The organism is uncultured Ruegeria sp., from assembly GCF_947500045.1.
In the GTDB taxonomy this organism is placed as follows: Bacteria; Pseudomonadota; Alphaproteobacteria; order Rhodobacterales; family Rhodobacteraceae; genus Ruegeria.
On sequence record NZ_CANMQQ010000006.1, the window covers coordinates 1 to 112,988 of the forward strand.

Below are 112,988 nucleotides of genomic sequence, written 5' to 3' on the forward strand. Positions count from 1 at the left end.
GATGCCCACCGTCTCTCCGATGCGTCTCAACCGTCTCTCCGGCCCGTCTCCAGCACCTCACCAGCGCCGGTGAAGGGCGTTCTAGGCCTAACACAACAAACGCGCAAGCAGAAAATTCAAGAAATACGAGAAAAATCTCATTTCCCTCATATATTGTTATTTTTCAACATCTTACTATATGTCACAGGAGACAAATAACCTTCGCGGAGCACATAGACCACCAAAGCAAGGGGTTTGGAGACACTTGTTCACACGGTTACCCACAGACTCGGGCCTGGGTCAGGTGGAATCTGCCTGCCGCGCGCGCGCCAGAAGACTCGGAAGCCGCAGGCGCGTGGCGAGTAAACCCAAGATGATCGACAAATAGATCAGCGGTTCAATCTGAAAGCCTTTGGCCAGCATCACATAATGTAACGCGCCCAAAAGCGCTGCAGGATAGACCAGCTTATGAAGTTTGCGCCAGCGTGGGCCCCAGCGACGAACCGACCAGTTATTGGATGTTACCGCAAGCGGTAGCAGCAACAGGAATGCGGCCATACCAACTGTAATATAGGGTCGCTTGACGATATCTGCCCATATCTCGCTGGGTATCTGGACATCCAGCACCAACCATATCAACAGATGCAGCGCTACATATGAAAATGTCAGCACCCCAATTGCCCGGCGGAACTTCATCAGGTTGATACCGACAAAGCGCCGCAAAGGAGATACCGCCAGGCCCAGAATCAAAAGCTGCAGGGCCAGCTCACCAAATTCATGTTCTAGCGCCTCAATCGGTTCCACTCCGAGGCCGCCAGTTATGCCCAAATAAAATAGCCACGGCGCAGGCAAGGCACCCAGCGAATAAATAGCCCACACAGGAATGCGGCGTAGAATTTGGTTCAGCTGCTGCATGTCTTCAGTAGTTTTTGGTCAAATCCATGCCTTCGTAAATGCTGGTGACCTCCTTCTCGTAGCCGTTGAACATCAGCGTGGGTTCGCGTTTGGCAAACAGGCCGCCTCCGATCCGTCGTTCAGAAGCCTGTGACCAGCGAGGGTGATCAACGTTGGGGTTCACGTTGCTGTAGAAACCGTACTCTCGCGGACCCGCCATGTTCCAGCTGGTTGGCGGCTGCGTGTCAGTCAATGTGATGCGTACGATCGACTTGATGGACTTGAAACCATATTTCCACGGCACGACCAGACGCAAAGGCGCACCATTCTGGTTCGGGATCGCCTTGCCATAAATACCTGTGGCCATGATGGTAAGCGGATGCATTGCTTCATCTAATCGCAACCCCTCGCGGTAGGGCCAATCAAGCACCGGATATGCAACACCCGGCATCTCATCGGGGCGATAGGCCGTCTCAAAGGCCACATATTTCGCTTCGCCCTGAACCCCCGCCATATTGAGGAGATCAGCCAGCTCGAATCCGTTCCACGGAATCACCATCGACCATGCTTCAACACAGCGGAAACGATAGATACGTTCCTCGATCGTCATCTCAGAGAGGATATCGCTGAAATCATAGTCACCCGGCCGATCCACCAGCCCGTCTATCTTGACGCTCCAAGGCTCGGTTACCAACGTGCCCGCGTATTTTGCCGGGTCATCCTTGCGCGTGCCGAATTCGTAGTAGTTGTTGTAGGACGTGATTTCTTCCCAGGTATTCTGTTCAAGACCTTCCTGCGCACTTGCCGGCCGGGCCATTCCCGCAAGTCCGACACCCGCCAGACCGGCCATAACCTGCCGCCGATTCAGAAACGCCGCCTTAGGTGTAACGTCCGCCTGCGTCAGTTTGTTGGTCCAGCGATGCGCCATGTGGTTCTCCGTTAATCGTCAATCTCGGAACTGAGTTAATGTGCTGATAGCACAGAGCCAAGGAAACAGGCGTCACGATTGAGCGAACGGATTGTAACGTAAACCGAGCTTGCGTTGGCAAAGGACAAGCGTTCAACCGATTGTCAGGCCGACTACACGGTTTATTTCGCAACCCAGATTGACCGCTTGATAGGTCGGAAAAGGTAGCCGGGCCGAAATTTCGATATCGCGCCGAACCCAGTCCTGCGCCTCTAATTTCTTAAGTGAGGACGACAACGCGCGATCAGTGATCACCCGGAGGTCCGACCTAAGCCCTGAAAAGCGCCGAGGCTGGCGGGTCAACGCCAGAATAGGAACCGTCCAGCTACGGCGCAGTAGCTTCAATTCGGTATCATCCGGCACCATAGCCACGATTTCTGCCGCTACAGCTGCCGCCTGAACTCCGACTTTGGTCAAACGGAATTCAGGTCGCAGAGGGTGGCCGTGGCCCGGGTTCCGTTCAAGCAAGCCAAGGCTGACCAGATGCTCAAGACTTGCCGCAAATGCCGTCCGGCTTGCCCCCGTCGCGGCGAGCAATGGTGCCTGCCTGCCCGGAACCCCCTGGTGCAGCAGCGCAAGAATGTTCAGCGACCAGGCCCGAGAGGTAAGCTTGACAAGTAATTCAATGTCCATAAAGTATAGTTACTTTATTTTAGGACAAAAGGAAAGTTCCATGGCCCTCGTTTCCTTAGAAAACACCATCACTCTTGCCATTTCGGTCAAAGATCGCCACGCCAGCGCGCGCTGGTATACCGACAAGCTCGGGTTTGAATTGATCCATCACATCGACGAAGCTGGGTGGAGCGAGATGCTCACCAAAACCGAGGGCGTGACCCTTGGCTTAGGCGAACAGGCAAAGCCTGCACCGGGAAATACCGTCCCAGTCTTTGGTGTCTCTGACATTGCGAACGCACGCGGCGCGCTTGAGGGCGCTGGTGTTCGGTTCGATGGCCCGACTGAGACAGTCGAAGGGATGGTCAGCACCGCCACGTTTTACGACCTGGACGGCAATGCGCTGATGCTGGCACAAGATCTGACCGGACAGGCCTGACAGTTCAAAAGCCTATTTCACACGATCACAGAAGAGCCCCACCACTTTGGCGGGGCTCTTCTTTATTATGGCCTTAGTGCACGACCGCATCATCCGGACGTGGACGCTCGGATGTGCCCAGCCGATCCCCGATGATCAAACCTTCAGCACCGGCGGTTACCGGAATGGTCTCACCATCCTTGATCTCACCCGCCAGCAGCGCCTCGGCCAGCGGGTTCTGAAGCGCGCGTTGGATCACGCGTTTCAGCGGGCGGGCACCGAAGACCGGGTCGTATCCTTCGTTGGCCAGCCATTCCTTGGCGCCATCGTCCAGAACCAGCTCGATCTTGCGGGCGGCCAGACGTTTCTGCAAACGCGCCATCTGGATATCGACGATGCCATCCATGTCCTCGCGCTTGAGGCGGTCGAAGATGATCGTCTCGTCCAGACGGTTCAGGAACTCGGGCCGGAAATGCGCCCGGACCGCATCCATCACGTCGCGCCGCGCCTGCGCGCTGTCCGCGCCTTCGGGCAACTGGCTGAGCGCCTGAGACCCAAGGTTCGACGTCAGGATGATCAGCGTCTGCTTGAAGTCCACGGTGCGGCCCTGACCATCAGTCAGAACGCCATCGTCCAGAACCTGTAACAGCACGTTGAACACATCCGGGTGCGCCTTTTCGACCTCGTCGAACAGCACCACCTGATAGGGCCTGCGCCGCACGGCTTCGGTCAGCACACCACCTTCGTCATAGCCGACATAGCCCGGAGGGGCACCGATCAGACGGGCGACCGCGTGTTTCTCCATGAACTCGGACATGTCGATTCGCACCATCGCGTTGTCGTCGTCGAACAGGAAATTCGCCACGGCCTTGGTCAGTTCGGTCTTACCCACGCCGGTGGGCCCAAGGAACAGGAACGAACCCAGCGGGCGGCCTTCGTCATTCAGGCCCGCACGTGCACGGCGCACGGCGTTGGACACGGCGGTCACCGCTGCATCCTGACCAATGACGCGGGAATGCAGATCGTCTTCCATCCGCAGCAGTTTCTCACGCTCACCTTCCAGCATTTTTGAGGTCGGGATACCCGTCCAGCGCTCGACGACGCTGGCGATCTGTTCCGGGCGCACCGTTTCCTCGGCCATCATCTGGCTGCTTTCGGCATTTTCGGCCTCGGTCAGCTTTTTCTCAAGCTCAGGAATGACGCCATAGGACAGCTCACCCGCCTTGGCGAGGTTGCCTTCGCGTTTGGCGATCTCAAGATCAGCGCGCGCTTTGTCGAGTTGTTCTTTCAGATCGCGGGCACCCGCAAGCTTGTCGCGTTCGGCCTGCCACTGGGCTGTCATTTCGGCGGATTGCTCCTGCAGGTCGGCCAGATCCTTTTGCAAGGTTTCCAAACGATCTTTGGAGGCGGCGTCGTCCTCAAGCTTCAGCGCCTCTTCCTCGATCTGCATTTGCAGGATCTGACGATCCAACTGATCGAGCTCTTCGGGCTTGGAGTCCACTTCCATCCGCAGACGCGACGCTGCCTCATCGACCAGATCGATGGCTTTGTCGGGCAGGAACCGGTCGGTGATATAGCGATGCGACAGGGTCGCCGCCGACACCAGCGCCGAGTCTGAGATGCGCACACCGTGATGCAACTCGTACTTTTCTTTGATGCCGCGCAGGATGCTGATCGTGTCCTCTACGGTCGGCTCAGCCACGAGAACAGGCTGGAAACGGCGCGCAAGGGCCGCGTCTTTTTCGACGTATTTGCGATACTCATCCAGCGTGGTCGCACCGATACAATGCAACTCACCCCGGGCAAGCGCGGGCTTGATCAGGTTGGCGGCATCCATCGCACCGTCGGATTTACCGGCACCGACCAGCGTGTGCATCTCATCAATGAACAGGATGATTTCACCGGCGGCTTCGGTCACCTCGGTTAGAACGGCCTTGAGGCGTTCTTCGAATTCACCTCGGTATTTCGCACCAGCGATCAGCGCCCCCATGTCGAGCGCAAGCAGCTTCTTGTCCTTCAGGGATTCCGGCACGTCGCCGTTGATGATGCGCAGGGCCATGCCCTCGGCAATCGCGGTTTTACCCACGCCGGGTTCCCCGATCAGAACCGGGTTGTTCTTGGTGCGGCGAGACAGAACCTGCATCGAGCGGCGGATTTCTTCATCCCGCCCGATGATCGGATCGATCTTGCCCTCAGCCGCAGCCTCGGTCAGATCGCGCGCGTATTTCTTGAGCGCGTCATAGCCTTCTTCCGCTGACGCGGTGTCGGCGGTGCGACCCTTGCGAATGTCATTGATCGCTTCGTTCAGCTTCTGGGCGGATACAGCTCCGGCATCCAATGCGTCCTTGGCTTTGGATTTCACCATGCACAGCGCCATCAGCACGCGTTCGACCGGCACAAAGCTGTCGCCTGCTTTGGTCGCAATCTTGGTGGCCTCGTCCAGAACCTTGGCGGTCTGGCCGTCCATGTAAATCTGGCTCGCGTCACCACTAACTTTAGGGATTTTCCCCATCGCGGCGTCCAGTGCTTCAACCACGCGGTTTGGCGCGCCACCGGCACGTGTGATCAGATTGCTCGCCAGCCCCTGATCGTCATCCATCAATGCTTTGAGTATATGTGTGGGCTCCAACCTCTGGTGCCCCTCGCGCAGAGCAATTGTCTGTGCCGCCTGCACGAAACCCCGTGCCCGCTCGGTGAACTTGTTCAAGTCCATTGCATTCTCCTTTTCTTAAGCGCCCTATTGTGACGCGCCCGCTTGGCGGCACACGTCGGTTTGGGCCTCACATTCAATTTGGGTAATATTCGTTCATATTCAAGTCTGCGGTGTACAAAATCACGGACATATTCATCCCTTGAATTATCGTGAGAAATTGCCACAAACCAATGATACCGAAACTGTTTTCAGGTCCTACCCAGCGATGATCGCACTACAAGACTTACACACCTGCGTCACCGACCAGTGGTCACCCACGATCGGCGACCCAAGCCCGATGGGATGGGCCACCGTTGCCGCCTACGGGGCCACGGCCATATTGTGTTTCAGGTCAGCGCACGTACCTGAAAGCCGTGTAGTAAAGCTGTTCTGGTTGGCGTTGGCGCTGCTGTTGTTGGCGTTGATGATCAATAAGCAATTGGACCTACAATCGGCGCTGACCGCGACCGCCCGCTGTTTGTCGCAAATGCAAGGCTGGTACGAAGATCGTCGATCCGTGCAAATCGGCTTCATCCTTGTCGTGGCGTTCAGTGGCATTTGGATCGCACTTGTCAGCTTTTGGCTGCTGCGCAAACATCTGAGGCACATCGGAATGGCCTTGTTCGGTTTCGTCCTCCTGATCTGTTTCGTACTTATTCGTGCCGCCGGCTTTCACAGATTCGACGCGATGCTCAATGCGGAATTCCTGTTCATCCGCGTCAATTGGCTGCTGGAATTGACGGGCATCGCCCTGATCGCACTCAATGCGATTTTCGCATCACGACATCATCAGCCACGCGGAATGGAATAAACCGAATAGCCCCCGGTTTCCGCCACCTTTCGGGCATCATACATCTCGATCAGAGATTGCTCAGCGCCGCCACCTGTTGGACAAGACACGAGATCTGCGGTGTGATCCAAGAAATCGATGGTAAAAGCGGTTTCTCCGGTCAGTTGGCAATCATCATCCGTTGATCGGTACCCCCCCACCAGCCGAAGATCATCATTGGTGGGTTCCGGTGCCGCTCCGGATGCGGGTGGGTTGCTTTGTGAGGCATCCTCGCACCCGACCAGCACCAGCGCTGCTCCAATCGCCATAATCTTTTTCATCGTCCTGTCCCTTGTTTTGAATTGCTGCAGCTTAACACAACAGTGAAATGGATGCGTGAACTGCATCACTTGGGCATCTCACATGGACAGCCCCCCCTGAACCGGTTAGGACGCAGACGTTTGCCAAAACAAAGGAGCGCCCTATGTCCGATGACCGCCTGATCGTTGCCCTTGATGTTCCCAACGCCCTGCAGGGGCTGGCCATGGCCGAAGAGTTGGGGGAAGCAGTGTCGTTCTACAAGATCGGGCTGGGCATGTTGACTGGCGGCGGCTTGGCATTGGCGAATGAGCTGAAGCAGGAACACGGCAAGCGCATTTTTCTGGACATGAAGCTGTTCGATATCGGCAATACGGTTGAGAACGCCGTGCGCGGGCTGGCGCAGTTCGATCTGGATTTCCTGACCGTGCATGGCGATCCGCACGTTGTACGGGCTGCCAAAGAAGGCACTGCTGGTAAGGGCCTTAAAATTCTGGCGGTGACCATCCTGACATCATTGAACCGAGATGATCTGGATGCCAGCTTGCTGAAGGAAGGTGACATTCAGGAGCTCGTGGTTGAACGCGCAGCCATCGCACTAGAAGCCGGGGCCGACGGCGTCATCGCCAGCCCGCAAGAGGCTGCACTGATCCGCTCCTTGCCTCAGGCCGAAGGTAAATTGATTGTCACCCCGGGCGTGCGCCCAACCGGATCTGCACTGGGCGACCAGAAGCGAGTCGCCACGCCTGCCAGCGCGATCGCAGACGGTGCTGATCATATTGTTGTCGGCCGTCCGATCTATCAAGCGGACAATCCAAGAGCGGCCGCAGAGGCGGTATTGAACGAGTTAATTTCTTTGACACGACGTTAGCCGCTTGCCCGGAATCATCCTGATACGGCAACAGGAACGGCCCGCAACCGGTTGACCTTAGGTCAATTTTTGGCGCACCCGTGCCAAATCGCCCCTGTGCCCGAAAACACACATGAAAAACATCAGTTTCCGCACACTCGGCTTGTGGCTATCGAAATGGGCTGATTTGCGCGATTCTGTATCCAAGACACTCCCCAACGGGCCATCTCTTCCTGAGGCCCGTTTCCTCCCCCCGCATGTGCGGGGGGCTTTCTTTTTTGAGCAACTATTGCATCATGCAATTTCTGTCTCGGAAAGATAGTCCTTCAGGCGAGCCACAAAATTGGGAATGGCAAGCGGGTTGGCCAGGTAATCTCGGGGATGCATCAAACACCACCCCTGCCCCTCATCACCAAAGCGGATCAGTTGAACATCCTGTGCCGGACGCTGTGCAACAAAGAACCAGCTTTGGTCATACTGACGTGACCATACAAGATCGGTTTTAGACAGGTTCAACCCCACTTCCTCGACCGTTTCGCGCAACGCACAGTCAATCGGGGTCTCGCCCTTCTCTCGGCCTCCTCCGGGGAAGTCGAAATGCCCTGGAAACGGGATATCGACCTTTTCGTCGCGTAGTATTACAAGCAGCTCGTCCCCCAGAAACAAGGCAGTCTTGGCTCCGGTGAAATCCATTGGTCCCCTTTTTATTCCGGCCCATCCGGGATAGATTCTAACGGATACGGAGGCTTCGCCAAGTCGCATCTTGCCCGAAAGAACCTGTAATGCCTGCCATCTGTCGCGACTGCCTGAAACAAGTAAAGCGTAACAAGCGCTGCACATATTGCGGCAGTCCGCGTGTGAAATCACACGCGGAGCTGTTTGAATTGACCATCGCCCACATGGATTGCGATGCTTTCTACGCCTCGGTGGAAAAGCGCGACAATCCTCAACTGGCGGACAAACCGGTGATTATCGGAGGCGGAAAACGCGGTGTCGTATCAACCGCCTGTTACGTCGCCCGCATTCGCGGTGTGCGTTCGGCGATGCCGATGTTCAAGGCGCTTCAGCTATGCCCGGAGGCAGTTGTGATCAAGCCGCGCATGTCGGTCTATGCCAGCGTGTCGCGTGAAATTCGGGCTATGATGGACGAACTGACGCCAGATGTAGAACCCTTGTCGCTAGACGAGGCCTTCATGGACCTGTCAGGCACGGAACGGCTGCATGGTGCCCCGCCTGCAATAATGCTCGCGCGGCTGATCAAGCGAATGAAGGATGAATTGGGCCTGACAGGCTCGATCGGGCTGAGCCATAATAAGTTTCTGGCCAAAGTGGCTTCTGATCTCGACAAACCGCGTGGATTTTCGGTGATTGGCAAAGCCGAGACCGCAGAGTTTCTGCATGATCAACCCGTGAGGCTGATCTGGGGGATCGGCCCGGCGGCTCAAGACTCGCTGGATCGCGCGGGGATTCGCACCTTTTCCGACCTCTTGCGCTGGGATCAGGAGGCGCTGACAGCGCGGTTCGGATCAATGGGCTACCGTTTGTGGCATCTGGCCCGAGGACAGGATAAACGGCGCGTGTCGGCCAACGCACCGATGAAGTCGATCAGCAACGAAACCACATTCTTCGAAGATACCGCCAGCATCGACATTCTGGACGGGCACATCTGGCGCATGTCCGAAAAGGTGGCCGATCGCGCCAAGGCCAGGGGGTTGGCAGGTCGGGTTGTGACACTGAAACTGAAACAGGCCAATCACAAGATCATCACCCGGCGCGTGTCTTTGCACGACGCGACGCAAATCGCAGACAGAATCTATCGCACCGCACGCGGTCTGTTTGATCAGGTCGGGGACCAGGGTCCGTATCGCCTGCTCGGGTGCGGGCTGTCCGATCTGTGCGCAGAAGATCAGGCCGATATATCAGGCGACCTGCTGGACCCCGGTGCCACGCGCCGTTCACAGGCCGAGCGGGCCACAGATGATATCCGCCGCCGCTTTGGCGCTGATGCAATCGTGAAAGGACGGGCGTTGCGCTAGGGCTATTCGGCGGCCAGCGACACCGGCTCGGACCCGACGGCAGTAATCTTGGCGGTAACCTGCCGCAAGACGTCCCGAAATGCCTCAAAATTCCCGTTCGGCTGGATCGTATCCTCATCCATATAGAGGGACCGATCGATCTCAATCTGGATCGCGTGTTGATGTCGGGTGGGCCGGCCATAGGTCTGGGCGACATAGGCCCCGGCGAAAGGCGCATTGCGGGCCACGTTCAAACCCGCATCTGTAAAGGCCGCTTCGACCTGATCGACGATCACGCCTGAAGCAGCGGCACCGAAACGGTCACCCAGAACAATTTCAGGGCGCGTAGTGCCGGACCCTCCGGCCATCGCGACCGCCTCGTGCGGCATCGAGTGGCAGTCGATCAGGATCGCCTGCCCAAACATCTCGTGCGATTCGGTCAGCAGGGATTTCAGCCGCTGGTGATAAGGCCGCCAATAGGTGTCGATCCGCAAACGCGCCTCGTCCATCGTCAGCTTTCCATTGTAGATCGCGCGCCCATTGGCGACGACACGGGGAATCACGCCCAGCCCCGAAACGACACGCGGATTGTGACCGTGACGGCGCGCGCCCTGAATCAAAGCCGGGTCCAGTTCATCCGAACTGCGATTGAGATCCAGATAGGCGCGCGGCATGGCCGCAGCAAGCAATGGCGCCCCAAATTCCGGGGCCGCATCGAAAAGCTGATCGACATAGGCATCTTCGGACGACCGAATCATCTTGCGGTTCAGCACGGACCGCTTCAACAGGGACGCCGGATAGGTTCGGCCACTGTGCGGCGAGGCAAATACCACGCAGGACGTGCGGTCTGCGGGCATATCCAGAACATAGGCTGTATTGGGTCCGGCGTTGGGCATGGTTTCTCCGTTGTTCGCATTGAACATAGACTGGAAAATAGTTCTGCCAAACCCCTTGATCCCCCCAACGACTCCTTTTATAGACCCCGCTACCGGCGCGGGGTTCCGCGCCCCATTTCGTTATGGGGTATAGGCCACGCGACGGTTTCATGGGCGGTTAGCTCAGCGGTAGAGCACTTCGTTGACATCGAAGGGGTCACAAGTTCGATCCTTGTACCGCCCACCATGATTTCACTGTTCCGGTCTTCCGGGGCACCCGATTAACCCAGGCGCTGGCCACGTCCTTGATGAAGGCGCCGCAAACAGGAGACAGACCCATGAAGGTCAAGAACTCGCTCCGCTCGCTCAAGAACCGGCACCGCGATTGCCGGGTTGTGCGTCGCAAAGGCCGCGTCTACGTGATCAACAAGACGCAGCGTCGGTTCAAAGCTCGCCAGGGCTAAGAACTGAACATAGCTGATAAAAAAAGCCGCGCCCTTTGGGTGCGGTTTTTTTGTTGTCCGATTGTACAGTTTTTGCCTGTGCTTACCTTTGCGCAGGGCTGAGAAAGTCTGATTTTGATAATTCGCGTTGTGATAGAACGTTCTCGTGTTAACGTTCTCCGGATTTTCGATGACGGGAGGTCAACTTGGCCAACGGCGATCAGAACACGTTACTCGGTACAACTCTGACAGATATGGTTGCGGATATCGGCAAAAGCGTTGCCCAGGCCGCCGAGCAGCTTAGCATGGATCAGCTGAAAGCACTGAAGAACTACCCCCAGGAACTGCGCGATCTGGGCATCCCTCCGGTCTTTTACCACATGCAGGATGTCGACGTGGAACTGAAGGTCGTCATGGAGATGAGCAGTTCCACCGAAGAAGGTCAACGCAGCAGGATTGCCACCTTTATTTTTGGCCCAAAACTGACGCAGACAGACACGCTCGATTCCAAAAGTGCGTCCACGATGAGGATGCGTTTTGCGCCGGGGCCGGTAGATGAAAGCAGATCTTTGGATGGCAATGATGGCAACTAAGAAAGTCAAAGCCGCCAAAAGAGCGCCGATAGATGTGCGCGTCACCGAGATGCCCGAGGCATTCACCACCCTGATTCAGTCGCTTGAAAACCGCATGACGGCAATGGAGGCACGCGAAGTCGCGCTGCTGGAAACGATCAACGACCTGCGAGAGCGGATCGACGATCTGGAAGAAGGCGGCGGCGGCATGTTGATGGGCGCGGGTAACCCTGTGATGAACCCGATGGCCGAGGGCCGCGCGACAATGGAACCGGACGATCCTGACACACAGGTCGTCAACGCGCAGGAATTCTCGCAAGCCTTGGGTGAACAGATCCTCGCCGGGTCCGATGGCAACAGTGATTTCACCATCGACAATGTCAAGGTCGAAGCGGTTGTCGGGTTGGGCCAGGACGGCACCAAAGCCCAGATCGCGACAAATGCCCGAAAACAGGCGATCAGCCAGAACGCATCCAAGGTCACTTTCTCCGTCAGGAGGCGGACCGCCACGCAAATTATTGAGAAAGACTGAATTAACAGAGGAGTTTGGAAATGAGTATTGGGCAGGAACTGCTAAACGTCCCGTTTGCGGAAATGGTGCAAAAGCTTGCGCTTTCCGTTGCCGAGTCGCAGACCGAGTTGGATCGGCATTCCACAGATGTTGCCAAATACATGGCGGATCAAAAGATCCAGCTTCCGGACCTGTCCAATCCCGAGGGCCCACCAAAGGAATTCAGTCTGGTCTCCATGGGCTTTCTGCCTGCATTCTATGCGGTGCAGGAGGCCGAGATTGAGGTCAAAATGGCGATCTCAATGACCAAACAAAAAGAAACAGCGGGCAGCGCTTCGGTCAAAGGAGGTTGGGGCCCGGTCGCGGCGCAGGTCAATGCCAGCTATTCTTCGCGCTATGCGTACAGCCAGGAAGGTGCAAGCAGGCTGACCATCAAACTGGCCCCGGCTGATCCTCCGGTCTTGCTGCAGAAATACATGGAAGCTGTCACACAGGTCATGCTGACCAAAGAACCGGTGTTGACCGACGACCCAGACCCTGAGCCGGCCCCCACACCTGTCCCGGACCCGTCTCCAACTGACACTGGAAAAAAACTGCGAAAGCGCTGAGCAGCATCTCTCAACCCTTCAGTTCTTAAGTCAACACGACCAGGTCAGTTAGTGACGGCGTGGTCGGGGTCGGCGACATGTTGGCGACAATTTGACCTACTAATTTTGTCGGAATTCCTTGCATCCCTCCGAGAATCGTTTAATTGACCATTTCAGTCGGGTTATTGCCCGCACCGATTTTCAATGTTGGGACACATGATGCTGAAATCTTCTACCTGCGTTGCCGCCGCCCTGACGGCTTTGATCGCGACCTCTGCCGCTGCCGAGGGTGAACTGAACCTCTATTCTTCGCGCCACTATGACACAGATGAGCGCCTGTATTCTGATTTCGAAGACGCCACCGGCATCTCCATCAACCGCATCGAAGGCAAAGCCGACGAGTTGATTGCCCGGATGGAAGCCGAAGGCGCGAACTCGCCCGCGGATATCTTGCTGACCGTTGATACCTCACGTCTGGCTCGCGCCAAAAACGCGGGTATCCTGCAAACGGTCGAAAGCGCGGTTCTGGAAGAACGTATCCCAGCCAACCTGCAGGACGAAGACAACCAGTGGTATGGCTTTTCACAGCGCGCACGGATCATCTTCTTTGACAAGGCCGATGTGACCAATCCGCCCGCATCTTATCTGGATCTGGCCAAGCCAGAGTATAAAGGTCTGGTCTGCATCCGTTCGTCCAGCAACACCTATAACCAGACCCTGCTGGCCTCGATCATCACCAACCACGGCGCGGAAACCGCCAAGACCTGGGCTGAAGGCATGGTCGCCAACATGGCGCGTGAACCGCAAGGCGGCGACACCGACCAACTGCGCGGCATCGTGTCGGGTGAGTGCGAGATCGCTGTTTCGAACTCTTACTACTTTGCCCGCGCCATGCGCAAAGACGTCAAAGGCCTGAGTGCAGAAATCGACATGATCGGTGTGCAGTTCCCAGCTCAGGACGCTGAAGGCGCGCACATGAACCTTTCAGGCGCTGGTGTCGCGGCCAACGCGCCAAACAAAGAGAACGCCATCAAGTTCCTTGAGTATCTCGCGAGCGATCAGGCGCAGGTCTATTTCTCGAACGGGAACGATGAATTCCCTGCTGTCGAGGGTGTAGCGCTGGCCGAAAACGTGGCAGCCTTAGGTGAGTTCAAAGCAGACGCGGTGAACCTGTCAGAGGTCGCCAAGAACATCCCCGAAGCGCAGAAGGTCTTTAACGAGGTTGGCTGGAAATAAGTCAGTCAAAAATCTGAGCAGCGAAGGGACGTAGATTTATCTGCGTCCTTTTTTTTTGCACATTTATTATTTTAGATAAATAATCTCATATACGAAACTGATTCTCATATGTGGCCTATGTTCGATACCCTTTCAAACCGCCTCGCCAAACGTCTGAACGAACTGCGTCAGGGACGCAGCTGGTCGCTGGAACAGCTGGCTGACCAAAGTGGCATTAGCCGCGCCACGCTGTCGCGCATGGAAAACGGTGATGTCAGCCCAACCGCTGAAACTCTGGGCCGCCTATGCGCAGCCTACAGTTTGCCCATGTCGCGCCTGTTGATGATGGTCGAAGAGAGCTTCGATCCCAAGGTTCCGTTCGAAAAGCAGCCCGAATGGCACGATCCCGAAAACGGATTTACGCGCCGGTCGGTCTCTCCTCCGGCCACGGGGCTCAGCGGAGAAGTGATGGAAGGTCATTTGCCGCCCGGAACAACCATCACCTATGATACCCCGCCCAAACCCGGGCAAGAACATCATTTGATCGTCTTGGACGGTGGGCTGACACTGACGGTGGACGGGACAGATCACGCACTAAGCGGCGGCGACTGCCTGCGCTATCACTTATCAGGGCCCACTCGGTTCGAGACGGGGCCAAAACGCGGCGCGCGCTACCTGCTGGTGCTTATATGATCACACGTCTGTCCGAGAATTACTTCGATGACGCGCTGGAGGATCTTACCGATATTATGCACGGCTGCGTCCACACTGGTGCCAGTATCGGTTTCATCCTTCCCTTTTCACGTGACGACGCCCGCGCATATTGGCGAGATCAGGTGCGACCCGGGCTGCACGAGGGAACTCTGGATTTGTTCGTTGTATATGGCGAGGGGCGCATTCAGGGTACGGTTCAGCTAATTCCGGCTGCGATGCCAAACCAACAGCATCGCGCTGATGTCGCCAAGTTGTTGATCCACCCCAAGGCACGCCGTCGCGGGCTGGGCCGCGCCCTGATGTCCGCACTCGAAGCGCGGGCATTAGATTTGGGGAAAACCCTACTGGTTCTTGATACCCGGAGCACTGACCCGTCGCGCATTCTGTACCAGTCGATAGGATTCAAAATAGCAGGCGAAGTCCCAAACTTTTGCCGCAATCCGTTCGAGGACCGGTTGGAGCCCACAACCTATATGTTCAGAGATTTGAGTTAACCACCGGTCGCGCAGACATTGGTTCTTAGTTCCCAAAGTATACCAGATTCGGCATTCCAAATTCACACTGCTTGCAAACAGTGCGGAATCCCTGCCAGCACGCGCGGTGCTGCAATGGCGCGGCCCTCTGTTCGGTGCGATGCAATCCTGCGCGCAGTGCCATCACGACATTGAAGTTGGTATCCGCGACAGGCTTATTTGATGTGGAACCGGGGTCAGCGCGACCCCGGCAGACACCGGCGCTATCGTTGTCACATTTCTCGGTGGCAGTTGCGGCGTACAGGTTTAGGCGTCGATATCCATCGCCAGCGCATGGATTCGCGGCACGATGTCACCCAATGCAGCATGAACAGCGCGATGCCGCGCTATTCGGGACTGCCCTTCGAAAGCTGTTGCCCGTATACGGACATTGAAATGGCTCTCTCCACCTTCGCGGTATCCGGCATGCCCCCGATGGCTTTCACTGTCATCGACCACTTCCAGCTCGCGGGGATCAAATGCCGATTGCAGGCAGTTACGGATTTCGTCGGTTATGTTCACTTTTATGCTGATCGGCAAATAAATTGCCGCCCCCCTCTTCTACTTTTCGCTACTTAGATTAAACTGCTGCCTCCGAGTCGAAAAGATGCGTTCGTGAGGTTCAGCAGATGGTAAAGTCAGACCCCTTCGGATTCGATATGTCCGTGTCCAGCGCCAAGCGGAAGAAGCCGCGTGGGCGCCGGGGCATGTCGGGTGCATCCGAGACCTCGGTGCGCATCTGCGACCATGAGGGTTGCGAAGAGGCAGGTAAGTTCCGCGCACCCAAAGCGCCGGATGTGCTGGATGATTTCTTCTGGTTCTGTCAACAGCATGTACGCGAATATAACCAGAAATGGAACTTCTTCGACGGCACCACCGAGGCCGAGTTGAACGCGCAACGCTCCAAGGACAAGGTCTGGGAGCGTGAGACAAAACCCATGGGCGATCCCGAGGCCCGCGCCTGGGCCCGTCTGGGCATTGAAGACCCCCATCAGGTTCTGGGTGAGAACGCCACCAAAAACCCCGGCCGCGCCAATTCTGGTGGACGCCGCCTGCCCCCCACCGAACGTCGCGCGATCGAAATTCTTGAGGCGCAGGACAGCTGGTCCAAGGCCGAGATTCGCAAGGCCTATAAGAAGCTGATCAAGGTGCTGCACCCGGATATGAATGGCGGTGATCGGTCCCAGGAAGAGCAACTGCAAGAGGTCGTCTGGGCCTGGGATCAGATCAAGGACAGCCGAAGCTTCAAGTAAGTTCCAATTTGCTTACTATTCATACAAGTCGCTGGGCTTCCCAGACCTGAAAGTAGTGATCATGACCTGCCGTTCTGAAGCAACTGGTCTGACCTGAAACAGCAATGCCAGTAGATTGTGCCCGATACGAAGAACTCGGGCCGTGCTCGCTCTGATTTTGCTGGGCATATAAAGGGCGTAGGAACCAGTCTCACAGGGCCGAATGTGGTTCAACGCAATCAGAAATCAAACCCGGTTTGAACAGGGGGTGTATAGGGCTCGATCAAAGACTCTCCGTCCGCCCCGCGCTTGATCGGCTTTACCGTATGGTAATCGAAGCGCCCCTCATAACCCGTCCCCATTGTCTGCTGGGCATCCTGAACGGTCGTAACCCCTGACAGCCAGTTTTCGATTTCGTCCGGAGTCAGAATAACAGGCATGCGGTTATGGATATGAGCGATCTGTGGGCTTGGTTTGCGCGTCAGGATCGTACAGGAGTGATTGCCGTCATGGGTGCGATAAAACCCGGCAAAAAACATCGCCGGAGCATTGTGCTTGACCGAGATATAGACCGGGCAATCATGACCCTGATCTTTGGGCCATTCATAATATCCAACCGCAGGAACAAGGCAACGACCGCGGTCCCAATACTCCTGCCAGAACCCGACATTTTCAATCTTGGAATTGATCACGGGTTTCGTGCTGCGCGGATCTTGGAGTTGCCAACGCGCAGTGGTGAGCTCGGCGGCCTCACCATCCCAGCGGACCATGCCCACGCGGTTGGTGGGTGAGATGTTGTAGCCGCTCGACGGCAACGACTCCGGCAGATGGGGCGAGACTTTTCCGTAGAGAAAATGTTCGAGGATCGCCAACATCTCGCGCTGTGTCAGGTGACCGGCTGCAAACTTACCACACATGGGGGGATGGTATGGGGCACTGAGGATCAGGGCAAGTGTGCGGCCTGCATCCCCTGCAACTTATAGGTCCCGGATCCAGAACTGCAGTTGTTTCAGGCTTTCAGCTTCCTGTCCCACATCCTTCCAGGAGAACTGCGCGACGGCCCCGGGCAGAGGCGCATAACCTCGTGCGTGCCAAAACGCATCCAGCGGGCGGTAATCGTCGGGGCGCATCGGATGATCGGTTGGACGCTGAACGCTACAGAAGGCGCATTTGGTAAAGCCCAGTTTACGGGCATGTGCCTCACGGTGGTCGAAGAACCTGTGGCCCGCCCCCTGCCCGCGGTACTGCGGCAGCAGGACGGATTCAGCGCAGTAGAATATGTCGGAAAGCTCCAAGCCCGCTCCTTCGAAGGCCGCGGCAAAATCGTCGGCATGATCGATCAAGGGGGCGCCGGTTGAGGCGCCGACCAGCCTGTCGCCATCAAAGGCGCCGACGACGATGGCCTTGCCGCTGTCGCGATAGGTTTGCAGGTATGCCCGTTCGTAATCCAGATCGCCATCGTAGAGATAGGGCCAGACGCGAAACACTTCGATCCGCAGGCGCGCCACATCGTCCAAAGCAGCCCCAAGCGCCGCTCCGGTCAGGGGGCGGACATCTGTGATCTCAGCCATTCGAGACCTGTTTGGTCCAATCGGCAAGGTTGTAGAATGTGGTCACGCGGGTGATCTTGCCGTCCTTGAGATCGAAGAATGAACCAGCAGGCAGGCGATAAGTCTGGCCGTGGGCTTGCGGAAGGCCCTCGTCGGTTTCCAGATAGGTACCGTTGACGATAAACTCAGCCGCGGCGCGGGTACCGCCTTCGGCCTCGAAGATCACGATATCGGTTAGAATCTCACGGTAACACCGGTTCATGTGGGTGCAGAAGGCGGCGAATTTCTCTTTGCCTACGCGGATCTGGCCTTCGTTTACGTGATGGGCCACGTCGTCGGACAGGCAGGCCAGCATGCCATCCACATCGCCAGCGTTGAAGGCATCGAAATAAGTTTTCACGGTCGGGTTCATGGTCACTCCCTCGGTTCACCCCAGCGGTCTTTCAGATGCGAGATGATCTGATCGCGGGTTTGTCGGTAGTGACGTAGCTTTTCCTCGCGGGTCTCGCCTAATCCGGTAGGGTCCATAATTGGCCAATAATCGACATCAAGGTGAAAAAACCGCGTCAGTTCCAGCGCCTTTCTTTGACTGGCAGGTGACAGGGCTACGATCAGGTCGAAAGAACTTAGGTCATCGCCCCATTCTTGCATCTCGTCAAACGAACGCGAGCGGTGGCGGGACAGTTCGACGTTGATTTCCTGACAGGCGGCGATGCAGAAACCATCAATCTCAAGATCATTATGCACACCGGCAGACTGCACGTAGGTACCAGTGCCATAGAATTTCTTCATGATGCCTTCGGCCATTGGGGACCGAACCGAGTTGTGGTCGCAACAGAACAGGATGGACTGCGGCAGAGGCTTCACCCGTCAGCCTCCGAAATGCAGCACGCAAATCAGCGTGAACAGGCGGCGCGCGGTGTCAGTATCAATCTCGGCCTTACCCTCCAGCCGTTCCTGCAACACGCGGCTGCCTTCGTTGTGAATGCCGCGCCGCGCCATGTCGATGGTTTCGATTTGGCTGGGCGGCAGGTTTTTCACCGCGTTGAAATAGCTCTCGCAAATCTGGAAGTAGTCTTTGACAACCTGCCTGAAGGGACCAAGCGACAAGTGAAATTCCGCCGCTTTCTCGCTGGCTTCAGTTTCGATATCAAAAACTAGCCGCTTCTCACGGATCGACAACTGCACATGGTACGGACCATCCAAGGTGGCCCGATCGTCACGCACAGGCAGCGTGAACGAATTTTCCTCGAGCAGATCATAGATGGCGACCTTGCGCTCCTGCTCGATCTCTGGGGTCGGCGGGGGCAGGTTTCGGTCGTCCAGTTCGATATGCGAGATACGGGTCATCTTAATGGTCACATTCCTTCACGTCTGCACAGACCTATAACAACAGATTTCAATGGGCAACGCACAGAAATGCCATATGCAGCTGGCCTTTGTGTCGCATCAGCCGTTCAACCGCTTCAAACGCGCCGTGACGGACAATCCATGCGCTTCAAGGCTTTCGGATTGCGCAAGCATTTCCGCGGCAGGGCCAATGGCGCGCAGAGCTTCGGGTGACATCTGGCTAAGCGTTGTGCGTTTGAGAAAGTCCATCACGCTGAGGCCTGATGAGAACCTGGCCGAACGCGCGGTGGGCAGCACGTGGTTGGGGCCACCGACATAATCGCCGATGGCTTCGGGCGTGTATTGACCAAGGAAGATGGCACCCGCGTGGATGGTTTTCTGGCTGAGCCCCATCGGATCAGCAACGCAAAGTTCGAGATGTTCAGGGGCGATGCGGTTCGACAGGGCGGCGGCTTCGTCCAGATTGCGCACGACAATCACCGCGCCGAAGTCGCGCCAGCTGGTTCCGGCAATCGCGCGGCGTTCGAGTGTCTCAAGGCGCTTATCTACGGCTTGCGTAACCAACTGGCCAAATTCAGCATCATCAGTGATCAAAATCGACTGCGCGCTTTCGTCATGCTCGGCCTGGCTGAGTAGGTCTAATGCGATCCAGTCCGGTTCATTGTCCTTGTCAGCAATCACCAGAATCTCTGAAGGACCTGCAATCATGTCAATACCGACCTTGCCAAAGACGCGACGTTTAGCGGCGGCGACGAATGCATTGCCCGGCCCGGTGATCTTGTCGACCGGTGCGATTGTCTTAGTTCCATAGGCCAGCGCGGCGATGGCCTGTGCGCCGCCAACGCGGTAGACCTCATCCACTCCAGAGAGCCACGCTGCCAACAGGACCAGCGGGTTCACCTCACCCTCCGGTGTCGGTACGGCGATGGCCAACCGTTCCACTCCGGCCACCTTGGCCGGGATCGCGTTCATCAGTACCGAAGACGGGTAAGAGGCCAAGCCGCCCGGTACATAAAGCCCTGCAGCCGAGACCGCCGACCAGCGCCAGCCCAATGTGGCCCCGGCCTCATCGGTCCACTGATGATCATTGGGCATCTGCTTTTCGTGATAGGCGCGGATGCGCGCGGCCGCCAGTTCCAGCGCAGCGCGATCGTCGGGCGTAACCCGCGCGACGGCCTCGGCGATTTCTTCGGCAGTGAAAGCCATGGTCTCGGGCGTCAACTCCAGCCGGTCGAACTTGGCGGTCAGCTCAATCACCGCCGCATCGCCACGGGTGCGCACATCGTCGATGATCTGCACCACGACCGCATCCACATCTGGGCTGTCTTCGCGCTTGGCGGACAGCAGCGTCTGAAACGCAGGTTCGAAATCAGCGGAGGTCGTGTCGAGGAAAACGGGCATATAAGGGACTCCGGAAGCGTTGCAACGGGTCTTATCGCCGGGGCCCGTCAGTCTCAACCCTTAGCCCAAGAGGTGCAGCGATTTGCGCATCGGGAATTGCGGGATGCCATGCCATTCGGTTGGATCACCATCATCCAGCCAGCCCTGAGCGGAATAGAAACCATGTGCGGTTCTGGTCGCTAGCAAATAGGCTTCGGGACATTCTAGCCTGCGCAATTCATCCTCTAACCGGCACAACAGGGCAGAACCAACGCACTGCGCGGCATGATCGGGGTCGACATAGAGCAATGAGATTTCACCCTCTGAACGCAGGCCCCCAACGGCTGCAACCTCATCGCCTTGTGTGGCGACCCAAAGGGCCGCACCGGAGTCGATCCAGCCACGGATTGCAGCCGGGTCCTTGTTAGCGGTCCACAGGGCAAGCCTTTCAGAGTCGTCCAGATGATCCGCCCGACATAAATCGCGGATGGAACGGGTCAGAGTGCGGCTCATGCCAAACACGTCAAACACCGTCGCAGGGCGAATATCCAAGCCTTCGGACGGTTTTGAGAACGCCTGTGCGATGCCGCGTTTGTTGTTCACTCGGGGTGGTGCGGTGCGTGGCCAGATGGCGCCTTGTAGGGGCGCGTCACGTCTTTGAGCGTGGCATCGATGGCCTCGACCGTCAGGCGGATCGCACCGTCCCCTGCCAACGTCAGCAAGATCTGACCCGCACCATCCTCAGCCGGTTCGAATTCGACAGCCAACAAGGACAAGATCATATCCTTGTCACTACGGTCGATGCCCTGACTGGCCACAGACAGAACCGAGCCGAACATCAAAACAGCCTGCACCCGCTCAAATGCGCGGCCACGCCGGGCGGCAGCATCTTTGTCTTCCCAGCGAAAGCGATTCAGCAGCAGCGCAAAGCGGCGTTGACCGGGCTGCCATGTCATCTCGGTGACCGGGAAAATCGCATCCTGCGTCAAGGTCGCGATGACCTGCAGGTCATCCACATCCTCAGCCCCCAGGTTCAGCGGTGCCTCGCGGCCATCTTTGAAACTTGCGTCCGTCATTCGCTCTTAATCCGTTCGATCTTTGCACCCACGCCTTCCAGCTTACGCACCACATGCTCATATCCGCGGTCAAGATGATAGACCCGGCTGACCGTCGTTTCACCTTCCGCCGCCAATCCCGCAAGGATCAGCGAGACTGAGGCCCGCAAATCCGTCGCCATCACACGTGCGCCTTTCAGCCGCTCGACCCCGGTAACCGTGGCCGTGCCGCCATGCACCTCGATATTCGCCCCCATGCGCACCAGTTCGGGTGCGTGCATAAAGCGATTCTCGAAAATACGCTCTTCAAGAACGGACACACCTTCAACGGTGCACATCAGCGCCATCATCTGCGCCTGCAGATCTGTCGGGAAACCGGGAAAAGGTTCAGTGACCACATCCACCGAGGTCACGCGCCCGTTCTTGCGGGCCACCTTCAGCCCCTTGTCAGTCTCCGTGACACTGATACCCGCAGCATCCAACTTGGCTGCGAAGCTTTCGACCAGCCGCATCCGGCCTCCCAGCAACTCGACCTCACCCCCGCAAATGGCCGGGGCCAGCATATAGGTGCCAAGTTCGATCCGATCGGTGACAACCTGATGGGTCGCGCCGTGCAGTCGGTCGACACCCTGAATTTCAATGGTTGAACTGCCTTCGCCCGAGATCTGTGCTCCCATCTTGCGCAGGCACTCGACCAGATCGACAATCTCGGGTTCGCGCGCGGCGTTCTTCAGCACAGTCGTGCCCTTGGCCAGCGTGGCGGCCATGACGATGTTTTCGGTCGCACCAACCGATGCAAAGCGCATCTCATGCACCGCACCTTTCAGGCCGCCCGAAGTCTTGGCGTGCAGGTACCCATCCTTCAGCTCGATCTCGGCGCCCAGCGCTTCCAACCCCTCAACGTGCAGATCCATCGGGCGCGCGCCAATGGCGCAGCCGCCGGGCAGCGAGACGACCGCCTGCCCAAACCGTGCCAACAAGGGCCCTAGCACAAGGTTTGAGGCGCGCATCTTGCGCACAATATCATAATCCGCGACATGGCTGGTCAGGTTATGACTGGACATCGCGATCACTTGTCCATCCTGCAACGCCGACACTTCGGCCCCAAGCGATTGCAGCAGAGCTGTCATTGTCTTGATGTCGCTCAGCCGTGGCGCATTGGTCAGTGTCAGCGGTTCTTCGCTGAGCAAGGTCGCAGGCATCAGCGTCAGGCATGCATTTTTAGCCCCCGCAATCGGAATCTGCCCACTTAGCGGGCCATTGCCCGTCACCAGAATCGAATCCATCTGCTCTTATCCCTCGTCCTTGCCGGCCTTGCCCCCGGATGTCGCTCGTGCTTTGGCCTGCGCCTTACGCCGCGCCATGTTCGCTTTTAAGGCCGCTTTCAAGCGATCTTCTCGCGTTTCCCCGGATTTGCCGTGTTTTTTTGGTGAATTTTTATCTGCCATTGTCTTTCTCTACAGCAGTGGAAAAAAACCGTCCAGACACCCTTGCGCCGCGTTTCGTTTGGGTCTAATCACCCGCCCACAGCGCTGCTGTAGCTCAGAGGTAGAGCACTCCCTTGGTAAGGGAGAGGTCGAGAGTTCAATTCTCTCCAGCAGCACCATCCAAACATATGTAATTCCTACTTAAAGCTAATCGGTGCTGTATGCCGGATGCTTTAGGATCACACAAGCTGATCGGACTCTGCCCGCGCAGCCTCGGTCAAATTGGCAAGGGCACGCTGTTCCGACATGGGTAATGCGGTATGGCGCGGTGGGAATGCCCGAGGGACACCCGCGCCAAATTCGAGCCAATTTGAGTTCTTCGGCAACGCAAGAAAGCGCGACAGGCGGGACAGTTCAGTCTTTGGGTCGGCCACGACCGCTTCATAGCGCATGACCAACCTGCGTTCGTTCGGGATATCCCTGAACTGTTCAAGGCCACTTTTGGTCAGGGCTGACCAGCAGGCGGCGGCGTCTGCGATAGAGGGCTTGGTGTTGAGGATGCGTGCCATCGGCAATGCCCTCCCCGAGAGTTTTTCCGCCATGGCGATCCACCCGGCGCTGCCGATTTGTGTGCCGGGTTTGAATACATCGATGCCAAAGCGGGATGCGAGTTTCCAGAACCAGATCACAAACCGGGCCGGTTTGTAGTTCTGCATCGACAGGCTGACATCGCGCCCGTCACGCAAGAGGACGACAAATCTTGCCTCAGGAAACGCATGGGCGAGCGCAGAAGTTGCAAGCAATGTGCCTCCGGACCGTTCAACCCAGAATTTTCGACCCGTTTTTTCGCCAAGATTGTTGATTACGGCCCTCATGTGATCAGCCCGATTCTGCCTTGGCAAATCAGGAACTATGTCGGCCAGATCATCAAAAACCGCATCCGGATCCTCAAAGAGATGTGGCAGTGTGACTGCAAGGATAGGTGGGCAGTTGAACGGGTCAAATCGGCGCTCATCTACCGTATGATAAAGAAACTCACCCGGGGCCGTCTTCGGGTTGGCCAATTGACGCATAAGTGCCGTGGGTTCGGAAAGCTGCTTCCAAAAGGCCTGCCCGCTGATCCCGCCCGGCAGCAACGCGCGCGCGCCTTGAGTCGCAATAAGTTCGGACAGGCTGAGCACATCCGGATGCTGGCGCAATATGGTGGACATCATGGTCGAACCGCTGCGCGAGGCATTGATTAGGAACGCTCCGTTCATCAAGATTCTGGCCGCCATTTGTTTTCTACCCGCCGAAGCTTGCGATGTGGGTCGGGGCTTAGCTGGGCGACTCTCGCCGATACCACAATGCCTTCGCATCGCGCGTGGAGCACTCGCTCCAATGCCGCTTTAGGTTTTTGCACTATCTCGGGCTCAAAGTGGTCGGGCAGGATAAGTTCGATCCGGTTTTCTGCGACACGCAGAATTCGGAAATCATCGATACTCCGATCAGCATCCAAAACTGCGTTCCGCAGGACATCGGGGGTGAAATAGATCGGCTCTCCGCCCGTATTGAAAATAAAAACATCATCCATCCGACCTACGATTTCAGTGACCGCCTGCAAGGGAGAACCGCATGGGCAAGGCCCAGGCCTAAGGCGCAACAGATCATTCATCCGATAACGTGCCATGATCTGATATCGACGCTGAAAGCAGGACACGATTGGGTTCACCAACCCATCTCCGGCAGGTTCGAATTCAAATTTTACAGCGTCTTCAGCTAGATGAATGTTCCCATGTGAGCAGCTGACACCAAACAGCCCCTCGGTGGCCATGTAAATCTGCCCAAGTTGAACCGCAAATTTTGCCTCAATCACGTGACGGTCCCCCGGATCAAGCGTTTCTGCACCCGCGTATACGATCCGGGGTCTAATCCCGATATCCGCCTCGGCCAAGGCGCGCAGAACGCGCGGTGGGCCAACCAGACAGGTCGGATCAAACGCGGCAAGCCGCTTGGACCAGTGTTCCATTCCCTCAGTCAGATCAAAAAAGGTCAATTTCAATCGATTGGCGCGCGCCGCCGTATCATAGAGCGCGGATGACTGCGGAAGGATCACCGCCACGCGCTCGGCCTGAAACGGAAACCGGGGCAGCGCCTTGGCCAGTATGGTTCCCAGCCAGCGCAGCCTTTCCTGCGGGGTGATCATATATAGCGCGCGGTTGCCGCTGGTGCCTGTGCTGGCGCCAACACTGATCTCGCCGTGGGCTTGGGTCGTTTCAAAACACCGCCAGCCGGTTGAAGCGGAAACATCGCCCAGATTGAACGCGCCAAAATCAGCCATCTGAATTGTCTTGTCGATGATTGGCAGGGCTTCAAGCCTTGCTTCGGCAGAGGCATAGTAACGTACCTTTGGCACGTCATGTTCCAGCCAGCGTTGAACAGCTTTATCCTGCCAGCGCATGAAAGCCGCACGCGAAAGGCCTTTGCGTGTGTGGTACCGCGTGGCAGCAAATGACCGCGCAATATGCCACAGGTCAGTCATTGGACAGTTGCTCAAGATCAAAGGGTGTCAGCGCGGGATCGTGGCAAAGCAAAGCCATACCGCCAGCGCGCTGGAATTCTGCCACTTTGCGGCTGGAGCGCAAAGCATCGCGCTTATTCTTTGAGACGATCCGCCCTAATAGTGGGAGCTGTCGAGGCATTGCCAAAGCCGCCTGTACCCACTGGACATCGCAGGCGTAAAGCAGAACAGGATCAAGCTGCGGGAAACAAAGCCCAAAATGCCCTTCGGCATGGCCAGGCAGATCGACTGCGATAACCGATCCGTCCTCAAACAGATCGCGCCCGATGCCCAACGTCAAAGGTGCCCGCGCAATGGGCGACCCAGCGATATCAACTACTCGATGCAACAGATCATGTGGCAGAAGTTCGGGAAAGATGCCGTGACGCAGGTTTGTAAATCCGCCCCTGTTAAGGATGGTCGTCAGAGTAGAAAGGTCCGTGATAATCTCTGCCTGCGGAAAGCGGCGCAAAGCCGAAACATGATCAGCATGGAAGTGGGTGATAATAATCTTGCTTACATCCGAGGTCGCAAAACCGAGCTGGTTCAAGGCAACCTCAGTCTGACCATCCTGCGCAAGCACGGGACCGAAGGCGGCAGCATAAGCGCGCAAACCAAAGCTGCGCGTCCCTTCGAAGATATCCTTGCTATAGCCCGTATCAATCAGAACCGGGCCATGCTGGGGGTGCACCAATATGCCATATCGCACCCGCAGCCCAAGCGTAGTGCGCCAGCGCCCGTCAGGCTGCACGGCACGCTCGGGCGCAGAGATAAACGCGCTGTTGGCAAAGTGCAGTTTCACATCATACCCTCAGCGCTAGTTCTAAACACATCCTCAAGCCCTTCATCAAAAAGAATTTTCGGCTGCCATTGCAAAACTCTGGCGGCTTTTTCGATATTGAGGCTTTGTTCAAATGCCAAAAGCGCAAGCGCATAGGCCGTTATCTTTGGCTCACCTGTATCAGGAAGCAGGGTGTTTAGTCGTTCAAGTAGTCGCGCAGATGCAAGCGCGGGTTTGATTGGCAGTGGCCGCCATCTTGGCTGAATGCCCGCACGCGTGCACGCTAATTCTATGATCTGTCTGATGGGCAAAACTTCACCACCGGAAATATTAAACACCTCACCTTCCGCCTCAGGACCCGCAATCAAGGCCGCAAACACAGCCTCACAGACATCAGAAACATGCGTCAGGTCGATTTTGGCCCGCCCACCCCGAAACAAAGGCAGAGGATGCGCCTGCGCCGCTTTCAAAAGTCTGGGCAACAAAGCCGTATCGCCGGGGCCGTAAATCCCGCGAGGGCGCAGGCTGATGGGACCAATCGATGGCTCATTCAGCACGATACGCTCGGCCTCTGCCTTGGTGCGCGCATAGTTATTGAACGGCACAGGCAATTGGCAACTTTCCCTGACATCCAACTGATCTTGTGGTGCGAAATAGACCGAGGGCGAGGAGATATTCACGAAACGACGCACCCGCACCCGTCGGGCAAGTGCCACGATGTTGCGAGTGGCGTCCACATTCGCTGAGCGGAACGCTAGCAGCGGACCCGAAGGTGCAGAGAGAGCCGCGGCATGAACAACAGCGTCTAGCGCGCCAAACAGCGAGGGTTCCAAAGGTGTAGACAGATCGGCAGGCCGAACCTCGAACCCCTGCTCAGCCAATTCCGCACAACGATGCACCGAGCGACCGGTGGCAACTACAGCAAACCCCCGGTCCCGCAGAACGCAGCACACCTTGCCACCCAGAAATCCAGTTGCCCCAGTTACCAGCACCCGCACGGCGTTCACATCCGCAAGGCCAGACCCGAGAATGAAACACCCGCTGAGGTCCCCAGCATCAGCAAGCGGGTTCCCGGTTCTGCCCGCCCCTCTCGACGCGCGTGGTCCAGCGCTGTCGGAATCGAAGCTGCAATCTGATTACCAATATTTGCCACCAGATTAACGATCTTTCCGGCACCAAACCCGGTTTGACGCACCATATGTGTCAGAGCATGCGGGCTGGCCTGATGGGGGACGACAAGATCAACATCATCCTTTCTCCAACCCGCCTTCTCCAACAACTCATCCACGAAATCAGGGAAATGCTTTATTGTCAGCTTGAACAGATCAGCACCATTCATCTGAAACAAGGTGTTGCGGGCGAACTCATCAGGATTTTCATGATAGTCAAACCGCGTCCCTCCAGCTGCGATCTGGCATGCTTCGTATTTGGATGGATAACTGCGCATCAGGCACGCTTGGATACCTTCCTCGTGTCCGCTTGCGCCTCCGATAATTGCAGCGGCGGCTCCGTCTCCAAACAACGCGGCGACTTCGGGCTGCTTTTCCCAGGGCAGGCCACGTGACGCGATCTCGGACGATACGATCAAAGCATGGCGGCAAACGCCCGCGGCGACCTGCCTGCTGGCAACCTCGAATGCGCTGATGAAACTGGTGCAGGTGCTGTTAACATCAAAGGCCGCAGCCTTGCCATCAGCTATCCCAAGCTCTCGCATCACAAGCGGTGCAGTAGAGGGCAGTGTTTGGAAAGGAACCCCGCTGGCGGAAATAACAAGGTCGATATCATCCCCTGTCAATCCGGCCTGATCCAGTGCACGCCTCGCAGCACCGACCGCCATTTCGATCTGATCCATGCCCTGAGCAAAGTGGCGAAATTCAACGCCGGTCTCATGTGCAAGATACCCGCGCTCCAGACCCTCTCTGTCATCAAGGGATTCTGAGGCCACCGGCGCACCCGGAAGATAATGACCCGTACCGCGTATTGAGACCTGGATGGTATTGCTCAAGTGCTTACTCCGATCCAAAATATGCACTCGGAGATAAGTGTGTTATCAGCTGACGGCAAGGTGGGGATTCCTTACCCCATTGGCAGAGTGCCATGTACAAGATTGATTATGCTTGATATTCGTGCTCGACCGATACCTTCACCGTGCTTCACTAGACCGGTATCGCGGCTTGAAAGGATGCCGGGCGGCCGCATTGCAACCGCCCGGAAAATGCTTGTTTACTCGGCCGGTGCAGCGTGCTTTTGCCGCAAACCGTCGCGATACAGTGCTTTGGCAAGCGCCACGCACATCAGGCCCATGACCACCGTAAAGGGCAACGCACCGATGATCATCGCATTTCGCAACGCATCCATCGGGTTGTTCTCACCTGCCGCGAGGATCAAGGCCCCGATTACAGCTGTAAGGATCATACCCCAGATGATCTTGTGCTTGTTGCCGATGTTCTGATCACCGCCCGACATGATGGTATTCATCACCAGAATGCCCGAGTCTGCCGATGTGACCAGAAATGTCATGATCAGCACCACACACATCACGGTGATACCAGACAGCAGGCCGCCCGAGATCATCTCTTGCAGAGTAACGAATAACTTGGCGGTATTCGATGCGCCAACGATGGCACCTTCGGCAGTTCCGTTCAGTTCAAGGTCAATCGCGGTGCCACCCAGAATGGTCATCCAGGCAAAGCAGACCAACGCCGGTGCGAATACGCAACCGATGATGAACTCACGGACCGAGCGCCCCTTTGAGATGCGCGCCAGAAACAGGCCCACGAAGGGAGAGAACGCGATCCACCAGGCCCAGTAGAACGTGGTCCACCCTGCTTGCCAGCCAAACTGGCGACCCGGATCACCTGCAGCGTATGCCGAGGCAAGAACGCTTTCCGGCAATGCTGCTGCGTCGCCTTCCAGCCCTGATCTGAACCCGTCGAACGAACCCCATGGGTTGGTCGCACCGGCGTAAAGAGCGTCGGCGAACGGCGCGGCTTCACTTGGCAGGGCCGCGTCAAACGCTGCTGCTGATTGCGGGTTGAATGCACCAAAGCTGAGCGAGACGAAGTGCAAGATGTAGTCAACAAACGCCGTTGCATAGGTGGTCATCGCAAACAGGAATGACCCAAAGACGACGAAGACCAGCAACAGGACCAGCGATAGCACCAGGTTCAAGTTCGACAGATACTTAACACCACGACCAACACCCGAGACAGCCGAAACGATCGACAATCCCATGATGACAATCAGACCTGCCAGCAATCCAACGGTGCTGGGGGTTGGGACATCACCACTTAGGTCCATGATCCACTGCATGCCAGTGATGGCATAAAGACCGTCGATGAACTGCGATATACCAAAGCCGATTGTCACCGATACGCCCAGAATTGTCGCAACAACACCCAGAACGTCGACGACATGACCAAGAAAGCCATTCATCAGCTTGCCAAACAACGGTGTCAGCGCAGTACGGATCGTCAGCGGCATGTTACGCGTGTAGGCGTAGTAAGCCAGCGACAAACCGGTCACCACATAGATCGCCCAGGCATGGAAACCATAGTGCAGGAACGTATAGCGATACCCTGATTGCAACGCGTCTTCGGTATTGCCAATGACCTCACCCGCAATCACGACCGGATTTGACCCCCACAAACCCAGAGGCTCGGCGGTGGCAAATACCATCAACCCAACGCCCAAACCGGCGCCGAACATCATCGAAAACCAAGAAAAGTCTGAGAACTCGGGCTTTTCCCCTTCTGTGCCCATAAGACGTTTACCAGTTTGCGGCAGCGCGGCCACAACAAACAGGAAGAAGGCAAAGAAGCCGACGATGATGATGTAGAAGGCGTTGAAGTCTTCCAGCAGACGCGAGTTCAGGCTTCCCAAAACACCGTTAGCGTTTGCTGGCCAGACCAGTGCCCATATCACAAGTGCAACCATGATTGACTTGCTGAGCAAGGCAATCTCGACGCTGTGACCTTCATAGAACCCACCCGTAGATCGCTTGATCTCCAGATCGGTAAAAGGATCCTTCATAGACATGTGTTTCCTCCCTGTTCGCACGTGTCCCGATTTCCAGGCATTATTTTCTTGCGCCCCGGAATTGCGCCACAAGGCCCTAAGTTATCAGGGCCTCGATCTTGGTCAGCGTCGCCACGTTCACGGCGACGCCTTCAGAATTTGCAGCCAATCGCTTTGCCCGGCGACCGTCACCGGGTAAGTGTGTGCCCTCCTGAACCCGGATCGCTTCGACGAGATCGACGATTCCCGTCGAAAACGCGTCATCAGACGTTGCCGAAGCATCGATCGCGATAAAAAATTGGCCTGTTTTCGGAGGGCCGCCCGCCGTGCCGGAAAAAGGTGACGCGTGAATCCCCAGCGTCGCGCCGGTCAGCGCGGCGGCCAGAACTTCGGTCAGCAATGCCACACCTACGCCCTTGTAGCCACCTGATGGTGCCATCGAGCCCTTCAGCCCGACATTCGGATCGGTTGTTGGATTTCCTTCCGCGTCCAGCGCCCAGCCAACCGGGATCGGCTTACCCTCGCGCGCGTGTTTCATAACCTCGCTTTTCGCGATGGTGCTGGCGCTTTGATCAATTAGAAGGGCGGGCTGCCCATCTGTACCCGGAGCAGCGATTGAGAACGGATTGGTTCCCACAACCGGCTTGGAACCACCAGAAGGTGCAATCGAGGCCGGAGCATTGGTAAAGCCCAGACCAACCAGCCCGGCCTGTGCCAGTCGATAAGTATGGTAACCAAGAACACCACAGTTATAGCTGTTCCGGATCGCCAGTGCGGCGATCCCCTGCGCGCGGGCGGCAGGTATCAAAGCCTCGAACCCGGCATCTATCGCCGCATGCGCAAAACCTGTGGCCGCGTCGACAGTCACGACGCCGGGGCGCGGTTGCGCCAGAACCGGCTTTGCTTGCCCGTCCACTTTGCCGCATTGGACATGCTCGCAATAGATCGGGATATAGGCCAGGCCATGGCTGGCAACTCCATCGGCCTCGGTCGCCGCTGTCGCGATCGCCAAGGGACGCGCGTTTTCTTCGCGTGTGCCTGCGGCCACCAGCGCCCGAAAGGACAGGTCTTCGATTTCAGCAAGCGAGAGGGTACGGGTTTCGATCATATTGGTCTTCTTTCAGTCATTGTCGGAAAGCCCGGCCCCTGCGCCAAGCAAGCGGGATGCTTCTGTCGCGGGGGCGTAGGTACGATGGGCAAATTGGTTGAGTATCTTCCACGCAGCCGGATCAGGCGTTGCACGGGTTTGCAGCGAACACGGATCAGTCAGGCCATCGCCCAACGCGACCTCGACATGGTCCGCAAAAGCCGGACATTCATTTCTCAGTGCCAGCCGCACCCCATCAGTCGCAGCGGAAAAATCTCCGGATGTGACGGTGATGACCGCTTGCAGACTGCGCGCGGCGTTGGCGGCGAATGGCAGCAGCAGCATTGGCACGGCAACCTCTCTGATGCGAATTGGACCGGATCGCAGAAAGTCGGAACAATCCGAAAGCATCGCCCCGGCCATCAACGGGCACAGGTCTTTGTTGCCGGTCCAATCGCTTTGCAATCCCGCTGGTAGGTGATCTTCCATTGAAGCCGCAAACCCATGCTCCAGCACACGTGACAGGACCACCGCGCCATCAAGACCCTGGGTACAAAGCCAGCGCGTCGCCTTCGCGGTGTCTTCTGCAACTCCCCAAGTATAGCCTGCGCCACGCGCTGCGCGTTTGGCGGTGGCTTCAACCTCATTAAGAGAGAAACTCATTGCGCCATCTCCGGGTACACCCACAGATCAGCGTTTTCTGAACTCAGCTCTTCCGGATAGGGGGCACCTGCATACATACAAATACGCACCCAGCGGTCCGAGCGGGGATCAAAATGCGTCGCCCCAAAGAACGAAAGCTTGGCACGCAGCATATCGATGGGCAGGACGTCGGCACCAATCGTATTGTCACGGATTTCGCCATAAGGTGCGTGACGGCTCATCTGTGCGCGGCGCACTGTATGGCGATGTTCCGGATAACGCTGCAGGAATTCGGCGACGGACGTATCATCCGGCCAATCCGAAAGCGCCTTGAAAGCCAGCGCTGCATCACGCGCTGGGGCAAGCGGCTGCTCATAGTCCGCGACCGGCTCGTCAAATCGTTCGCCCAGCCGGGGCTCAAGCTTTTCTTCCGATACATACCAAACGCGCGCGCAATGCTCGGGCGAGGCCCACTCAAGATCGAACGCCCAGTCAAAGCCTGTGCGGATCAAGTCACGCACATTTTCGACCGACATTGCACCATCGATCGTGAAGGCTTGGCTATTGCCATCAGCCATACAACTGACCAGCCCATCCACCAGTGCGCCATAGGGTTCCAGGATCAGCGATGCCAATAGTTCCTGTCCCTCTTCGCTAAGCGCGGTCTGAGACCAAAGGACCAATTGGTTCCAAGGCTGATTTCCCCCCAAATCGGCATGATCAAGATGTTCTGAGATCGCATTCAGGTCGGCGTTCAGCGCTGCAAGCTTTTCAATCTGGATCGGATGCGCAGATTGCCACCAAGAGATCGACAATCTGCTGCGTTCAAACACCGAATGGAAATGCGCGATTTCCGCCTCAGTAGCAGTTTCAATCGATCGGACCCGCGCGATCGCTTCTTCACGCACCATGATCCAGTTGTTGAACAGAACGGGATGATTGACGATGAACGGCGCCATTCCCAACCCGGTCGAATTACCAATCCCTAGCCAGCGCGCAATCTGCGGATCCAACCGCGCGGTCTGTTCTCTGCCTTTGGATGTTGCCATGTGTTGAACGAGATCGCGTACAAAATTCCGGGTCAGGTAAACCGACAACATCTCGGCCTGAAACGGGCCACTCACCTCGGGTCGGTCGGCGATCTTCTCGCGGTCCGCCGCACCGAACTTGCCCGATCCGTAGACTGCGGTCGTCCGCATCAAATACCCAACCTGATAAATCTGTTCGAGATCAGGCTGCTGACCAGCGGCCAGCCGGTCGACGACATGATTCCACAACCGGACCGAGCGGTTGGCACGCGACAGTGACAGTTCGCTTTCGCTAATCCGCCCAGCCTCTTGCAGCGGTACGTTCTGTGACAAGCGTTGGATGTCTTCTGCGGTCGGAACACCATCGAACAATGTGAATGTGGCATCCCAGGCCTCGGCGATCACCCGGTCCGAGCGCTGCTCGGGTGGCAGATCATGGGCAAATGCAATCAGAGAATAAGTGCGGTCGGGTCCTTTCGCAGAATAGACCGCGTGACCCACGCCCTTATCATCAATGTCAAAAACCGGACGGGAAAAGACCCATTGCTCCGAGGCCATTCGGCGCGTGAGCTGGCGCATAAAGCTTAGGCGACATTGGTGCAGCGATCCCAATCGCGACAGGCGCATCACTGTCGCGGGATCGCGGCGTTCGATGACTGGATGCGCGCTGTTCATGGCTGTTGAGGTCCAAAACTATCGGCAAAGAAACGATACCAGTTGCGCCCCATGATTCCTGCGACTTCCTCAGCATTCATGCCAACAGCGCGCAATCCTTGCTCGATATTGCCAAAATCCCGATTGTCGCGGAACCAGTGCGGCATTAGCGGAAATCCTGCAGCCGAGGCTGAACCTTCGCCATAGTCGATCTCTTTCGTCCAGCGCCCGACGCGCATCCATTCAACCACGCTGTCGGGTTGATCCTGGCACAGATCAGTGCCAATCCCCAGGTTCTGCACCCCATATTTGTCGGCAGTGCGCGCGATCATCTCGCAGAAGCTGTCCAGGGTGCATTCGGACTTGTCCTTCAAGTGATGAGGATAGACTGAAAAGCCCAGCATTCCACCTTTCTCGGTCACCGCTTTGATCACCTCATCCCGCTTGTTGCGCAACGCAGGCGACCATTCATGCGGGTTGGCATGAGTGATGGCGATGGGACGCTCGGACAATTCAGCGGCCTCGATGGTCGAGCGGTCGGCCGAATGGCTCATGTCGACGACAAGCCCTACACGGTTCATTTCCTTGATGACTTGCTTGCCCATGCGGGTGATGCCAGTGTCTTCAGCCTCGTAACACCCCGTCGCAAGCAGCGACTGGTTGTTATAGGTCAGCTGCATAAACCGCGCGCCCAGATCGTGTAGGATTTCAACCAACCCGATATCATCTTCGATGGGGGATGGGTTCTGAAACCCAAAGAACACAGCCGTCCGCCCGGTATCACGAGCAATGTCGATATCGCTGGCCCATCGGCCTTTCATGATGAGGTCCGGGTACTGCTCGAACCAGCGGTTCCATTTCTCGAAGTTCAGAACAGTTTCGCGGAAAGTCTCATGATAGGCGATGGTGACGTGGATCGCGTCCACGCCGCCCTCGCGCAGTTGTCGGAAAATCTTTTCTGACCAGTTGGCATATTGCAGGCCATCAATCAGCATCAGACCGGGCCTGCGCTGATATAGGCCGTCTTGACGGTGGTATAGAATTCGGCTGCCGCCTTACCCTGTTCTCGTGGCCCGTAGGAACTATCACCCCGCCCGCCGAAGGGCACATGGTAATCCGTGCCAGCGGTGGGCAGGTTGACTGTCACAACACCCGTACGCGCATTGCGGCGGAAATGCGTGGCACGAGCCAGCGATTTGGTGACAATCCCCGAGGTCAGGCCAAAATTGGTGTCATTGACGACGCTCAGCGCCTCGTCATAGCTGCCGACCTTTATGACACTGGTCAGCGGGGCAAACATTTCCTCGCGGTTGATCGCCATGTCATTTTTAGTGTTCAGGAACACACCCGGCGACATGTAGAAGCCATCATGCGGCATATCGAGACGCTGGCCACCACAGGCCAGTTCTGCGCCTTCGGATTTACCCAGATCGACATAGGCGAGGTTCTCGCTCAGCTGCTGTTGGCTGACCACAGGGCCCATTTGAACGCCTGCTTCCAGCGCATGGCCGACCTTCATTGCCTGTGCGCCTGCCACCAGTTTCTCGACAAATGCATCGTGGATGCCCGCATGAACCACGAGCCGAGACGAAGCGGTACACTTCTGGCCAGTTCCGCCAAACGCGCCGCCCAAAGCAAGCGAAACCGCAAGATCGAGATCAGCATCGTCCATCACGGCCAACGCGTTTTTTGACCCCATCTCCATCTGCACTTTGGTCAGGTTTTGGATGGCCGCAGACGCGATACCCTTGCCAACGGGAACCGAGCCGGTGAAAGAGATCGCGTTGACTTTGGGGCTTTCGACCAGGCGTTGACCGATGGACCGGCCAGAACCCATGACAAGGCTGAACAGACCCTTGGGAATGTCCTGACGTTCGATAATTTCTGTCAGAGCCACGGCAGAGGCCGGGGTGATGTTGGCGGGTTTCCAAACTACGGCATTGCCATAGCACAGCGCTGGCGCGATCTTCCACGACGCTGTCGCAGTCGGGAAATTCCACGGACTGATGATGGCAACCACACCTACGGCCTCACGGCGGACGTCCACCTCGACATCGGGGCGCACGGAATCGGCATTCTCGCCGATCTGGCGCAGGCATTCAGCCGCGTAGTAGGTAAAGAACTGACCGGCGCGGTAAACTTCGCCCTTGCCTTCGGCCAATGGCTTGCCCTCTTCCCGGCTGAGAAGTGTGCCCAACTCTTCTGCGCGGGCCATCAACTCATTGCCGATGGCGTTCAGCACGTTCTGCTTGCGCTCTAACCCGTAGGCGGCCCACTCCGATTGCGCCACACGCGCCTGATCCAGCGTCGCCTCAAGCTGATCAGTGCTGGCTTGCGCGAACATGCCAACCAGATCGCTCAGATCCGAAGGATTGCGGTTTTCAGTTTCGCTTTCGCCTGCCAGCCATTCGCCAGCGATCAGGTTCAGTTTGGTCACAATGCGCCCCAGAGTCAGAATTCGTTTGTCACAGGATGGATTTTTTGGATCGCATCAGTCAAACTCAAATAACTTAAATAAATTTCAAGGATATTGAAGTTTGGCTATCAAGATCGAAATGCTGCGCTGCTTTTGCACGGTGGCGCAGACCGGTAATCTGATCGAAGCTGCCGACCGACTGGGTCGTACGCAATCCGCCGTCTCGATGACGCTGAAACAGCTCGAAGACCATTTGGGCAAGAAGCTGTTCGAAGGCGAGCGCAAGAACCGGCTTTCGCCATTGGGCGAGCAGGTGTTCGACATCGGCCTTAGGCAAGTGCGGCAATACGATCAGACAGTTCTGAATATTGAAGCTGCGGCACAGGCCGAACAGGGGCTGATCCGAATCGTCTCGGTCCCTTCGGTGGGTGCGTTGCTCTTTCCCCCGCTGCTGGCTCACATGACGCGTGAGTTCCCAGGCTTGAAGATCGAGCTGCGCGACACCGATACACAACAGGTGCTCGATGCCCTCGCCCAGGACCAGGCTGATATCGGCATCGCATCAGGGTATCATCCGTTAAATGGTGTCCGCGCCATTCCTCTGCTTGAGGATTCGTTTGGTCTGGTCGCTGCATCGGATCATCCCCTGATCACCCGGACAGAACCTCTGACCATCGCTGACGTGCCGACGGCGCCCTTTGTTCGAAATACGCTTTGCGACCTGATCCGGACAGCGGCTTTCCTGACTGCGGTCAAAAGTGCTGAGATCACAATTCACAACACGCACTCTCTGATCAATCTGGTGCGCACTGGTGATTGGATCACCGTACTGCCGCAAACAGTGGCTGAGTTCTTGCCGGAGGCTGTCTCATTCCGCCCAATCGCGGACCTGCACGACAAAAGGCAGGTCTATTTGTATGTCCGTGACCGTTCACAGTTTCAAGATCTGACCGAACAATGCAGCGACTTTATTCTGTCGTGCGATTTCAGCTAGCATTACGGCTTTCTAAACTCAGCCACCCCTGAGGCGTTGCATCAGATAGACCTCGGCGCCTTCAGGGATCGGCTCGGATAACCCGGTCGCAATGATGCGCCCGTCTACGGCGACCGACACGCCAGCGTCAATTGGGGCCTGCAACCGGGGATGAAGGCGCACCAGCTCTTTCAACAGCTCCCCGGTTGTCGCGGCGTCGACTTCGATCACCTGTAGGCCTCCGGTCAACGACCGGAGGCTGGACCAAAGGTGAACCTCGATCATTTGTCCTTCAGCGCTGCCAGAATACGGGGTGGTGACATCGGCAGTTGCCGCAAGCGTACGCCCGCGGCGTTGGACACCGCGTTTGCAATGGCTGCAAGGGGCGGCACGATGCCTGTTTCACCGACACCGCGTACACCAAACGGGTGGCCGGGGTTGGGCACTTCGACGATCACCGTGTCGATCATTGGTAGGTCGCTGGCGACCGGAATGCGGTAATCGAGGAAGATCGAATTCTGCAAACGGCCATCTTCGCCATATATGTATTCCTCGTTCAGTGCCCAGCCGATGCCTTGTGCAGCACCACCTTGAAACTGGCCTTCCACATAGGCCGGATGGATGGCCTTTCCCGCGTCCTGAATAACGGTATAGCGCATGATGCTGGTTTTGCCGGTTTCCGGATCAACCTCGGCATCGACGATATGGGTACCAAAGGATACGCCCGCACCCTCGGGTGTCGCTTCGAAATGGCCCGAGATCGGACCACCGGTTGCACCCATATCGGCAGTGATATCGGCCAGAGCCAGCGGATCGAAATCGCCCGCATTGGGGCCCGAAGGCACAGCACAGCCGTTTTCCCATTTCACCGCATCGACCGGAATACCCCACTTGGCCGCCGCACGTTCGCACAGGCGCTCAACCGCATGATTTGCCGCCTTGATCGTCGCAAGACCCGAGGCATACGTGACACGGCTACCATGGCTTACGTCGTTGTACCCCAGCGTTGCCGTGTCGGCGACGGTGACGCGGATGTTCTCGTAGGGAATCCCCAGCACTTCGGCTGCCATCAGAGCCATTGACGCGCGTGAGCCACCGATATCCGGCGTGCCAACCATAACCTGTGCCGAGCCGTCCTCGGACAAGGCCAGCGATACAGACGTCTCGCCCCCATGGTTGAACCAGAAACCGCAGGAAATCCCGCGCCCCTGCCCCGGCTTCAGCGGGGTCGAATAATGCGGATGCGCCTTGGCAGCCTCAAGGGTTTCGACAAGGCCGATACGCTCATAGGTCGGGCCATAGCTCGCTTTGGAGCCCTCAGCCGCCGCGTTCTTCAGGCGCACATCAACAGGGTCAAGACCCAGTTGGTTGCACAGCTCGTCCAAAACAGATTCAACTGCAAATGCCCCCATCGGAGCGCCGGGCGCGCGATAGGCGGCTTGCTTGGGACGATTGGCCATCACGTCGTACCCCACCTGCCGCACATTGGTCAGATCATAGGGCGCAAAGGCGCACATGGCCGTCAGATCGCCGGGCGCGCCGGGGAACGCACCACCTTGCAGGCGAAAGATCCCTTCGGCGGCGGTAATGGTGCCGTCTTTCTTCATCCCGATCTTGATGTCCATCGACGCGGAAGAGGTTGGCCCGGTTGACCGGAATACCTCGGACCGGGCCATCACCAGCTTGACCGGGCGATTGGCCTTGCGGCTAAGCGCCAGCGCCACCGGCTCAATGAACACAGTGGTCTTGCCGCCAAAACCCCCACCTATTTCAGAAGCGGTCACGCGCAATTGCGCAGTTTCGATACCCAGCAAAGTGGCACAGTATTTCTGAGCGTACCAATGACCCTGAGTTGTGCACCAAAGCTCTCCCTTGCCATCCATACCAAGCGAAGCAAGACAGGCATGAGGTTCGATATAGCCCTGATGGGTCGCCTCAGTCACAAAGCTGTCTTCGATGACCAGATCGGCCTCAGCAAATCCGGCCTCAACATCTCCATGGCCGCTTTCGTGATAGCGCACCACGTTGGGGTGCATCCCTTCGGGCACAGAATAATCCGCAGCACCTTCACGGATGACGGGTGCGTCAGAAGCCATCGCTTTGTCCACATCGGTGACGTGGGGCAAAACCTCGTATTCGATCTCGATCAGCTTGAGCGCATCGCGTGCTGCCAAGGCTGATGTGGCCGCCACAGCAGCAATCGCATGCCCGTCATAGAGAGCCTTTTCGCCCGCCATGACGTTTTCCAGCACGTTCCAGAATTCGCCTTCAAGCCCCGGTTTGAACGGGACATCGGCGAAATCAGCACGCGTGACAATGGCTTTGACGTCCTTCAACGCCTCAGCCTTCGAGGCATCGATCCTGACGATCCGCGCATGCGCGTGAGGCGAACGCAGAATCGCGCCGTACAACATACCGGGGGCCGAAACATCCGCGCCAAACTTGGCGCGACCTGTGACCTTGTCCAGACCGTCGGGGCGATCTGGGCGCGTGCCGACGAATGTGAAGTCAGATTTGCGATCGTCCAGAGCCATTACGAAGCCTCCCGCATTTCAGCCGCAGTATCCAATACGGCGCGAATGATCTTGTCATAACCGGTGCAGCGGCAAAGGTTGCCTGCCAGCCAATACCGGGTCTCTTCTTCCGTGGGATCGGGATTCTTTTCCAGCAGCGACTTGGCCGCAACCAGAATGCCCGGAGTGCAGATACCGCATTGCAGGGCGGCATATTCGATCATCTTCTTCTGCAGCGGGTGCAGAACGTCGCCATTCGCAATGCCTTCGACGGTTTCGATCTGCTTTCCCTCGGCCTCGACACCCAGCATGAGGCACGAACACACCAGGCGACCGTCGACGCTGACCGAGCACGCACCGCAATCGCCGGTGCCGCAGCCCTCTTTCGAACCGGTCAGATTCAACTTGTCGCGCAGACAATCCAACAGGGTTTCGCGTGGGTCACAAAGGTATTCAACCGCGTCTCCGTTCACGGTGGTAGATACGTGGAGCTTACTCATAGATCTTCTCCCTTCGCGCGGGCATAGGCGATTTTCGCGGCGCGCTTGGCTAATACGCCAGCGACCTCGGTGCGGAACGCGATGGTGCCGCGTTTGTCATCGATCGGGTTGCAGGCAGCAGAGGCAGCAGCGGCAAGTGCGTCAAGCGCGGCGTCATCCAGCGTGGTGCCGATAATCGCGTGGGCACAGTCTTCAACCAGCAGGACGGTCGGGGCTACGGCACCCAGCGAGACGCGAGCCTCGGCGATGGTATCGCCATCCAGCCGCAGGTTCACGCCGACACCGACTACTGCGATATCCATCTCGGTCCGTGGAATAAAACGCAGGTAAGCGTCACCGCCGTTGTCTCCGCGCGCAGGGATATTGACGGCCGAGATAAGATCACCTTTGGCCAGCGAAGTTCTACCGGGGCCAGTCGGGATGTCTTCAACCGCCACCTCACGGTCCCCATCCGGCCCGGTCACGGTGACCGTGACCCCCGCCGCAACCATCGCAGGCACCGAATCCGCCGCCGGAGAGCCGTTGCACAGATTGCCGGTCAGTGTCGCGCGTCCCTGCACCTGAGTCGATCCGATCAGGTCCATCGCTTCGACCACGCCGGGCCAGTCGCGGCCAAGCTCCGGGTGTTCGCTCATCTCGGCACCGGTGGTAGCGACGCCCAGCGTCCAGCTGCCATCGGCATTACGGGCGATGTCGCTGACACCGCCGATCTTTTTAACGTCGATCAGCGTATCGGGCGTCACCAGATCCGAGCGCAGTTGCACCAGCACATCGGTGCCGCCTGCCAGAAACCGGGTGATGCCCGTCGCATTTGCGGCCAGAGCCGACGCCTCGGCAAAACTGGCGGGGCTGTGATAGTCCATGAAAATACCTCGCACCTGTTGATCAGGGTAGACTGGGGTTCGCCGGGGACGTTAGTGCAGCAAATCGGTGGCGTCCATGGCTGGAACGACCAATTTTTGTGATTCAAAATGTCGTTTTTTCGTGATGGATCACAGATCGATCTCGATCACCCCGTCTGGCTCTGCCGCGCGGCTTTGGCAGAGGATGATCGCACCTTCGCGTTGTTTGTTGGACAGCACGAAATCGCGATGTTCGATCTCACCGGAAATCACCCCGCACTTGCAAACCCCGCAAATCCCGTCCGAGCATTTCACATCCACATGAAAGCCCGCCTCGTTCAACACCTGCGCGGCATCCTTGTCTGCGGGAACAATCAGGTCACGGCCTGATTTCGTCAGCTTCAGAGTGAACGGGTGGTTTTCGTATTCTGGTTGTTCGGGGACCGAGAAATATTCCAGATGCCGCGCCTCTTCCGGGAAACCCTGCTGCTCAGCCGCCTGTATGACGCCATCCATAAAACGGTCGGGGCCGCAGGTGTAGACGTGCCAACCATCCTGATATCCGCCCAGAACCACTGCTAGATCGGCCCGCGTGCCTTCATCGGAGAAATGATAATGCACGTGATCGGCCCAAGGCATGGCGGCGAGATCGTCCAAGTATCCGGCCCCGGCACGCGTGCTGGCAGAATAATGCAGTTCGAACGGCTTGCCCAAGCCATGCAGCCGGTGGGCAAAGGCGATCATCGGCGTGATGCCGATACCGCCGCCCATCAGGAAGGTTTTAGTCGCGGTCTCATCCAGTTCGAAATGGTTGATCGGCTTCGAGATAAAAACCTTGCGCCCTTCGTTGAAGATGCGATGCAACAAGGCTGAACCACCGCGCCCCTCATCCTCGCGCAAAACACCGATCTGATAAGTGCCCCGGTCAGACGGATCACCTGACATCGAGTACTGCCGCAGGAATTCGGGCGAAACCAAAACGTCCAGATGCGCCCCGGCCGTCCATTCGGGCAGCGGTGCGCCGTCGAGGGTCGAGAATTCATACTTGGTGACATCCGTGGTCATCTGGTCGACCTTGGTCAGTTCCACCCGCATCACCGGGGCGTCCCCGGCAACCTGATAGCGGTGAATGACCGACATGTCGCCCGCCGCCTTACGCGTCTTGTAATCTTCGGCTGTGACCATCGCCTCATAGGCGGCAATTCCAGCTTCGCGGTCCATAATGAACGGATAAGGCCACGGATGCGGGGCAAGCGGGGCGGGATAAACGGCGAGCGTCTGATCCTCGTATTTTAGATCGAGGTCTTTTTGCAGATCCCGCCGGTTCAATGGATGCTGCGACGGGCGATAGGCCCCGTCGGGCTCCAGCTCGATATCCCACCACCATTTCTTGGTGTCATTCAGACCGCCATTACCCACGACATCATCCAGCTTCGCCAAGGCCGGCGCGGCTTGGGGAATATTCATCGCAGCCCAGCGGAAGGGGCGTTCCTTGAAAAGACCTTCCAGATTCCAGGGGCAGGTCTTCATGCATCGTCCACACATCGCGCCACCGGGCGTGGTGATACGGTAGGTGGCGCATTTCTGGCTGTCGGATTTCCATATCTCATAACCGTTGAACATCAGCTTCGGTCCGGCGGTGATCGCGCCTGAGGGACATTCGCGGGCACATTTGTTGCACGACCCGCAGAAGGTCTGCAGGCCGAAATCAATGGGCTTGTCATGCGCCATAGGCATATCGGTGGTCACCGCGCCCGATTTCAGGCGCGGGCCGAGATAGGGGTTCAGGATGACCTCTCCGATCCGGCTGACCTCTCCTAATCCCGAAAGCAGCAGAAGCGGCGGTTGCAGCACCTCGCCGTCCATCACCGTATGCGCTTTGGCCTTGTAGCCGAGATTGCGGATTTGCTGTGCGATCACGCCACCCAGTAGCGAGAACCTCAGGTAGGCGCGCATGGATTGGCTAACCGCGATCCAGTCATCGCCACTGGACCCTTCCATCGTTTCATAGCCCTGATCGATGATCATACTGATGGCCTGATCATGAGGCGGCACAATCTCTTCCCCGGTGGCGTCGTGAGAATACCAACTCCATTCCGGGCATCGACTAAGGCCAACGGCGTCGGCCCCAAGGAAGTAAGTGGCGGCCTTAATATTCGCGGCATTCCGATCGGCATCCGAGGGCCGCTCGACCTCGGCGCTATCGCCGTCCTGTAGCAAAACGAAGGCACCCAGCGCGCGGCGTTGGGCAAAGCTTGGGGCGGATTTGCGCACGTAGTGCCCGCCTTTGGTCGCATCCTGCAGCGATTTTCCCATGTCGCCAAACTGGGCCCGCGCAAACATGTCCGCACGTTTGGGCACGCGGGCGACATTATCCTCGTCGATATAGGTGGTCGGGCTGTCGACCCGTTTAAGCTTCTCGAACGGATGCGCCCCGTCGACATAGCGTCGCTTGGCATAGGCATCCCGGTTCAACGCGTTCTTGGCAAAGCCAGCCCCCAGCCACCATGCGGGGCCTTGGGTGCGTAACCACGGCTGTTCGGCGATGGGCCGCAAGGGTCTGTCATGCGCGATTTCCATCTCGGTGGTTACCGCAGCCAGGCCAAACCGCTTACCCAGCCAAGGCACCACAACTGCACCGTCCTCGACTGAGGCCAGACCCGCCGCGACCGCGAGCTTGCCCAGATCAACCTCGGACGACATCGCCGTGTGTGCACGCGCGTCGAAGCCCAAAAGGCGGATATAGTTTGCGATCACCACCGCATTCTCGGTGGCCAGCAGGCAGGCCCGGTGATCCTGCGCATCCATGATCCAATCCGCTCCCGGCTCTGACGGGTTCGGATCGCGGTTGAACTCGTAAAGGAACACAATCGCGTGGCGATGGCTGCCAATAGGCCTGGGCGCGGCTTCCATGCTTTCTTTCAGGTCCGCCATGATAACATCGATGCCCGAGGCCAGCGTCTTGGTTTGCCGCGTCCTGAGCGCATTTGCGAGCCGGTCGATATCCGGGTTCCGCCGAGGCTCCGCCAGCATCGCATCCGATGGCAGCGGCCCGCAGCCCATCATTGATGCGTCGTTGAAATAGCCGAACGCTTTCAGATGGTTGGCGCGATCCACGGGGTCGGCAGGAATCTCCGAGAGGACCGGGTTCACAAACCCATCCCGGATCGCATCCAACATCGCTTGAAACTCACCCATCGCATTCACGATGCTTTCAGGATGCTCCGACCGGTGGAAGCTGAGTGCACGCATCGGCGTGACCTGCGCCAGATCGGGGGTCCGATCCTGCCGCGCCAGCCGCTCCAGCGGGTACGACCCCATGTGAACCGGTCGGCTCTTGTCCGAGAAAAAGCGGATCCCCATCGCGCACCTCTTGCTTGCTGTATTCCCCCTACTCTGGCATGGACACCAAAACCATTCATGAATAATCATAGATAGTATGAGTAAAATCGATTTCACCGAACTGGATGGCAAGGTTCTACGGGTATTCTTGACGATACTCGAGGAAAGCTCGGTCTCGAAAGCCGCCGACCGTCTGGGGGTTACGCAATCGGCCATCAGCCATACGCTGGGCAAGTTGCGGCAGGTGCTGGGTGATCCGCTGTTTGTCCGATCCGGTCAGGGACTGACCCCGACTGAGCGCGCGCTGTCACTGAAAGAGCCTGTACAACAGGTGTTGGATAACATGCGCGCCCTGACCGAGGGCCGCCCGTTTAACCCACTGTCCGAACAAATGGACATCCAGATCGCCACCAACGACATGCCGCGTGAGCTAATATTTCCCTTTCTTCTGCGGACGACGCGCAACGAGGGCGTCCGATTGCAGCTTGAATTCATTCCTTCCGGCGTTCCCGACCCGGACTTGCTGCGCAGCGGTCGATGTCAGTTGATGCTAACTCCGTTGCCTCCGGATGGACCGGATATCTTTCAGAAACGCCTGATCACCAGCCCTCTGATGGTGTTCTACGATGCCACGCATCGCGATCCACCCAAGGACTGGCAGACCTATTGCAACTGCGACCATGTCGAGGTGCGCTTTGCCGATGGGCGCAACGCGCGTGCCGTGATGCGGGGCGTGGACCAAAGCCAGATCAGACCGCCCGTCGTTACCCTGCCCCATTTCAACGCCATCCCGCCCTTTGTGAAAGGCAGCGACTTGATCTCGACCGATACGGAATTGATGAAACGCGGACCGCTGGCCGCGCTGGACTGCGCGCCGCTGCCGTTCAAATGCGAGCCGGTGTCGATCTACATGGTCTGGCATCAACGATCAGCCAACGATCCAGCACATCGTTGGTTGCGAGATCGGATCGAGGCCATTGCCGCAACGCTTCAGAACTGAGACAGCAGCCAATCGCGCATCTGTTGCACCAGCTCGGGTTGGCGTGGCTTCTGTGGGGTGACGATGAAAAAACTGAGATCATCAACCAGCACCTCAGATAGCGGCTGCATCAACCGGCCCGAGGCCAGTTCAGCCGACACAAGCGGCGCATTGGCCAGCGCAAAACCCTGCCCCGAAATAGCGGCGTCAATCGCCAGACTGGTCTGACTGAAACTCATCATCCGTGGCCGTCCCTGGACCCCGACGCGTTCCAGAAACAGAGGCCACAGCCCGTGTGAATCGCTAAGTAGAACGTGCTGCATCAAATCGTCAGGACCAGAGATTTGCGATGCCAGTTCCGGGCTGCCAACAACAACGAACTCGGTCGAGAAAAGTGGTGTGGCTTTTAATCCCCGTGCAACTGGTGACCGGGTTTGACGCACTGCGATGTCGATCCCGTCCGACTGGAAATCAGCCAGTCGTTCACGCGCGTCGACCTGAACCGAGATATCGGGAAAGCGGGACACAAAATCGTTCAGGCGGGGCACTAGCCATTTTGAGGCAAAGCTGGGCGTGACCGAGATCGTGATCTGCCGCTGATCGGACAGTTCATCGACGGCTTCCTCGATCAAATGAAACGCCCGGCGCAGAGGCGCGTGGAACCGGCGTCCGGCTTCGGTCAAGCGCAACCCACGCGGAAGCCGTTCGAACAGTGCAATCCCCAGTCGCGCCTCAAGCCCGCGCACCTGTTGTGCAACCGCCCCCTGAGTGACGCCAATTTCTTCGGCGGCCAGACGAAAGTTCAAGTGACGCGCCGAGGCTTCGAAGGCGCGCATCGCGTTGAGAGGTGGAAGAGCAGACATCCCCTGACTGTAGATTTTCTACTGCCATTGTGCAACAGAACTGATTAGTCAAACTGGCATTGTTCCTCCATCTTCAAGCAGTACAACGCAAAGGAGCGTGAAGATGGAAAAAGTAGCTTTGATCACCGCAGGCGGCAGCGGTATGGGCGCGGATTCGGCCCGCAGGCTGGCAGCAGATGGGTTCAAGGTTGGCATCCTGTCCTCGTCCGGCAAGGGTGAGGCACTAGCTAAAGAATTCGGTGGTGTGGGCGTGACCGGATCAAACCAGTCCACCGACGATCTGCAAAAGCTGATCGATGCGGCCATGAATCATTGGGGTCGCGTTGACGTGCTGGTCAATTCCGCAGGCCATGGCCCCCGCGCTGACGTGCTGGATCTGAGCGATGAGGATTGGCACACCGGCATGGATGTTTATTTCATGAATGCCGTACGCCCCACCCGACTGGTGACGCCGATCATGCAGGAACAAGGCGGCGGGTCGATCATTAATATCTCGACCTTTGCGGCGTTCGAGCCTGATCCGGTTTTTCCGACTTCGGGCGTATTCCGCGCCGGGCTTGCGGCGTTCACCAAGCTTTACTCGGACAAATACGCCGCCGAGAACATTCGCATGAACAACGTCTTGCCCGGCTTCATCGACAGCCTGCCTGAAAAGGAAGAGTTTCGCGCGCGCATCCCGCTAGGCCGTTATGGGCGCAGCTATGATGAAATCGCCTCGGTCGTGGCAATGCTCGCCTCAGAGGGTGGCGGATATATCACCGGGCAGAACATCCGTGTCGATGGTGGCATCACACGTTCTGTCTAAGGTCAGAAGCGTGCCTTAACAAAATGCGTCAGCGCCGCGCCGGTTTCAAAGAATGCGCGGCGCAGGCCGGTCCAGTTTTCACTATACTCCGACACTGGCGGTACCGGCAGCAGGGACGGATCGTCATTCAGCAGGCTTTCGGCCATCAAGCGTCCGAATACGGTACCCGGCCCGATCCCACGCCCCGAGAACCCATGCGCGGCCAGCGCATTCGGGCCAATCTGAGTGATCTTTGGAATGTGGTCCGAGGTCATGGCTATCCGCCCGTGCCAACCCTGGGTCAAAGGCTGATCTGCCAGTTGCGGATAAAGCGCTGCCAGTTTCCGTCTGACCCAAGCTTTGTGGGCGAAGCTTCCAGCACTACTCAGATCGCCCATTCCGCCGATAATGAACCGCCCGGCCTCATCCAACCTGAAGGACGTCATGATCAGGCCCGTATCCCAGCACCCCTCGCCTTTGGGTAATATGCTGGCCCGCAGGTTATGCGACAACGGCGCAGTAGCGTATTGAAAATAGTAGACTGGAACGTAGTCGGGCACAGTGTCTGCCATGCCCTGATGATAGGCGTTGGTTGCCTGAATGACCGATTTCGCGCGCACGGTTGCACCATTTCCACGCAAAACCCACATTTCCGCTTCTTGCTGCAGGGATTCAATCGGGCTCTGAGTGTATATCTGCGCACCTGCATCTTGGGCCGCGCGAGCCAGGCCCACCGCATAGGCCTGTGGCTGGATCGTGCCCGCGCGGGGATCAAACAAAGCGCCATGGATGGCGAGACTGCCGGTGCGCTGGCGCGACGTATCAGCGTCAAGCAGTTTGACCGGCACGCCGGAGGTGCTGAGCTGTGTATGACGTGTACGCAGGTCACCAAAGCCCTTGGCCGAATGGGCACAATGCAAGGTGCCATGCCTCACGGGCTCGCAGTCAATCTTATGCGTATCGATCAGGTCAAAGACCTCTGAAGGGGCGATGGCCAGCAGATCGATCAACCGATCACCTGCCACTTGCCCAAGATGCGCCCGGATTTGATCGGGTGGCAACCAAAGCCCTGCATTGACCAGTCCGACATTCCGCCCCGATCCGCCGTGACCGATCTGATGCGCTTCGAGCAAGCAAACCGAAGCGCCTGATTTTGCGGCCATCAAAGCAGCGGAACACCCGGTATATCCGCCACCGATCACCGCAAGATCAACGGCTATGTCACCGGAAAGCCTTTGCGTGTCGACCCGTTCGCGACAGGTTTGCCGCCATAACGATTGATCATAGTCGCGCATGCCCAACCCTCGTCAGAATATTGCCGATCATCGGGCCGGACCTAGCCGGTTGCAAGAGCGCGCTGGTCGGCCCGCCCCATTGCGATCAAGAACGCATCCGTGTCTTGCAAGGTCTGGAACGAAGCCTTGTTCGCCATGCCCCGCCAGTTCCCCAATGTCAGCGATTGCGCCACCGCGCCTCCCAGCGTTGCACCTGGGCCGGTAACGATGAACAGGTCGGGCGCAAATTCACGTGCAGCCGTTTGGATGGCGTATGTGAAATCATAGGTCTCGGTCACCTGATGTCCAAGTGTATACGCCCACAGTGCCCTCGTATCCGTGGCCCCGGGCCACCAGATCTTGCCACGCCCGTCAATCATCGGCTGCCTGGGCTGTTCAAAGAGATCAGGCCCGAGTTGCTCCCGGCCCTCCGCTGCTACTGGGGCCTGCAACGCGGTGTGAAACGCAGCGTGATTGGCGAGCCGCAACGGGAACCGATCCTGCAGAGCGGGATGGTTGGATTCAAACGCCTTTAACCCGGCCTCATTACCAGCAAGCACCAGCATCCCGCCCAGATCGATCGACAGTGAAAGAGTATGTCCTTTCATTGCGTTGATCCGCGTCACATCGTTCAGCAACACAGACTTGCGCGCCGGATCGTTCGCCCAATCTTCGTCAACGAAAGGATATACCAGTTGCCCGCCAATCAGATGCTCTTGCATCAGGGTGCCCATCGTGTTGACCACGCGAAAGCCGTTCTCAGGGGTCAACGCCCCGGCAACCGCCAATGCGATATACCACCCCATCGAGTTTCCGGTGACCGCGACCACCTCGATATCCCCGGCCAGCGCCTGTGCATCTGCCAATGACGCCGCATATATAAGGGGTGAAGCCACGTCGCCGCCCGAATATTTCCCAACGCTATAGCGACCGGCCCCATCCAGCGCTGTAAGCGTCTCTTGTCCCGTTTCTGCTCGGATAGCGTCAAAACGGTGGAACAGATCCATTCGATCAGGGTGGTGCCGATGCAGATAGCCCAACTCAGGCTTGTTGTAGGTGCCCCTACCTGGACAGATGACAACAGCCGTGCGGGTCATGATTTACCTCCGGTCAAAGCCAATGCGGCGGAGACAATTCCGTCCTTGGTAGGAAGAGAGGCCGCATAGGCCGGGCCGGTCGCAATAAAGCAATCCTCGGCCACAACACGAGCGGTTGGGATAGAGGGACTTTCTTCGACGAAGAAAGTCATCAGCGCCTCAGATTGGCTGCCGGTACGTCGACATTCATCAACGATCAAAATGTGTTTGCACATTTTGGTGGCCTCGCGCAGCGCATCGGTCGGTAACGGCGCCAACCAGCGAATGTCGATGATCCGGGTTTTCAAACCTGCCGCTTCAAGTTCCGGCAAGGCCTGTCGTGATAGGTAGTGCCCGTTGCCATAGGTCACAATTGCCAGATCAGTTCCCCGACCATGTATGCCAATTTCGCCCAGCGCGATCTTCTGATCGGGAGACGGATAAGTGGTCATCCATTCCCCATCCTGCGCCCCATGCAAATCACGCATCGGGTAGAGCGCGATCGGTTCGAGAAATACAACCACGCGCTGCTCCTCTCGCGCCAGTCGCACGCATTCACGTAGCATCTGCGCCGCGTCCGCCCCGGTCGAGGGGCACGCGATGATCACACCCGGAATATCCCGCAAAACAGCTAAAGAGTTGTCATTGTGGAAATGTCCACCAAACCCTTTCTGATATCCCAAACCAGCGATCCGCAGCACCATTGGGTTGGTGAACTGCCCGTTTGAAAAGAACGGCAACGTGGCAGCCTCGCCCCTTATCTGGTCCTCGGCATTGTGCAGATAGGCCAGAAACTGGATTTCGGGGATCGGGACGAACCCGTTATGGCCCATGCCGATGGCAAGACCCAGAATGGATTGCTCATCCAGCAAGGTGTCGATCACCCTGTCCGGGCCAAAGCGCTGCTGCAGCTTCTGCGTCACGCCATAAACACCGCCCTTGCGGCCCACGTCCTCACCCATGCAGATGACTTCGCTATGCTCCAGCATCAGATCGGTCAGCGCCCAGTTGATCAGGCGGCTCATGGGTTGTCGTTCAACCATCGCGCGCATATCCCCGCCAAAGGCTTTCGCGCGCACCTCGGCGCTTGGGCCATTGGTCGGCTTGCAGGGGCGCTTTGGTGGGATCAGGCTCGCCATAACCTCGGACGCATCGACCAAATGCGGACGGCTGGCGGCCTCTGTGGCTACGCGATCCGTTCTGGCGCAGGTGTCGCGATAGATATCCAGCGCCTGATCCGGCAACAGCACACCGGCCTGGTCAAGCAAGCGCACAGTATGCAGCAACGGATCGTTGGCTTCATCTGCCTCGACTTCGGATTTCGGCAGATAGGTAGTCGGCACATCCGCTCCGGCATGGCCATAAAGACGAACGGTTTTTAGGTGCAGGAAGGCCGGTTTCCGGCGCCTGCGGACATAGTCGGCGGCCTCACTAGCAACCGCATAAGTCTCATAAACGTCCAGCCCATTGGCCTGAAAATACTTGATCCCCGGACGATGCTCCATCGACGCCTGGATCCAGCCCTTGGGTGTTTTGACCGAAATACCAATTCCATTGTCTTCACACACGAACAACAGCGGCAACGGCGTCGACTGCACGCTGGTCCAACCAGCCGTGTTGATCGCACCCTGAGCCGTGGAGTGATTGGCCGACGCATCCCCAAACGAGCACATCGCAATCCCGTCTTCCGGTAACACACAATGCTCGGGCGCATGTCGACGCGCAGCACCAAGCGCATAGGCTGCACCGACCGCTTTCGGCAAATGGCTTGCAATGGTTGAGGTTTGAGGTGGGATCATCAGCGCCTTTGATCCCAACACCTTATGCCGCCCGCCCGAAGTGGGGTCCTCACGCGAACACGCGAAACTAAGCAGCATGTCCCAAGCGATCTGCTGCCCTGGCACCTGTTCAGACCGCGAGATCTGAAAGGCCGCGTCCCGATAATGGAGGAACGCAATATCGGTTGGCCGCAGCGCATGTGCGACGGCAGCCATCCCTTCATGCCCGGACGAGCCGATGGTGTAGAACCCCTGCCCAGCCTTCTGCATCGCCCGGCTGGTTCGATCCAGCGCTCGGCTGAGAACCTGTGATCGAAACAACGAAACGGCATCCGTGTCACTCAACCCTTCACACGGCGGCGCGCCGTCGGGATAATCGCGATCTGCGACACGGGTCAGAAAATTCTCATGTACGATCTGGGCGCGGTCCATGGCTCTCGCTTTTGTCTGGTCTGTGTCATCGGTCTTGGCCGACCGCGGCGCGGGCGCTGCCCGCTTGCTGATTTGTCCCGCGCTCCTGTGTGAATTTCAAGGTCACGGATAGTGTTAGTGTGTTCTTGCAGTCATCGCTCTGGCGATAGGAAAAAACCAGTGCTATTGCGTTGATAAGGTATGAGGATAAGTCATATGATTGCGCCCCGACGATTTTTACCTTCCATCTCCTCTCTGCTTGCGCTTGAAGCTGTGGACCGGCTGGGTAGCGCCTCGGCCGCGGCCGCTGAACTATCCTTGACGCAAAGCGCGATCAGTCGCCAGTTGAAGACGATGGAAGACCAACTGGGGGTTCAACTTATCGAACGCAGCCAGATGCGGTTGCACCTGACACCTGCCGCTAAAGACTATGTGCAAACCGCAAGGTCTGCAGTGCAAGAGCTCGCACAGGCAGCATTGAAACTCAAAGCAAACCCGGCGGGCGGATCGCTTAACCTGTCGATCCTACCCGCATTCGGAATGCACTGGCTCGCACCCCGACTGCAAGATTTTGCCCGACGTCATCCAGAGGTCACGGTCAATCTGGGCACCCGACTTAAACCGTTTGATTTCGCGTCCGAGCCATTTGATGCCGCCATTCATTTCGGGCAGCAAGACTGGGCTGGTGTTCACTATTTGCCCATAATGCGGGAAGAGGTCTTGCCCGTCTGCGCCCCGGTGTCTACCGCCGCCAATTTTGGTAGTTTGGATACCCTGCACTCCGCGCCGCTTTTGCATCTGGATTCCAGGCCAGATGCCTGGGAGCGCTGGTTTGAGATGCAGGGTCAAAGGGTTACGGGCCTGCAGGGGATGCTATTCGACCAATTCTCGACCATGATTCAGGCCACGATTCACGGGTTGGGTGTGGCTTTGCTGCCGTCATATCTGGTGCAGGACGATCTGCGCGCCGGGCGGCTTGTTCAGGCATGGCACGGGCCAGGCGTGAGTCTTGGCAGCTATTATCTAGTCTGGCCGAATGACCGTACCACGCCCGAACCGCTGCGATCCTTCCGGAGTTGGATCGATAGCCAGTTAAAGACGGGAGCTAGCCTTTAGCGCCACCTCAGAACTTTCCGTTGTCATTTTTCCATTCACTGCGCGGCGCGATGGACTCAATCGTGTCCCAATGTTCGACGATCTTGCCATCAGACACTCGGAACAAGTCATAGAAAGAGGTGTGGTTCCCCTCAAGCTCGCCTTCGCAAACCGTCAAAACAAAATCGCCTTCCGCCAAGACACGATGGAGACGCTGATAATTCACATCGCCTGCATCGGATATCGCGGCCCGCAACTCTGTGAGGTCGTCAGAGAAACGTGGGCTATGCTCTACAAAGGCGGCTGGATCTATACAGGCATCAATCTGACTTTGGTCCCCGGCAATCAACGCTGTTTCGACGAACGCACGGACGAAAACCCGGTTTTCTTCGGTCTTCTCAACATCCCGAACCCCTGCAGTGCCGTCCACCATGCTATGCCCTGAGCCATTCGGCCCCAGACGTTTTTGAATATTGTCCCAATGCTCGACCGCCTGACCGTCTTCGAACCGGAATACTTCAAAGCCGATATTGCGGCGCGCGAAATCATACTCCGTGTGGGCAAATACGAATGCACCATCCTCAAACGCGCGTACGATGTTTACACGCGGCGAGGTCTCGGACAGCCGCTTGAACAAAGCCGCAAGCCCATCGCTGCCTTCGTGGGTTTGCGGATTATGTTGAATGTACCGAGCTTCGTTCACAACCGATACTGGGCCCGGATCGCCAGTCTCAATACTTTTGAGCAACGCACATATGCGATCCTTGTTGGACGTATCCATGCTGGGTTTCCTCCCGGTCTGATATTCCCGGTGATCACAGTGGCAGGCAAAAGGTACCGCATCAATGCCGGTCTGTGACAATTCCTGCGCGGCCTACGGCCTTGCGTCCTGCGGACAGCGAGGAGGGTCAGGAATGTCGACGACGGGCGGGAGTGCTTGGTGTCAGACGTCCAACGAGCGGGCGATGAGTTCCTTCATAACCTCATTGGTCCCGCCATAGATCATCTGAACCCGTGCGTCCGCATAGAGCCGCGCAATTGGGTACTCCGTCATGAACCCATATCCACCAAAAAGCTGCAGACATTCGTGCATGACTTCGTTCTGCACTTCTGATCCCCAGTACTTGACCATCGAGGCGGTCGCCGCATCCAGCTCACCGGCTTCCAGCTTGCCGATGCAGTCATTGACGAAACTGCGCAGCACCTCGGCCTTGGTCTTGCACTCGGCCAGTTTGAAACGCGTATTCTGAAAATCCATCACCCGCTGACCGAAGGCTTTGCGCTCTTGCACATATTTCACCGTTTCGGAAATGGCGAAATCAATCGCGCCCAGCGCCATGATCCCAATGGTTAAACGTTCCCACGGCAGCTGCTTCATCAATTGATAGAACCCCTGCCCCTCTTCCGAGCCCAACAGATTGGTCATCGGCACCTTGACGTCCTCAAAGAACAATTCAGCCGTATCGTTCCCCTTCATCCCAAGTTTCTTGAGGTTCCGTCCTCTCCGAAATCCCTCGGCCCCTTCAGTTTCAATAGCGATCAAAGAAACGCCCTTCGCACCCAGGGACTTGTCGGTTTTGGCCGCAACAATGACCAGATCGGCGGATTGCCCGTTGGTGATAAATATCTTGGAACCATTGAGCCGATAGGAATTCCCGTCCTTCTCAGCCGTCGTTTTCACCGCCTGCACATCCGATCCGGTGCCCGGCTCGGTCATGGCCAGCGCACTGATCATTTCACCCGAGGCCAGTTTCGGCAGCCATTTCTGTTTCTGATCCTCGCTGCCATAGGTGTTTATATAGTGGGTCACGATCGACTGGATTCCATAGCCCCAGCCTGCATCACCGCGGGCGGTCTGCTCATACAAGGTGACGGAATCAAACCCCATCCCACCGCCTACGCCGCCATATTCCTCGGCAATGGAACCAGCCATCAGACCCGTCTGGCCCGCCTGCAGCCAGAACGCGCGATCAACTGCCCCATTCTCGGCCCATTTTTCCGTGTTGGGCACCAACGCATCATCCAGGAACCGGCCCGCCATTTCGGCAAACATCCGGTGTTCGTCAGTGACCCAAGCGGCGGTGCTGGTAAAAAGCGACATCAATAGGCTCTCCAGATCAAGTGTTTGCCCAAGGCTACTCGGGTGTGTGATTCCTTCCAATCCGTGTGACGTTGCGTCCAGCAAGAACGCTACGCAACGTCTTTGGCGCAAAAGCCGCTCGTGATCACATCTGCGTTCCCACGCCTGACAGACCGCACAATAGTTGGCCATATTGGGCAAGCCCCGACAGCCCCAGGAGACAGCACAATGCCCCGCGCCTTTTCTGAACTGACATTTACGCCTACAGTTCGCGCCCATCAGGAACGGATGGGATCTGCCGCTACTTATGCGAAATTTCTCAACTCCGGACCACAGCAAGGCCACCAAATAGGCCCGACAGAAGAGGCGTTCATTCAGGCCCGTGACGGGTTCTATCAAGCTACGGTGTCTGAAACGGGCTGGCCCTATGTGCAGTTCCGTGGCGGGCCAATCGGATTTTTGAAAGTGCTGGATTCGCAAACAATCGGTTATGCGGATTTATCGGGAAACAAGCAGTATATTTCGCGCGGGAATCTGGATGGGAATGACCGCGTGGCCTTGATCCTGATGGATTATGCGAACCAGCGCCGCCTTAAGATCCTTGGGCGTATGGAATTTTCGGAAGGTCCCGAGGCGGCGGCTGATCTCTATGTTGAAGGCGCCGAGACCGAAGCCGAGCGCGCAGCGATCATCAAGGTTGAAGCGCTCGACTGGAACTGCCCGCGCCACATTACGCCACGCTTTACCGAAGCCGAGCTTCGGCCGCACCTGAACGATCTGGGCCAGCAACTGGCGGTGCTACAGGCAGAAAACCAGCGGCTGCAACGTGAATTGACCGAACTCAAAGCTTCAGGCAGATAGAAAAGCTGCAAGTTTGGGTGCGACGGGCGCGCGCAGGTGTCAGCTGCACCTTGACCCTCCTGTCACTGGAACCTTTATATCTAAGGCGAACATCATTGTCAGGGCGCCTCGGATGGCCGATTCACTGCACTCACAGATCAAGATAACAGGTATGAGCTGCGCCTCGTGCGTTGGCCGGGTTGAAGGCGCATTGCGGGCCGCACCGGGCGTGCGTGCTGCCGTGGTCAACTTCGCGACCGAAACCGCAGATGTCACCTATGACAAATCGATTTCCGAAGTTCTGGATGCGCTCAAAACAGCAGGATATCCGGCAGCAACACAACAGACCCGTCTAGACATCGACGGTATGAGCTGCGCCTCGTGCGTATCCCGGATTGAACGCGCCCTGAGGGCCGCACCGGGTGTGGTTGACGCAGCGGTCAATCTTGCCACCAACAACGCCACTGTAACCTATGCCGACAGCGCAACCGAACCGGCAACGTTGGCCAAAACACTAACTGAAGCGGGGTATCCGACGCGCCCGACGGATACCGGCACGGCGGATCGCGATGACAAGGCCAAAGAACTTGCTGGTTTGCGCCGCACAACTATGACCGCTGCCGCACTGGCCTTGCCGGTTTTCGTACTAGAAATGGGCGGGCACATGATCCCAGCATTTCACCATTGGGTGCATGCGACCATTGGCTTGCATACAAGCCATCTGATCCAGTTCGCCCTAACCTCTGCGTTGCTTCTCGGCCCGGGACGCGTGTTCTATGCCAAGGGCATTCCATCGCTGTTGCGTGGTGCGCCCGATATGAATGCACTGGTCGCATTAGGAACAGGCGCGGCGTATCTGTATTCGGTCCTCGCAACTTTTGCGCCGCAGGTGCTGCCGCAAGGCACTGCAAATGTCTATTTCGAGGCTGCAGCGGTCATCGTTGTGCTGATCTTGCTGGGCCGCCTGATGGAATCCCGTGCTAAGGGACGAACCGGGGCCGCGATCCGCAAACTGGTTGGGCTGCAGCCCAAAACCGCGCGGGTCGAGCGGGGTGGGGCCACTCTTGACCGGCCCATCGCTGAGATCGTGGTTGGGGATATCGTACAAATCCGTCCGGGTGAACGTGTGCCCGTGGACGGCGCGGTTTTGGATGGAACCTCGTATATCGACGAAAGCATGATCACGGGTGAGCCCGTACCCGTTGGCAAAGCAAAGGGCGATCCGGTTGTTGGCGGAACGGTAAATGGCACCGGAGCGCTGCGCATTCGCGCAACCCATGTGGGTGCCGATACTGTGTTGGCGCAGGTCATCGGAATGGTCGAACAGGCGCAGGGCGCAAAGCTACCCATCCAGGGTTTGGTGGATCGGATCACCTACTATTTTGTGCCCGCCGTTATTGGAGTGGCGTTGCTGACGGTCGCCGCGTGGCTGATCTTTGGCCCGGCTCCGGCATTGCCGCTGGCGCTGGTGGCCGGGGTATCGGTGCTGATCATCGCCTGCCCCTGTGCGATGGGTTTGGCCACGCCAACTTCGATCATGGTGGGGACGGGTCGCGCGGCCGAGCTTGGCGTGTTGTTCCGTAAAGGGGATGCGCTGCAGCTTTTGCAGCAGGCACAAGTGGTCGCGTTGGATAAGACAGGCACACTGACCCTTGGCCGCCCGGAACTGGAAAACGTCATAACAACAAATGGCTTTGGTCGCGCAGAAGTTCTGCGCTTGGCTGCCGCTGCCGAGGCACGCTCGGAACACCCTATCGCCACAGCAATCACACGCGCAGGGCCCGATAATTTGCCCGATGTGGAAGAATTTGAATCTCTGACAGGGCTTGGCCTGCGTGCACAAATCGAAGGCTGTTCGGTACTGATTGGTGCTGACCGGCTGATGGAGCAACACAACCTTGACCTCGGCGACCTGCGGCTTGAGGCTCAGAAACGTGCCGCAGAAGGCGCAACGCCGATTTATGTGGCGATTGACGGGCAAGCCGCTGCGGCCTTGACGGTTTCGGACCCAATCAAGCCGGGCACGCCCGAAGCGTTGGCACGTCTGCACCAGATGGGTCTGACTCTGGCCATGATCACGGGCGACAACGCACAAACAGCACAAGCATTGGCTGACAAGCTGGGCATTGATCACGTCACTGCCGAGGTGCTGCCAGATGGCAAGGTTGATGCAATCGAAGGGTTGCAGCACCAGTTTGGAACGCTTGCTTTTGTCGGTGATGGTATCAACGATGCGCCTGCGCTGGCGACGGCAGATATAAGTGTGGCGATTGGAACCGGTACGGATGTGGCCATCGAAACGGCAGATGTGGTTTTGATGTCGGGCGATCTGCGCGGGGTTGCGAATGCGGTCGAAATCAGCCGACGCACAATGCGCAACATCCGGCAGAATCTTGGCTGGGCCTTTGGGTACAACACGCTTCTAATCCCAGTTGCAGCCGGGGTGTTGTACCCCTTGGGCGGTCATTTGCTTTCACCCGCGCTGGCGGCCGGAGCCATGGCCCTGTCCAGTGTCTTTGTCGTCTCGAACGCCCTGAGGCTTCGGCGCATCCGGACCAACTTGCCTGAGATTGGTCGAAAACCACCCCATAAGGAGGCCATCGCATGAATATTGGTGAGGTCTCAACCCATACGGGTCTGCCCGTCAAAACCATCCGCTACTACGAAGATATCGACCTGATCAAACCGCTGCGTGATGATAACGGATATCGCCGGTTTCGGGATCAGGACATTCACAAGCTGAAATTTTTGGGGCGCGCCCGCGCATTGGGGTTCACCATCGAGGATTGCCGCACACTGCTGGCCCTATACGAGGATGAGACGCGCGCCAGCTCTGATGTAAAACGCGTCGCGCGGGACCATTTGGTGCAGATCGATGCCAAGATCGCTGACCTCCGAGGCATGCGTGACACACTCAGCCATCTGGTCGAGGCTTGTGCCGGAGATGACCGCCCGGATTGCCCGATCCTCAAAGACCTTGGCGGCAAACCCTAACGCAGGGTTGCCCTTTGGCCCAAGCTTTGCTTTGTCTCTGCTAAACATCACGACCTGCTGCGCCGCTGAGGCCAAGGACGGATAACAGAGAGGATCATCACATGGCAAAAGTTGCATTCCTTGGCCTTGGCGTTATGGGTTACCCGATGGCAGGGCACCTTCAAGCTGCAGGCCACGACGTCACCGTCTACAACCGCACTGCATCCAAGGCCGAGGCATGGGTTGCCCAACATGGCGGAGCCATGGCGCTCACGCCGCGCGAAGCCGCGGAAGGGGCAGATTTCGTGATGGCTTGTGTCGGCAATGACGACGATCTGCGTATGGTATGCACGGGCGAGGATGGGGCCTTTCAAGGAATGGCCAAGAACACGGTCTTTGTGGACCACACCACCGTATCTGCCAAGGTAACCCGCGAGTTGTACGAGGCCGGCAAGGCGCAGGGTATCGCTTTTGTGGATGCCCCGATCTCGGGCGGTCAGGCCGGTGCGGAAAATGGTGTGTTATCAATCATGTGCGGCGGCGACCAAGCGGCTTATGATGCGACCGAACCGGTGATGCAGGTCTATTCGAAGATCTGTCGCCGCATTGGTGAAAGCGGTGCGGGTCAAATGACCAAAATGTGCAACCAGATTGCCATCGCCGGGCTGGTGCAGGGCCTCAGCGAAGCGCTGCACTTTGCCGAAAAAGCCGGGCTGGATGGCCGCGCGGTCGTCGAGGTAATCAGCCAGGGTGCAGCGGGCAGCTGGCAGATGGCAAACCGGTATGAGACCATGCTGGACGACCATTTCGAACACGGCTTCGCCGTTGACTGGATGCGCAAGGATTTGGGTATCTGTCTGGACACCGCCAATGAGACCGGAGCCTCGCTGCCGATTACCGCCTTGGTCGATCAGTTCTACAAGGATGTGCAGAAACTGGGTGGAGGTCGGTGGGATACCTCTTCGCTGTTCAAACGGCTGCGGGCATTAGACTGACGAAAAGGGGGCTGTCTGCCCCCCATCGCGCCAAAGCGCGATTCCCCCCGAAGGTATTTTGGGCCAGATGAAGAGGATCACCGTGGCAATTGCAAGAGGCATCGCATGGGAGAAATAAACGCTTTCTGGGCGGGTCGCCTGCGTGAACATTGGGGACTGGAGGCCCGTCTGACGCGGCTGGATGGTGAATATGACCTCAACTTTCTGGTGGAGGCCACCAACGGGCAGGATTATGTGCTCAAGGTGATGCGGCCAGGGTGCGATGCGGGATTGGTCGATATGCAGATCAAGGCGCTGGAGCATCTTAACTCAGCGGCACCGGGCTTGCCCTTTCCCGCCGTTCTTCCTGATATGAACGGAGGTCTGCTGCCGGAGATCATCGACACGCAGGGGCAGTCGCGGCTGGTTTGGCTGCTAGAACGGCTACCCGGGAAATGTTATGCCCACAGCGCGCCCAAGACGGAAGATCTGATCCTGAAGCTGGGTCGCGTACTTGGCGCGACGGGCCGGGCGTTTGAGGGCTTCACTCATGAGGGTCTGCATCGCGCAGAATTCAAATGGGACCTGACACAGGCCGGGTGGATCGTCGATCAACTGGGGGCAATTTCCGATCCAGAACGGCGTGCACGACTGCAGCAGGTAGCATCAGAATTCGAAGTCATTCACGATCAGCTGAATACCCTGCCGAAGCAGGCCATCCACAATGATGCCAATGACTACAATATCCTTGTCGAAGGCACGTTAGGCGAACGCCGCAGCATCTCGGGCCTGATCGATCTTGGTGACATGTGCGCCGCACCCCGTGTGTGCGATTTGGCAATTGCCGGTGCCTATGTCGTTCTGGATCATCCCAAACCTGAGCGCGCATTGGCTGCGTTGGTGCGCGGGTATCATGCTGCCAACCGTTTGCGCCCGGATGAGATCGACCTGATTTGGCCCCTGCTACAAATGCGGCTGGCGGTATCGGTTGTGAACTCGACGTTGATGGCAGCAGAAAACCCGGACGATCCATATGTCACGATCAGTCAGGCCCCGGCGTGGCGATTATTGGAGGACGGGTCGATCAATGGCGCGCTTATGCCCGCCCGTCTGCGCGCAGCCTGTGGCCTGCCTGTGGTGGACGGTGCCGAGCGTATCCACGCTTATCTGTCCAATCATCGTGGGCATTTTGCTCCAATGTTTGAACAGGATCTGCGCGACGTTCCGATGGGTTCACTATCGGTGGAAAACTCAACCTGGCCACAGAACCCGTTCCACATGCCGCTTGATGAGGCCGCACGGGTGGGTGAGGAATTCGGAGAAGGACTCTGGCTTGGTTATTACAGCGAACCCCGTCTGATCTATGCCGAGTCAGGGTTTCGCAAGGGCCCCTGGAAAGCGTCCGACCGGCGTACGGTGCATCTGGCTGTGGATGTATTTGCCCCCGCCGGGACGGTGCTGCACGCGCCACTTAGCGGACGGGTCGAAGCGGTTGAGAACAGAGATGATCACCTCGATTACGGCGGGGTTGTGATCCTGCATCACGAAACGCCCGAAGGTGACGCATTCTATACGCTCTATGGCCATCTGGACCCCGAGGTCAGCGAACGTTTGAAACCCGGTGATCCAGTGGCACAGGGGGCTGCCTTTGCCCGATTGGGAGACGCCAGTCAGAACGGCGGCTGGGCGCCGCATGTGCATTTCCAACTGGCGATGACAACCGACGGGATGCAGGCCGACTGGCCCGGTGTTGCAGATCCAGATGAGTTGGAGCTGTGGCATGCAGTCTGCCCCAACCCTGCAGCTTTGTTAAACTTGCCGGATGAAAAGGTTTTTTACCAACCGACTGACAAGCAGGCGATCCTGAATGGGCGCCACGATCACTTTGGCGGCAATCTCAGCCTGACCTATGACGACCCGGTCATGCTGATGCGCGGATGGAAACATCACCTGTTCGACGAGTGGGGGCGGCCCTATCTGGATGCGTATAATAACGTACCGCATGTGGGCCATGCACACCCGCGTATTCAGGCGGTTGCAGCGGATCAACTGAAGCGGATGAATTCGAATACGCGGTACCTGCATCCCGCACAGACCGCCTTTGCCGATAAGATCTTATCGAAACTACCGGATCATCTTGAGGTTTGTTTCTTCGTCAACTCGGGGACCGAAGCCAATGAGTTGGCCCTGCGTCTGGCGCGCGCCCATACCGGCGCGAATGGGATTGTGACGCCGGATCACGGTTATCACGGCAACACCAATGCAGCGGTCGCGATCTCAGCCTACAAGTTCAACAAACCCGGCGGGGTCGGACAGGCCGATTGGGTGGAACTGGTTGAAGTCGCAGATGATTATCGTGGTTCGTTTCGGCGCGACGATCCAGACCGAGCCCAGAAATTTGCAGATCTGGTTGATCCGGCAATTGCGGCGTTGCAGGCGAAAGGCCACGGGCTTGCGGGCTTTATCGCGGAAACCTTCCCTTCGGTCGGAGGGCAAATTATCCCACCACAAGATTATCTGCCTGCGGTCTATGAAAAAATTCGTGCCGCCGGTGGGGTCTGCATTGCCGATGAAGTTCAGACCGGCCTTGGGCGTCTGGGCGACTATTACTTCGGCTTCGAACATCAGGGCGCGCTGCCCGATATCGTGGTTATGGGGAAACCCATTGGCAACGGTCATCCGCTGGGCGTGCTTGTGACAACCAAGGCGATTGCTGAAAGCTTCGATAACGGGATCGAGTTTTTTTCGACCTTCGGCGGCTCCACCTTGTCCTGTCGGCTAGGGAAAGAGGTGCTGGACATTGTCGATGACGAAGGCCTGCAAGAGAACGCCCGTTCCATGGGGGGGCGCTTGATGGATGGGCTTAGACAGATCGAAGCCGGCTTCGCCTGCGTTGGCGATGTGCGCGGTATGGGCCTATTTCTCGGCGTAGAGCTGATTAACCCGGACGGATCGGAAAGCAGTGAGATTTGCAGCTACGTCAAAAACCGGATGCGTGATCACCGCATCCTGATCGGCAGCGAGGGACCGAAAGACAATATCCTGAAAATCCGACCACCGCTGACGATCGACGCGGACGACGTAGATATGATCCTTTGGACGCTGCGCGATGTGCTTGAAGAGGTTGGAGGCTATAAACCACCCCCCGCGTGTGACCATGATCACCATCATGCGGGCTGCGGCTGCTGCTAAAAAAACAAAACCCCGGCGAAATTGCCGGGGTCTTGCTACCACCGATCAGTGGAGCACCGAAATTGGGGGTTGGTGCCCGGTCGTCGGCATCGGTATGGCTGCGGTCATGCGGCGCAGTGCCAGACCCAGTTCTTCGGACAATGAGGCCAGAGCTGGTGCAAAATCGGGCCGTACGATCAGTGAGGCCATCATCATTGCGTCTTCGCGCGCACCTTCGGAAGCGGCTGCAATCATCTGGGCAAAACAGTTCTCATCCGCCCCCAGACACACACATCCTAGCCCGTGACGCACCAGAGGCCGACGGCCATGATGCGCACAAAGTGAGCAGAGCCGATCCAGCGCCAGCATCGTGGCGCGCCCTTGATCTGCACCCAGCGCAATATTGAAATCACTTGCTGCATTGGTGCGGCCCTCGGCCCCGTCACCCCAAAGACGCAGATACATCACTGCACCGGCCTCAATGGGGCTCATGTCAGACAGGCGGCCAACGGCGGCCCCGCCACGCGATGAAGGTGTGTTCATTTTGTCAGGATCAGTTTGCCTGCGCGGGTGATGCGCAACGTATACAGCTGATCGCCCAGCTCGATATGGGCCAGATTACCGCCATTAGTGAGGTCTTCGGCCTTGTGAGCCGGAAGCATCGAAACAGCATAGCTTTGGGTCGAGGAAGGGGTTTGCATGTTCATCGGGACATCTCCAGAGCGTCTTTGGCACATGGCCTTATCTGCGTTTGTTTCGCTTGATCTGGCTGACCCACATTTGGGTTGGCTATCTGTTCACAAACTTAATCTGATTAAAATAGTAAGGTTTGTCAAGCTTCGGTTTTGCAATCATCTTCTGGTATCACTATTGCGCGACCGCGCGCCGCGAATTAGGCATTGAATACAGACAATAAAGGCAGAATCGCAGATGACGGCAGTTGTAGTTTTTGATCTGGATGGCACTCTGGTGGACAGCCTCGCCGACATCGCAGCTGCAGCGAACCGCATGTTGTGCGACCAAGGCCATCCCACCCTGCCCAAAGAGACAATCGGCGGATTCGTGGGAAACGGCCTGCCCAAACTGGTCGAGCGCGTGATGATCCATTGCGGAATGGACACGGTGCGCCACGCGGAACTAACACAGCTTACATTGACACATTACAATGCAGGCGCGTGTGATCAGACGACAGTTTATCCTGGAGTGCTCGAGGCGTTGGATGAACTTCAAGGAATGGGTTGTGCGCTTGGCGTCTGCACCAACAAACCCGAGGCTCCGGCCCGGCATGTGCTGGGCGAACTGAAACTATTGCCTTATTTCGATACCGTGTACGGCGGCGATACATTGGACACTCGTAAGCCAGATCCGGCGCATCTGTACGCCAGCTTCAAGGCATTGCCAGTCGTTGGACCGCAGATTTTCGTCGGTGATAGTGAGGTGGATGCCGAAACAGCCCAACGTGCGAAGGTGCCGTTTTTACTGTTTGAAAAGGGGTATCGCAAATCACCAGTCGCGGACCTGCCGCACACATTCAGCTATGACAATAGCGCCAAATTACCCGTGCTTGTTCGGCATATCTTGCAGGACGCAGCTTTGCAGGCATAGGCCTGAAAAAATTGAGGGGCCGGCCAAGGGGGTAAGAAGCCAGCCCCTCATCGGGGGAATTTAGTGAAAGTGGTTGGGCACGCTGGCCCGGTAGTTAATAAGAAGTTAACGCACCCGCGCGATACGCGAAATTGGGGGATTCCCGTAGTGCCGCAATTTTTTCTCCGAAATTCGGCAAATTTCCGCGCGCACAAGTCCCGATAGCCGAGTTTTATACGGCCTGTGCAGCCGCTGCCCGCGCGATTACCAACTCTTCGTTTGTAGGAATGACCATCAATTTCACACGGGACAGATCAGTCGAAATAACTCGCCAGTTATCAGCGTTAGCATCATGGTCCAGCTCAATCCCCAGCCATCCCATGTCGGTACAGATACGGTCGCGGATATAGGTCGAGTTCTCGCCGATCCCGCCGGTAAACACGACGGCATCCAAACCACCCAGAACAGCGGCAAGTGCCCCCAACTCACGGCGGATACGAAACGTATAATAGTTGATGGCGTTGCGTGCGCCCGGTGTATCCGAGGATTCGAGGGTACGCATATCATTCGTCATCCCCGAAAGACCCAACAGCCCGGATTTGCGATAAAGAAGATCAGAAATTTCATCCGCACTCATGCCCCTCTGATCCATGAGATACAGAACAACGCCCGGATCCAGCTGGCCGCAGCGCGTTCCCATCGGCAAACCATCCATGGCCGAGAACCCCATGCTTGACCCAACCGAGCGGCCGCCGATCATGGCACACATCGATGCTCCGTTCCCAAGATGAGCTACGACCACCCGCCCACCGTGTATCAGCGGAGCTGTCTTGGCCAGATGATCCGAAATGTAATCATAACTCAGCCCGTGGAAACCATAGCGCCGAACGCCCATGTCATAATACTCGGTCGGCAATGCGAAGGTGTCATTGACCCACGGGTGATGACGGTGAAAGGCCGTATCAAAACAGGCAACCTGCTTTGCGTCCGGGAACCTGTCCATAGCGGTACGAGCGCCATGCAGATTGTAGGGTTGATGCAGGGGCGCAAAAGGCTCAAGCTTTTCCAGCATTCGCAAACTGTCGGGGGTCAGTAGTATGGGCCTGTCGTTGTCTGGCCCACCATGCACAATGCGATGCCCTACTGCCACCACTCGTGCCGAAGGGAACTGCTGCTCCAGCAGATCCAGAATATAGTCCAACGCGCTGGCTTGATCGCGCAGGGCCTCAGACGTGGTATCCGCAATTACCCGACCATCGACGGCACTTGCACTGATGCTGGCCGCCGGACTGCCGATGCGTTCAACCTCACCCGAGCAGATCAAAATCGGGTCGGCGTCACCAGACGTGAACAATCCGAACTTCAGCGATGATGACCCCGAATTCAGCGTGATTATATATTCCATCAGATCCCGTCCGACATTCGTGCTGCGTGCAGGGCTGCCACAGCACAGGAAGCCAACCGCGCCTTTTCATCATCCGCGCGGCTGTTTAGGATAATCGGTACCCGAGCGCCAAGAACGACTCCGGCCGCTTCGGCGTGGGCAATATAGGTCAGCTGCTTGGCCAGCATGTTGCCCGCATCCAGATTGGGCACAACCAGAACATCCGCACGACCAGCCACCTCGGACACGATACCCTTGGTCCGTGCAGCCGCAATGCTGACCGCATTGTCCATGGCAAGCGGCCCGTCGACCAGACCGCCCCTGATCTGCCCCCGGTCGGCCATCTTCGACAGCAGCGCTGCATCAATGGAAGATCGGATTGCCGGGGTTACCGTCTCGACCGCTGACAAGACACCGACTTTCGGCGCCCCTATCCCGATCGAGATCGCCAGATCAATCGCGTTTTGCGTGATATCGATTTTAGTCTCCAGGTCGGGTTCGATATTGATCGCTGCATCTGTCACTAATAAAGGGTGCGGCTGACCGGGAACATCCATGACAAAGACATGGGTAAAGCGACGCCCCATACGAAGGCCACGCTCGCGCCGAAGTGCCGCCCGCAGCAGTTCATCAGTGTGCAAGTGCCCCTTCATCAAGGCTTGGGCCTGCCCATCCGCAACCAGATCAACCGCCCTATTGGCAGCATCCAAATGATTTCGGACTGGTATTATCTCGGTGTCACCCAGCGGCAATTCGATCTCGCGCGCCGCGGCAGCAATCTTATCAGGATCTCCGATCAGGATCGGCTTGATGATGGTTTCGCGGGCAGCCAGCAAAGCACCGCCCAGCGCGTTGGGCTCTTCCGGGGCAACAACGGCGGTGCGGATCGGTGGCAGCGGGCGCGAACGATCAAGCAGCGCGTCAAAATGGCGATGTCTCTGCAAGACCAGACCGGGCACCTCGATCTCATTGAATGACATCTCTTTTTCAGGCGCGACGACGACCGCCGTACCTGAGACAATCAGCGCCCCATCGCTGAGCCGGACAACGATGGTTTCCATCACGACCTCGCGGTTCCCGCGCTTTTCAAGAACCTTGACGCGCGCAGTCAGCTCGTCCCCTGCTAAGGCATGCATACTGAATTCGAAACTCTGCGACTTATATAGCGTACCTGCCCCCGGCAGGACATTTCCCAGAACCGCCGAGATCAGCGCACCAACGAACATGGCCGGGGCGATGGCCTCGTTCAACTGATCGCCATCGCCGTCTTCGGTGGACAGGTGTAAGGGATTGTGGTTGCCCGAGTTTGAGGCAAAAACAAAGAAATCATCTTCGGTGCAAATCCGTGTCAGTTCAGCAGTATCGCCAACCTGTAACTGATCATATGGCTTGTTGTGGTATTGCATAGCGCCTCTCAGCGGCTGTTTTGCACCGACCATTATGAGATTTCAGTTAAACATCCAATGACATTCACAGGGTTTTCTAGGGCTGAAAACCAGCAGGCACACCGAATATTGGCCGATCAAGCGTTGTTCCCGTCAACGCATCCAGGAACGCGACAAGATCAGCGATCTGCTCGTCCGTCAATTCTTGCTGCGCAATATCGATTTTATGGCGCTGTCGATCCATCTCCCGACTGTCCTCCCAGACGATGAAATCGACCTTCTCCAACCAAGGCACCTTGGGTAGAGCCGCCATATCCGGGGTCCAGGCAGCAAGGCTTTCCCGAGGGTTCAGGTGATGGCGGATGATCCCCTCAAGATCGGGGAAAGCACCGTTGTGACCATAGGGGGCGGTTTTGGAGACATTCCGCAGCATGGGCGTGCGGAACCGATAGGCGTCTTCCAACCGGTTGCTTTCCCCCACCCGACCCACATCGCGCGCATAGGGATCCCACTGCCGGGTCTTGCCCGGACCAAACGGGGGCAGCCCCAGCGCATGGAATTTCTGATCCGAAAGCAGCGGGCCAGAGTGGCAAGAGGCACACTCTGCATCACCAAAGAACAGGTTCATTCCCTCTTGTTGCTGCGGCGTCAGGGCCGAGCTGTCTCCGGCCAGATACTGATCGAATGGGCTGTCGGTACTGCGCCATTCCACAGCCATGAAAGCAGCAAGAACGTTCGCGATCTGGGTGATCGTGATATCCTCGGTCGTTTCAACCTCATCGAACGCAGCCACGAAGGCGGCACCATACCTCGGATCGATCCGTACGCGTTTGGCTAGGATCGGCCAGCCCTTGTCGATCCGATCGTGCACCGCGCCTGTGACCTGATTCTCGGCCACATTCCCGGCCATCTCGAATTGCGAGGTCAGCGGGAACAGCGCCTGCGCGGCCAGTATCGAGTTCAACCCGTTGGGCAGCCATTCCTGCGCCGGAGAATTGAAGCCATTGCCATACACATCAGAGATGCTGAGGCGTCCGTCATGGAAAACCGTATGGATGTCCTTTGCGCCCAGGTTCCACAGCCCGGGCGAATTGCGCGGGATACGTTTGCGAATCTTGTCCGCGCCGCTTCCGGGGGTTCGATCCGGCCCAAGCCCGTGCCCGCCCTCGCCAATGCCCAGCGACAGTCCGTCCGAGGTGCCAAAATCCGGGTGATGGCAATGGGCGCAGGCGATGTTCTGGTTGCCAGACAGGATCGGATCGTAAAACAGTTGATGACCAATGGCGGCCTGTTCCATATCAAAGGGGATGAAATCATCATCAGTCAGCGGGCGCGGCAGGTCTTGTGCCGTAGCGGCCCCGGCCAACAGGAAGGCAGCCCCATGCGCCAGATTGTATTTGCACTTTTCTGTCTCGCGACACCTGCGCTGGCCGAACTGGAACAAGCGCGCGATCTGATGGAAGCCGGAGAATTTGAGGCCGCCCGCGAAGAGCTTCTGCCAGCCGCCAGCTCTGGCAATGCCGAAGCCGAAGAACTGATCGGCGTAATGTATGGGCTGGGTCTTGGGGTTGACCAAGACTATGAGCGGGCGTTCGAATGGTACCTGCGCGCCTCGCTGAAAGGCCATCCCGGCGCGCAGTCGGGGATTGGCTGGTATTACGAGCTGGGTCTGGGCCTGCCCGCGCCTGATCTGGTGCGGGCGTATATGTGGTACACGCTCAGCGCTATTGGCGGCGATCCCGATGCAGCGATCAGCCTTGAGGAAGTGGTCAAGAAGATGTCGCCGGAGCAGATCGAAAAGGCGCATGTTCTGGTCAACGACTACAAAGGGTGGATGTACCCGTTTCGGTAAGGGTCGGGCCGTAAAGCCCGACCCATCGATTTAGTTCAGATCCGCATCGCGCGAAGAATTCACATCTGCCTCAGCCGCTGCAACTGCTTCGGTCAGTGCAGTGAACACCTCATCACCACGGGCAACATTGGTCTGGAACCACTCGTAAACCGGGGTTGCGGCGTCTTTGAACGCGGCTTTCTGATCAGGTGTTGGCACGTAAAGGTCACCGCCACCTGCAACGAAATCCTCGTAGGCCTGGATCGACTTGCGTTTGGGCGAGGCAAAAGTTGCCTGCTGCAGAGCATAGAAACCATCGACAACAACACGGCGCATGTCCTCGGGCATCTCTTGGAATTTGGCGTTGTTCATCCACCACAGCGCGCCCATATAGGCGTGACCATCCAGCGTGACGTATTGAAGACCCGCATCGGGGAACTTCATGCCCATGATGTCGGTAATCCCATTCTTGGACCCCTCGACAACACCGGTCTGGAAGCTGGTGAACAGTTCAGGCCACGGGATCGGGGTCGGCGAGGCACCGAGAGCTTTCACCAACTCCTGCGGCAGGTCAGCGACCACGGTGCGGATTTTCAGGCCTTCCATATCGGCAGGCTCAGCAACACGGCGCTGCGTGTTGGCAAAGTTGCGCCAGCCGCCGGTATTGCCGATGGTCATCAGACGTATCGCACCGCCGGAATCCTCCAGTGCCATGTCACGCATCTGCCTGGTGAAATCACCTGACAGAACATGCTCGGCTATCCGGTCGTCGGCCATCAGATAGGGTAGGTCCAACACCTGAACATAGGGGAAGATGCCAGAAGCGCCGCCCGAAGTTGAGATGTAGATGTCGATGGTCCCATCCGCCACGCCCTGCAGGCATTCTGCCCCGTTCGAACACAGCTGCGTGCCGATGAACAGTTCGACTTCGATTGCACCGTTCGAAGCGGCCTCGACGTAGTTTTTGAAGACGACCAGGCCGTCATAATCCTCGTCGTTTTCGTTCGAGTTGGCAGTAGCGCGCAACGTATAATCAGCAGCTGCTGCCGCCATGGCGGATGCAGCCACCAGCGATGTGGCCACCGCTGCGGTTTTGATAAATCTTCTGAGCATGCGTTTCCTCCCTGTGGTACTCAGTTAGTTTGCAAATCCCGTTATTCTCGGGATCGTCATGGATAGTGCCGGGATGTAAGTGATCAGGAAGATCACTATGATTTCGACTGCCAGAAACGGCAGGATCGCCTTGGCGATGGTTTCAACCCGTTCCCGCGACACGGCGGCAGCAACGAACAGCACGAGCCCCATGGGCGGCGTGGCCAGACCAACGGTCAGGTTGACGCTCATGATGATCGCAAAATGGATCGGGTCCACACCGAGGCTGGTGAAGATGGGACCAAGGATCGGGCCAAGGATGATAATCGCGGGGCCTGCATCCAGGAACATGCCAACAACGAACAACAGTAGGTTGATCAAGAACAGCAGGATCAGTGGATTTTCCGACAGGCTGAGGATAAGCGAGGCCAGCTGTTCTGGCGCATGGCTGAGGCTGACCACGGTCTTGAACGCCATCGCAGCACCAACCAGCAGCAGGACGACCGCCGAGGTCATGCCCGCGTTGCTGAGAATCTCAGGCACCTCTTTCAATGTCAGGGTGCGCAGGACAAAGAACCCGATGATGAACGCGTAGCCCACGGCCACCGCTGCAGCCTCGGTCGGGGTGAAGATGCCACCCAAAATGCCGCCCAGAATGATCACAGGCGTCAGCAGTGGAAAGAAGGCCTTGAGACTGGCCTGACGACGCTCACCCCATGTGTATTTGCGACTGGCAACGGGGAAATCGTAGCGATCGGCCATAACCTTGATCATCAGCATCAGGCCAACGCCAACCATCACCCCCGGCACGATGCCCGCAAGGAATAGCGCGGCCACGCTTTCGCCCATAACATAGGCATAGATGATCATGATGCCCGAGGGTGGGATGATCGGTCCGATCACCGAACTGGCCGCAGTGATCGCAGCCGCGAATTTGCGGGTATAGCCCTGTTTCTCCATCGCCGGGATCAGCATTGATCCAAGCGCCGAAGTGTCGGCTACGGCAGATCCAGACAGGCCGGCAAAAAGGATCGAGCTGAGTACATTCACATGCGCAAGGCCGCCCCGCAGGTGGCCCATCAGGGCCTGGCTAAACTCCACGAGGCGGATGGTGATACCGCCTCGGTTCATCAACTCTCCGGCCAGCATGAAAAACGGGATCGCCATCAACGGAAAGCTGTCCATGCCGTTATAGACATTGCGGTAAAGCAACGTGATGTCGTTGGTCTGACCGCTGAGCCACAGTAATATGCCCGGAGCGGCCAGAAGCGCGAAGAAGACCGGTAGACCGATTAGCAGGAAGATCAGGAATGTGGGTAGGAACCAGATCAGCATTTATTCGGCCCCCACTGCAGCTTCGGGAATTTCAGGCAGCAGATGCTCGCCACCAAGTAAGGTGACGACAGACCGCAGGACCAGTTCGATATTGACCAAGATCAGAAGGATGATCCCTACCAGCAGCGATGCCATCATCCAGCTACGCGGAATGCGGTACCATTCATCGAACCCAAAAGAGGTGGGAAGATAGAGAGCCGCCGTGGCGAACCGGCCGCCAAAGCCAGTGACCTCGGACCAGCCAATATTGACTGCGACCAGCAGGACCACCAGCGAGATCAGCAGCAGAAACAGATTGAGCGATAGGCCAAGCACGCGTGGCAGGAAACGCTGCAACATATCGATGGCGACAAAGCCCCCGCGGCGGAACGCGGTGGGGGCCATCAGGCCAGTCATCCACAACATACAGAACCGCGCGGCCTCATCTGGCCAAGGCAGGGCGTTCCCCAGGACGTATCGAAAAAACACCTGGATCAGGATTGCGATGACCATGAATGCAATCGCAACAACACCAACCGCGCGGCCCAGACGCAGCGCGGTTTCGTTCACGAATGCAATCGGCGCCAGCGCCGATGCCAGTCCGCCCATGCGGATCCTCCCACTGTCAGCCGCGAGTTTGCCCCGCGGTCGTCATATCGCGCTTAGGTTTTCGCGAATTGGCCGAGTTTTCCGGCAAAGAAGGTCAGCGCGTCTCCATCCGCCATGCTGACCTTCAGGACTTTACCCACCACGATCACGTGATCGCCTGCATCGTGATAAGCGTGCTGCTCGCATTCGAACCGGGCAAGACTACCCGGCAATAAAGGGGTGCCGTTTTCACAACGATCATGTTCGATATCGCGTAGCGCATGGGCGTCTTTTGAACAGCCAAAGCAAAGCTCGGCCTGTTCGGCAGACAAAACATGCACACTGAAATGGCGCGCCCCATGAAAATACCGGAACCGGCGCGAATAGCGATCGCCTGCCCACATAACCAGCGGTGGATCCAGCGACAGGGACGAAAAGCTGTTGGCCGTAATGCAGATCGGGCCATCTTCGCTGTCGCAGGTCACCACCGTAACACCCGTGGCAAAGCGACCAAAAGCGTCACGCAGGGTTCTTGTGTCGCCCTTATGCGGGATGAATGTGTTGGTCATGTCACGTGAGATTGCGTTCATCATGGAACCTCATGCCCTAGCGCTGCCTCATACAGGCGGAACCAGCTTTCGCGGTCTAGTTTGACTTTCAATGCGTCTGAGGCGCGCCTGATGCGGTCCAAGTTATTTGTCCCCAAAACCGGCAGGATGATCGCCGGATGCGCGAGTAAGAAGGCAACCGCAACGGCAGCGCGATCCACTCCGAATTCCGCAGCTATCTCATCTGCTACGACACCAACCGGAGGGTTGCCGGCCATCAGGAGCCCCCCACCCAGCGGGGACCACGCCATCAGTGGATGACCATGCTGCTGATGGAATACCAGATCGCCATTGGTAAACGGGCTAATCTCACCGAGAGAAATTTCAATCTGATTGGTGACCAACTGCGTTTTCATCGCCGATTGCAGCAAAGACCAGTCCCATGGACGGAAGTTGGACACGCCAACTGCGCCGACCTTGCCGCTGGCAACAACTTCATCCAGTGCCGCGCCGGTTTCATGGTGATCCATGAGCGGATCAGGGCGGTGGATAAGCAGCAGGTCGATATGGTCGATTGCCATTTCCGACAATGACGTATCAACCGATTTCAGAATATGCGCCCGCGAGGTGTCGTAGTATTTAACCTTGGCATCCGCATATCGCCCCATTGGCGCGACGATGTCACACTTGGTGACGATCTCCATCTTCTGGCGCAGCCTGGGATTGGCGCGCAAGGCGTTGCCTAAAACGGCCTCAGCCGCGTATCCGCCGTAGATGTCGGCCTGATCGAAGGTGGTGATACCCTGATCCAGACAAGCCTGAATCTTGGCCTCCACATGCGCGGTCGACGTATCGCTGTCATCACCCAAGCGCCACATGCCATAGACAAGGCGGCTCATTTCCAGCGTGTCAGATAGTTTCACACGTTGCATCAGCGACGAACTCCATTTCCCAGCGGGGTCGCCGGGGTGGTTGCAGGCACGCGCCCGTAGGCTTCGGGAAGCGAGCAGGTTTTCAGGTTGGGCATCACGCGGGCACCAAAATGTTTGGCTTCGTCCATGTGCGGATAGCCCGAGAAGATGAAGGCACGGATGCCCATCTTCTGGTACTCTTCGATCTTAGACATAACCTGATCGGTCGATCCGACCAGCGCCGCACCACAGCCAGACCGCGCGCGCCCCACACCCGTCCACAGGCCGGGTTCGACATAGCCATATTCATCTGCCAGATCGCGGTTCTTGGACTGATGCGCCACGCCCAACGAGGTCGCATCCAGCGCCCGTTCGCGGATGGCGCGGCCATAGTCGTCATCCAGTTTCGAGACGATGTGGTCCGCGTATTCCTGTGCTTCGGCCTCGGTATCCCGAACGATCATGTGTACGCGCAAGCCGTAATCCAACGTCCGGTTGTAGTTTTCAGCGACAGTGTGAACTGCTTTCATCCGCTCGGCCAATTGATCCTTGGTTTCCGGCCACATCAGATAAACGTCACAATGCTCGCCGCACAGATCCAGAGCAGATGGTGAGTAGCCACCAAAATAGAGCAGCGGACCACCGGTCTGAAAAGGCCGGGCCGGATCAGCGGTCAGGCCCGAGAAGTTGTAGACCTCGCCCGCATGGTTGATCTCGTCCTGTGTCCAGGCCTGTTTCAGAATCTCGACCACTTCGCGCGACCGTTGATATCGGTAGGCGCTGTCAGCTTTCTCGCCAGGGAAATCGGACGAGATGATGTTGACCGTCAGCCGCCCTTTCAGCATGTGATCGAGCGTTGCGATGGTGCGGGCCAGCATGATGGGCTGCATCTCACCACAACGCACGGCGGCCAGCAGGTTGATCTTTTCGGTGATCGGCGCGCAACCTGCGACAAAGCTCAGCGTGTCCTGACCGACCTGATAAGACGACGGGCACAGGATGTTGCGGAACCCTTGCGCCTCGGCCTCTTTCACGATGCTGGAACAATGGTCCCAACTTGACCGCAGATCGCCATCGGGCAGCCCGAGGAACTGATAATCATCCGAGCAGAGCGCAGCAAACCACGAAACCTCGGCCGCATCCAGATCGGGGGATGTGATGGGGACGATGGTCATTTGATTCGCGCTCCGTGCATCTTTTACTTTTCTCTTGCGTAGCAATCACATTGATGTAGATCAATAGTGTATCAATTTTTCCCGCGACCGAATGAAGCGCCCTCGATGACCTCCAACAGCCGCAACCCCAATGCCCTGCCGATCTATGTCCAGATCTCAGAGCTGCTGATCCGTGATATCGCGGCAGGTCGTCTGATCGATGGCGAGCGTCTGCCACCCGAGCGGGATATGGCAATCAATCTGAAGGTCTCAGTAGGCACGTTGCGAAAATCGCTCGCCGAGCTTGAGAAAAAAGGCATGTTGGAGCGCATTCAGGGTTCGGGCAATTACATCCGCGAAACCGGAACCCAGAACAGTGTCTACGCCATGTTCCGGCTGGAACTGCCTGAAGGCGGAGGTTTGCCGCGCGCCGATGTCTTGTCGGTTGAACACCTGGAAAAACCCTCAGATCTGCCAGAATTTGGCCAGTCGAAATACGCATCGCGGGTGCGTCGGATGCGCTATCTGAATGACACAATCATCGCTGTCGAAGAAATCTGGTTGGACGAATCAGCCGGAACCATCGATCAGAGCCTGCTGTCTGACTCATTGTATCGCTATTATCAGCAACAGCTCGGCTTCTGGATCACACGGGCCGAGGACCGCGTTTCGGTAGGCGCATTGCCCGACTGGACGCCCAGCGGCTTCACCAAACCCGCGGGCCAGACGGCTGGGTTCATCGAACGATTCAGTTGGTCTGAGAATGCTGAACCCGTCGAGTTTTCAAAAACATGGTTCGACCCGGATCGGGCCACATACGTCCAACGCCTGAAGTAAAAGGAACTGCGCATGACCCGGACCATCAATTACGGGCTGATCGGATGTGGTATGATGGGGCAGGAACACCTGCACAATATCGCTCTGCTAAAGGGCACACGTGTTGCCGCAATACGGGAGCCTGACGCGGAGATGGCACAAACGGCGAAGGCCATCGCGCCCGAGGCGCAGATGGTTTCGTCCATTCAAGATCTTCTGGCGATCAGTGATCTGGATTGTCTTGTGATTGCCAGCCCCAACCACTTGCATGTCGAACAGCTGGCCGAGATTGCTAAGACCCGCCCCCTGCCCCTGCTGATCGAGAAACCTCTGTTCACCGATCCCGCCGATCTTGACCGGCTTGAGGAGTTGGAACGCAGCTATCCTCACCCGATTTGGGTTGCGATGGAATATCGCTATATGCCACCCATCGCCGCGCTGATCGACAAAGCTGAAACCACCAGCGGTGGGGTCAAAATGCTTTCGATCCGCGAACATCGCTTCCCGTTCCTGGAAAAAGTCGGCGACTGGAACCGATTTAGTCGCAACACCGGTGGGACTTTCGTCGAGAAATGCTGCCATTTCTTTGACCTCATGCGCCTGATCCTGCAATCCGACCCTGTGCGGGTTTCAGCAAGCGGCGGACAAGCCGTCAATCACTTGGACGAGGAGTATGGCGGCGAGACTCCGGACATACTGGACCACGGCTATGTCATCGTCGATTTCGCCTCAGGTGCACGCGCCATGTTGGAGCTTTGCATGTTTGCTGAAGGCGCACGCTATCAGGAGGAGATCTCGGCTATCGGGCCCAAAGCCAAAATCGAAGCGCTGGTGCCTGGCCCTGGTCGGTTTTGGCCGGGGCATCTGGGTGACGCGCCTGTGCCACAGCTGATCACTAGCCCACGCTCACCGAAAGGCCCTGTCAAACAAGACATCCCGGTTGAACCGGAATTGCTGGCTGCAGGCGACCACAACGGTTCGACCTATTACCAGCACAAAGGCTTTCTGGAACTGGTCAGGGGGGAACGCGCGGTGCCCGAAGTCACTCTGCGGGATGGGATATGGGCTGTCCGCATCGGGCTCGCCGCGCAACAAGCGGCCGAACATGGCCGAACGATTAGCCTGATTGGATAGACGATAAAGTCAGAATATCACGTTGAGCATCAACAGCGAGACGATCAGAAAAATGATCGTCATGATCCCACCTGAACGGACGAAATCCATCACCTTATACCCCGCTGGCCCCATGATCAGCGCGTTGACCTGATGGGTGGGAATAATGAAGCTGTTCGAGGTCGAGATCGCAACGGTCAACGCAAAGACCGCAGGATTGGCACCCGCGGCAACCGCGATTGAAACCGCAAGCGGCACCAAAAGCACGGTGGCCCCCACGTTTGACATAACCAGAGAAAACGCTGTCGCCAGAATTGCAACCCCGGCCTGAAGTGCCCAGATCGGCCATCCATCTAGGATGATCATGATCTGCTGCGCAATCCATGCTGCAGTTCCTGTATTCTGCACCGCCTGACCTAGGGGGATCAGACACGCCAGCAGAAAGACCGTGTTCCATCCGACCGCCCGGTACGCCTCATCCACGCTTAGCACACGGGACAGCATCATACCCGCAGCACCGGTCAGCAGACAAAGCGACAACCGCACATCCGTGAACAGGATCAGCGACAATGAGATCACGAAAAAGCCAAGAGCCCAGCCAACCTTTTGTGGGCGCAGTTCATCCTGTGGGAAGTCTGACGTGACAACTACAAAATCCGGGTCACGCTTGATCCGCATAAGGTTATCCCAGCGGGTATGGGCAACCAACATGTCACCAGCCTTGAATTCTTCGAGGCCTATTTGCGTGGATTCATGCGTCTCGGTCTCTACATGGCTCAGCGTTTCCTCTCCCCTGTGGATGGCAAGCAGAGACATTCCATAGGTTTTGCGAAACAGCAGTTCACGAGGGCACTTCCCGATCAATTTGCTATCGGGTGTCACGACTACTTCGGCTATCCCGGCATTTGTCGGCGCAAATTCTTCAACAAAAACATCCAGATCAGGCAGAACGGTCAGCCCGTATTTTTCGGCAAATTCCTCAACAACCCATCGCCGTCCGACAATTGCCAGTCGGCAAGGCGCGGCGATCTCGGCCGTCAAAACCTGCACCATCGAGGTCTTGCCCCGATAAAATGTTGAAATGATATAGAGATGATTTTCAAAGTTGATATCGGCCAAAATTTTCCCGACCAACGGGCTGTCTGCCGGAACCACAACTTCAAAAACATCAGCTTTCAGCCCGTAAACTCGCTGAAGATATTCCTGTGTTCCTCGACCGGTCCCGGTACTGTCCGAGCCAGCAGCACTTGGCAGCACCCAACGGCCCAGCAACAGGAAATACGCAATACCTGTCAAAATAAGCACCGCACCAATGGGCGTCACCGAGAAGAGCCCGAAAGGCTCCATCTGCTGTGCTTCGGGTAAACCTTCGTTAGCTGTCTGGATCAGATCATTCAGTAGGATCAGTGGCGACGACCCAACCATCGTCATCGTCCCGCCCAAGATTGCACAGAAACCCATCGGCATGAGCAAACGCGACAAAGGAATTCCCGATCTCGACGAGATGCGGCTGACCACTGGCAGGAACAGAGCAGCAGCGCCGACATTCTGCATAAATGACGAGATAACCCCAACAGTGCCTGAAATGATGGGCAATACCCGGCCTTCTGATTTGCCGCCATATTTCAGAATTACCGAGGCAACTTTGTTCATCAGCCCCGTCTTGTCCAAGCCCGCGCCAACGATCATCACCGCAATAATGGAAATGACCGCGTTTGATGCAAAACCATCAAACAGATGCGGCACGTCGGCCAAATTCTCAAGCCCGGGCGCATAGCTCAACAAGCCGACAATGACTAAAACGAGAATGGCAGAGAGATCGATCCTGACGATTTCGGACACAAACAAGAAAACAGTGAACGCCAAAAGCCCGGACACCACGGCCATTTCGTAAGTAAATGCCAATTGCTCCACTAGGGTCACCAGGCCTCAATCGTGAACTTAATTAACATTTCTAGGCAATTGACCCGTGTCTGTCATGGTTTTTGTGATCGTTGAACGAAATCAAAGCTCCTATCATTTATTGCCCGCATCGATATCGACAGATATGAACTTGAGAATACCCAGCCACTGATGACGAAGCCGTATCACGATTTCAGAGAAAAGGGTGTGCCGTGCAAAGATGTGACAGAAACTTTCTCATCCCGTGACGCTATAATCATACTGGCGCAGTGAGGCGAACCTGCGGCGGGCGCTTGGCCAATCGAAATGAAACAGTGGGTCAGGAATTCGCCAGTTTTCGCCATAACTCTGAGCAAGCAACGCCGGTTCGTCTTGCGGCAATCCGATCGTGCCTCCGTTCAGGGGTTTCAATGGAAAGATAGCATCGTCCGGCAAATCATTGAGAGAGTACGGGTAAACGCTAAAGCGTCCGCCGTCTGACCACGCCGGGAACAGATCGATATCGATCCCCAAGCTGTTCCTGACCTTGAATGTCGGCGAGTTTCGCGTCAGGGATTCCGGGTCAAGACAATTGTTGGCAATCAGGTCTTGCTGAAAGAGCGCCCATTCCTTCGGTATGTCATCAAGCGTAGACTCGCCGAGATACACAGCAAAGTCGACATCATCGTCATGATCGATTAACCGGCCATCTCTGACATGCCCCAACAAGGCACCAGCATACAGCATGATCGGTTTCCCAAGCTGGATCACTGGCTTTAATTCAGAATCCAGCTTCGAAAGTATTTCGTCACTGGCCATCTCTGAAAATGTCCGATTGTAGCCATGCGGCGTAATGAAGTCCGGGTGCAAGGTCTGCTTTACGCACTCAAAAAAGGTCGCGAACCGGGCTTCCTGGCCCTTCTTGGCATAGCGCCTCTCCATCCTTTTGAGCCTGCCGTGCGTTCGAGCAGGCCTAAAGCGTCGATGGCAGCACAGCAGAACGTAGAGCTCTTCCCAATCGTCGAACAAGGCAGGACTATTCAATTGTCGTATTAATGGCTGCAGAGCATCCACTGCCAAACGCGTCTTCCGCGGGCGAGGCAACGCAATCTGGGCCGTGGCATGCGCAAACACATGATCGCGCAGTGACACGAGCTGTTGTGCAATCTCTGCCTCAGTCACGGTTTTCTTTCATAGATCGCCCTCGCGACGATCGCATCTTCTGATTTGTATTTTGCATATCCTATGCCTTCGACCCCATAGCTCTTTGAGAAGAGGTGCCGTTCCATCTTAGCATCCAACTGCGATGGGCACATGTAACGGCGGAAATGCGGTGCCGCCACTTTCACCAGATCCCGATCCGCAAGAGTTCGGAATTCGAACGCCGCTATGTCTCCAGGTCTGCAAGCTTCATGTAGGGCTGCAATCAACAGATCTTCTTCCTCATCGGTAATTGCGTGCAAAAAGAAACGCGCATAAACGCAGACTGTATCGGCTCTTCTTTCAGACAACACCTGCTGCACCTGACCATCTGCGAGGTTTGTTCTGAAAAACTCCAGATCATCGCCGCCCTGAACCTGCGTGTGTTCCTTTGCAGACGCGATGGCTGCCTCGGATGCATCCAGTCCGGTAACTTTGAACCCATGGCGCGAGAAGAAGAAACTATCGCGTGCATTTCCGCATCCGATATCAATTACATGCGCTTGCCTATCAATTTCATTGGCCACAAACGCGGCAAATTGAGACGGCAGAGATATTTCCCAGAAAGTAGCGGAATTGGCGTAGAAATCATTCCAAAAATCGCGCCGACCTCGCGGCTGCGCAACTTCAGGCACTTTTGAGGTCATTTGTGAGGGTTCTTTCGCGCGGCTGCAGGACGTTATTAGCAAAACTTTGCCAGACGCCCAAGGCGACTGCAATCGGTTCTTTGTGAATGGTGGCACAAACGAAAATCCCGGGTAGTTTTCGCCACCCGGGATCAATTCTTGTCAGATCTGTACTAAGGCTTATTCGCCGGCAGCAGCTGCCACATCCAGCGTCACGCCGGGGCCCATGGTCGAGCTCAGCGCGATTTTCTTCATGTAGGTACCTTTGGCACCAGTCGGCTTGGCCTTGGCCACGGCCGAGATGAAGGCGCGGACGTTTTCAACCAGCTTGGCTTCGTCGAACGACGCTTTGCCAACACCGGCGTGAACAACGCCACCTTTTTCCGCCTTAAACTGGACTTCACCACCTTTGGCTGCTTCCACGGCCGCTTTCACGTCCATGGTCACGGTGCCAACTTTGGGGTTCGGCATCAGGTTGCGGGGGCCCAGAACTTTACCCAGACGGCCAACGATCGGCATCATGTCCGGGGTGGCAATGCAACGATCGAATTCGATGGTGCCGCCCTGAATAGTTTCCATCAGGTCTTCTGCGCCAATGATATCCGCGCCAGCTTCTTTCGCTTCGTCGGCCTTGGGGCCACGAGCAAAAACAGCAACGCGCATCGTTTTACCGGTGCCATTGGGCAGGCCGACAACGCCACGAACCATCTGGTCCGCGTGACGGGTGTCAACGCCCAGGTTCAGTGCGATCTCGATGGTTTCATCGAATTTCGAGGTTGCGTTGCCTTTGACTAGGGAAACAGCTTCTTCGACCGACAGGTTTACCTTGCCAGCGACAGCTTCGCGCGCAGCGCGGGTACGTTTACCGAGTTTTGCCATCTTACTTCACCTCGATGCCCATAGAGCGGGCCGAGCCCAGGATGATCTGCATTGCGCCTTCGACGTCGTTGGCGTTGAGATCTTTCATTTTGGCTTCGGCGATTTCGCGAACTTGTTTGCTGGTCACGGTTGCCACGGTCTCACGACCTGGGTTTTCCGCGCCACGGGGGCGGTTCCGCTTGCCAACCGGCTTCAGACCAGCTGCTTTTTTCAGGTAGTAAGACGCGGGCGGCGTCTTGATGTCCATGGTGAAGGACTTGTCCTGATAATAGGTGATCACGGTCGGGCAAGGCGCGCCCTGTTCCATGTCTGCGGTCTTGGCGTTGAACGCCTTGCAGAATTCCATGATGTTGATACCGCGCTGACCCAGCGCCGGACCAACTGGCGGCGACGGGTTCGCCTGACCTGCAGGAACCTGCAGTTTCATTGTACCAGCAAGCTTCTTGGCCATTTGGTTTTCCTTTCAACTCAGGTGAAACGCGTTCCACCCAGACAATGTTGCGTGGTCCGATCCGGGATCGCGATCCCAGCAACCTCCCACGAGAGAATCTCGCCCGAAGACGATAGGGCGGCATTTATATCGGAATGACTGGGTTGGCAAGTAGCGGAAGTCACTATTCAAAGCGACACCTTTGTGTCCTGATCAGCCGGTTGGTTTCGGGTTGGCAAGGAGCTACCCCTGTTCGCAATTTGCGCTCATCCACTCAAAGCCTGATCGCGAAGTAGACGCGCTGCCGGCAGGATGCTGAAGGAAGATGCGATTCATGCATACCTTCCAAGCATTGAAACGTCTGCGGTTTCCCGCGCAAGTCGAGTAAGCAACTCGGAGAAGCACGCCTCTATCTCCAACGACCTTTTTAAATGGACATCTCGTTTTCGGCCACAAAACTCTGGATTGGTGAGTCCTGGTTGGTCCGCTAGGCCGGTATGGTTTCGGATATCAAAATAGGAAATACCCGCTGCTTCGGCTTGTTTTTGAAGTTCTCCGGCAATTCTTTCGTTAATTTCCCGGTGACGTTTAATATTGATTTGGTTTTGCCTCAGCCAGTCGACAAACGCGTCTTGGGTTAGACCCAGTTGGTTAGGCAAGGTCTCGAGCAACATATTGTGCAATTGGTACTTTCTATGCAGAGTTGAGGTATTGAGGCCTTTTACCAAAACTCGACGATTGGGCGCTGCTTGTTGGCAAAACAGCAGATAATGGCTGAGTTGATCAATTCTGGATTGAATGGCCGTATCCAGGTCGACCTGATCGCGGATAGCTACGAAGTAGCAACTCAACTCGGCGTCTACCTGTCCAAAACCAAACGACACTAAATCGGGATCCAGACTTTCAATCGCATTCTTTGCGGCGTCGAACGAAGAATTTTTCTTTGTTGTGGGTCTAAACCCTGCGGCAGTCGCCCCTTTGATCGCTAGTACGTGCGCCTCTTCAAATCCAGATATTTCAACCGGGCAAACGCGACCGTATCGAAAGTTTCGCTCGCTGCTTTCAGCTCCCAGTAAACGGCTGTGGGAATCGCCAACACACAATATTTTCATTGTTTCATTCCGATCCCGCCAACTTGTCGTCGAGACCAGTCAATCCTTCGAAAACACCTGTGTCAATGCAAGCAATGGCTTTGCCGGATCTGGCGGTGGTAGGGAAATCTCACCCCTGCAAACGGCCTGCACACTGACGCTCACGCATGCTTGGGCAAAGACCACTCCGAATTCAAACCCGAGAGTAGCTTAAGCATCGAAAGAAGTTGCTCCGCACTGAACGAGCTTGCCAAATTCGGAACTAAATCCGGCGAATGCAGCGTTCGCAAGATTGGCTGCAATAGAAAACGCCGTGATGTCTGCAACATCACGGCGCAACAATACTCTGCGAAAGCCTTATCAGCTCTGTTTGGTGACCTGCGTGAAGTCCAGTTCCACAGGCGTTTCGCGACCGAAGATCGAGACCGAAACTTTCAGTTTCTGCGCGTCGTCGTCCACGCCTTCGACCATGCCGTCGAAATCCTCGAACGGGCCGTCGTTGACCTTGACCTTCTCGCCGATCTCGAAGCTGATCATCAGCTTGGGCGCTTCTTCACCTTCCTGAACGCGGTTGAGGATCTGGTTGACCTCGGCATCGCGCATCGGCATCGGACGGCCTTGCGGACCAAGGAAACCGGTGACGCGGTTGATCGAGTTCACCAGGTGGTAGCCCTGATCCGACATTTCCATATGCACCAGCACGTAACCCGGCATGAAGCGGCGCTCGGTCGTGACTTTCTTGCCTCGGCGCACTTCGATCACCTCTTCGGTGGGCACCAGAACTTCGTCGATATCGTCCTCAAGGCCCTGTTCAGCCACCGACGTGCGGATCTGCTCTGCGATCTTCTTTTCGAAATTCGAAAGAACGCTGACCGAGTACCACCGTTTCGCCATGAACCTGTCGTCCTTGTTTGCCTTTGGTGCGTTCGAACTGAGCGAAGCACCGGAATTGAAAATCTATCGCGTCACCCGGAATAAAAAGCGGCGCGCAGCTCGAATCGCCGCACGCCCATTCCGAATAGTTCCGTGTCAACTACTCTGACACGGCGCGCTGTGCAAGGGGGCAATGGCGCGAACGCCGCCCCAATCTGCCTTAGTTGAAGGCGCCCAGCACCAGCTGCAGGCCACCGCGAATGCCCAAATCAACCAGAGCAAAGAACACAGCAGTCAACGCCGCCATGATGAACACCATGACCGTGGTCAACAGCACTTCACGCCGGGTTGGCCAGACGACCTTCGCGACTTCGGATCGGACCTGCTGAATGAACTGGATCGGGTTTGTGGTGGCCATGAGGCGTATCTCTCTGCTAGCGGATGGGCCGGACATAACCGGGCAATGCGGCAATTTCAAGGGCGGTCAGGGTCTGGGCTTATCGTCCCATTCATCGTTTAGGATGCGGCGCGCGTCGCCCTCAGGGTCGTCATATTGATTCGAGCGCACGGTGTAGACGAATGCAACAAGGCCAACACCGCCCAACAGCAGGGAAATCGGGATCAGGTAGGCAAGCACTTCCATCGGGGTTACCTCAGCCGCAGGGCATTCAGCGATACCGTAATCGACGATGTCGACATCGCCAAGGCCGCAATCAGAGGCGTTGCCAACCCGGCAACAGCCAGCGGTACCGCGATGACGTTATAAACGGTGGCAATGCGGAAGTTTTCGCGAATCCGGCGCGTCGCCTTGCGGGCTGTATCGCAGGCTTCGGCAATTGGTGACAGATCATTGCCCAACAGCACGATATCCGACGCAACCCGCGCCGCATCCAGTGCCGAGGCCGGAGAGATCGACACATGCGCCGCAGCAAGTGCGGCCGTATCGTTCAACCCGTCGCCGACCATCAGAACGTGTCGTCCCTGATCGCTGAGTTCCTGCACTTTGGTGGCTTTGTCCTGCGGTAAGGCTTTGGCGATCCAGTTCTCAATACCAAGCTTGCCGGCCAAGGCTTGAACCGCGCCTTGCGCATCACCGGATATCAGGATGACGTCTTTGCCCGCTGCGCGGAACGCTGCGATGGCTTCGGCTGCACCCGAGCGCAGGCTGTCCGTAAAAGTAAAGCGCAATGGGGGGTGCGATCCACTCGCAAGCCATGCAGCGGTTTGCTCACCATCTTCGCCTCCGACCCATGCCGCGCGTCCCAGGCGGACACGCTGATCCCGATAGCACCCTTCAGTGCCATAACCCGGCACCTCGACAACGTCGCGCAGGATTGCGGGCGTAATCCCGGCCTCGCGTGCAGCCTTTGCAAGGGCAAGCGACAGGGGATGAGAAGAGGCCTCGGCCAATGCCAGCGCAATTTCCAGATCACTTCGGGAATGATCACCCAGATCGGTCAGCTCGGGCACGCCCGAAGTAAGGGTGCCGGTCTTGTCGAACACGACAGTGTCCACCTCAGCCAGACGTTCAAGCGCGGTGGCGTGTTTGATCAGCATCCCGTTGCGGAACAACCGGCCCGAGGCCGCTGTGGTCACTGCAGGCACTGCTAGCCCCAATGCACAGGGGCAGGTAATAATCAACACAGCGGCGGCAATGTTCAGCGCAGTGCGAATATCGCCGGAATAAATATACCACCCCAGAAAGCTGAGCGCTGAGAGGATATGTACCCCCGGCGCATAAAGTTTGGCCGCCTTGTCAGCTAGCGAGGTATAGCGTGATCGGCCCGATTCAGCGATGGCCACCAGATCGGCCATGCGGTGCAGCGAGGTATCTTCACCCACGGCGGTCGCGCGGATGGTCAGCGGGCCGGTCAGGTTGACCTCACCCGCACTAACCCTCAGCCCAACTTCGGCAAAGACAGGTAGGGTTTCACCGGTCAGCAGTGACCGGTCCAACTCGGACTGGCCCGAAACAATTTCGCCATCCACTGGCATACGCCCTCCGGGGCGCACCAATACCAGATCGCCTACGTTCAGGCTGGCGACAGCAACCTCTTCTTCGGTTCCGTCCACAATTTGGATAGCCCGAGGGACTTCGAGCGCCGTAAGCTCTTCAGCGGCCGATCGCGCGGCAGCGCGCGTGCGATAATCCAGATACCGACCTGCAAGCAGGAAGAACGTCAGTGTCAGCGCGGCATCAAAATAAGCATGTTCACCGCTGAGGGCCGTTTCCCAAATCGAAGTGAGCAACGCCAACAGAATCGCCAAAACAATCGGCACATCCATATTCAACCGCCGCACGCGCAAGGCGCTCCAGGCAATGGTAAAGAAGGGTTGGGCTGAAAACGCAATTGCAGGCAGTGCAATCGCTGCTGATATCCAGTGGAACATGTCGCGCGTCGCGTCAGTAGCACCGGACCAGACCGACACCGACAACAGCATCACGTTCATCGAGGCAAAACCTGCCACCGCAAGCCGCATCAGCAAATCACGACCAGCCTTGTCGGTTTGTGTAGCCGAAAGCGCACCCGGATCCAGCTCATGTGCTTCAAAGCCAGCACGTTCCAGCACCGGGATCAGCTCGGCTGCACGAATATCAGGTGTTGCTTTGACCAGCGCGCGCTTCAGGGTGAGATTGACGCGCGCAGCCTCGACACCGGGATGGGCGTTCAACTCGCGTTCGACAGTCGCGATGCAGGCCGAACAATGAATACCGGGCAGCGACAGCGCGATCTGCACATCCTCTGGAACAGGGCTCGTCGATTCCACTGGGGCTGCAACGCATCCGGGACAGGCCGCTCTGGCTGGAGTGGCTTGCGCAGTCATCTCTCACTAACCTTTCACGTAAAGTGGCACGCGCTGCGTAAATTCGGCACCATCTTTGGCTTTGGCCACAAGGCGAATGTTCCAGTTGCCTTTGCCCAGCGCAGCAGGGGCCGCATAGGCGATGCCGTCAAAAGTGAACTCCGGTGAAAAGTCATCCTTCACATGCGTGGCACGCCCGACGACGGCCTGCAATTCGGCCACCTCAACGGGGGAACCGGTTTGATCAGTGATGTGCAACACCAAAAGCCCCCCGGTCAGCTCTGCCTCAATCTCCCAACCCAGCGCCTGATGCTCTTGCAAGCGCTCGTTGAACTCCTGACTGGCGACATACGAGTTCTTAACTTCCAGTCCCGGGAACGTCTTGACCGCGCTATAAGCCAGGACGAGGTTCACGGTGATGATCACCCCAAAGGCGACAACAAATACCGCCAGCGCGTGTTTGCCGGTGAATTGACGCTCAGCCATTCTCAGTTTCCTCGTCCGTTGAACGTGGTGTCTTTATATGCACGCTCACCGCTTTCCAGATCCTCGACCCAGATGCGAACTGACGTGCTGTCAGCCGCCGCAGGACCGGTGTCTTTCAAAGCCGTGATATATACCCGGGTTAATTGTGCCGTATCTGCAGCCACATTTACAGAATCGCCCTCCACCCCTTCGATTTCGACCTGCAACGACGGATTCCCTGCAAGAGACAACTTATAGGGTCGTTCCTCGCCGTGTTTATTACGCAAGCGCACGTCATAGGTATTACGGATCGTGCCATCTGAAAGGGTCACAAAGGTCGGGTTCCGCACCGGAGCCACAGTCAGGTCGATATCCGAGCGGATGAACAGGGCAAAGAGAAGGGCAAATCCGACCAGCGACCACAATGAGGTATACAGAATCGTGCGCGGTCGCAGGATGTGTTTCCAAATATTTTTGGGCGGGTGACCTTCGCGTTCGCGCGTCTCATCGATCAGCGCCATATAGTCGATCAGACCGCGTGGTTTACCGATCTTGGCCATCATGTCATCACAGGCGTCAATGCAAAGCGCACAGGTGATGCACTCCAACTGCTGCCCATCACGGATGTCGATCCCCACCGGGCAGACATTCACGCAGGCCATACAGTCGATGCAGTCGCCGAGTTCGGTATCAGCCGTGCGCTTGCCTTTGCCACGCGGTTCACCCCGCCATTCGCGGTAGCCAACAACCAGCGTGTCTTCGTCCATCATCGCGGCCTGAATGCGCGGCCAAGGGCAGGCATAGATACAAATCTGTTCGCGCGCGAAGCCGCCAAAGAAGAATGTGGTCGCTGTTAGGATCAGCATCGTTGTGTAAGCGGCCGGATGCGCATTGCCGGTGACAAGGTCACGCGCCAGCGTTGGCGCATCCGCAAAATAGAAGACCCACGCGCCGCCGGTTGCCAGTCCGATAAAGAACCAGACAACCCATTTGGTCAGCCGCAGGCGCACTTTGCGGAAATCCAGCTTTTTCTGGTGATGCAGGCGCAAACGCGCGTTGCGGTCGCCCTCAATCCAGCGCTCAACGAGGATATAGAGGTCAGTCCACACGGTCTGAGGACATGCGTAACCGCACCAGACCCGGCCCAACGCCGAAGTGAACAGGAACAGGCCCAATCCCGCCATGATCAAAAGCCCGGCGACAAAATAGAATTCGTGCGGCCAGATTTCGATCCAGAAGAAATAAAAGCGCCGGTTCGCCAAATCCAGTAGAACGGCCTGATCCGGAAGGCTTGGCCCCCGATCCCATCTTATCCACGGCGTCACATAGTAGATGCCCAGCGTAACCGCCATGATGATCCACTTAAGGTTCCGAAACGGACCGGATACCCGCCTTGGGAAAATCGGCTCTCTGGCGGCGTAAAGGCTGGGGGTCGGGTTGGAATCGCTCACAGGCTGGCTCCGGGGACTGGCTCTTCTGAGTATGCGTTCTTCCAGATCACAAGCATAGGAACTTTGACATGGGTCAAAACGCGCATCGTACAGACACCTTTTATCACGTTTCCCGCGCCTGCCGTCTTAGCCACGCGGCAAAAGTTTTGACGGCAGGCCTAAGTGCCGAATTTGCCGTAACAATATGGTATCCGCGGGCATCGGGTTCCGCATAGAGTTCTACAATGCGGCCCGCTTTGATATCCTGCTCGACGAAATGTCGCACAGTGACAGTAACCCCCTGACCCGCGCGCAGCCCATCCAACACCAGATTGCCTGGTAATTCGGTACGACCTGCGCCACGTTCCGGACCCGCACCGTGTTGGGCAAGCCAAGTCGTTGCTTCTGTGGTGCCGATCTCTTCCAGCCAGGGCAACTGGGCCAGCTCTGCCGGGGTCAATGACGTCTTTCCCCCTAGAAGTTTCGGCGCAGCAACTATGACCACAGGTGACTGCAGCAACATTTCTGACTGCACACCAGCCCAGCCGCCCGGACCATATCGAATTGCAATGTCGATCCCCCCCGGTCGCAGTTCGACCACATCAGCGGATGGGTCGAGGATCAGGTTCACCTCCGGGTGGGAATTGCGAAAAGCCGGAAGGCGCGGCATCAGCCACGAGGCCGCGAAGGAAGACGTCAGCGACACATGCACCGGTCGATCCAGGCCGGATCTGGCCAGATCACCGACGGCTGCCCCGATCGCACCGAACCCAAGCTGCAGAGCGCGCGCCAGATGCTCTCCGTCCGCCGTCAACGCCAATGCTTTGCCGCTGCGATCCAGCAATGCTGCACCGAGATGCTTTTCCAGCACACGCAACTGTTGGCTAATGGCTGCATGACTGACATTCAACGCGGCCCCGGCTTCGACGACATTGCGCTTTTCAGAAAATGCAGCAAAGGCACGAAGCGCGGCGAGCGGAGGAAGTTTAAGCCAATCCATATGTAATCCACACTTACACGAAGGAATGGTAATTGAGTCGCATTTTGGGCGCCAAAGGTCAATCTTTAACGCAGAAACCATCCCACGCAGGAGACAAGCAATGCTGACCGTTTTTGCCCGATCTTTCATGACCGCAACCCGCACCGACGCCCATCACATTCGTGAAACGCCCAAGCCGCGCCGCCACAATCGCCGTTGGTTGCCTGAAAACCATTGGTGGAGGGAAAGCCCGCGCACCGAGTGAATTGAATAATCTCGGATGAGGGGCTGCAACCCGCTACTGGACCGCAGTCCAACGCGGCCCTATTGTTCAGGAAATCGGCACCGGCTGTTCTGGAAACGCGCGAACAGATCGAACAGCCGGTGCCTCAGCCTTCGGGCGGTTACCCGCCCGGAGGTGTTCTTTGATCCTTACTGACCGCCACCCAACTGGTGGACATAGGCTGACACGGCGCGGACCTGTGCGTCAGTCAGGCGGTTTTCCCAAGCGGGCATGACGCCAAAGCGGCTGTTGGTGACTGTTTCAGTCAACGCCTCTTCGCTACCACCAAAAAGCCAAATCGCATCGGTCAGGTTTGGCGCGCCTTGTGTGACATCACCTTTGCCATCTTCGCCGTGGCACGAGGCGCAATTATCCTCGAACACGACCTTACCCGCCTGCGCCGCCGCATCGTCGGTCTGCGCATTTGTCAGTGACATGACATATTGGACGACCTGAGTGATCTCGTCATGTTCGAGAATTTCACCAAAGGCCGGCATCTCGGAATAGCGCGCATCGTCGCTTTCTTCGTTGCGGATACCGTAGGCAACGGTGGTCTCAATGTCCTCAAGCGTACCGCCCCAAAGCCAAGCGTCATCCAGCAGGTTCGGGAAGCCCGGTGCGCCCTGCGCACCCGAGCCATGGCACTGCGCGCACCAAGTCCTGAACACAGCGCCACCTGCGTTGACGGCGTATTGCTGCAGCTCCGCATCCTTGGCGACATCATCCAGCGGAGTTTCCACCAACTTGACGTTCCAGGGCGCGTTCGCCTCTTCAAAGGCGATCATGTCCTGCTGAACCAGCTCACGCGATGACCATCCCAACACACCCGCCGTTGCCGAGTGAACCAGCGGCCATGCCGGGTACAGGATTGTATAGATCACGGCCCAGATGATGGTGGCGTAGAAAGTCCACAGCCACCAGCGCGGCATTGGGTTGTCGAATTCTTCGATACCGTCCCAGCTGTGACCCGTTGTATTCGGATCACCCGGCTGTTTATCAGGTGTCTTGCTCATTTCCTCGCCTCCTTGGATTCGGCGGGTTTGTCTTGATGCCGGAAGGGGATATTGGCGGTGTCTTTGTATTCCTTGCTGGCGCCTGGGCGGAACACCCAGATCACGATGCCAACGAAGAAGGCGAACAACAGCAGCAACATCCAGCTATCCGCGAACTGTCTTAGGAGTGTGTATTCTTCCATCACAACCCTCCTTAGCGGCTTGCGTCCGGGGTGAAGGTCGAGAAATCGACCAGCGTGCCCAGCATCTGCAGATAAGCGACCAACGCGTCCGCCTCGGTCAGCTCTGGCTGGCCGTCAAAGTTGCGCACGTTCACCTTGTCACCGTAGCGTTCCAACAGACCGTCGTAGTCACTGTCGGGATCTGCCTGAGCGCGGAAGTCGGCTTGCGCGTTCTCCAGCATCTCGTCGGTATATGGTGTACCGACCAGCGCATTGGCGGCCATAACATCACCGATGTATTTGCCGTCAATCTTACGGTGCTCAAGGAAGCCATATTTCGGCATCACCGATTCCGGCACAACCGACTGCGGGTCACGCAGGTGGTCCACTTGCCACTGATCCGAATAGCGACCGCCCACGCGGGCCAGATCGGGCCCGGTACGCTTGGAGCCCCATTGGTGGGGGTGGTCATACATCGATTCAGCCGCCAGCGAGTAATGGCCATAGCGTTCGACTTCGTCCCGCATCGGGCGGATCATCTGGCTGTGACAGGTGTAGCACCCTTCACGAATGTAGATGTCACGCCCTGCCATCTCCAATGGGGTGTAAGGGCGCATGCCTTCCACCTTTTCGATGGTGTTCTCGAGGTAAAACAGCGGGGTGATCTGCACCAGGCCACCGATGGTCACGACCAGAAAGCTGAAGATCAGCAGGAGGGTCGCGTTGGTCTCGAGGATCTTATGTTTGTCGAGAATTGCCATTGCTCCGGCCCTCCCTCTATTCAGCCGGGACTGCGACGGTCAGACTGGCCTCTTTGGCCGGCGCTTTCCGTACAGTCATCCATAGATTGTAGCACATGATCACGGCGCCAGCGAGGAACATGACCCCTCCCAGACCGCGCACCACATACATCGGGAACTTGGCAGCAACGGTGTCGGCGAACGAGTTCACAAGGAAGCCGTTGGCATCCACTTCACGCCACATCAGGCCTTCCATGATGCCCGTGACCCACATCGACGCGGCATACAAAACGATGCCGATCGTGGCGAGCCAGAAGTGCCAGCTGACCATCTGCAGCGAATACAGACGCTCACGCTTCCACAGGACAGGCACCAGGAAGTACAGCGCACCAAAGGTGATCATACCGTTCCAGCCCAGCGCGCCCGAGTGCACGTGGCCGATGGTCCAGTCAGTGTAGTGGGACAGGCTGTTTACCGCGCGGATCGACATCATCGGACCCTCAAAGGTCGACATGCCGTAGAAGCCGACTGCGATCACCATCATGCGGATAACCGGGTCTGTGCGCAGTTTGTCCCATGCGCCCGACAAGGTCATCAGGCCATTGATCATGCCACCCCAGGACGGCATCCACAGCACGATCGAGAACACCATGCCCAGCGTCGAAGCCCAGTCTGGCAACGCCGTATAGTGCAGGTGGTGCGGGCCAGCCCAGATGTACAGGAAGATAATCGCCCAGAAGTGAATGATCGATAGCTTGTAGCTAAAGACCGGACGCTCGGCCTGTTTCGGAATGAAGTAGTACATCATGCCCAAGAAACCAGCCGTCAGGAAGAAGCCCACTGCGTTGTGGCCATACCACCACTGAATCATGGCGTCTTGCACGCCAGACCAGACGATGACCGATTTCGAACCCCAGATGCTGACCGGGATGGTCATGTTGTTGACCAGATGCAGCATGGCAACGGTAACGATGAAGGCCAGATAGAACCAGTTCGCCACATAGATGTGCGGTTCTTTCCGTTTCACGATCGTACCCAGAAAGACCGTCAGATAGGCCACCCAGACCACTGTTAGCCAGAGGTCAACATACCATTCAGGCTCGGCATATTCTTTCGACTGGGTTCCGCCCAGCAGATAACCGGTTGCGGCCAGAACGATGAACAGCTGATAGCCCCAGAACACAAACCATGCCAGATTACCGCCCCAAAGACGCGCCGCGCTTGTACGCTGGACCACATAAAACGAGGTTGCGATCAGCGCGTTCCCACCAAAAGCAAAGATGACCGCAGATGTGTGCAGCGGCCGCAAACGTCCAAAGTTCATGTAACCTTGTGCCCACTCAAAGTTCAGCGCGGGAAAGGCCAGCTGGAACGCAATAAAAGTTCCTGCCAAAAACCCGACCACACCCCAAAAGGCGGTTGCGATGACGCCGTAACGGATCACGTCATCCATGTATTCCGCCGAGCGATCTACAAGAATATCTGGCTCATCGGTGTTTTTAAGCGTCCAGATAAACAAGCCACCAGCGATAATCATCACCAGAATTGCATGCACCTGATACGCCAAATCCCGTGCATAGTTGGACCCGATGGCTGCAAACAGCACCACCAGCCCAAGCACGATCAGCTTGATGTAATTTGACATATTGCGTCCCTTTGCCATGCTCCGCGCGATTCTTTATGCCACACGGAACCCTTTTGACTGCATGCCGTAATGCAGTGGTGTCAATTCTGCTGCTTTGATCTGTGTCAAGACAAGCCCCTGTTTTCTGTGACAGGTATTTTCCTGAAACAAGCACGCAATCCACATGATGCAGCGCCGGAAACATGAGGTCGATATGGCATACAAATCCTTGCTTACGGTCATGACAGAAACCAAGCATTCTCAAACGGCTCTGGCACAGATGGTGGCTTTGGCAGAAGGGCAAGGCGCCCATGCCGAAGCCCTGTGTCTTGGTGTCGATCGCAGCCAGACCGGGTACTACTACGCTGGTGCCAATGCTTTGATCTTACAAGAAACACTGAGTCGCGCCAATGCCGAGGCCGATGAAATTCTCGCATATGCCCAGGATTTCCTCGGCAAGTCAGGAATACGCTGGTCAGCCGAAAACGGGGTGGCCCAGATCGCCGATCTCGGTCGACATGTTGCGCGTCGCGCACGGTTTTCGGATCTGGTGATATTACCGCGCCCCTATGGTAAAGACCGCAACGCCGAATCCGAGCCCATCGTCGAGGCCGCCATGTTTGAGGGCCATGCCCCGGTCTTGCTGGTGCCAGATGATGTTGAACCGATATCCTCGCCTAAAACCGTTATGGTGGGCTGGAACGAAAGCATCGAAGCCATGCGGGCCATCCGCCGTGCCCTGCCATTTCTGAAGCAGGCAGAGCTTGCCCGAATCGTCGTCATTGATCCGCCGCGCCATGGGCCCGATCGTTCGGACCCCGGAGGGCTGTTATCTCAGATGTTGGCGCGGCATGGCGTAAAATGCGAAATCGACGTGCTTAGCAAGACGATGACACGCGTGTCGGATATCCTGAACCGCCATGCCGCTGATACCGAGGCCGATATGATCGTCATGGGTGCCTACGGGCATTCGCGCTTTCGCGAAGCCATCTTAGGCGGCGCAACCCGCAATATGCTGGAACAATCCGAAGTACCGGTTTTCTTGGCTCATTGATGAGACCAGCAGGACCGCTTCCCAATCGCGGCGGCTTTTCTCAGGCCTTACGGATCAAACCGATCAGGAACAATAGGATCACCGCTCCAATTGTCGCAAAGAAGATCGAGGACAAGAGCCCACCGCCAACGGCAAAGCCCAGGGCCGGAAATATCGTGCCCGCCAGAAACGCACCAACGATTCCGACGATGATATTTCCAATCAGGCCAAAGCCGCGTCCTTCCATGATTTTTCCGGACAGCCACCCAGCAATCGCGCCGATAAACACCATGGCCAATACACCGCTGAATTCCATGTTGAACTCCTAATAGTTGTGAGGTCGGCGTCAGAACAGTCAGACGTCAGACCAGAAATCCGCCATCCGTATCGTCGCCCGCCTCTTCCATCAGGCGCCTCATGTCGGGAATGGTTATGTGGCGTTTGCTTTCCAGCGTTATGACTTTGTCTTTCTTTAAGGCCGATATTTGCCTGCTGACAGTTTCCAGCGTCAAACCAAGATAGTCAGCCATCGCCTCACGCGTCAGCGGCAAGTCGAAAATGATCGAACCGGTCTGGCCGGATTGATGAAGCGAGGCATCCCTGCGCGCAATGATCGAGAGAAGGCTGGCGATCTTTTCCCGCGCGGTTTTGCGCCCAAGCACCAGCATCCACTCACGCGCGGCATCCAACTCGTCCAAGGTCATCTGTAACAGGCGCTGCGCGATATGCGGCGTCGTTACCATCATGTCCTCGAACGGTTTTTTGCGGAAGCAGCACATCACCAAATCGGTCGTTGCAACCACGTCATATGGCGCATTTTCACGCCCGGGTCGGCCGACAAAATCACTGGGTAACAACAGACCTACCATCTGGGTACGCCCGTCTTCCATCGTCTGGGTCAAAGAGGCAATTCCGGACACAACCGAACCAACAAAATTCATCGGGTCGCCGGACCAGATAATCGTCTGCCCAGCTTCGAAGCTGCGATAGTACTTGATGCTTTCAAGTTCTTCCAGCTCGTCTCTTTCACAATGCGCGCACACAGCGCGATGCCGGATCGGACATTCACTGCAATTGGTATGGTCGAATTGGGCCTTGAGTGTCATTCGCGTTTCCATTTGATTTCGGTCAAAGTACCCTGGGCCCTCCCGCTTTAGTCATATCTTTATGACACTGAAACCTCAACTAGCACGGCTTGGACTTTTTGACGCGAAAGTACCGCGTTACACGAGCTATCCCACCGCCCCTCATTTCAGCAATGATGTGGGGGCAGACCTGTTTGGCGACTGGGTTTCCGGAATCGCCCCCGGCAGTTCGATCTCGCTTTACATCCATGTACCGTTCTGCCGCAGGCTGTGCTGGTTCTGTGCGTGCCGGACACAAGGCACACAAACAGATAACCCGGTCATTGCCTATGTCGACGTCCTGAAGGCCGAACTGGACCTTTTGGCCGCACGCCTGCCCGAAGGTGTTACGCTATCACGTCTGCACTGGGGTGGCGGCACTCCGACTCTGCTGAATGCAGATCTGATGCGTGAACTGGCCGGGCGGATTCTCCAGATTGTTCCGCTGGGGCCGGATGCCGAGTTTTCGGTCGAGATCGACCCGAATGAGATTGACGAGGCGCGGTTGGATGCACTGGCCGAGGCCGGGATGAACCGCGCGTCGATCGGGGTTCAGGATTTCGACGATGAAATCCAGAAAACCATCGGCCGCATCCAGAGCTATGATGTCACCCGCAAAGCGGCCGAGATGATCCGCGCGCGCGGTATCTCCAGCCTGAACGCGGATATCCTTTATGGCCTGCCCCATCAGACCAAGGCCCGCATGACTGAAAGCGTACAAAAGCTGCTTTCTTTAAACCCTGATCGGGTGGCGCTCTATGGCTACGCACATGTGCCTTGGATGGCCAAGCGCCAGCAACTGATCCCGTCAGACGCGCTTCCCACACCGGAACAACGGTTGGAGCTTTTTGAAACCGCCCGGCGTCTGTTCCTATGGGACAACTACGCCGAAATCGGGATTGATCACTTCGCGACTCAGGACGACGGACTGACCCACGCATTGCGCGCCGGTCATCTGAAACGGAACTTCCAGGGCTACACCGACGATCAGGCCCCAATCCTGATTGGTTTGGGTGCCAGCTCCATCTCACGATTCCCACAAGGCTACGCGCAAAATGCCCCTGCGACCTCAGCCCATACCAAGGCCATTCGAGAAGGGCGATTTTCAACCTCCCGTGGGCATTTGTTCAAGGGTCAGGATGTCTTGCGATCTCGTCTGATCGAGGCGTTAATGTGCGACTTCCAGATCAATTCGAACGAAATCTTGCGTGACTATGACATCTCTGCTGCCGAACTGCAGCAGATGTACGCCAAGGCAAACTCTGCTTTCGACGGATTGTTGCGCGTAGATGAAAACGGCTTGTACATACCACCCGACGCGCGCGCCCTAACCCGCATGATCGCGCGCGGCTTTGATGCCTATGACCTAAGCAAAGCCGGGCATAGTTCCGCGATCTGAATTCCATTCGGTAGGTCGTTTTTCGCGACCTGCCCTTCCAAACCAGCACGGGGGCTTGACGCAGGCGTTCGGTTTTCTCCACACTCTAGGGGTGGAGAGGCCCACCTCTTCACGGCCTGAGGCAGGCAGACGCAGACAGATTTTGCCGACGCGCATGCGTTCGACAGCCCTTTTCGTGCAGCCATTCTGCAACCTGAAAGAGGGACAGCACCTATGCGCGTTTTCACCGTCCTCGGCCCCAGCCAATCGGGCAAATCCACCTTGGTCGAGGCCATCAGCCGCCTCGACGGGCGACCAACCACATTCGATGTTTCCGGAACCGTGCACTTGCACGGTTTTTCTTACTTGGACGAGCCTTGGTGCGCCGTTGACGTGGACGGGGGCGGCGATGCGTTGGCCTATGTCGGCCCCGCAATGGCAATCTCGGACGCTGCGGTTATCGTGGTGCCGCCCGATCCGGATGCTGCCGTTCTTTGCGCCCCATATCTGCGCCTTGTCGAAGAAGCTGGCATACCCTGTTTCCTCTTCATCAACCGTATGGACAGCCCCAATGGCCGGATCCGCGACATCGTTGCTGCGCTACAGACCTATTGCACCCATCACATTACCCTGCGTCAAGTTCCGATCCGCGAGGGAGAGACCATCATTGGTGCTGTCGATCTGATCTCGGAACGGGCATGGAAATATCAAGAGGGCCAGCCCTCGGCCCTGATCGAGTTGCCACAGTCGGCAGAAGACCGCGAACAGGAAGCGCGCACCGAGTTGCTCGAGACCCTCTCAGATTTCGATGACCACCTGCTGGAACAGCTGATCGAAGACAAACAGCCCCCCAGCAAGGAGGTCTATGAACTGGCCGCGCAGGTATTGCAGAACCACCAACTGATCCCCGCCTGTCTGGGTGCCGCCAGCAGTGGCAATGGTCTAACCCGGCTGATGAAGGCATTGCGCCATGAGGCACCGGAATTCAACATTGCGGCAGACCGGGATGAGGCCGAAGAATCTGCGCGCGCCATTGCTGGCTTTGCTGATGTGAAAAAGCATATTGGCAAAATCACCGTGTTGCGTGGCTTGGGCGACGGGGTGCAAGCGCATGAACCTCTTGGCGGAGAAACCGTTGGAAACCTGACCACTTTGGATGCCAAGACCCAGATCGGTGTGCTGGAGGCCGGACAGATCGGTCTGGCCGTCAAATCAGACCATCTCAATCCCGGTTTCATCTATGACAGCACTGCTGCTACGCTATTGCCGGAATGGGCCTCGTCACATCCTGCGGCGCATCGCCAGGTCGTCTCACCTGCGCATGAGCGCGACGATGTGCGCCTGTCGAACGCGCTGACCCGGCTGGTCGAGATCGATCCTGGCCTGCATATGGAACAGGATGAACTGAGCGGTCACTCCATTCTTGGATCGCAAGGCCCGCAGCACATGCGGCGCGTGAGCGCCAAACTTGCCGAAGACTTCGGGATCGAGATCGAAGCTGAAGCCGCAGGAACCGCTTATCGCGAAACCGTCCGCACAAAGGTCGAACATCGCCACCGCCACCGCAAGCAATCCGGCGGCGCGGGACAGTTTGCCGATGTGGTCATATCCATTGCGCCATTGCCACGCGGCTCGGGGTTCCAGTTTGAAGAGGTGGTCAAAGGCGGCGCTGTGCCCCGCAACTATATCCCTTCGGTGGAACATGGGGCCAAGGACGCCTTAGTCGAAGGCCCCGAAGGTTTCCCCGTAGTCGATGTCAAGGTCACGCTCAGCGATGGCAAGCACCATAATGTGGACAGCTCCGACTATGCCTTCCGCATGGCAGGCAAGAACGCCGTGCGCGAAGCGCTGCCCGAGGCGAAACCGGTTGTCCTGCAACCGATCCTGAACGCCGAGATTCACCTGCCGTCGACCTTTGTCGGCGATCTGGTCCCGACGATCAGTTCACTGCAGGGCCAGGTTCTGGGGTTTGAGGGCAATCCGAATGCGTCGGGTTGGGAGATCTTCAACGCCCAACTTCCCGCCGTGGCCGAGGACGAGCTGCACCGGACACTCGCCAGCGCCACGCGAGGCACCGGTTGGGTCAAGCTCCAATTCGATCATTATGAAGAGCTACGTGGCCCTGTTCCCAATTCGGCTAAGAACAAGGAGATGGCCTAACGCCAAGGATGCGGGCTGCCTGTCAGCCCGCCGCCGCAATCAGTTCACGTGTATATTCGGTTTGGGCGTTTTCGAATAAATCCTCAGCGGCGCCCATTTCGATCACATCGCCGTTGCGCATAACGATGACGTTGTGGGACATCGCGCGCACGACCTTCAGGTCGTGACTGATGAACAGATAGGCCAGTCCATATTTCCGCTGAAGATCGCGCAACAAATCGACGATCTGCACCTGTACTGTCATATCCAGCGCGCTTGTGGGTTCATCCAGCACCAGCAGCTTGGGCCGCAAGACCATGGCGCGCGCTATAGCGATACGCTGGCGTTGACCGCCTGAAAACTCATGCGGATAGCGGTCCATTGCGGCTGGGTCCAACCCGACCTCGGCCATTACTTCAGCCACCAACTCGCGCGGGGCGCGATGCGGATCCACATTGTGAATTGCTAACCCTTCGGCGATGATCTGCATACAGGTCAAACGCGGGCTGAGGCTGCCGAACGGGTCCTGAAACACGATTTGCATGTCCTTACGCAGACGCCGCAATTCGCGCGTGGACCAGCGTCGTACGTCCTGATCCCGAAAAGTGATTCCACCCTCGGACGCGATCAGCCGCATGATGGCCAGCGCCAGCGTCGTTTTGCCCGAGCCACTCTCGCCGACGATCCCAAGCGTTTCACCCGCGCGAACGCTGAGCGTGGCATCGTTGACCGCTTTCACATATCCAACGGTCCGTTTGAGAAAACCACGTTGGATTGGGAACCAGACCTTCAGGTGATCAGTGCGTGCCACCTCTTCGGCGTCCGCGGCCACCGGATCAGGTTGCCCGGACGGCTCAGCCGCCAACAGCTTGCGCGTATAGGGGTGCTGCGGGTTGTCGAATATCTCGGTTGTCACTCCGGTTTCGACGATCTCACCATCCTTCATCACGCAAACCCGATCAGCTATGCGTCGCACAATTCCAAGGTCATGAGTGATGAACAGCATCCCCATGTTCTCAGCTTTCTGCAACTCAGCCAGCAGTTCCAGAATCTGAGCCTGAATGGTCACGTCCAGCGCGGTCGTGGGTTCATCTGCGATCAGGATGTCCGGCTTATTCGCCAGCGCCATGGCAATCATCACGCGCTGCCGCTGCCCTCCCGACAACTGGTGCGGATAGCTATCGAGACGTTCCTCGGGGTCCCGAATGCCGACCTTGGTCAGCAATTCGACAATTCGACCGCGCGCCGCATCGCCACTCACGCCCTGATGCAGCGCCAGCGATTCTGCCATCTGCTTCTGGATCGTGTGCAACGGGTTGAGTGAGGTCATTGGCTCCTGAAAGATAAAGCTGATATCGTTGCCGCGCACATCCATCAACCTGTCTTCGGACGCGTCGATCATCTCTTGCCCGTCATAGGTGACCGAGCCCTCGACTATTGCGCTGTCGCCCAGCAGCGACACGGTGCTGAGCGCGGTTACGGATTTGCCTGAACCGGATTCTCCAACCAGCGCCACCGTTTCACCTCGATCCACGGTAAAGGACACGCCTTTGACCGCCGCCGATACTTGTCCGTCCTGCCGAAACGAGACCTTGAGGTTGTTCACATCCAGCAAGCTCATGAGAAGGTCTTTCTGGGATCAAACGCATCCCGCACGCCTTCAAAAATGAAGACCAGCAGCGACAGCATGATGGCAAAGGTGAAAAAGGCGGTGAAGGCCAACCAGGGTGCCTGCAGGTTCTGTTTTGCCTGCAGTGTAAGTTCCCCCAGCGATGGGGCCGAGGACGGAAGACCGAAGCCAAGGAAATCCAGCGACGCCAACCCGCCAATGGTGCCGGTCACGATGAACGGCATGAAGGTCAGCGTGGCGACCATCGCATTGGGCAGCATGTGGCGGAACATGATCGTCATGTTGCCAACGCCCAGAGCGCGCGCAGCACGGACATATTCCAGATTGCGTGCCCGCAGGAATTCAGCACGCACGACGCCCACCAGCCCAGTCCAACTGAACAGGATCATCAGGATAACCAGAAGCCAGAAACTTCGACCCAGAATGGCGAACATGATGATAATCACGTAAAGCGAAGGGGTAGATGACCAGATCTCAATAATGCGTTGAAAAATCAGATCGATCCAGCCGCCGAAAAACCCCTGAATAGCCCCGGCAAAAATACCGATCAGGCTGGCGGCCCCGGTGACGATCAAGGTGAACAGGATCGATAATCGGAACCCATAAATCACCCGAGCCAACACATCGCGCTTGGTGTCATCAGTACCGAGCAGGTTCTGGCCATTGGGCGGCAGGGGCGCCGCACCGGGCCTATCCACGCTGGTATTGAAGGAATATGGGATCAGAGGCCAGACAGCCCAGCCTCGTTCAAAGCCTTCGGCCTCGAAAGTGCCCGCCCTGATCTCATCGATGATGCCTTCGGGGTCGTCGAAACACTCTTCCAGACCACCGCTATCGATCAGGCACATGACCTCTGGGTCACGATAGATTGCCTCGGTCTGGAAATCGCCGCCAAAGTCGGTCTCGGCGTAGAAATTGAAAACCGGTGTGTAGAACTCACCCCGGTATTTCACCAGGATCGGCTTGTCGTTGGCTATAAATTCAGCGAACAGCGACAGGCCAAACAGCACCGAGAAGAGGATCAGCGACCAGAACGCCCGACCATTTCGCCGGAAATTGCGCCAACGGCGCTGGTTGAGAGGGGAAAGTGCCATTTATCCCTCCCGCTTTTCGAAATCGATGCGCGGGTCGACCAGCACATACATCAGGTCACTGATGATGCCGACGACCAGCCCCATCAGGCCAAAGATGAACAGCGTGCCAAAGATCACCGGATAGTCGCGTGCTACGGCAGCCTCGAAGCCCAATCTGCCCAGACCATCCAGCGAGAAGATCGTCTCGATAATGATCGAGCCCCCGAAGAACACACCGATGAACACCGCCGGAAAGCCCGCTATCACAATCAGCATCGCGTTGCGAAAGACATGGCCGTAGAGAACCTTACGCTCGCTCAGACCCTTTGCGCGGGCCGTCATGACATATTGCTTCTTGATCTCATCCAGAAACGAGTTCTTAGTCAGCAGCGTCAGCGTTGCAAAGGCCGAGATCGTAAGCGCGATGATCGGCAGAGCGATGTGCCAGAAATAATCCAAGATCTTGCCGACAAGGCTAAGGCTGTCCCAGTTGTCCGATGTTAGACCGCGCAGCGGGAATATCTGCCAATAAGAACCACCCGCGAACAGTACCAGCAACAGGATGGCAAACAGAAAGCCCGGTATTGCATAGGCGACGATGATGGCCCCACTGGTCCAAGTATCGAAACTCGACCCGTCTTTGATCGCCTTTCGAATTCCCAGCGGGATCGAAACCAGATACGCGATCAGGGTCGACCACAGGCCGAGCGAGATCGACACAGGCATCTTCTCAAGCACCAGATCGATCACGCTAATCGATCGGAAATAGCTTTCACCAAAATCCAGCGTCAAATAGTTGCCCAGCATGCCCAGAAAGCGTTCGAGCGGCGGTTTATCGAAACCAAACTCTTTCTCCAGCTCAGCAATGAATTCGGGCGGCAAGCCACGTGCGCCTACATATTTGTCATCAAAGCCCCCGCCTGCGGGCTCGGCCCCCGCCCCGGCATCGCCGCCCGCGAAACCAGCGAAGACATCGCCCTGCCCGTCGATCTGCGCGATGATCTGCTCGATCGGGCCGCCGGGTACAAACTGTACCAACGTGAAATTGACGATCATGATGCCCAGAAGGGTCGGGATGACCAGCAACAGGCGTCTTAGGATATAGGCGCCCATGTTATCGCAGCGCGCCTCTCGCTTTCAGTTCAGCTTCTTTCTCAGGGTTGATCCACCACATATCGAGATATCCCAGCGAGAATGGAGGCAGATTTTCAGGATATTCATACATGTCGTAGTAAGCCGCCCAGTAATCCGCCACATACCCATCGGGAATAACGAAGAACTCATAACGCAGCACGCGATCCAATGCCATCAGCGCTGCGTCCTGTTCGGTCTGATTTGTGGTGTCAAATGACGCTTCAATCACGGCATCCACCAAGGGGCTGGCAAGACCCGCCGGATTGAACAGGCTAAATGCGGCCTCTTCTGATCCATACATCTGGCTCAGACCACCACCGGTCGACAGGAACGAGCCATACCGGTTCGAATACACCATGTCGTAATCCCGTTCCCGCCGCCGCAGAGTGAACTGAGAGGGATCCACCTTCTCAGCCGAAGCGTCTACGCCAAGCGATTGCAGGTTCTGCACATAGGTTTCGATCATCGTCCCAGTCGAGGTTGGAATGCTGGACGCGTAGGGAATATTGACCTTCAGCGTCTGCCCTTCGGAGTTGCGGCGCAGGTTGCCTTCGCCTACTGGCCATCCGGCCTCATCCAGCAGCTTTGACGCCGTTCGCAGATTGCGACGGTCGTTCAACCGGGCCGCGCTGGATTCGTGCACTACAAGCGCAGGTTCACTGAACACGTCAGCGGGGACTACATCTCCGAGGGCTTCGAGAAACGCGAGTTCTGCATTTTCTGGTACACCAGTCGCCTCAAGATGCGTGCCTTGCACGAACGAACTGCGCGGCGCATTCAGCCCGAACATCAGCGATTCATTTGCCCATTCAAAATTGAACGCAAGTGCCAGAGCCTTGCGAACATTCTTGTCAGCAAACTGCGGTTTACCCAGGTTGAAAACAAAACCAGACGGTGTCGGTGGGCTACCGTCTGCAATCTCATCCTGCACGACATATCCTTCGCTGAGCTTGGGGAAATTGTAGCTGGAGGCCCACAGCTTTGGATCGCTTTCGATGCGCATGGTGTACTCACCCGCCTTGAAGCCCTCGAATGCGGCGGTCTGATCAGCGAAATATTCGATTCGAATGGCATCGTAATTGTTGCGACCTACGTTGATCGGCAGGTCTTTGCCCCAATAGTCATCTCTGCGCTTGTAAACGATCCGGCGGTTGATGTCATAGCTGTCCAGTTTGTAAGGACCAGAACCCACTGCAACCTCTAGGCGGGGCTCATCAAGGCGGCGGCTTTCGTCAGCCTCGAACCAGGCTTTCGAAAATACGGGGGTCGAACCAACTGTCTCGATCAATCCGCGCCGCGTGACATCGGGGCTGAAGGTAAATTTGACGGTATGATCATCAAGGGCTTCAGCCCCAGTGACCATGCGCGCGACGGCTTGCGCATAAGACGGAAGGCCCTGTTCGATGAACAGCCGGTGGCTATAGACCACATCTGCCGCGGTAATCGGGGTTCCATCCCAGAACATCGCTTCTGGGCGCAGATGGAAAATCACATAGTTCCGGCCTTCGTCATACTCCATGCTTTCGGCAACCACACCATAGTATTGCCCCACACTGTCCGAAGTGCTTTCGATCAGTGGATCATATTGAATCGTTGTCAATGCACCCGCGCGCCCCTTCCGCGAGTAGGGGTTTAGGGAATCAAAAGTACCCGATCCTGCCAGAGAAAGCTCTCCGCCCTTTGGCGCATCGGGATTGACATAGTCCAAATGCGGGTAATCTGCAGGGTAATCCAGATTTCCGAAGTATGAATACCCGTGGCTCCGTGTGACGCCATCCTCATTGGCACTGACCCAATCGCTGGCCCCCAGAACAATTGCCGCCGAAATCCCCAGTGCCGTCGCCCAAGAGGGTATTCCGGTAAAGCGCATCGCGGGCAGAAAGGGTTTCATAGGTTCGTCCTCTGAATTTCTGTCATCTTCATAGTCGTGCCCGCCAGCTAAAGGTCCAGCACCGTCAGTTGCAAGTTTAGAATGCGTGAACGCTTTGTGAAGTTATTCTCGGATAAAAAAAAGCCGCTGCTTGACGCAGCGGCTTTGAATTCGTCCGGATTGATCAACAGATCAGTTGCCGATGGTCTGCAGATAAGCAATCAGATCGGCGCGGTCCTGCGGCTTTTTCAGTCCAGCAAAGCTCATCGAGGTGCCCGAGATATAGCTGCTGGGGCGGGTCAGGAACGCATCAAGCGCTTCGGGCGTCCAGTTGCCACCATGTGCCTGCATGGAGGCTGAATAGCCCGTAAATCCCTTGGCGGTCGCGACAGGGCGATCAACAATTGCATACAAGTACGGGCCGGTGCCATTCGCGCCATCTTCCAACTTGTGGCAAGCGGTGCATTTGCGGAACACTTTCGCACCCTTTTCAGGGTCTGCAGCGGCCAGAATCTCTTCGAAGACCACTTCTTCTCCGTCAGCGCTTTCACCCGAGCTTTCGGTTTCGATAATGTAAGAAGCCTCGGCATGATGGCTATCCGAGCTATAAAGGACATCAGCCCCCCATTTTGCCAGAAGCAGCACCAGGAAGGTGCCAAACAGGCCGGCTGCGGCCTTGGTAACTGTCATCGTGTCGAACATTTTGATCGCGAGTCCATTTCAGCTGTCTGCGGGGTGTCTAAGGCTTCCCCTAAGAAGAGGCAAGGTATAGACACCGCGACTAAACGCCCAATTCAACAACTTGTTGCACGGAATCGACCAAATGACCAAACGTATCGCATTTCAGGGAGAACCCGGCGCCTATAGCCATGAGGCCTGCCGCAACGCGCGCCCCGATATGGACGCCCTGCCCTGCCGCACTTTCGAAGATGTGATCGAATCGGTACGCTCGGGCGAAGCTGAACTGGCAATGTTGCCGGTTGAAAACACCACCTATGGCCGCGTCGCGGATATTCACCGGCTGCTGCCCCATAGTGGGCTGCACATAATCGACGAAGCGTTTGTGCGCGTTCATATCAACGTGCTGGCCGTGCCCGGTGCCAAGCTGGAAGACATCACCGAGGCGCATTCCCACCTTGTATTGTTGCCGCAATGCGCGGGATTTCTGAAACAGCACGGAATTCGCGGTCGGGTCAGCCCGGACAATGCCCGTGCCGCACGTGAAGTGGCCGAGATCGGCGACAAACATTCCGCAGCTTTGGCCAGCGAACTGGCGGGTGAGATCTATGGCCTCAAGGTGTTGGCCCGCCATATCGAGGATCAGGGGGACAATACGACCCGCTTTCTTGTGATGTCACAAGAGGCCGACGATTCGCGGCGCGGGGATCATGGAATGATCACCAGTTTCGTCTTTCAGGTGCGCAACATTCCGGCCGCGCTGTATAAGGCGATGGGTGGTTTTGCCACCAACGGGATCAACATGACCAAGCTGGAAAGCTATATGGTTGACGGCTCATTTACCGCGACACAGTTTTATGCCGATATCGTTGGCCACCCGGAAGACCGGAATGTGCAACTGGCGATGGACGAGTTGCAGCATTTTACGACTAACGTCGAAGTGCTGGGCGTCTACCCGGCCGCTCAGCCGCGTGGGTGATGAAGGTACTCGTTAGCCCCGGAGCGTAAATTCAGACCGCCGCAGACCGTTGCGCAATGCCTCTAAAATGAGGGTGGCGTTAACTTCCACGCCATCTGGCGAGTTGACCTCCAAGTCATACACCCTGTCCTGGTGAATGGTCTCTTGATCCTTTGTGGCGCTCCCGATCTGGCGGTTGCCGCGCGCTGCTTCTCTTTCGACAAGGATATCTGTCGGGCAATGCACGGCGACGAACAAGATATCGTGGCTCTTCAGGCCTCGCTTTAGGGTTTCAACCCATTCAGGCGTATCGAGTATATGTTCTATGATCAGGTTGTTTCCGGCATCTGCATAAGCGGCCAGAGAGGCGTGAAAACCCGCGAAAAGTTTTGCCCGTTCCTCGGACCAATCGAAATCATTGTCGTGAAAACGCTGCATTGGCAGCACGCCAGAATCCCGCAGATGATCTATCGAAATGTGCCAGAACGGTACCTCTGCTTCTCTTTGAAGCGTTCGTGCCAAGGTGGTTTTGCCGCTGCTGGACGCGCCATGGAGAAAGATGATCTGTGACATTCAGAAAGAAGACCTGATTGCCTTGGGACTCATTGAGCAGCTCATGCTTCGGAAACACGAAAGACTTTGCATACTGCCCCATCCATACACCGATACTCCCGAAATCCCATGGCTTCGTAATAGGCAAGTCCCTCTGGATTATTGGCCCCTATCGTCGCATCAATCGCAGGCAATCCTTTCTGCTGCGCGGCCTGCAGAGTGGATTTGAACAATGCCCGCCCTATGCCGCGCCTTGCAGCAGACGGCTTTATGTGTGTGCCGATGACGCCCCATCCGACCTCAACCTCATAAGGGTTATTTTCGGTGGCAAGCTTCAATGACTGGAAACCCAGAATGTCTCCGTCTGAGGCCACTGCAACGCTGCAGCGGATACGTTCTGGATCGCTGACGTAATGTGACAGGGCAAATGCCGTGTCGCTGGGTTTTTTCCGCTTTCCAGCGGCGACCAGCGCCGCCAGCACATCAGAAATGCCGACCGCATCTGCGACCGTGGCTATCCGTATGGTCGGCTTTGCCAAATTGTGCCTCAAATCGCCATCCTCAGACCCCGTGCAGGTGCCGCTCCTCTAGCTCGCGCGCGAATTCGCTCAGACGCGTCTGGAACTGCCGACGAAATCGGGACTGCCCCAGCTTCAGGGATTGAAGCAAAAGTCGGGCGGGTAGTGTTTTTGCTCCCATCGACGTTTCGACAAGAAATCGGGTCCGACGCTGGGACAGCGCCAAAAGCTCGACGACCGTGTCGCCGTTCATGCCTTTGCTGCTGGATTGAAACCGCATCAAAGATGGTCGCTCAAACTCCGTCATCTCTACCGTGATCTGACGGGGCTTGCCGCGTATTTTGAACTCGGTCTCCCATGTCGTTCCGGCTTGCGGCAGTGCAGAGCCCGAAACGCGCCTTACATCGATCCCACGCCGCAAGGCCATGCGTTCAAAGCGTTCGAAATCCGAGACCATGGTAAAAACCGTGTCGATCGGGACCTCAATGTCTTCCTGCGCTGAAAACTGCATCTTCGCTTTTCTCTGCCCTTGATTGGGTTCAGTTTCTCGTCAGTCCAGTGTGTCTGCAAGCCAGTGTTGCAATAAAAAATGCGCAATGGCGCCTTTTCGGGCCGGCAGAAGCTTGGGATGATCCCCGGCAAAGGCCTGCATCATCTCGGTCCGGGTCACCCACATCGCGTCCTCGATCTCAATCGGGTCGATCTGGATATCACGCGACAGCGCCACACCCGCGCAACCAATCATCAGTGATGCGGGAAAGGGCCAGGGCTGACTGGCGAGGTATTGGACCGCGCCAACGGGCACGCCTGCCTCTTCCAACACTTCGCGTCGCACCGCTGCCTCTAGCGTTTCTCCGGGCTCGACGAAGCCTGCCAAAAGCGAATACATGCCCTCGGGCCAACCGGGGGAACGGCCCATCAACACCGAATTTTTGTGCGTGATCAGCATGATGACCACTGGGTCCGTTCGTGGAAAATGCTGCCCGCCGCAAGAAGGGCAACTGCGCTGCCATCCACCCTGAGTGATCTCGCTGCGGGCACCGCAACGGGCGCAAAACCGATGCGTTTCGTGCCAGCTGATCACCGCCTTAGCCGCTGCAGCCAGCTCTGCATCACGCGGGCTCAGGCGTGCCATGATCCGGCGCAGTTCGGCAAACACGTACCCCTCGGGCAAGTCGGGATGCTGCTGTTCGCTGCGATCCACAAAATCGCCGACACCTGACAGATCCAGCCCTTCAGCCGCCCAATCCGAGATATCCATTGCAAAAAGCGGCGATCCGTCATCTGAGCGCCCAAGAAAAACGGGCACTTCAATGACACCGCTCGGACCATTTTCAAAGATTGTGTGACGCATAGGAAGCAAGGCCAGTTGATCCAGCGCATCGCCTTGAACCAAAAGCTTGCCGCGCCACAGCAATACACACTTTGCAGACGAGTCGGCATAGGCCTGCGCCAATTTGTCCGTATCCCCGCGCAGCAGTCCCGCCCTGTCCAGCCCCGAACCACCAAAAGTCACCTGTTCTGCGCGTTTCATGCCTGCCATTCCTGTATTTTTGCAAAGGGCTGCCATGTCTTGGCCATCGGCGCAACGGATATTCATCGAATAAAATCCGTTGCGCCGTTGAATGACCGCAGCATTGCCCCGGAAATTGCACTAAGCACAACTCATAGTGAATTAACTGTTACCCAAACACCCAGAAGTACGAATATTGAAAACCGAAGCGTTACCGCCCCAAGACCGAGATTCCAAACGTCGCGCCCATCTTCGCATCCTTGCGACCTCGGACCTCCATATGCACCTGACATCATACGACTATTATGCCGACTGCCCCGATCCGAATGTTGGCTTCACCCGCACCGCCAACGCGATTCGTGCAGCCCGGGAACAGGCAGAGCACAACAGGTCACTTGTCCTGTTGTTCGACAATGGCGATAGCTTGCAAGGTACGCCGATTGGCGACTGGGCAGCCGAAACGGTTCCCAATGTCCACCCCTTACCCAAGGCGTTCAACGCGCTGGGGTATGACGCAATCGGATTGGGCAACCATGATTTCGGGTTCGGATTGGATTTCATCAATCGCGTCACGCGCCAGCTGACCTGCCCGGCTATCTGTAGCAACATGAAAAGCAAATCGCCGGATCAGGGCTGGGTTTCACATGCGATCTTGCAACGCTCGGTCACGACTGGCCAAGAAGATGTTGCGATTCGCATTGGTATTCTTTCCGTTCTGCCCACCCAGACCGCCCGATGGGAGGCGCATATGCTAAAGGATGCGGTCCAGATGACCGACATCCTGAACGCGGCACAAGATGCGGTAACCACGCTGCGCCAGGCCGGATGCGATGTGATCGTGGCACTGGCGCATACTGGGCTGGGCATTGCAAAGGCAGAACCCGAGATGGAAAATGCCATCATCCCGCTTGCAGCCTTACCGGGGATAGATGCGATTGTCGCTGGTCACACCCATCTGACCTTGCCCGGAAACGCCCATGCCGGTTTGGCGTATGTCGACAGTGATCGCGGCCTTGTCCATGGCAAACCCGTTGTCATGCCAGGGTGGGCTGGCTCTCATCTCGGCGTCATAGACCTGAAGTTGGAACGAGACGGCAACAAAGCTTGGCAAATTGTCGAATGCGAAGTCGAAGCGCGCGCGGTAAATCAAATGAACCCGTCGGTGACCGATTGCCCCGAAATGACGCGCCTTTTCGCTGAGGGTCACACCGCAACGCGCGCCCGGGTGGCAAGGCCGGTCGGCACTATTTCACATTCTTTGCACAGCTATTTTTCATTTTGTGCCCCCGATCGCGGATTAGCGCTTGTGGCTGCGGCGCAGGCCGCTGCACTGCGTCCGCATTTGCTAGATTCCGAATGGGCCGATTATCCCGTCCTGTCTGCCACAGCCCCGACCAAATTCGGAGGCCGTGCAGGCATCCGTTATTATACTGATGTTCCAGCCGGAAACATATCGGTGCGCAATGTGGCCGATCTGTGCGTGTTTCCAAACGAGTTGCGTGCCGCTCAGATCACCGGCGCGCAGGTTCGGGACTGGCTTGAGATGTCTGCCGGGCTGTTCAATCAGCTTTCGGCTGCTAATCCGGAACACCTGATTGATCCTGTGCGAGCGGGCTACAACTTTGATGTCCTGCACGGCGTAACCTGCCGGTTCGATCTGTCACAGCCTGCTCGGTTCGACGCAACCGGGCGCGAAAATGACTCCAGCAATTCCCGTGTTCGCGATCTTACCTTCGACGGGCAGCCGGTCACCCCCGAGCAAAGGTTCGTTGTCGCAGTCAACAACTATCGCGCCAGTGGTGGCGGCCATTTTCCGATCGATTTTCAGGCAAATCGGATCGACCTGCCCACGCTGCGTATTCACGATATTTTGTGCAATTACATAGCGGGCACACTGCCTAGGGATCCGTTGGAACACGCCCCGCGGCCGTTTTCCTTTGCGCCAACCCAAAACAGCGGCGCAATTCTGACCACAGGCCCCGGCGCAGAGAAATATCTGGATGAACTGACAGTTTACGCTCCACGGATGCTGCCCCATGATGCGGACGGGTTCCTGCGCGTTCACCTGTCTTTCTGATGGCTTGCCATTTTCGTGTGTCGCGCCTATATCAGCGGTGAGAGGTTGGCGCGGGCGAGCGCCTCGCCAACCTGGTCAGATCCGGAAGGAAGCAGCCACAACGAGCCCCGCTTGGGTCGATGTCCAACCTCTCACTTTGAAGCCGCAAGCCACAGGAGGGCGTTTATGATTGTAGCAATGACCCCTCGGGCAGACCGGTTCTGATCCCTACAGATCGACTGACTGCCTGAACACATTTCCTGCCGATGCGCGTTTGCCATCTGTCAGGATCGCTGTTTCTGATCACAGGCAGACCAATGTTTCTTTCACTATCGGACCTCGGATGGTCCTCTCACTTTGCGGCTCAGCATGTGGCTGATCCGTCACTCTTACCTTTTCGCGTCGCGGCAGTTCACCGGGATAGGTTGATCGGACTTAGTCCAGATGGCGAGTCTGCGTTACTCACCCCGGATCAATCGACCGGCACATTTGCTGTCGGGGATTGGGTCTTGGTCGATGAAAACAGACGTATACGTCGTGTACTGGACCGGCGCAGTCTGCTGCAACGCCGGGCTGCTGGCACTGGTGCAGCAGCGCAGTTGATCGCGGCAAATGTTGATGTTCTGTTCATCGTCAGTTCCTGCAACGCTGATTTCAACCTGCCTCGGTTAGAGCGTTATCTTGCTTTGGCCCACCAAGCGGGCTGCTATCCAGTGATCGTCCTCACGAAGTCGGACATATGTGATGACACGAGCACGTATATCGGAAAGGCACAGTCACTCGCCCCGTTTCTGACCGTTCTGGCGGTCAACGCATTGGATCACACCGATATAGAACAGGTCCTGTCATGGTGCCCGAAGGGACAAACCAGCGCATTGGTCGGATCGTCTGGCGTAGGGAAAACAACTCTTGCCAATGGGATGACGGGGCAGGATCAGGCGACCGCCGACATTCGCGAAGATGACGCTCGTGGCAGGCACACGACAACAGCGCGCGCTTTGCATCGAATGAGCAACGGCGGCTGGCTGATCGATACGCCCGGAATGCGGGCGTTGCGCCTGCTGGACGCGCAAGAGGGCGTGGACGAGGTGTTCTCGGACATCTCAGAACTCAGCCTGAACTGCCGCTTCTCGGATTGTCAGCACGATTCTGAACCCGGCTGCGCAGTACAAGCCGCCATCGACACCGGTGCACTTGATCCGGCGCGACTGGACCGCTGGCGCAAGCTGCGACGCGAAGATCAACACAATTCGGCTTCGGTCGCCGAGGCCCGCGCACGCGACAAGGCATTCGGTAAAATGGTGCGCAGCGTTATGCATGAGAAAAAGTCCCGCAAGGGACTGTGACCAAGTTGGGCACCGGTCATCGGTGCCCAATACGCTCAGGCGATCAGCCGGGGCCAGACAGCGGCGTTTCGCCGGGCGAACGCACCGATATGGCCAATTTGGGATAACCCAAATTCATTTGCTGATAGCAAATGACGCCGCGCACGCGGGCCATAGAGATCAGCAAGCCGCCAAACCGCATTTGCGGGCACAACCTGATCATCCTCAAAGGCGAACAGATCAACCTGCTTGCCCGTTTCGGCCCAATGGTTAGCAGGCAGGGTATCTCCGATATCGGGCACATAGCTTTGCGGCGCAGTGCACCACTTGCGCCATTGCCAATAAACCTGGGCAGGCAGGTTCGTACCAAAGCCTAAGGCCTTTCCCGGCAGATATCCAAGCGCGTGTACAGCCAGCGGAGCATGCCCATACCAGAACAACGCCGCCAGAGCCCGGTATGGCCAAGGATGATCCGCCAGCGTCACCAAACCCGAGCAGACACAGATCATCCGATCAATCTGATCAATGTCCGATTGCACCGGACCAAACATGCCGCCCAACGAATGACCAATGCTCCAAAGCTTTGCCTGCGGAAACCTCTGCCGCATCTCGGTCCGCGCGGCGGGGATATCGATCAACGCCCAATCGGCCATGGTGACATTCGACCGCTTCTGCGATCCCGTCAGAGAATGGCCGAAATCTCTGTAATCGTAGGTCAGGCAGGCCATCCCCTGCGTTTCAGCAAGCCACCTTGCGAAATGCTGGTAATAATCCCTGGGCACTCCGGTCGCGCTGTTGATCACAGCAACCTTGTCCGGATCAAATGCCGGACGGTAAAGCCGCGCCGACAGCACTGCCGGTCCGGAAGGAAATTGAAAATCCTCTGTCATTACTGCTTGGCGTGTGTCCAACATGGTGCCCTCTGAAATCACCTGAACTAATCAGTTCACTCACGCCTTCCCGAGTCAAGGTTGACGTGGCTGGACCGCACGTCACTTACCAAATTCAATCTTCTTGACTCAGGCGCGACTGAACCGCTAGCGATGACCTGATGGTTCTCGTGCCCAAACGGGCCGGGATGAAAAGGGAACACGGTGCGGTTCTGCCCGGGTAATACCGGAAAGAACCCAGTCCGAGACTGCCCCCGCAACTGTAAGCGGAGAGCGATGTCGAAATGCCACTGGCCTTGATGGCTGGGAAGGTCGGCAAAGCGATGACCCGCAAGTCAGGAGACCTGC

113 protein-coding genes, 2 tRNA genes, 1 other RNA gene and 1 riboswitch (1 of these 117 running past the window's edge) are annotated in these 112,988 nt (G+C 57.1%); of the genes, 36 read left to right on the forward strand and 80 right to left on the reverse strand.

What is annotated here, in order from left to right:
- On the forward strand, positions 1 to 198 hold a 198-nt coding region (locus tag Q1B46_RS11390; protein WP_299948025.1), incomplete at its 5' end, for a hypothetical protein.
- An 81-nt stretch (positions 199 to 279) separates the two neighbouring features.
- Here the strand turns inward: Q1B46_RS11390 and msrQ are convergent.
- The 3 genes from msrQ to Q1B46_RS11405 all read right to left on the reverse strand — a co-directional run bounded on the left by msrQ (position 280) and on the right by Q1B46_RS11405 (position 2,473).
- Positions 280 to 894 (reverse strand): protein-methionine-sulfoxide reductase heme-binding subunit MsrQ, encoded by a 615-nt coding sequence (gene msrQ / locus Q1B46_RS11395; RefSeq protein ID WP_299948027.1) that lies wholly within the window; start codon positions 892 to 894, stop codon positions 280 to 282.
- 4 nt (positions 895 to 898) lie between these two features.
- Positions 899 to 1,801, reverse strand: coding sequence for a protein-methionine-sulfoxide reductase catalytic subunit MsrP (msrP, locus tag Q1B46_RS11400; protein ID WP_299948030.1), 903 nt, complete (start codon positions 1,799 to 1,801; stop codon positions 899 to 901).
- Positions 1,802 to 1,933: 132 nt separating this feature from the next.
- A complete protein-coding gene (locus Q1B46_RS11405) occupies positions 1,934 to 2,473 on the reverse strand; it encodes a winged helix-turn-helix transcriptional regulator (RefSeq protein WP_299948032.1) in 540 nt (179 codons plus the stop codon).
- 40 nt (positions 2,474 to 2,513) lie between these two features.
- On the opposite strand from Q1B46_RS11405, the gene Q1B46_RS11410 reads away from it, so the two are divergent.
- Complete coding sequence (locus Q1B46_RS11410) at positions 2,514 to 2,891, forward strand: VOC family protein (protein ID WP_299948034.1); 378 nt, start codon at positions 2,514 to 2,516, stop codon at positions 2,889 to 2,891.
- A gap of 73 nt (positions 2,892 to 2,964) precedes the next feature.
- Here the strand turns inward: Q1B46_RS11410 and clpB are convergent, their stop codons facing one another.
- The gene (gene clpB, locus Q1B46_RS11415; protein WP_299948036.1) at positions 2,965 to 5,583 is read right to left on the reverse strand and encodes an ATP-dependent chaperone ClpB; all 2,619 of its coding nucleotides are present in this window, start codon (positions 5,581 to 5,583) and stop codon (positions 2,965 to 2,967) included.
- A 205-nt stretch (positions 5,584 to 5,788) separates the two neighbouring features.
- On the opposite strand from clpB, the gene Q1B46_RS11420 reads away from it, so the two are divergent.
- Positions 5,789 to 6,373, forward strand: a complete 585-nt coding sequence (locus tag Q1B46_RS11420; RefSeq protein WP_299948038.1) for an isopropylmalate isomerase — start codon at positions 5,789 to 5,791, stop codon at positions 6,371 to 6,373.
- Here Q1B46_RS11420 and Q1B46_RS11425 read toward each other — a convergent pair.
- A complete protein-coding gene (locus Q1B46_RS11425) occupies positions 6,352 to 6,672 on the reverse strand; it encodes a hypothetical protein (RefSeq protein WP_299948040.1) in 321 nt (106 codons plus the stop codon). The genes Q1B46_RS11420 and Q1B46_RS11425 overlap by 22 nt on opposite strands.
- A gap of 143 nt (positions 6,673 to 6,815) precedes the next feature.
- On the opposite strand from Q1B46_RS11425, the gene pyrF reads away from it, so the two are divergent.
- Complete coding sequence (gene pyrF, locus Q1B46_RS11430; RefSeq protein WP_299948042.1) at positions 6,816 to 7,520, forward strand: orotidine-5'-phosphate decarboxylase; 705 nt, start codon at positions 6,816 to 6,818, stop codon at positions 7,518 to 7,520.
- 273 nt (positions 7,521 to 7,793) lie between these two features.
- Here the strand turns inward: pyrF and Q1B46_RS11435 are convergent, their stop codons facing one another.
- Positions 7,794 to 8,192, reverse strand: coding sequence for an NUDIX hydrolase (locus Q1B46_RS11435; protein ID WP_299948044.1), 399 nt, complete (start codon positions 8,190 to 8,192; stop codon positions 7,794 to 7,796).
- A gap of 89 nt (positions 8,193 to 8,281) precedes the next feature.
- Here Q1B46_RS11435 and Q1B46_RS11440 point away from each other — a divergent pair, with 89 nt between their 5' ends.
- Positions 8,282 to 9,535, forward strand: a complete 1,254-nt coding sequence (locus Q1B46_RS11440; protein WP_299948046.1) for a DNA polymerase IV — start codon at positions 8,282 to 8,284, stop codon at positions 9,533 to 9,535.
- A gap of 2 nt (positions 9,536 to 9,537) precedes the next feature.
- Here the strand turns inward: Q1B46_RS11440 and Q1B46_RS11445 are convergent, their stop codons facing one another.
- Entirely contained in the window at positions 9,538 to 10,410 is an 873-nt protein-coding gene (locus Q1B46_RS11445) for an N-formylglutamate amidohydrolase (RefSeq protein WP_299948048.1), read from the reverse strand.
- Between the two features lie 151 nt (positions 10,411 to 10,561).
- On the opposite strand from Q1B46_RS11445, the gene Q1B46_RS11450 reads away from it, so the two are divergent.
- From Q1B46_RS11450 to Q1B46_RS11485, 8 genes are all read left to right on the forward strand, one after another.
- Positions 10,562 to 10,636 (forward strand) — tRNA-Val (locus tag Q1B46_RS11450).
- A gap of 91 nt (positions 10,637 to 10,727) precedes the next feature.
- Complete coding sequence (gene ykgO, locus Q1B46_RS11455) at positions 10,728 to 10,853, forward strand: type B 50S ribosomal protein L36 (protein WP_008562923.1); 126 nt, start codon at positions 10,728 to 10,730, stop codon at positions 10,851 to 10,853.
- A 185-nt stretch (positions 10,854 to 11,038) separates the two neighbouring features.
- Positions 11,039 to 11,425, forward strand: coding sequence for a hypothetical protein (locus Q1B46_RS11460; RefSeq protein ID WP_299948050.1), 387 nt, complete (start codon positions 11,039 to 11,041; stop codon positions 11,423 to 11,425).
- Positions 11,415 to 11,936, forward strand: coding sequence for a hypothetical protein (locus Q1B46_RS11465; RefSeq protein WP_299948052.1), 522 nt, complete (start codon positions 11,415 to 11,417; stop codon positions 11,934 to 11,936). Before Q1B46_RS11460 ends, Q1B46_RS11465 begins: the two co-directional genes overlap by 11 nt.
- 20 nt (positions 11,937 to 11,956) lie before the next feature.
- Positions 11,957 to 12,523, forward strand: coding sequence for a hypothetical protein (locus Q1B46_RS11470; protein WP_299948054.1), 567 nt, complete (start codon positions 11,957 to 11,959; stop codon positions 12,521 to 12,523).
- 198 nt (positions 12,524 to 12,721) lie between these two features.
- Positions 12,722 to 13,738, forward strand: a complete 1,017-nt coding sequence (locus tag Q1B46_RS11475; protein ID WP_299948056.1) for an extracellular solute-binding protein — start codon at positions 12,722 to 12,724, stop codon at positions 13,736 to 13,738.
- Positions 13,739 to 13,855: 117 nt separating this feature from the next.
- Positions 13,856 to 14,410 carry a helix-turn-helix domain-containing protein gene (locus tag Q1B46_RS11480; protein ID WP_299948058.1) on the forward strand — a complete coding sequence of 185 codons (555 nt, stop codon included), beginning with the start codon at positions 13,856 to 13,858 and terminating at the stop codon, positions 14,408 to 14,410.
- Complete coding sequence (locus Q1B46_RS11485; RefSeq protein ID WP_299948060.1) at positions 14,407 to 14,925, forward strand: GNAT family N-acetyltransferase; 519 nt, start codon at positions 14,407 to 14,409, stop codon at positions 14,923 to 14,925. The genes Q1B46_RS11480 and Q1B46_RS11485 overlap by 4 nt, the downstream gene beginning before the upstream one ends.
- A 285-nt stretch (positions 14,926 to 15,210) precedes the next feature.
- Here Q1B46_RS11485 and Q1B46_RS11490 read toward each other — a convergent pair whose 3' ends face one another.
- Positions 15,211 to 15,465: a BolA family protein gene (locus tag Q1B46_RS11490; RefSeq protein ID WP_299948062.1), complete on the reverse strand. Its 255-nt coding sequence runs from the start codon at positions 15,463 to 15,465 to the stop codon at positions 15,211 to 15,213.
- Between the two features lie 107 nt (positions 15,466 to 15,572).
- Here Q1B46_RS11490 and Q1B46_RS11495 point away from each other — a divergent pair, with 107 nt between their 5' ends.
- The gene (locus tag Q1B46_RS11495; protein WP_299664074.1) at positions 15,573 to 16,196 is read left to right on the forward strand and encodes a DnaJ domain-containing protein; all 624 of its coding nucleotides are present in this window, start codon (positions 15,573 to 15,575) and stop codon (positions 16,194 to 16,196) included.
- 218 nt (positions 16,197 to 16,414) lie between these two features.
- Here the strand turns inward: Q1B46_RS11495 and Q1B46_RS11500 are convergent, their stop codons facing one another.
- The 10 genes from Q1B46_RS11500 to Q1B46_RS11545 form a co-directional block, all read right to left on the reverse strand.
- Positions 16,415 to 17,092 carry an SOS response-associated peptidase family protein gene (locus Q1B46_RS11500; RefSeq protein ID WP_299948064.1) on the reverse strand — a complete coding sequence of 226 codons (678 nt, stop codon included), beginning with the start codon at positions 17,090 to 17,092 and terminating at the stop codon, positions 16,415 to 16,417.
- A gap of 60 nt (positions 17,093 to 17,152) precedes the next feature.
- Entirely contained in the window at positions 17,153 to 17,746 is a 594-nt protein-coding gene (locus Q1B46_RS11505) for a GNAT family N-acetyltransferase (RefSeq protein WP_299948066.1), read from the reverse strand.
- Positions 17,739 to 18,137, reverse strand: coding sequence for a ketosteroid isomerase-related protein (locus Q1B46_RS11510; RefSeq protein ID WP_299948068.1), 399 nt, complete (start codon positions 18,135 to 18,137; stop codon positions 17,739 to 17,741). Before Q1B46_RS11510 ends, Q1B46_RS11505 begins: the two co-directional genes overlap by 8 nt.
- Before the next feature lie 2 nt (positions 18,138 to 18,139).
- Positions 18,140 to 18,592, reverse strand: a complete 453-nt coding sequence (locus tag Q1B46_RS11515; RefSeq protein WP_299664082.1) for a low molecular weight phosphatase family protein — start codon at positions 18,590 to 18,592, stop codon at positions 18,140 to 18,142.
- Between the two features lie 3 nt (positions 18,593 to 18,595).
- Positions 18,596 to 19,075, reverse strand: a complete 480-nt coding sequence (locus Q1B46_RS11520) for a UPF0262 family protein (RefSeq protein WP_299664084.1) — start codon at positions 19,073 to 19,075, stop codon at positions 18,596 to 18,598.
- A gap of 99 nt (positions 19,076 to 19,174) precedes the next feature.
- Complete coding sequence (gene hisD, locus Q1B46_RS11525; RefSeq protein ID WP_299948071.1) at positions 19,175 to 20,476, reverse strand: histidinol dehydrogenase; 1,302 nt, start codon at positions 20,474 to 20,476, stop codon at positions 19,175 to 19,177.
- A gap of 60 nt (positions 20,477 to 20,536) precedes the next feature.
- Positions 20,537 to 21,058: a GNAT family N-acetyltransferase gene (locus Q1B46_RS11530; protein WP_299948073.1), complete on the reverse strand. Its 522-nt coding sequence runs from the start codon at positions 21,056 to 21,058 to the stop codon at positions 20,537 to 20,539.
- A complete protein-coding gene (locus tag Q1B46_RS11535; protein WP_299664090.1) occupies positions 21,055 to 21,531 on the reverse strand; it encodes a DUF2948 family protein in 477 nt (158 codons plus the stop codon). Before Q1B46_RS11535 ends, Q1B46_RS11530 begins: the two co-directional genes overlap by 4 nt.
- Positions 21,528 to 22,796, reverse strand: coding sequence for a UDP-N-acetylglucosamine 1-carboxyvinyltransferase (murA, locus tag Q1B46_RS11540; protein ID WP_299948075.1), 1,269 nt, complete (start codon positions 22,794 to 22,796; stop codon positions 21,528 to 21,530). The genes Q1B46_RS11535 and murA overlap by 4 nt, the downstream gene beginning before the upstream one ends.
- 6 nt (positions 22,797 to 22,802) lie before the next feature.
- Positions 22,803 to 22,958: a hypothetical protein gene (locus Q1B46_RS11545; RefSeq protein ID WP_299948077.1), complete on the reverse strand. Its 156-nt coding sequence runs from the start codon at positions 22,956 to 22,958 to the stop codon at positions 22,803 to 22,805.
- 83 nt (positions 22,959 to 23,041) lie between these two features.
- Here Q1B46_RS11545 and Q1B46_RS11550 point away from each other — a divergent pair.
- Positions 23,042 to 23,116, forward strand: a tRNA-Thr gene (locus Q1B46_RS11550).
- 60 nt (positions 23,117 to 23,176) lie between these two features.
- On the opposite strand, the gene Q1B46_RS11555 is transcribed toward Q1B46_RS11550, so the two are convergent.
- The 11 genes from Q1B46_RS11555 to Q1B46_RS11605 all read right to left on the reverse strand — a co-directional run bounded on the left by Q1B46_RS11555 (position 23,177) and on the right by Q1B46_RS11605 (position 36,122).
- Positions 23,177 to 24,214, reverse strand: coding sequence for a sulfotransferase (locus Q1B46_RS11555; protein WP_299948079.1), 1,038 nt, complete (start codon positions 24,212 to 24,214; stop codon positions 23,177 to 23,179).
- The gene (locus Q1B46_RS11560) at positions 24,196 to 25,458 is read right to left on the reverse strand and encodes a CoF synthetase (RefSeq protein WP_299948081.1); all 1,263 of its coding nucleotides are present in this window, start codon (positions 25,456 to 25,458) and stop codon (positions 24,196 to 24,198) included. Before Q1B46_RS11560 ends, Q1B46_RS11555 begins: the two co-directional genes overlap by 19 nt.
- On the reverse strand, positions 25,451 to 26,278 hold the full coding sequence (locus Q1B46_RS11565) for an MBL fold metallo-hydrolase (protein WP_299948083.1): 828 nt from the start codon (positions 26,276 to 26,278) through the stop codon (positions 25,451 to 25,453). Before Q1B46_RS11565 ends, Q1B46_RS11560 begins: the two co-directional genes overlap by 8 nt.
- The gene (locus tag Q1B46_RS11570; protein WP_299948085.1) at positions 26,275 to 27,255 is read right to left on the reverse strand and encodes an NAD(P)-dependent oxidoreductase; all 981 of its coding nucleotides are present in this window, start codon (positions 27,253 to 27,255) and stop codon (positions 26,275 to 26,277) included. The genes Q1B46_RS11565 and Q1B46_RS11570 overlap by 4 nt, the downstream gene beginning before the upstream one ends.
- 5 nt (positions 27,256 to 27,260) lie before the next feature.
- Positions 27,261 to 28,262, reverse strand: coding sequence for a 3-oxoacyl-[acyl-carrier-protein] synthase III C-terminal domain-containing protein (locus Q1B46_RS11575; protein WP_299948087.1), 1,002 nt, complete (start codon positions 28,260 to 28,262; stop codon positions 27,261 to 27,263).
- A 218-nt stretch (positions 28,263 to 28,480) separates the two neighbouring features.
- A complete protein-coding gene (locus tag Q1B46_RS11580; protein ID WP_299948089.1) occupies positions 28,481 to 30,295 on the reverse strand; it encodes a BCCT family transporter in 1,815 nt (604 codons plus the stop codon).
- A 76-nt stretch (positions 30,296 to 30,371) separates the two neighbouring features.
- The gene (locus tag Q1B46_RS11585) at positions 30,372 to 31,382 is read right to left on the reverse strand and encodes an Ldh family oxidoreductase (RefSeq protein WP_299948091.1); all 1,011 of its coding nucleotides are present in this window, start codon (positions 31,380 to 31,382) and stop codon (positions 30,372 to 30,374) included.
- Positions 31,383 to 31,394: 12 nt separating this feature from the next.
- Positions 31,395 to 32,024 carry a DUF3726 domain-containing protein gene (locus Q1B46_RS11590; RefSeq protein WP_299948093.1) on the reverse strand — a complete coding sequence of 210 codons (630 nt, stop codon included), beginning with the start codon at positions 32,022 to 32,024 and terminating at the stop codon, positions 31,395 to 31,397.
- Positions 32,021 to 33,706 (reverse strand): hypothetical protein, encoded by a 1,686-nt coding sequence (locus Q1B46_RS11595; protein ID WP_299948095.1) that lies wholly within the window; start codon positions 33,704 to 33,706, stop codon positions 32,021 to 32,023. The genes Q1B46_RS11590 and Q1B46_RS11595 overlap by 4 nt, the downstream gene beginning before the upstream one ends.
- On the reverse strand, positions 33,703 to 34,680 hold the full coding sequence (locus Q1B46_RS11600) for a membrane dipeptidase (RefSeq protein ID WP_299948097.1): 978 nt from the start codon (positions 34,678 to 34,680) through the stop codon (positions 33,703 to 33,705). Before Q1B46_RS11600 ends, Q1B46_RS11595 begins: the two co-directional genes overlap by 4 nt.
- Entirely contained in the window at positions 34,680 to 36,122 is a 1,443-nt protein-coding gene (locus Q1B46_RS11605; protein WP_299948099.1) for an aldehyde dehydrogenase family protein, read from the reverse strand. Before Q1B46_RS11605 ends, Q1B46_RS11600 begins: the two co-directional genes overlap by 1 nt.
- 100 nt (positions 36,123 to 36,222) lie before the next feature.
- Here Q1B46_RS11605 and Q1B46_RS11610 point away from each other — a divergent pair, with 100 nt between their 5' ends.
- Complete coding sequence (locus Q1B46_RS11610; RefSeq protein ID WP_299664113.1) at positions 36,223 to 37,095, forward strand: LysR family transcriptional regulator; 873 nt, start codon at positions 36,223 to 36,225, stop codon at positions 37,093 to 37,095.
- 18 nt (positions 37,096 to 37,113) lie between these two features.
- On the opposite strand, the gene Q1B46_RS11615 is transcribed toward Q1B46_RS11610, so the two are convergent.
- From Q1B46_RS11615 to Q1B46_RS11635, 5 genes are all read right to left on the reverse strand, one after another.
- Complete coding sequence (locus Q1B46_RS11615; protein WP_299664114.1) at positions 37,114 to 37,359, reverse strand: MoaD/ThiS family protein; 246 nt, start codon at positions 37,357 to 37,359, stop codon at positions 37,114 to 37,116.
- Entirely contained in the window at positions 37,356 to 39,608 is a 2,253-nt protein-coding gene (locus tag Q1B46_RS11620) for a xanthine dehydrogenase family protein molybdopterin-binding subunit (protein WP_299948101.1), read from the reverse strand. The genes Q1B46_RS11615 and Q1B46_RS11620 overlap by 4 nt, the downstream gene beginning before the upstream one ends.
- A complete protein-coding gene (locus tag Q1B46_RS11625; protein ID WP_299948103.1) occupies positions 39,608 to 40,087 on the reverse strand; it encodes a (2Fe-2S)-binding protein in 480 nt (159 codons plus the stop codon). The genes Q1B46_RS11620 and Q1B46_RS11625 overlap by 1 nt, the downstream gene beginning before the upstream one ends.
- The gene (locus Q1B46_RS11630; protein ID WP_299948105.1) at positions 40,084 to 40,950 is read right to left on the reverse strand and encodes a xanthine dehydrogenase family protein subunit M; all 867 of its coding nucleotides are present in this window, start codon (positions 40,948 to 40,950) and stop codon (positions 40,084 to 40,086) included. The genes Q1B46_RS11625 and Q1B46_RS11630 overlap by 4 nt, the downstream gene beginning before the upstream one ends.
- A 129-nt stretch (positions 40,951 to 41,079) precedes the next feature.
- Positions 41,080 to 44,292: a reductive dehalogenase gene (locus Q1B46_RS11635; RefSeq protein ID WP_299948107.1), complete on the reverse strand. Its 3,213-nt coding sequence runs from the start codon at positions 44,290 to 44,292 to the stop codon at positions 41,080 to 41,082.
- Between the two features lie 76 nt (positions 44,293 to 44,368).
- Between Q1B46_RS11635 and Q1B46_RS11640 the strand changes: the two genes are divergently transcribed.
- Positions 44,369 to 45,271 (forward strand): LysR family transcriptional regulator, encoded by a 903-nt coding sequence (locus Q1B46_RS11640; RefSeq protein ID WP_299948109.1) that lies wholly within the window; start codon positions 44,369 to 44,371, stop codon positions 45,269 to 45,271.
- Here Q1B46_RS11640 and Q1B46_RS11645 read toward each other — a convergent pair.
- Complete coding sequence (locus tag Q1B46_RS11645) at positions 45,262 to 46,113, reverse strand: LysR substrate-binding domain-containing protein (protein ID WP_299948111.1); 852 nt, start codon at positions 46,111 to 46,113, stop codon at positions 45,262 to 45,264. The genes Q1B46_RS11640 and Q1B46_RS11645 overlap by 10 nt on opposite strands.
- A gap of 103 nt (positions 46,114 to 46,216) precedes the next feature.
- Here Q1B46_RS11645 and Q1B46_RS11650 point away from each other — a divergent pair, with 103 nt between their 5' ends.
- Entirely contained in the window at positions 46,217 to 46,918 is a 702-nt protein-coding gene (locus Q1B46_RS11650) for an SDR family oxidoreductase (protein ID WP_299948113.1), read from the forward strand.
- A 2-nt stretch (positions 46,919 to 46,920) separates the two neighbouring features.
- Here Q1B46_RS11650 and Q1B46_RS11655 read toward each other — a convergent pair whose 3' ends face one another.
- From Q1B46_RS11655 to Q1B46_RS11665, 3 genes are read right to left on the reverse strand one after another with little or no spacing between them, the layout of a single operon-like run.
- Complete coding sequence (locus Q1B46_RS11655) at positions 46,921 to 48,192, reverse strand: FAD-binding oxidoreductase (RefSeq protein WP_299948115.1); 1,272 nt, start codon at positions 48,190 to 48,192, stop codon at positions 46,921 to 46,923.
- A gap of 41 nt (positions 48,193 to 48,233) precedes the next feature.
- Positions 48,234 to 49,268 (reverse strand): ACP S-malonyltransferase, encoded by a 1,035-nt coding sequence (locus tag Q1B46_RS11660; protein WP_299948117.1) that lies wholly within the window; start codon positions 49,266 to 49,268, stop codon positions 48,234 to 48,236.
- Positions 49,265 to 51,457, reverse strand: coding sequence for a thiamine pyrophosphate-dependent enzyme (locus Q1B46_RS11665; RefSeq protein WP_299948119.1), 2,193 nt, complete (start codon positions 51,455 to 51,457; stop codon positions 49,265 to 49,267). The genes Q1B46_RS11660 and Q1B46_RS11665 overlap by 4 nt, the downstream gene beginning before the upstream one ends.
- A 195-nt stretch (positions 51,458 to 51,652) precedes the next feature.
- Here Q1B46_RS11665 and Q1B46_RS11670 point away from each other — a divergent pair, with 195 nt between their 5' ends.
- Positions 51,653 to 52,552: a LysR substrate-binding domain-containing protein gene (locus Q1B46_RS11670; protein WP_299948121.1), complete on the forward strand. Its 900-nt coding sequence runs from the start codon at positions 51,653 to 51,655 to the stop codon at positions 52,550 to 52,552.
- Between the two features lie 7 nt (positions 52,553 to 52,559).
- On the opposite strand, the gene Q1B46_RS11675 is transcribed toward Q1B46_RS11670, so the two are convergent.
- The gene (locus Q1B46_RS11675) at positions 52,560 to 53,312 is read right to left on the reverse strand and encodes a nuclear transport factor 2 family protein (protein WP_299948123.1); all 753 of its coding nucleotides are present in this window, start codon (positions 53,310 to 53,312) and stop codon (positions 52,560 to 52,562) included.
- Between the two features lie 162 nt (positions 53,313 to 53,474).
- Complete coding sequence (locus Q1B46_RS11680; protein ID WP_299948125.1) at positions 53,475 to 54,632, reverse strand: acyl-CoA dehydrogenase family protein; 1,158 nt, start codon at positions 54,630 to 54,632, stop codon at positions 53,475 to 53,477.
- 207 nt (positions 54,633 to 54,839) lie between these two features.
- Between Q1B46_RS11680 and Q1B46_RS11685 the strand changes: the two genes are divergently transcribed.
- The 5 genes from Q1B46_RS11685 (at position 54,840) to Q1B46_RS11705 (ending at position 62,590) form a co-directional block, all read left to right on the forward strand.
- Positions 54,840 to 55,472 carry a pyridoxamine 5'-phosphate oxidase family protein gene (locus tag Q1B46_RS11685; RefSeq protein WP_299948127.1) on the forward strand — a complete coding sequence of 211 codons (633 nt, stop codon included), beginning with the start codon at positions 54,840 to 54,842 and terminating at the stop codon, positions 55,470 to 55,472.
- Between the two features lie 112 nt (positions 55,473 to 55,584).
- Positions 55,585 to 58,059, forward strand: coding sequence for a heavy metal translocating P-type ATPase (locus tag Q1B46_RS11690; protein WP_299948129.1), 2,475 nt, complete (start codon positions 55,585 to 55,587; stop codon positions 58,057 to 58,059).
- Complete coding sequence (cueR, locus tag Q1B46_RS11695; RefSeq protein ID WP_299664142.1) at positions 58,056 to 58,445, forward strand: Cu(I)-responsive transcriptional regulator; 390 nt, start codon at positions 58,056 to 58,058, stop codon at positions 58,443 to 58,445. The genes Q1B46_RS11690 and cueR overlap by 4 nt, the downstream gene beginning before the upstream one ends.
- A gap of 101 nt (positions 58,446 to 58,546) precedes the next feature.
- On the forward strand, positions 58,547 to 59,419 hold the full coding sequence (locus tag Q1B46_RS11700) for an NAD(P)-dependent oxidoreductase (protein WP_299948132.1): 873 nt from the start codon (positions 58,547 to 58,549) through the stop codon (positions 59,417 to 59,419).
- Positions 59,420 to 59,524: 105 nt separating this feature from the next.
- Positions 59,525 to 62,590, forward strand: coding sequence for an aminotransferase class III-fold pyridoxal phosphate-dependent enzyme (locus Q1B46_RS11705; protein ID WP_299948134.1), 3,066 nt, complete (start codon positions 59,525 to 59,527; stop codon positions 62,588 to 62,590).
- Positions 62,591 to 62,635: 45 nt separating this feature from the next.
- Here Q1B46_RS11705 and Q1B46_RS11710 read toward each other — a convergent pair whose 3' ends face one another.
- Together Q1B46_RS11710 and Q1B46_RS11715 are read right to left on the reverse strand one after the other, a co-directional pair.
- Positions 62,636 to 63,112, reverse strand: a complete 477-nt coding sequence (locus tag Q1B46_RS11710) for a hypothetical protein (RefSeq protein WP_299948136.1) — start codon at positions 63,110 to 63,112, stop codon at positions 62,636 to 62,638.
- A complete protein-coding gene (locus Q1B46_RS11715; RefSeq protein ID WP_010441016.1) occupies positions 63,109 to 63,276 on the reverse strand; it encodes a hemin uptake protein HemP in 168 nt (55 codons plus the stop codon). Before Q1B46_RS11715 ends, Q1B46_RS11710 begins: the two co-directional genes overlap by 4 nt.
- 223 nt (positions 63,277 to 63,499) lie before the next feature.
- Between Q1B46_RS11715 and gph the strand changes: the two genes are divergently transcribed.
- Positions 63,500 to 64,174: a phosphoglycolate phosphatase gene (gene gph, locus Q1B46_RS11720; RefSeq protein WP_299948138.1), complete on the forward strand. Its 675-nt coding sequence runs from the start codon at positions 63,500 to 63,502 to the stop codon at positions 64,172 to 64,174.
- Between the two features lie 211 nt (positions 64,175 to 64,385).
- Here gph and Q1B46_RS11725 read toward each other — a convergent pair whose 3' ends face one another.
- The 3 genes from Q1B46_RS11725 to Q1B46_RS11735 form a co-directional block, all read right to left on the reverse strand.
- On the reverse strand, positions 64,386 to 65,558 hold the full coding sequence (locus Q1B46_RS11725) for an acetate/propionate family kinase (protein ID WP_299948140.1): 1,173 nt from the start codon (positions 65,556 to 65,558) through the stop codon (positions 64,386 to 64,388).
- Positions 65,558 to 66,943: a bifunctional enoyl-CoA hydratase/phosphate acetyltransferase gene (locus Q1B46_RS11730; RefSeq protein WP_299948142.1), complete on the reverse strand. Its 1,386-nt coding sequence runs from the start codon at positions 66,941 to 66,943 to the stop codon at positions 65,558 to 65,560. The genes Q1B46_RS11725 and Q1B46_RS11730 overlap by 1 nt, the downstream gene beginning before the upstream one ends.
- Before the next feature lie 76 nt (positions 66,944 to 67,019).
- Positions 67,020 to 68,288, reverse strand: coding sequence for a cytochrome c peroxidase (locus tag Q1B46_RS11735; RefSeq protein WP_299948144.1), 1,269 nt, complete (start codon positions 68,286 to 68,288; stop codon positions 67,020 to 67,022).
- A 15-nt stretch (positions 68,289 to 68,303) separates the two neighbouring features.
- Here Q1B46_RS11735 and Q1B46_RS11740 point away from each other — a divergent pair, with 15 nt between their 5' ends.
- Positions 68,304 to 68,774 carry a tetratricopeptide repeat protein gene (locus Q1B46_RS11740; protein WP_299948146.1) on the forward strand — a complete coding sequence of 157 codons (471 nt, stop codon included), beginning with the start codon at positions 68,304 to 68,306 and terminating at the stop codon, positions 68,772 to 68,774.
- A 30-nt stretch (positions 68,775 to 68,804) separates the two neighbouring features.
- On the opposite strand, the gene dctP is transcribed toward Q1B46_RS11740, so the two are convergent.
- The 6 genes from dctP to Q1B46_RS11770 are packed head-to-tail and all read right to left on the reverse strand — an operon-like array spanning position 68,805 to position 74,381.
- Positions 68,805 to 69,866 (reverse strand): TRAP transporter substrate-binding protein DctP, encoded by a 1,062-nt coding sequence (gene dctP / locus Q1B46_RS11745; RefSeq protein WP_299948148.1) that lies wholly within the window; start codon positions 69,864 to 69,866, stop codon positions 68,805 to 68,807.
- A gap of 24 nt (positions 69,867 to 69,890) precedes the next feature.
- Positions 69,891 to 71,180: a TRAP transporter large permease gene (locus tag Q1B46_RS11750; RefSeq protein WP_299664164.1), complete on the reverse strand. Its 1,290-nt coding sequence runs from the start codon at positions 71,178 to 71,180 to the stop codon at positions 69,891 to 69,893.
- Entirely contained in the window at positions 71,181 to 71,768 is a 588-nt protein-coding gene (locus Q1B46_RS11755; RefSeq protein WP_299948151.1) for a TRAP transporter small permease subunit, read from the reverse strand. It abuts the gene before it with no gap.
- 53 nt (positions 71,769 to 71,821) lie between these two features.
- Complete coding sequence (locus Q1B46_RS11760; protein WP_299948153.1) at positions 71,822 to 72,337, reverse strand: flavin reductase family protein; 516 nt, start codon at positions 72,335 to 72,337, stop codon at positions 71,822 to 71,824.
- On the reverse strand, positions 72,337 to 73,227 hold the full coding sequence (locus Q1B46_RS11765) for an aldo/keto reductase (protein WP_299948155.1): 891 nt from the start codon (positions 73,225 to 73,227) through the stop codon (positions 72,337 to 72,339). The genes Q1B46_RS11760 and Q1B46_RS11765 overlap by 1 nt, the downstream gene beginning before the upstream one ends.
- Positions 73,227 to 74,381, reverse strand: a complete 1,155-nt coding sequence (locus Q1B46_RS11770; RefSeq protein WP_299948157.1) for an LLM class flavin-dependent oxidoreductase — start codon at positions 74,379 to 74,381, stop codon at positions 73,227 to 73,229. Before Q1B46_RS11770 ends, Q1B46_RS11765 begins: the two co-directional genes overlap by 1 nt.
- Before the next feature lie 105 nt (positions 74,382 to 74,486).
- Between Q1B46_RS11770 and Q1B46_RS11775 the strand changes: the two genes are divergently transcribed.
- Together Q1B46_RS11775 and Q1B46_RS11780 are read left to right on the forward strand one after the other, a co-directional pair.
- Positions 74,487 to 75,197, forward strand: coding sequence for a GntR family transcriptional regulator (locus Q1B46_RS11775; protein WP_299948159.1), 711 nt, complete (start codon positions 74,487 to 74,489; stop codon positions 75,195 to 75,197).
- Positions 75,198 to 75,209: 12 nt separating this feature from the next.
- Positions 75,210 to 76,310: a Gfo/Idh/MocA family oxidoreductase gene (locus Q1B46_RS11780; RefSeq protein WP_299948161.1), complete on the forward strand. Its 1,101-nt coding sequence runs from the start codon at positions 75,210 to 75,212 to the stop codon at positions 76,308 to 76,310.
- A gap of 9 nt (positions 76,311 to 76,319) precedes the next feature.
- Here the strand turns inward: Q1B46_RS11780 and Q1B46_RS11785 are convergent, their stop codons facing one another.
- From Q1B46_RS11785 to Q1B46_RS11845, 13 genes are all read right to left on the reverse strand, one after another.
- Positions 76,320 to 78,176: an SLC13 family permease gene (locus tag Q1B46_RS11785; RefSeq protein WP_299948503.1), complete on the reverse strand. Its 1,857-nt coding sequence runs from the start codon at positions 78,174 to 78,176 to the stop codon at positions 76,320 to 76,322.
- A 252-nt stretch (positions 78,177 to 78,428) separates the two neighbouring features.
- Complete coding sequence (locus tag Q1B46_RS11790; protein ID WP_299948163.1) at positions 78,429 to 79,352, reverse strand: hypothetical protein; 924 nt, start codon at positions 79,350 to 79,352, stop codon at positions 78,429 to 78,431.
- The gene (locus tag Q1B46_RS11795) at positions 79,349 to 80,017 is read right to left on the reverse strand and encodes a class I SAM-dependent methyltransferase (protein ID WP_299948165.1); all 669 of its coding nucleotides are present in this window, start codon (positions 80,015 to 80,017) and stop codon (positions 79,349 to 79,351) included. Before Q1B46_RS11795 ends, Q1B46_RS11790 begins: the two co-directional genes overlap by 4 nt.
- 159 nt (positions 80,018 to 80,176) lie before the next feature.
- Positions 80,177 to 80,875, reverse strand: coding sequence for a 50S ribosomal protein L1 (gene rplA, locus Q1B46_RS11800; RefSeq protein ID WP_299948167.1), 699 nt, complete (start codon positions 80,873 to 80,875; stop codon positions 80,177 to 80,179).
- Position 80,876: 1 nt separating this feature from the next.
- Positions 80,877 to 81,326 carry a 50S ribosomal protein L11 gene (gene rplK / locus Q1B46_RS11805; RefSeq protein ID WP_037314971.1) on the reverse strand — a complete coding sequence of 150 codons (450 nt, stop codon included), beginning with the start codon at positions 81,324 to 81,326 and terminating at the stop codon, positions 80,877 to 80,879.
- Between the two features lie 311 nt (positions 81,327 to 81,637).
- Entirely contained in the window at positions 81,638 to 82,417 is a 780-nt protein-coding gene (locus Q1B46_RS11810) for a hypothetical protein (RefSeq protein ID WP_299948170.1), read from the reverse strand.
- A gap of 339 nt (positions 82,418 to 82,756) precedes the next feature.
- Positions 82,757 to 83,290, reverse strand: a complete 534-nt coding sequence (gene nusG / locus Q1B46_RS11815) for a transcription termination/antitermination protein NusG (protein WP_299664181.1) — start codon at positions 83,288 to 83,290, stop codon at positions 82,757 to 82,759.
- A gap of 199 nt (positions 83,291 to 83,489) precedes the next feature.
- A complete protein-coding gene (secE, locus tag Q1B46_RS11820; protein ID WP_299664183.1) occupies positions 83,490 to 83,687 on the reverse strand; it encodes a preprotein translocase subunit SecE in 198 nt (65 codons plus the stop codon).
- A 66-nt stretch (positions 83,688 to 83,753) separates the two neighbouring features.
- The gene (ccoS, locus tag Q1B46_RS11825; RefSeq protein ID WP_299948172.1) at positions 83,754 to 83,912 is read right to left on the reverse strand and encodes a cbb3-type cytochrome oxidase assembly protein CcoS; all 159 of its coding nucleotides are present in this window, start codon (positions 83,910 to 83,912) and stop codon (positions 83,754 to 83,756) included.
- 5 nt (positions 83,913 to 83,917) lie between these two features.
- Entirely contained in the window at positions 83,918 to 86,095 is a 2,178-nt protein-coding gene (locus Q1B46_RS11830) for a heavy metal translocating P-type ATPase (RefSeq protein ID WP_299948174.1), read from the reverse strand.
- A 6-nt stretch (positions 86,096 to 86,101) separates the two neighbouring features.
- Positions 86,102 to 86,560: a FixH family protein gene (locus Q1B46_RS11835; protein ID WP_299664187.1), complete on the reverse strand. Its 459-nt coding sequence runs from the start codon at positions 86,558 to 86,560 to the stop codon at positions 86,102 to 86,104.
- A 2-nt stretch (positions 86,561 to 86,562) separates the two neighbouring features.
- Positions 86,563 to 87,990, reverse strand: coding sequence for a cytochrome c oxidase accessory protein CcoG (gene ccoG, locus Q1B46_RS11840; RefSeq protein WP_299948176.1), 1,428 nt, complete (start codon positions 87,988 to 87,990; stop codon positions 86,563 to 86,565).
- Between the two features lie 103 nt (positions 87,991 to 88,093).
- Positions 88,094 to 88,969, reverse strand: a complete 876-nt coding sequence (locus Q1B46_RS11845) for a LysR family transcriptional regulator (protein WP_299948178.1) — start codon at positions 88,967 to 88,969, stop codon at positions 88,094 to 88,096.
- Between the two features lie 100 nt (positions 88,970 to 89,069).
- Between Q1B46_RS11845 and Q1B46_RS11850 the strand changes: the two genes are divergently transcribed.
- Entirely contained in the window at positions 89,070 to 89,213 is a 144-nt protein-coding gene (locus Q1B46_RS11850) for a hypothetical protein (protein ID WP_299948180.1), read from the forward strand.
- Between the two features lie 167 nt (positions 89,214 to 89,380).
- Here the strand turns inward: Q1B46_RS11850 and ccoP are convergent, their stop codons facing one another.
- The 4 genes from ccoP to ccoN are packed head-to-tail and all read right to left on the reverse strand — an operon-like array spanning position 89,381 to position 92,790.
- On the reverse strand, positions 89,381 to 90,244 hold the full coding sequence (gene ccoP / locus Q1B46_RS11855; protein WP_299948182.1) for a cytochrome-c oxidase, cbb3-type subunit III: 864 nt from the start codon (positions 90,242 to 90,244) through the stop codon (positions 89,381 to 89,383).
- Positions 90,241 to 90,426, reverse strand: a complete 186-nt coding sequence (locus tag Q1B46_RS11860) for a cbb3-type cytochrome c oxidase subunit 3 (protein WP_299664195.1) — start codon at positions 90,424 to 90,426, stop codon at positions 90,241 to 90,243. Before Q1B46_RS11860 ends, ccoP begins: the two co-directional genes overlap by 4 nt.
- 11 nt (positions 90,427 to 90,437) lie before the next feature.
- The gene (gene ccoO / locus Q1B46_RS11865; protein ID WP_299664196.1) at positions 90,438 to 91,166 is read right to left on the reverse strand and encodes a cytochrome-c oxidase, cbb3-type subunit II; all 729 of its coding nucleotides are present in this window, start codon (positions 91,164 to 91,166) and stop codon (positions 90,438 to 90,440) included.
- A gap of 16 nt (positions 91,167 to 91,182) precedes the next feature.
- Positions 91,183 to 92,790 (reverse strand): cytochrome-c oxidase, cbb3-type subunit I, encoded by a 1,608-nt coding sequence (gene ccoN, locus Q1B46_RS11870; protein ID WP_299948185.1) that lies wholly within the window; start codon positions 92,788 to 92,790, stop codon positions 91,183 to 91,185.
- A 193-nt stretch (positions 92,791 to 92,983) separates the two neighbouring features.
- Between ccoN and Q1B46_RS11875 the strand changes: the two genes are divergently transcribed.
- A complete protein-coding gene (locus tag Q1B46_RS11875; RefSeq protein ID WP_299948187.1) occupies positions 92,984 to 93,823 on the forward strand; it encodes a universal stress protein in 840 nt (279 codons plus the stop codon).
- A gap of 40 nt (positions 93,824 to 93,863) precedes the next feature.
- Here Q1B46_RS11875 and Q1B46_RS11880 read toward each other — a convergent pair whose 3' ends face one another.
- Positions 93,864 to 94,118, reverse strand: a complete 255-nt coding sequence (locus Q1B46_RS11880) for a GlsB/YeaQ/YmgE family stress response membrane protein (RefSeq protein ID WP_299948189.1) — start codon at positions 94,116 to 94,118, stop codon at positions 93,864 to 93,866.
- A 46-nt stretch (positions 94,119 to 94,164) separates the two neighbouring features.
- On the reverse strand, positions 94,165 to 94,908 hold the full coding sequence (fnrL, locus tag Q1B46_RS11885; RefSeq protein ID WP_299948191.1) for a transcriptional regulator FnrL: 744 nt from the start codon (positions 94,906 to 94,908) through the stop codon (positions 94,165 to 94,167).
- Positions 94,909 to 94,969: 61 nt separating this feature from the next.
- Between fnrL and hemN the strand changes: the two genes are divergently transcribed.
- Both hemN and Q1B46_RS11895 read left to right on the forward strand, forming a co-directional pair.
- Positions 94,970 to 96,325, forward strand: a complete 1,356-nt coding sequence (gene hemN, locus Q1B46_RS11890) for an oxygen-independent coproporphyrinogen III oxidase (protein ID WP_299948192.1) — start codon at positions 94,970 to 94,972, stop codon at positions 96,323 to 96,325.
- 213 nt (positions 96,326 to 96,538) lie between these two features.
- The gene (locus Q1B46_RS11895) at positions 96,539 to 98,464 is read left to right on the forward strand and encodes an elongation factor G (RefSeq protein WP_299948194.1); all 1,926 of its coding nucleotides are present in this window, start codon (positions 96,539 to 96,541) and stop codon (positions 98,462 to 98,464) included.
- A 22-nt stretch (positions 98,465 to 98,486) separates the two neighbouring features.
- Here the strand turns inward: Q1B46_RS11895 and Q1B46_RS11900 are convergent, their stop codons facing one another.
- The 5 genes from Q1B46_RS11900 to Q1B46_RS11920 form a co-directional block, all read right to left on the reverse strand.
- Positions 98,487 to 100,064 (reverse strand): ABC transporter ATP-binding protein, encoded by a 1,578-nt coding sequence (locus tag Q1B46_RS11900; protein ID WP_299948196.1) that lies wholly within the window; start codon positions 100,062 to 100,064, stop codon positions 98,487 to 98,489.
- Complete coding sequence (locus Q1B46_RS11905) at positions 100,061 to 101,167, reverse strand: ABC transporter permease (RefSeq protein WP_299948198.1); 1,107 nt, start codon at positions 101,165 to 101,167, stop codon at positions 100,061 to 100,063. Before Q1B46_RS11905 ends, Q1B46_RS11900 begins: the two co-directional genes overlap by 4 nt.
- Positions 101,168 to 102,259 carry a microcin C ABC transporter permease YejB gene (locus Q1B46_RS11910; RefSeq protein WP_299948199.1) on the reverse strand — a complete coding sequence of 364 codons (1,092 nt, stop codon included), beginning with the start codon at positions 102,257 to 102,259 and terminating at the stop codon, positions 101,168 to 101,170.
- Position 102,260: 1 nt separating this feature from the next.
- Positions 102,261 to 104,171: an extracellular solute-binding protein gene (locus Q1B46_RS11915; RefSeq protein WP_299948201.1), complete on the reverse strand. Its 1,911-nt coding sequence runs from the start codon at positions 104,169 to 104,171 to the stop codon at positions 102,261 to 102,263.
- 171 nt (positions 104,172 to 104,342) lie between these two features.
- Entirely contained in the window at positions 104,343 to 104,852 is a 510-nt protein-coding gene (locus Q1B46_RS11920; protein ID WP_299948202.1) for a cytochrome c family protein, read from the reverse strand.
- A 121-nt stretch (positions 104,853 to 104,973) separates the two neighbouring features.
- Here Q1B46_RS11920 and Q1B46_RS11925 point away from each other — a divergent pair, with 121 nt between their 5' ends.
- Complete coding sequence (locus Q1B46_RS11925; protein ID WP_299948204.1) at positions 104,974 to 105,807, forward strand: prephenate dehydratase; 834 nt, start codon at positions 104,974 to 104,976, stop codon at positions 105,805 to 105,807.
- 12 nt (positions 105,808 to 105,819) lie between these two features.
- On the opposite strand, the gene Q1B46_RS11930 is transcribed toward Q1B46_RS11925, so the two are convergent.
- From Q1B46_RS11930 to nudC, 4 genes are read right to left on the reverse strand one after another with little or no spacing between them, the layout of a single operon-like run.
- Positions 105,820 to 106,359, reverse strand: coding sequence for an AAA family ATPase (locus Q1B46_RS11930; protein ID WP_299948206.1), 540 nt, complete (start codon positions 106,357 to 106,359; stop codon positions 105,820 to 105,822).
- 41 nt (positions 106,360 to 106,400) lie between these two features.
- On the reverse strand, positions 106,401 to 106,877 hold the full coding sequence (locus tag Q1B46_RS11935) for a GNAT family N-acetyltransferase (protein ID WP_299948208.1): 477 nt from the start codon (positions 106,875 to 106,877) through the stop codon (positions 106,401 to 106,403).
- A gap of 22 nt (positions 106,878 to 106,899) precedes the next feature.
- Positions 106,900 to 107,367 (reverse strand): SRPBCC family protein, encoded by a 468-nt coding sequence (locus Q1B46_RS11940; protein WP_299948210.1) that lies wholly within the window; start codon positions 107,365 to 107,367, stop codon positions 106,900 to 106,902.
- Between the two features lie 39 nt (positions 107,368 to 107,406).
- On the reverse strand, positions 107,407 to 108,390 hold the full coding sequence (gene nudC, locus Q1B46_RS11945; protein WP_299948212.1) for an NAD(+) diphosphatase: 984 nt from the start codon (positions 108,388 to 108,390) through the stop codon (positions 107,407 to 107,409).
- Positions 108,391 to 108,565: 175 nt separating this feature from the next.
- Between nudC and Q1B46_RS11950 the strand changes: the two genes are divergently transcribed.
- The 3 genes from Q1B46_RS11950 to rsgA all read left to right on the forward strand — a co-directional run bounded on the left by Q1B46_RS11950 (position 108,566) and on the right by rsgA (position 111,771).
- The gene (locus tag Q1B46_RS11950) at positions 108,566 to 110,446 is read left to right on the forward strand and encodes a bifunctional 2',3'-cyclic-nucleotide 2'-phosphodiesterase/3'-nucleotidase (RefSeq protein WP_299948213.1); all 1,881 of its coding nucleotides are present in this window, start codon (positions 108,566 to 108,568) and stop codon (positions 110,444 to 110,446) included.
- A 38-nt stretch (positions 110,447 to 110,484) separates the two neighbouring features.
- Positions 110,485 to 110,583: signal recognition particle sRNA small type (gene ffs / locus Q1B46_RS11955), an RNA gene on the forward strand.
- A gap of 159 nt (positions 110,584 to 110,742) precedes the next feature.
- Entirely contained in the window at positions 110,743 to 111,771 is a 1,029-nt protein-coding gene (gene rsgA / locus Q1B46_RS11960; protein WP_299948215.1) for a ribosome small subunit-dependent GTPase A, read from the forward strand.
- Between the two features lie 35 nt (positions 111,772 to 111,806).
- Here rsgA and Q1B46_RS11965 read toward each other — a convergent pair whose 3' ends face one another.
- The gene (locus Q1B46_RS11965; protein WP_299948217.1) at positions 111,807 to 112,664 is read right to left on the reverse strand and encodes an alpha/beta fold hydrolase; all 858 of its coding nucleotides are present in this window, start codon (positions 112,662 to 112,664) and stop codon (positions 111,807 to 111,809) included.
- Between the two features lie 121 nt (positions 112,665 to 112,785).
- Positions 112,786 to 112,988, forward strand: a riboswitch (cobalamin riboswitch); it runs 19 nt beyond the window's last position.

Coding starts and splice junctions, on each gene's coding strand:
- Q1B46_RS11670 (WP_299948121.1), top strand. CDS start 51,653: ATGATTGCGCCCCGACGATTTTTACCTTCCATCTCCTCTCTGCTTGCG.
- Q1B46_RS11500 (WP_299948064.1), bottom strand. CDS start 17,092: ATGTGTGGTAAGTTTGCAGCCGGTCACCTGACACAGCGCGAGATGTTG.
- Q1B46_RS11600 (WP_299948097.1), bottom strand. CDS start 34,680: ATGCTGATTGATGGCCTGCAATATGCCAACTGGTCAGAAAAGATTTTC.
- Q1B46_RS11750 (WP_299664164.1), bottom strand. CDS start 71,180: ATGCTGATCTGGTTCCTACCCACATTCCTGATCTTCCTGCTAATCGGT.
- Q1B46_RS11875 (WP_299948187.1), top strand. CDS start 92,984: ATGGCATACAAATCCTTGCTTACGGTCATGACAGAAACCAAGCATTCT.
- Q1B46_RS11675 (WP_299948123.1), bottom strand. CDS start 53,312: ATGGATACGTCCAACAAGGATCGCATATGTGCGTTGCTCAAAAGTATT.
- Q1B46_RS11495 (WP_299664074.1), top strand. CDS start 15,573: ATGGTAAAGTCAGACCCCTTCGGATTCGATATGTCCGTGTCCAGCGCC.
- nudC (WP_299948212.1), bottom strand. CDS start 108,390: ATGAAACGCGCAGAACAGGTGACTTTTGGTGGTTCGGGGCTGGACAGG.
- pyrF (WP_299948042.1), top strand. CDS start 6,816: ATGTCCGATGACCGCCTGATCGTTGCCCTTGATGTTCCCAACGCCCTG.
- Q1B46_RS11830 (WP_299948174.1), bottom strand. CDS start 86,095: ATGACTGCGCAAGCCACTCCAGCCAGAGCGGCCTGTCCCGGATGCGTT.
- Q1B46_RS11475 (WP_299948056.1), top strand. CDS start 12,722: ATGCTGAAATCTTCTACCTGCGTTGCCGCCGCCCTGACGGCTTTGATC.
- Q1B46_RS11700 (WP_299948132.1), top strand. CDS start 58,547: ATGGCAAAAGTTGCATTCCTTGGCCTTGGCGTTATGGGTTACCCGATG.
- Q1B46_RS11810 (WP_299948170.1), bottom strand. CDS start 82,417: ATGAAAATATTGTGTGTTGGCGATTCCCACAGCCGTTTACTGGGAGCT.
- Q1B46_RS11650 (WP_299948113.1), top strand. CDS start 46,217: ATGGAAAAAGTAGCTTTGATCACCGCAGGCGGCAGCGGTATGGGCGCG.
- Q1B46_RS11505 (WP_299948066.1), bottom strand. CDS start 17,746: ATGGCTGAGATCACAGATGTCCGCCCCCTGACCGGAGCGGCGCTTGGG.
- Q1B46_RS11900 (WP_299948196.1), bottom strand. CDS start 100,064: ATGAGCTTGCTGGATGTGAACAACCTCAAGGTCTCGTTTCGGCAGGAC.
- Q1B46_RS11925 (WP_299948204.1), top strand. CDS start 104,974: ATGACCAAACGTATCGCATTTCAGGGAGAACCCGGCGCCTATAGCCAT.
- Q1B46_RS11845 (WP_299948178.1), bottom strand. CDS start 88,969: ATGGATTGGCTTAAACTTCCTCCGCTCGCCGCGCTTCGTGCCTTTGCT.
- Q1B46_RS11710 (WP_299948136.1), bottom strand. CDS start 63,112: ATGAACACACCTTCATCGCGTGGCGGGGCCGCCGTTGGCCGCCTGTCT.
- Q1B46_RS11625 (WP_299948103.1), bottom strand. CDS start 40,087: ATGAGTAAGCTCCACGTATCTACCACCGTGAACGGAGACGCGGTTGAA.
- Q1B46_RS11465 (WP_299948052.1), top strand. CDS start 11,415: ATGGCAACTAAGAAAGTCAAAGCCGCCAAAAGAGCGCCGATAGATGTG.
- Q1B46_RS11755 (WP_299948151.1), bottom strand. CDS start 71,768: ATGGGCGGACTGGCATCGGCGCTGGCGCCGATTGCATTCGTGAACGAA.
- Q1B46_RS11915 (WP_299948201.1), bottom strand. CDS start 104,171: ATGAAACCCTTTCTGCCCGCGATGCGCTTTACCGGAATACCCTCTTGG.
- Q1B46_RS11435 (WP_299948044.1), bottom strand. CDS start 8,192: ATGGATTTCACCGGAGCCAAGACTGCCTTGTTTCTGGGGGACGAGCTG.
- Q1B46_RS11770 (WP_299948157.1), bottom strand. CDS start 74,381: ATGACCATCGTCCCCATCACATCCCCCGATCTGGATGCGGCCGAGGTT.
- Q1B46_RS11930 (WP_299948206.1), bottom strand. CDS start 106,359: ATGTCACAGATCATCTTTCTCCATGGCGCGTCCAGCAGCGGCAAAACC.
- Q1B46_RS11940 (WP_299948210.1), bottom strand. CDS start 107,367: ATGCAGTTTTCAGCGCAGGAAGACATTGAGGTCCCGATCGACACGGTT.
- Q1B46_RS11545 (WP_299948077.1), bottom strand. CDS start 22,958: ATGGCAGATAAAAATTCACCAAAAAAACACGGCAAATCCGGGGAAACG.
- cueR (WP_299664142.1), top strand. CDS start 58,056: ATGAATATTGGTGAGGTCTCAACCCATACGGGTCTGCCCGTCAAAACC.
- Q1B46_RS11760 (WP_299948153.1), bottom strand. CDS start 72,337: ATGAACGCAATCTCACGTGACATGACCAACACATTCATCCCGCATAAG.
- ykgO (WP_008562923.1), top strand. CDS start 10,728: ATGAAGGTCAAGAACTCGCTCCGCTCGCTCAAGAACCGGCACCGCGAT.
- Q1B46_RS11585 (WP_299948091.1), bottom strand. CDS start 31,382: ATGATCGAAACCCGTACCCTCTCGCTTGCTGAAATCGAAGACCTGTCC.
- Q1B46_RS11965 (WP_299948217.1), bottom strand. CDS start 112,664: ATGTTGGACACACGCCAAGCAGTAATGACAGAGGATTTTCAATTTCCT.
- Q1B46_RS11425 (WP_299948040.1), bottom strand. CDS start 6,672: ATGAAAAAGATTATGGCGATTGGAGCAGCGCTGGTGCTGGTCGGGTGC.
- Q1B46_RS11880 (WP_299948189.1), bottom strand. CDS start 94,118: ATGGAATTCAGCGGTGTATTGGCCATGGTGTTTATCGGCGCGATTGCT.
- Q1B46_RS11895 (WP_299948194.1), top strand. CDS start 96,539: ATGCGCGTTTTCACCGTCCTCGGCCCCAGCCAATCGGGCAAATCCACC.
- Q1B46_RS11590 (WP_299948093.1), bottom strand. CDS start 32,024: ATGAGTTTCTCTCTTAATGAGGTTGAAGCCACCGCCAAACGCGCAGCG.
- fnrL (WP_299948191.1), bottom strand. CDS start 94,908: ATGACACTCAAGGCCCAATTCGACCATACCAATTGCAGTGAATGTCCG.
- ccoO (WP_299664196.1), bottom strand. CDS start 91,166: ATGGCAATTCTCGACAAACATAAGATCCTCGAGACCAACGCGACCCTC.
- Q1B46_RS11555 (WP_299948079.1), bottom strand. CDS start 24,214: ATGGCGGCCAGAATCTTGATGAACGGAGCGTTCCTAATCAATGCCTCG.
- Q1B46_RS11440 (WP_299948046.1), top strand. CDS start 8,282: ATGCCTGCCATCTGTCGCGACTGCCTGAAACAAGTAAAGCGTAACAAG.
- nusG (WP_299664181.1), bottom strand. CDS start 83,290: ATGGCGAAACGGTGGTACTCGGTCAGCGTTCTTTCGAATTTCGAAAAG.
- Q1B46_RS11655 (WP_299948115.1), bottom strand. CDS start 48,192: ATGCGCGACTATGATCAATCGTTATGGCGGCAAACCTGTCGCGAACGG.
- Q1B46_RS11405 (WP_299948032.1), bottom strand. CDS start 2,473: ATGGACATTGAATTACTTGTCAAGCTTACCTCTCGGGCCTGGTCGCTG.
- Q1B46_RS11560 (WP_299948081.1), bottom strand. CDS start 25,458: ATGACTGACCTGTGGCATATTGCGCGGTCATTTGCTGCCACGCGGTAC.
- Q1B46_RS11725 (WP_299948140.1), bottom strand. CDS start 65,558: ATGGAATATATAATCACGCTGAATTCGGGGTCATCATCGCTGAAGTTC.
- Q1B46_RS11615 (WP_299664114.1), bottom strand. CDS start 37,359: ATGATCGAGGTTCACCTTTGGTCCAGCCTCCGGTCGTTGACCGGAGGC.
- Q1B46_RS11910 (WP_299948199.1), bottom strand. CDS start 102,259: ATGGGCGCCTATATCCTAAGACGCCTGTTGCTGGTCATCCCGACCCTT.
- Q1B46_RS11795 (WP_299948165.1), bottom strand. CDS start 80,017: ATGACCTCAAAAGTGCCTGAAGTTGCGCAGCCGCGAGGTCGGCGCGAT.
- Q1B46_RS11535 (WP_299664090.1), bottom strand. CDS start 21,531: ATGACGGACGCAAGTTTCAAAGATGGCCGCGAGGCACCGCTGAACCTG.
- Q1B46_RS11765 (WP_299948155.1), bottom strand. CDS start 73,227: ATGCAACGTGTGAAACTATCTGACACGCTGGAAATGAGCCGCCTTGTC.
- rplK (WP_037314971.1), bottom strand. CDS start 81,326: ATGGCCAAGAAGCTTGCTGGTACAATGAAACTGCAGGTTCCTGCAGGT.
- Q1B46_RS11410 (WP_299948034.1), top strand. CDS start 2,514: ATGGCCCTCGTTTCCTTAGAAAACACCATCACTCTTGCCATTTCGGTC.
- Q1B46_RS11685 (WP_299948127.1), top strand. CDS start 54,840: ATGCCCCGCGCCTTTTCTGAACTGACATTTACGCCTACAGTTCGCGCC.
- murA (WP_299948075.1), bottom strand. CDS start 22,796: ATGGATTCGATTCTGGTGACGGGCAATGGCCCGCTAAGTGGGCAGATT.
- hisD (WP_299948071.1), bottom strand. CDS start 20,476: ATGCCCGTTTTCCTCGACACGACCTCCGCTGATTTCGAACCTGCGTTT.
- clpB (WP_299948036.1), bottom strand. CDS start 5,583: ATGGACTTGAACAAGTTCACCGAGCGGGCACGGGGTTTCGTGCAGGCG.
- Q1B46_RS11690 (WP_299948129.1), top strand. CDS start 55,585: ATGGCCGATTCACTGCACTCACAGATCAAGATAACAGGTATGAGCTGC.
- ccoP (WP_299948182.1), bottom strand. CDS start 90,244: ATGAGCAAGACACCTGATAAACAGCCGGGTGATCCGAATACAACGGGT.
- Q1B46_RS11620 (WP_299948101.1), bottom strand. CDS start 39,608: ATGGCTCTGGACGATCGCAAATCTGACTTCACATTCGTCGGCACGCGC.
- Q1B46_RS11860 (WP_299664195.1), bottom strand. CDS start 90,426: ATGGAAGAATACACACTCCTAAGACAGTTCGCGGATAGCTGGATGTTG.
- Q1B46_RS11835 (WP_299664187.1), bottom strand. CDS start 86,560: ATGGCTGAGCGTCAATTCACCGGCAAACACGCGCTGGCGGTATTTGTT.
- Q1B46_RS11640 (WP_299948109.1), top strand. CDS start 44,369: ATGAGTAAAATCGATTTCACCGAACTGGATGGCAAGGTTCTACGGGTA.
- Q1B46_RS11520 (WP_299664084.1), bottom strand. CDS start 19,075: ATGACCCGTATCTCGCATATCGAACTGGACGACCGAAACCTGCCCCCG.
- Q1B46_RS11480 (WP_299948058.1), top strand. CDS start 13,856: ATGTTCGATACCCTTTCAAACCGCCTCGCCAAACGTCTGAACGAACTG.
- Q1B46_RS11680 (WP_299948125.1), bottom strand. CDS start 54,632: ATGTCGCTTTTTACCAGCACCGCCGCTTGGGTCACTGACGAACACCGG.
- gph (WP_299948138.1), top strand. CDS start 63,500: ATGACGGCAGTTGTAGTTTTTGATCTGGATGGCACTCTGGTGGACAGC.
- rplA (WP_299948167.1), bottom strand. CDS start 80,875: ATGGCAAAACTCGGTAAACGTACCCGCGCTGCGCGCGAAGCTGTCGCT.
- Q1B46_RS11470 (WP_299948054.1), top strand. CDS start 11,957: ATGAGTATTGGGCAGGAACTGCTAAACGTCCCGTTTGCGGAAATGGTG.
- Q1B46_RS11730 (WP_299948142.1), bottom strand. CDS start 66,943: ATGCAATACCACAACAAGCCATATGATCAGTTACAGGTTGGCGATACT.
- Q1B46_RS11580 (WP_299948089.1), bottom strand. CDS start 30,295: ATGTCTATGAAGGATCCTTTTACCGATCTGGAGATCAAGCGATCTACG.
- dctP (WP_299948148.1), bottom strand. CDS start 69,866: ATGCTCAGAAGATTTATCAAAACCGCAGCGGTGGCCACATCGCTGGTG.
- Q1B46_RS11445 (WP_299948048.1), bottom strand. CDS start 10,410: ATGCCCAACGCCGGACCCAATACAGCCTATGTTCTGGATATGCCCGCA.
- Q1B46_RS11630 (WP_299948105.1), bottom strand. CDS start 40,950: ATGGACTATCACAGCCCCGCCAGTTTTGCCGAGGCGTCGGCTCTGGCC.
- hemN (WP_299948192.1), top strand. CDS start 94,970: ATGACACTGAAACCTCAACTAGCACGGCTTGGACTTTTTGACGCGAAA.
- Q1B46_RS11660 (WP_299948117.1), bottom strand. CDS start 49,268: ATGACCCGCACGGCTGTTGTCATCTGTCCAGGTAGGGGCACCTACAAC.
- Q1B46_RS11645 (WP_299948111.1), bottom strand. CDS start 46,113: ATGTCTGCTCTTCCACCTCTCAACGCGATGCGCGCCTTCGAAGCCTCG.
- msrP (WP_299948030.1), bottom strand. CDS start 1,801: ATGGCGCATCGCTGGACCAACAAACTGACGCAGGCGGACGTTACACCT.
- Q1B46_RS11850 (WP_299948180.1), top strand. CDS start 89,070: ATGCTGACCGTTTTTGCCCGATCTTTCATGACCGCAACCCGCACCGAC.
- msrQ (WP_299948027.1), bottom strand. CDS start 894: ATGCAGCAGCTGAACCAAATTCTACGCCGCATTCCTGTGTGGGCTATT.
- ccoN (WP_299948185.1), bottom strand. CDS start 92,790: ATGTCAAATTACATCAAGCTGATCGTGCTTGGGCTGGTGGTGCTGTTT.
- Q1B46_RS11775 (WP_299948159.1), top strand. CDS start 74,487: ATGACCTCCAACAGCCGCAACCCCAATGCCCTGCCGATCTATGTCCAG.
- Q1B46_RS11740 (WP_299948146.1), top strand. CDS start 68,304: ATGCGCCAGATTGTATTTGCACTTTTCTGTCTCGCGACACCTGCGCTG.
- Q1B46_RS11510 (WP_299948068.1), bottom strand. CDS start 18,137: ATGAACCCGACCGTGAAAACTTATTTCGATGCCTTCAACGCTGGCGAT.
- rsgA (WP_299948215.1), top strand. CDS start 110,743: ATGTTTCTTTCACTATCGGACCTCGGATGGTCCTCTCACTTTGCGGCT.
- Q1B46_RS11715 (WP_010441016.1), bottom strand. CDS start 63,276: ATGAACATGCAAACCCCTTCCTCGACCCAAAGCTATGCTGTTTCGATG.
- Q1B46_RS11705 (WP_299948134.1), top strand. CDS start 59,525: ATGGGAGAAATAAACGCTTTCTGGGCGGGTCGCCTGCGTGAACATTGG.
- Q1B46_RS11420 (WP_299948038.1), top strand. CDS start 5,789: ATGATCGCACTACAAGACTTACACACCTGCGTCACCGACCAGTGGTCA.
- Q1B46_RS11595 (WP_299948095.1), bottom strand. CDS start 33,706: ATGAACAGCGCGCATCCAGTCATCGAACGCCGCGATCCCGCGACAGTG.
- Q1B46_RS11780 (WP_299948161.1), top strand. CDS start 75,210: ATGACCCGGACCATCAATTACGGGCTGATCGGATGTGGTATGATGGGG.
- Q1B46_RS11920 (WP_299948202.1), bottom strand. CDS start 104,852: ATGTTCGACACGATGACAGTTACCAAGGCCGCAGCCGGCCTGTTTGGC.
- ccoS (WP_299948172.1), bottom strand. CDS start 83,912: ATGGAAGTGCTTGCCTACCTGATCCCGATTTCCCTGCTGTTGGGCGGT.
- Q1B46_RS11785 (WP_299948503.1), bottom strand. CDS start 78,176: ATGGCCGTGGTGTCCGGGCTTTTGGCGTTCACTGTTTTCTTGTTTGTG.
- Q1B46_RS11635 (WP_299948107.1), bottom strand. CDS start 44,292: ATGGGGATCCGCTTTTTCTCGGACAAGAGCCGACCGGTTCACATGGGG.
- Q1B46_RS11665 (WP_299948119.1), bottom strand. CDS start 51,457: ATGGACCGCGCCCAGATCGTACATGAGAATTTTCTGACCCGTGTCGCA.
- Q1B46_RS11485 (WP_299948060.1), top strand. CDS start 14,407: ATGATCACACGTCTGTCCGAGAATTACTTCGATGACGCGCTGGAGGAT.
- Q1B46_RS11905 (WP_299948198.1), bottom strand. CDS start 101,167: ATGGCACTTTCCCCTCTCAACCAGCGCCGTTGGCGCAATTTCCGGCGA.
- secE (WP_299664183.1), bottom strand. CDS start 83,687: ATGGCCACCACAAACCCGATCCAGTTCATTCAGCAGGTCCGATCCGAA.